At 37.6% G+C, this 91,869-nt stretch carries 96 protein-coding genes and 2 riboswitches; of the genes, 57 read left to right on the top strand and 39 right to left on the bottom strand.

All coding sequences use genetic code 11. The features are described 5' to 3' along the window. Window positions 1-106 precede the first annotated feature (106 nt). The 3 genes from ABES02_RS27575 (at window position 107) to ABES02_RS27565 (ending at window position 2,815) form a co-directional block, all read left to right on the top strand. The gene (locus ABES02_RS27575; protein ID WP_430141001.1) at window positions 107-904 is read left to right on the top strand and encodes a 5'-nucleotidase, lipoprotein e(P4) family; all 798 of its coding nucleotides are present in this window, start codon (window positions 107-109) and stop codon (window positions 902-904) included. 156 nt (window positions 905-1,060) lie between these two features. Continuing rightward, window positions 1,061-1,936, top strand: a complete 876-nt coding sequence (locus tag ABES02_RS27570) for a permease (protein ID WP_430140999.1) — start codon at window positions 1,061-1,063, stop codon at window positions 1,934-1,936. A gap of 12 nt (window positions 1,937-1,948) precedes the next feature. Then, window positions 1,949-2,815, top strand: coding sequence for a TIGR03943 family putative permease subunit (locus tag ABES02_RS27565; protein ID WP_430140997.1), 867 nt, complete (start codon window positions 1,949-1,951; stop codon window positions 2,813-2,815). 57 nt (window positions 2,816-2,872) lie between these two features. Here ABES02_RS27565 and ABES02_RS27560 read toward each other — a convergent pair whose 3' ends face one another. The 5 genes from ABES02_RS27560 to atpB form a co-directional block, all read right to left on the bottom strand. Beyond that, window positions 2,873-3,238, bottom strand: a complete 366-nt coding sequence (locus ABES02_RS27560; RefSeq protein WP_430140995.1) for a cytochrome-c oxidase — start codon at window positions 3,236-3,238, stop codon at window positions 2,873-2,875. Window positions 3,239-3,545: 307 nt separating this feature from the next. Further along, window positions 3,546-4,802 carry a DUF445 domain-containing protein gene (locus ABES02_RS27555; protein WP_430140994.1) on the bottom strand — a complete coding sequence of 419 codons (1,257 nt, stop codon included), beginning with the start codon at window positions 4,800-4,802 and terminating at the stop codon, window positions 3,546-3,548. Between the two features lie 112 nt (window positions 4,803-4,914). After that, window positions 4,915-5,874, bottom strand: coding sequence for an AtpZ/AtpI family protein (locus tag ABES02_RS27550; RefSeq protein ID WP_430140992.1), 960 nt, complete (start codon window positions 5,872-5,874; stop codon window positions 4,915-4,917). Window positions 5,875-5,877: 3 nt separating this feature from the next. Next, window positions 5,878-6,228 (bottom strand): ATP synthase F0 subunit B, encoded by a 351-nt coding sequence (locus ABES02_RS27545; protein WP_430140990.1) that lies wholly within the window; start codon window positions 6,226-6,228, stop codon window positions 5,878-5,880. Between the two features lie 68 nt (window positions 6,229-6,296). Continuing rightward, complete coding sequence (gene atpB / locus ABES02_RS27540; protein WP_430140988.1) at window positions 6,297-7,010, bottom strand: F0F1 ATP synthase subunit A; 714 nt, start codon at window positions 7,008-7,010, stop codon at window positions 6,297-6,299. 299 nt (window positions 7,011-7,309) lie between these two features. Between atpB and ABES02_RS27535 the strand changes: the two genes are divergently transcribed. Continuing rightward, complete coding sequence (locus tag ABES02_RS27535; RefSeq protein WP_430140986.1) at window positions 7,310-7,849, top strand: hypothetical protein; 540 nt, start codon at window positions 7,310-7,312, stop codon at window positions 7,847-7,849. A gap of 69 nt (window positions 7,850-7,918) precedes the next feature. Here ABES02_RS27535 and ABES02_RS27530 read toward each other — a convergent pair whose 3' ends face one another. Further along, complete coding sequence (locus ABES02_RS27530; protein ID WP_430140984.1) at window positions 7,919-8,230, bottom strand: HesB/YadR/YfhF family protein; 312 nt, start codon at window positions 8,228-8,230, stop codon at window positions 7,919-7,921. Window positions 8,231-8,492: 262 nt separating this feature from the next. Here ABES02_RS27530 and ABES02_RS27525 point away from each other — a divergent pair, with 262 nt between their 5' ends. Next, window positions 8,493-8,789, top strand: a complete 297-nt coding sequence (locus ABES02_RS27525) for a hypothetical protein (RefSeq protein ID WP_430140982.1) — start codon at window positions 8,493-8,495, stop codon at window positions 8,787-8,789. 63 nt (window positions 8,790-8,852) lie between these two features. Here the strand turns inward: ABES02_RS27525 and ABES02_RS27520 are convergent, their stop codons facing one another. The 6 genes from ABES02_RS27520 to ABES02_RS27495 all read right to left on the bottom strand — a co-directional run bounded on the left by ABES02_RS27520 (window position 8,853) and on the right by ABES02_RS27495 (window position 14,515). After that, the gene (locus tag ABES02_RS27520) at window positions 8,853-9,035 is read right to left on the bottom strand and encodes a hypothetical protein (RefSeq protein ID WP_430140981.1); all 183 of its coding nucleotides are present in this window, start codon (window positions 9,033-9,035) and stop codon (window positions 8,853-8,855) included. A gap of 117 nt (window positions 9,036-9,152) precedes the next feature. Next, a complete protein-coding gene (locus ABES02_RS27515) occupies window positions 9,153-10,505 on the bottom strand; it encodes a hemolysin family protein (RefSeq protein ID WP_430140980.1) in 1,353 nt (450 codons plus the stop codon). Window positions 10,506-10,566: 61 nt separating this feature from the next. Further along, on the bottom strand, window positions 10,567-10,998 hold the full coding sequence (locus ABES02_RS27510; protein WP_430140979.1) for a MerR family transcriptional regulator: 432 nt from the start codon (window positions 10,996-10,998) through the stop codon (window positions 10,567-10,569). A 240-nt stretch (window positions 10,999-11,238) separates the two neighbouring features. Then, window positions 11,239-12,546, bottom strand: coding sequence for a hemolysin family protein (locus ABES02_RS27505; RefSeq protein ID WP_430140978.1), 1,308 nt, complete (start codon window positions 12,544-12,546; stop codon window positions 11,239-11,241). A gap of 142 nt (window positions 12,547-12,688) precedes the next feature. Then, window positions 12,689-13,243: a GNAT family N-acetyltransferase gene (locus tag ABES02_RS27500; protein ID WP_430140977.1), complete on the bottom strand. Its 555-nt coding sequence runs from the start codon at window positions 13,241-13,243 to the stop codon at window positions 12,689-12,691. Window positions 13,244-13,351: 108 nt separating this feature from the next. After that, the gene (locus ABES02_RS27495; RefSeq protein WP_430140976.1) at window positions 13,352-14,515 is read right to left on the bottom strand and encodes a histidine kinase N-terminal domain-containing protein; all 1,164 of its coding nucleotides are present in this window, start codon (window positions 14,513-14,515) and stop codon (window positions 13,352-13,354) included. 201 nt (window positions 14,516-14,716) lie between these two features. Continuing rightward, a riboswitch (TPP riboswitch) is annotated at window positions 14,717-14,825 on the top strand. Between the two features lie 273 nt (window positions 14,826-15,098). Here ABES02_RS27495 and ABES02_RS27490 point away from each other — a divergent pair. From ABES02_RS27490 to ABES02_RS27440, 11 genes are all read left to right on the top strand, one after another. Further along, complete coding sequence (locus ABES02_RS27490) at window positions 15,099-15,323, top strand: FeoA family protein (RefSeq protein ID WP_430140975.1); 225 nt, start codon at window positions 15,099-15,101, stop codon at window positions 15,321-15,323. After that, the gene (feoB, locus tag ABES02_RS27485) at window positions 15,323-17,326 is read left to right on the top strand and encodes a ferrous iron transport protein B (RefSeq protein ID WP_430140974.1); all 2,004 of its coding nucleotides are present in this window, start codon (window positions 15,323-15,325) and stop codon (window positions 17,324-17,326) included. The genes ABES02_RS27490 and feoB overlap by 1 nt, the downstream gene beginning before the upstream one ends. A 22-nt stretch (window positions 17,327-17,348) precedes the next feature. After that, the gene (locus ABES02_RS27480) at window positions 17,349-17,504 is read left to right on the top strand and encodes a FeoB-associated Cys-rich membrane protein (protein ID WP_430140973.1); all 156 of its coding nucleotides are present in this window, start codon (window positions 17,349-17,351) and stop codon (window positions 17,502-17,504) included. A 128-nt stretch (window positions 17,505-17,632) separates the two neighbouring features. Beyond that, complete coding sequence (locus tag ABES02_RS27475) at window positions 17,633-18,088, top strand: helix-turn-helix transcriptional regulator (RefSeq protein WP_430140971.1); 456 nt, start codon at window positions 17,633-17,635, stop codon at window positions 18,086-18,088. 269 nt (window positions 18,089-18,357) lie between these two features. Next, entirely contained in the window at window positions 18,358-20,376 is a 2,019-nt protein-coding gene (locus ABES02_RS27470; RefSeq protein ID WP_430140970.1) for a transglycosylase domain-containing protein, read from the top strand. A gap of 104 nt (window positions 20,377-20,480) precedes the next feature. After that, entirely contained in the window at window positions 20,481-21,065 is a 585-nt protein-coding gene (gene sigY / locus ABES02_RS27465; RefSeq protein ID WP_430140968.1) for an RNA polymerase sigma factor SigY, read from the top strand. Next, window positions 21,019-21,366 (top strand): YxlC family protein, encoded by a 348-nt coding sequence (locus ABES02_RS27460; protein WP_430140967.1) that lies wholly within the window; start codon window positions 21,019-21,021, stop codon window positions 21,364-21,366. Before sigY ends, ABES02_RS27460 begins: the two co-directional genes overlap by 47 nt. Beyond that, complete coding sequence (locus ABES02_RS27455; protein ID WP_430140966.1) at window positions 21,363-21,560, top strand: sigma-Y antisigma factor component; 198 nt, start codon at window positions 21,363-21,365, stop codon at window positions 21,558-21,560. The genes ABES02_RS27460 and ABES02_RS27455 overlap by 4 nt, the downstream gene beginning before the upstream one ends. A 13-nt stretch (window positions 21,561-21,573) precedes the next feature. Next, the gene (locus tag ABES02_RS27450; protein WP_430140965.1) at window positions 21,574-21,888 is read left to right on the top strand and encodes a YbjQ family protein; all 315 of its coding nucleotides are present in this window, start codon (window positions 21,574-21,576) and stop codon (window positions 21,886-21,888) included. A gap of 408 nt (window positions 21,889-22,296) precedes the next feature. Further along, window positions 22,297-24,057: an ABC transporter ATP-binding protein gene (locus tag ABES02_RS27445; protein ID WP_430140964.1), complete on the top strand. Its 1,761-nt coding sequence runs from the start codon at window positions 22,297-22,299 to the stop codon at window positions 24,055-24,057. Continuing rightward, a complete protein-coding gene (locus ABES02_RS27440) occupies window positions 24,054-26,069 on the top strand; it encodes an ABC transporter ATP-binding protein (protein ID WP_430140963.1) in 2,016 nt (671 codons plus the stop codon). Before ABES02_RS27445 ends, ABES02_RS27440 begins: the two co-directional genes overlap by 4 nt. Before the next feature lie 424 nt (window positions 26,070-26,493). Here the strand turns inward: ABES02_RS27440 and ABES02_RS27435 are convergent, their stop codons facing one another. Beyond that, window positions 26,494-27,114, bottom strand: a complete 621-nt coding sequence (locus ABES02_RS27435) for an NAD(P)-dependent oxidoreductase (RefSeq protein WP_430140962.1) — start codon at window positions 27,112-27,114, stop codon at window positions 26,494-26,496. A gap of 295 nt (window positions 27,115-27,409) precedes the next feature. On the opposite strand from ABES02_RS27435, the gene fumC reads away from it, so the two are divergent. After that, complete coding sequence (gene fumC / locus ABES02_RS27430; protein ID WP_430140961.1) at window positions 27,410-28,789, top strand: class II fumarate hydratase; 1,380 nt, start codon at window positions 27,410-27,412, stop codon at window positions 28,787-28,789. 79 nt (window positions 28,790-28,868) lie between these two features. On the opposite strand, the gene ABES02_RS27425 is transcribed toward fumC, so the two are convergent. Further along, window positions 28,869-29,072 (bottom strand): small, acid-soluble spore protein, alpha/beta type, encoded by a 204-nt coding sequence (locus ABES02_RS27425; protein WP_430066318.1) that lies wholly within the window; start codon window positions 29,070-29,072, stop codon window positions 28,869-28,871. Window positions 29,073-29,407: 335 nt separating this feature from the next. Here ABES02_RS27425 and ABES02_RS27420 point away from each other — a divergent pair, with 335 nt between their 5' ends. Next, the gene (locus ABES02_RS27420) at window positions 29,408-29,650 is read left to right on the top strand and encodes a hypothetical protein (RefSeq protein ID WP_430140959.1); all 243 of its coding nucleotides are present in this window, start codon (window positions 29,408-29,410) and stop codon (window positions 29,648-29,650) included. A gap of 37 nt (window positions 29,651-29,687) precedes the next feature. Here the strand turns inward: ABES02_RS27420 and ABES02_RS27415 are convergent, their stop codons facing one another. The 8 genes from ABES02_RS27415 to ABES02_RS27380 form a co-directional block, all read right to left on the bottom strand. Continuing rightward, a complete protein-coding gene (locus tag ABES02_RS27415) occupies window positions 29,688-30,788 on the bottom strand; it encodes an ABC transporter ATP-binding protein (protein ID WP_430140958.1) in 1,101 nt (366 codons plus the stop codon). A gap of 108 nt (window positions 30,789-30,896) precedes the next feature. Then, window positions 30,897-31,802, bottom strand: coding sequence for a PucR family transcriptional regulator (locus tag ABES02_RS27410; RefSeq protein WP_430140957.1), 906 nt, complete (start codon window positions 31,800-31,802; stop codon window positions 30,897-30,899). 108 nt (window positions 31,803-31,910) lie between these two features. After that, window positions 31,911-32,096 carry a hypothetical protein gene (locus ABES02_RS27405; protein WP_430141000.1) on the bottom strand — a complete coding sequence of 62 codons (186 nt, stop codon included), beginning with the start codon at window positions 32,094-32,096 and terminating at the stop codon, window positions 31,911-31,913. A 52-nt stretch (window positions 32,097-32,148) separates the two neighbouring features. After that, entirely contained in the window at window positions 32,149-32,358 is a 210-nt protein-coding gene (locus ABES02_RS27400; RefSeq protein ID WP_430140956.1) for a YheE family protein, read from the bottom strand. A gap of 60 nt (window positions 32,359-32,418) precedes the next feature. After that, the gene (locus tag ABES02_RS27395) at window positions 32,419-33,471 is read right to left on the bottom strand and encodes a YheC/YheD family protein (RefSeq protein ID WP_430140955.1); all 1,053 of its coding nucleotides are present in this window, start codon (window positions 33,469-33,471) and stop codon (window positions 32,419-32,421) included. After that, on the bottom strand, window positions 33,468-34,832 hold the full coding sequence (locus ABES02_RS27390; protein ID WP_430140954.1) for a YheC/YheD family protein: 1,365 nt from the start codon (window positions 34,830-34,832) through the stop codon (window positions 33,468-33,470). The genes ABES02_RS27395 and ABES02_RS27390 overlap by 4 nt, the downstream gene beginning before the upstream one ends. After that, a complete protein-coding gene (locus ABES02_RS27385) occupies window positions 34,810-35,913 on the bottom strand; it encodes a YheC/YheD family protein (RefSeq protein WP_430140952.1) in 1,104 nt (367 codons plus the stop codon). The genes ABES02_RS27390 and ABES02_RS27385 overlap by 23 nt, the downstream gene beginning before the upstream one ends. 2 nt (window positions 35,914-35,915) lie before the next feature. Further along, window positions 35,916-37,295: a YheC/YheD family protein gene (locus tag ABES02_RS27380; protein WP_430140951.1), complete on the bottom strand. Its 1,380-nt coding sequence runs from the start codon at window positions 37,293-37,295 to the stop codon at window positions 35,916-35,918. 160 nt (window positions 37,296-37,455) lie between these two features. Between ABES02_RS27380 and ABES02_RS27375 the strand changes: the two genes are divergently transcribed. The 5 genes from ABES02_RS27375 (at window position 37,456) to ABES02_RS27355 (ending at window position 43,280) form a co-directional block, all read left to right on the top strand. Continuing rightward, complete coding sequence (locus ABES02_RS27375) at window positions 37,456-37,806, top strand: YlbF family regulator (RefSeq protein ID WP_430140950.1); 351 nt, start codon at window positions 37,456-37,458, stop codon at window positions 37,804-37,806. 275 nt (window positions 37,807-38,081) lie between these two features. Continuing rightward, window positions 38,082-38,951, top strand: a complete 870-nt coding sequence (locus ABES02_RS27370; RefSeq protein ID WP_430140949.1) for a Cof-type HAD-IIB family hydrolase — start codon at window positions 38,082-38,084, stop codon at window positions 38,949-38,951. A gap of 120 nt (window positions 38,952-39,071) precedes the next feature. Further along, on the top strand, window positions 39,072-40,583 hold the full coding sequence (locus ABES02_RS27365) for a coproporphyrinogen III oxidase (protein WP_430140948.1): 1,512 nt from the start codon (window positions 39,072-39,074) through the stop codon (window positions 40,581-40,583). A 138-nt stretch (window positions 40,584-40,721) separates the two neighbouring features. Then, window positions 40,722-42,341 carry a long-chain fatty acid--CoA ligase gene (locus ABES02_RS27360; protein WP_430140947.1) on the top strand — a complete coding sequence of 540 codons (1,620 nt, stop codon included), beginning with the start codon at window positions 40,722-40,724 and terminating at the stop codon, window positions 42,339-42,341. Between the two features lie 147 nt (window positions 42,342-42,488). Then, window positions 42,489-43,280 (top strand): enoyl-CoA hydratase, encoded by a 792-nt coding sequence (locus ABES02_RS27355; protein ID WP_430140946.1) that lies wholly within the window; start codon window positions 42,489-42,491, stop codon window positions 43,278-43,280. Between the two features lie 41 nt (window positions 43,281-43,321). Here the strand turns inward: ABES02_RS27355 and ABES02_RS27350 are convergent, their stop codons facing one another. Next, the gene (locus ABES02_RS27350; RefSeq protein ID WP_430140945.1) at window positions 43,322-43,507 is read right to left on the bottom strand and encodes a YhzD family protein; all 186 of its coding nucleotides are present in this window, start codon (window positions 43,505-43,507) and stop codon (window positions 43,322-43,324) included. A gap of 124 nt (window positions 43,508-43,631) precedes the next feature. Between ABES02_RS27350 and ABES02_RS27345 the strand changes: the two genes are divergently transcribed. From ABES02_RS27345 to ABES02_RS27320, 6 genes are all read left to right on the top strand, one after another. Then, window positions 43,632-44,531 carry an ABC transporter ATP-binding protein gene (locus ABES02_RS27345; protein WP_430140944.1) on the top strand — a complete coding sequence of 300 codons (900 nt, stop codon included), beginning with the start codon at window positions 43,632-43,634 and terminating at the stop codon, window positions 44,529-44,531. After that, on the top strand, window positions 44,524-45,777 hold the full coding sequence (locus ABES02_RS27340) for an ABC transporter permease (protein ID WP_430140942.1): 1,254 nt from the start codon (window positions 44,524-44,526) through the stop codon (window positions 45,775-45,777). Before ABES02_RS27345 ends, ABES02_RS27340 begins: the two co-directional genes overlap by 8 nt. A 116-nt stretch (window positions 45,778-45,893) precedes the next feature. Continuing rightward, complete coding sequence (locus ABES02_RS27335; protein WP_430140941.1) at window positions 45,894-47,114, top strand: metallophosphoesterase family protein; 1,221 nt, start codon at window positions 45,894-45,896, stop codon at window positions 47,112-47,114. A 20-nt stretch (window positions 47,115-47,134) separates the two neighbouring features. Further along, window positions 47,135-50,137, top strand: coding sequence for an AAA family ATPase (locus tag ABES02_RS27330; protein WP_430140940.1), 3,003 nt, complete (start codon window positions 47,135-47,137; stop codon window positions 50,135-50,137). A gap of 51 nt (window positions 50,138-50,188) precedes the next feature. Beyond that, window positions 50,189-51,133, top strand: coding sequence for a 3'-5' exoribonuclease YhaM (gene yhaM / locus ABES02_RS27325; RefSeq protein ID WP_430140939.1), 945 nt, complete (start codon window positions 50,189-50,191; stop codon window positions 51,131-51,133). 102 nt (window positions 51,134-51,235) lie between these two features. Then, complete coding sequence (locus ABES02_RS27320; protein ID WP_430140937.1) at window positions 51,236-51,430, top strand: sporulation YhaL family protein; 195 nt, start codon at window positions 51,236-51,238, stop codon at window positions 51,428-51,430. Between the two features lie 41 nt (window positions 51,431-51,471). Here ABES02_RS27320 and ABES02_RS27315 read toward each other — a convergent pair whose 3' ends face one another. Next, window positions 51,472-52,344: a peptidylprolyl isomerase gene (locus ABES02_RS27315; protein WP_430140935.1), complete on the bottom strand. Its 873-nt coding sequence runs from the start codon at window positions 52,342-52,344 to the stop codon at window positions 51,472-51,474. 207 nt (window positions 52,345-52,551) lie between these two features. Between ABES02_RS27315 and ABES02_RS27310 the strand changes: the two genes are divergently transcribed. Continuing rightward, the gene (locus ABES02_RS27310) at window positions 52,552-52,638 is read left to right on the top strand and encodes a YjcZ family sporulation protein (protein WP_310363590.1); all 87 of its coding nucleotides are present in this window, start codon (window positions 52,552-52,554) and stop codon (window positions 52,636-52,638) included. Window positions 52,639-52,671: 33 nt separating this feature from the next. Then, window positions 52,672-52,764 carry a YjcZ family sporulation protein gene (locus ABES02_RS27305; RefSeq protein ID WP_223592945.1) on the top strand — a complete coding sequence of 31 codons (93 nt, stop codon included), beginning with the start codon at window positions 52,672-52,674 and terminating at the stop codon, window positions 52,762-52,764. Window positions 52,765-52,865: 101 nt separating this feature from the next. On the opposite strand, the gene ABES02_RS27300 is transcribed toward ABES02_RS27305, so the two are convergent. Beyond that, window positions 52,866-53,045 carry a hypothetical protein gene (locus tag ABES02_RS27300; RefSeq protein WP_430140934.1) on the bottom strand — a complete coding sequence of 60 codons (180 nt, stop codon included), beginning with the start codon at window positions 53,043-53,045 and terminating at the stop codon, window positions 52,866-52,868. Between the two features lie 201 nt (window positions 53,046-53,246). Between ABES02_RS27300 and ABES02_RS27295 the strand changes: the two genes are divergently transcribed. Next, window positions 53,247-53,585 (top strand): DUF1878 family protein, encoded by a 339-nt coding sequence (locus ABES02_RS27295; RefSeq protein ID WP_430140933.1) that lies wholly within the window; start codon window positions 53,247-53,249, stop codon window positions 53,583-53,585. Here ABES02_RS27295 and ABES02_RS27290 read toward each other — a convergent pair. Next, on the bottom strand, window positions 53,582-54,157 hold the full coding sequence (locus ABES02_RS27290) for an HTH-type transcriptional regulator Hpr (RefSeq protein ID WP_430140931.1): 576 nt from the start codon (window positions 54,155-54,157) through the stop codon (window positions 53,582-53,584). The two genes, ABES02_RS27295 and ABES02_RS27290, sit on opposite strands and share 4 nt — an antisense overlap. Window positions 54,158-54,379: 222 nt before the next feature. On the opposite strand from ABES02_RS27290, the gene ABES02_RS27285 reads away from it, so the two are divergent. Continuing rightward, the gene (locus tag ABES02_RS27285; protein WP_430140929.1) at window positions 54,380-54,571 is read left to right on the top strand and encodes a hypothetical protein; all 192 of its coding nucleotides are present in this window, start codon (window positions 54,380-54,382) and stop codon (window positions 54,569-54,571) included. A 68-nt stretch (window positions 54,572-54,639) separates the two neighbouring features. Here the strand turns inward: ABES02_RS27285 and ABES02_RS27280 are convergent, their stop codons facing one another. Together ABES02_RS27280 and ABES02_RS27275 are read right to left on the bottom strand one after the other, a co-directional pair. Further along, complete coding sequence (locus tag ABES02_RS27280; protein ID WP_430140927.1) at window positions 54,640-55,167, bottom strand: tryptophan transporter; 528 nt, start codon at window positions 55,165-55,167, stop codon at window positions 54,640-54,642. Between the two features lie 152 nt (window positions 55,168-55,319). Then, window positions 55,320-55,739 carry an HIT family protein gene (locus tag ABES02_RS27275; RefSeq protein ID WP_430140926.1) on the bottom strand — a complete coding sequence of 140 codons (420 nt, stop codon included), beginning with the start codon at window positions 55,737-55,739 and terminating at the stop codon, window positions 55,320-55,322. 679 nt (window positions 55,740-56,418) lie between these two features. On the opposite strand from ABES02_RS27275, the gene ABES02_RS27270 reads away from it, so the two are divergent. From ABES02_RS27270 to ABES02_RS27260, 3 genes are all read left to right on the top strand, one after another. Beyond that, complete coding sequence (locus tag ABES02_RS27270; protein WP_430140924.1) at window positions 56,419-57,159, top strand: ABC transporter ATP-binding protein; 741 nt, start codon at window positions 56,419-56,421, stop codon at window positions 57,157-57,159. Continuing rightward, the gene (locus ABES02_RS27265; RefSeq protein WP_430140923.1) at window positions 57,152-58,375 is read left to right on the top strand and encodes an ABC transporter permease; all 1,224 of its coding nucleotides are present in this window, start codon (window positions 57,152-57,154) and stop codon (window positions 58,373-58,375) included. Before ABES02_RS27270 ends, ABES02_RS27265 begins: the two co-directional genes overlap by 8 nt. A gap of 62 nt (window positions 58,376-58,437) precedes the next feature. Then, a complete protein-coding gene (locus tag ABES02_RS27260) occupies window positions 58,438-59,160 on the top strand; it encodes an EcsC family protein (RefSeq protein WP_430140922.1) in 723 nt (240 codons plus the stop codon). 24 nt (window positions 59,161-59,184) lie between these two features. Here the strand turns inward: ABES02_RS27260 and ABES02_RS27255 are convergent, their stop codons facing one another. After that, complete coding sequence (locus ABES02_RS27255; RefSeq protein ID WP_430140921.1) at window positions 59,185-60,363, bottom strand: M20 family metallopeptidase; 1,179 nt, start codon at window positions 60,361-60,363, stop codon at window positions 59,185-59,187. 137 nt (window positions 60,364-60,500) lie between these two features. On the opposite strand from ABES02_RS27255, the gene ABES02_RS27250 reads away from it, so the two are divergent. Next, the gene (locus ABES02_RS27250; protein ID WP_430140920.1) at window positions 60,501-61,136 is read left to right on the top strand and encodes a phosphatase PAP2 family protein; all 636 of its coding nucleotides are present in this window, start codon (window positions 60,501-60,503) and stop codon (window positions 61,134-61,136) included. A gap of 36 nt (window positions 61,137-61,172) precedes the next feature. On the opposite strand, the gene ABES02_RS27245 is transcribed toward ABES02_RS27250, so the two are convergent. After that, window positions 61,173-62,570, bottom strand: a complete 1,398-nt coding sequence (locus tag ABES02_RS27245) for a hypothetical protein (protein WP_430140919.1) — start codon at window positions 62,568-62,570, stop codon at window positions 61,173-61,175. Between the two features lie 286 nt (window positions 62,571-62,856). On the opposite strand from ABES02_RS27245, the gene hemE reads away from it, so the two are divergent. From hemE to ABES02_RS27190, 11 genes are all read left to right on the top strand, one after another. Continuing rightward, entirely contained in the window at window positions 62,857-63,903 is a 1,047-nt protein-coding gene (gene hemE / locus ABES02_RS27240; RefSeq protein ID WP_430140918.1) for a uroporphyrinogen decarboxylase, read from the top strand. Between the two features lie 101 nt (window positions 63,904-64,004). Next, window positions 64,005-64,937, top strand: coding sequence for a ferrochelatase (hemH, locus tag ABES02_RS27235; protein ID WP_430140917.1), 933 nt, complete (start codon window positions 64,005-64,007; stop codon window positions 64,935-64,937). A 37-nt stretch (window positions 64,938-64,974) separates the two neighbouring features. Then, entirely contained in the window at window positions 64,975-66,417 is a 1,443-nt protein-coding gene (gene hemY / locus ABES02_RS27230; protein WP_430140916.1) for a protoporphyrinogen oxidase, read from the top strand. A 52-nt stretch (window positions 66,418-66,469) separates the two neighbouring features. Continuing rightward, complete coding sequence (locus ABES02_RS27225; RefSeq protein WP_430140915.1) at window positions 66,470-67,204, top strand: MBL fold metallo-hydrolase; 735 nt, start codon at window positions 66,470-66,472, stop codon at window positions 67,202-67,204. Window positions 67,205-67,220: 16 nt separating this feature from the next. After that, a complete protein-coding gene (locus ABES02_RS27220; RefSeq protein WP_430140914.1) occupies window positions 67,221-68,210 on the top strand; it encodes a lipoate--protein ligase in 990 nt (329 codons plus the stop codon). Between the two features lie 142 nt (window positions 68,211-68,352). Next, window positions 68,353-69,915 (top strand): fatty acid--CoA ligase family protein, encoded by a 1,563-nt coding sequence (locus ABES02_RS27215; protein ID WP_430140913.1) that lies wholly within the window; start codon window positions 68,353-68,355, stop codon window positions 69,913-69,915. Between the two features lie 79 nt (window positions 69,916-69,994). Further along, the gene (locus ABES02_RS27210) at window positions 69,995-70,771 is read left to right on the top strand and encodes an enoyl-CoA hydratase-related protein (protein ID WP_430140912.1); all 777 of its coding nucleotides are present in this window, start codon (window positions 69,995-69,997) and stop codon (window positions 70,769-70,771) included. Between the two features lie 89 nt (window positions 70,772-70,860). Next, window positions 70,861-71,592: an AzlC family ABC transporter permease gene (locus ABES02_RS27205; RefSeq protein ID WP_430140911.1), complete on the top strand. Its 732-nt coding sequence runs from the start codon at window positions 70,861-70,863 to the stop codon at window positions 71,590-71,592. Then, window positions 71,582-71,890: an AzlD domain-containing protein gene (locus ABES02_RS27200; protein ID WP_430140909.1), complete on the top strand. Its 309-nt coding sequence runs from the start codon at window positions 71,582-71,584 to the stop codon at window positions 71,888-71,890. The genes ABES02_RS27205 and ABES02_RS27200 overlap by 11 nt, the downstream gene beginning before the upstream one ends. Before the next feature lie 98 nt (window positions 71,891-71,988). Next, window positions 71,989-73,260 carry a M48 family metallopeptidase gene (locus tag ABES02_RS27195; protein ID WP_430140907.1) on the top strand — a complete coding sequence of 424 codons (1,272 nt, stop codon included), beginning with the start codon at window positions 71,989-71,991 and terminating at the stop codon, window positions 73,258-73,260. 139 nt (window positions 73,261-73,399) lie between these two features. After that, a complete protein-coding gene (locus ABES02_RS27190; protein WP_430140905.1) occupies window positions 73,400-73,639 on the top strand; it encodes a hypothetical protein in 240 nt (79 codons plus the stop codon). A 70-nt stretch (window positions 73,640-73,709) separates the two neighbouring features. Here ABES02_RS27190 and ABES02_RS27185 read toward each other — a convergent pair whose 3' ends face one another. Next, on the bottom strand, window positions 73,710-73,943 hold the full coding sequence (locus tag ABES02_RS27185; RefSeq protein ID WP_430140904.1) for an IDEAL domain-containing protein: 234 nt from the start codon (window positions 73,941-73,943) through the stop codon (window positions 73,710-73,712). Window positions 73,944-74,141: 198 nt separating this feature from the next. Between ABES02_RS27185 and ABES02_RS27180 the strand changes: the two genes are divergently transcribed. Continuing rightward, window positions 74,142-74,714 (top strand): competence protein ComK, encoded by a 573-nt coding sequence (locus tag ABES02_RS27180; RefSeq protein ID WP_430140903.1) that lies wholly within the window; start codon window positions 74,142-74,144, stop codon window positions 74,712-74,714. An 18-nt stretch (window positions 74,715-74,732) separates the two neighbouring features. Here ABES02_RS27180 and ABES02_RS27175 read toward each other — a convergent pair whose 3' ends face one another. Then, window positions 74,733-75,098: a hypothetical protein gene (locus tag ABES02_RS27175; RefSeq protein ID WP_430140902.1), complete on the bottom strand. Its 366-nt coding sequence runs from the start codon at window positions 75,096-75,098 to the stop codon at window positions 74,733-74,735. Window positions 75,099-75,637: 539 nt separating this feature from the next. Here ABES02_RS27175 and ABES02_RS27170 point away from each other — a divergent pair. The 4 genes from ABES02_RS27170 to addA all read left to right on the top strand — a co-directional run bounded on the left by ABES02_RS27170 (window position 75,638) and on the right by addA (window position 84,273). Beyond that, the gene (locus ABES02_RS27170; RefSeq protein ID WP_430140901.1) at window positions 75,638-76,306 is read left to right on the top strand and encodes a TVP38/TMEM64 family protein; all 669 of its coding nucleotides are present in this window, start codon (window positions 75,638-75,640) and stop codon (window positions 76,304-76,306) included. After that, complete coding sequence (gene lepB, locus ABES02_RS27165; RefSeq protein ID WP_430140900.1) at window positions 76,296-76,850, top strand: signal peptidase I; 555 nt, start codon at window positions 76,296-76,298, stop codon at window positions 76,848-76,850. The genes ABES02_RS27170 and lepB overlap by 11 nt, the downstream gene beginning before the upstream one ends. Before the next feature lie 147 nt (window positions 76,851-76,997). Further along, entirely contained in the window at window positions 76,998-80,483 is a 3,486-nt protein-coding gene (gene addB / locus ABES02_RS27160; protein ID WP_430140898.1) for a helicase-exonuclease AddAB subunit AddB, read from the top strand. Further along, complete coding sequence (gene addA / locus ABES02_RS27155; protein WP_430140897.1) at window positions 80,476-84,273, top strand: helicase-exonuclease AddAB subunit AddA; 3,798 nt, start codon at window positions 80,476-80,478, stop codon at window positions 84,271-84,273. The genes addB and addA overlap by 8 nt, the downstream gene beginning before the upstream one ends. A 38-nt stretch (window positions 84,274-84,311) precedes the next feature. On the opposite strand, the gene ABES02_RS27150 is transcribed toward addA, so the two are convergent. Genes ABES02_RS27150 through ABES02_RS27125 form a run of 6 tightly spaced genes read right to left on the bottom strand, consistent with a single transcriptional unit; the run spans window position 84,312 to window position 86,291 of the window. Further along, window positions 84,312-84,530 carry a spore germination protein gene (locus ABES02_RS27150; RefSeq protein WP_223592895.1) on the bottom strand — a complete coding sequence of 73 codons (219 nt, stop codon included), beginning with the start codon at window positions 84,528-84,530 and terminating at the stop codon, window positions 84,312-84,314. 55 nt (window positions 84,531-84,585) lie between these two features. Beyond that, complete coding sequence (locus ABES02_RS27145; protein WP_430140895.1) at window positions 84,586-85,005, bottom strand: spore germination protein GerPE; 420 nt, start codon at window positions 85,003-85,005, stop codon at window positions 84,586-84,588. A 2-nt stretch (window positions 85,006-85,007) separates the two neighbouring features. Then, window positions 85,008-85,190 (bottom strand): spore gernimation protein GerPD, encoded by a 183-nt coding sequence (locus ABES02_RS27140; protein WP_430140893.1) that lies wholly within the window; start codon window positions 85,188-85,190, stop codon window positions 85,008-85,010. Continuing rightward, window positions 85,180-85,800 carry a spore germination protein GerPC gene (gene gerPC / locus ABES02_RS27135; RefSeq protein WP_430140892.1) on the bottom strand — a complete coding sequence of 207 codons (621 nt, stop codon included), beginning with the start codon at window positions 85,798-85,800 and terminating at the stop codon, window positions 85,180-85,182. The genes ABES02_RS27140 and gerPC overlap by 11 nt, the downstream gene beginning before the upstream one ends. Window positions 85,801-85,812: 12 nt before the next feature. Continuing rightward, window positions 85,813-86,052 carry a spore germination protein GerPB gene (locus tag ABES02_RS27130; protein WP_430140890.1) on the bottom strand — a complete coding sequence of 80 codons (240 nt, stop codon included), beginning with the start codon at window positions 86,050-86,052 and terminating at the stop codon, window positions 85,813-85,815. A gap of 17 nt (window positions 86,053-86,069) precedes the next feature. Continuing rightward, window positions 86,070-86,291 (bottom strand): spore germination protein, encoded by a 222-nt coding sequence (locus tag ABES02_RS27125; protein ID WP_430140888.1) that lies wholly within the window; start codon window positions 86,289-86,291, stop codon window positions 86,070-86,072. Between the two features lie 229 nt (window positions 86,292-86,520). Further along, a riboswitch (cyclic di-GMP riboswitch) is annotated at window positions 86,521-86,607 on the top strand. A gap of 16 nt (window positions 86,608-86,623) precedes the next feature. Here ABES02_RS27125 and ABES02_RS27120 point away from each other — a divergent pair. Continuing rightward, window positions 86,624-87,052: a hypothetical protein gene (locus ABES02_RS27120; RefSeq protein WP_430140887.1), complete on the top strand. Its 429-nt coding sequence runs from the start codon at window positions 86,624-86,626 to the stop codon at window positions 87,050-87,052. A gap of 128 nt (window positions 87,053-87,180) precedes the next feature. Further along, window positions 87,181-87,540: a YisL family protein gene (locus ABES02_RS27115; protein WP_430140885.1), complete on the top strand. Its 360-nt coding sequence runs from the start codon at window positions 87,181-87,183 to the stop codon at window positions 87,538-87,540. Window positions 87,541-87,577: 37 nt separating this feature from the next. On the opposite strand, the gene ABES02_RS27110 is transcribed toward ABES02_RS27115, so the two are convergent. Continuing rightward, window positions 87,578-88,141, bottom strand: a complete 564-nt coding sequence (locus ABES02_RS27110; protein ID WP_430140884.1) for a DUF2777 domain-containing protein — start codon at window positions 88,139-88,141, stop codon at window positions 87,578-87,580. A gap of 222 nt (window positions 88,142-88,363) precedes the next feature. Between ABES02_RS27110 and asnB the strand changes: the two genes are divergently transcribed. Beyond that, entirely contained in the window at window positions 88,364-90,211 is a 1,848-nt protein-coding gene (asnB, locus tag ABES02_RS27105) for an asparagine synthase (glutamine-hydrolyzing) (RefSeq protein WP_430140883.1), read from the top strand. Between the two features lie 108 nt (window positions 90,212-90,319). After that, window positions 90,320-91,837 (top strand): alpha-amylase family glycosyl hydrolase, encoded by a 1,518-nt coding sequence (locus ABES02_RS27100; RefSeq protein WP_430140882.1) that lies wholly within the window; start codon window positions 90,320-90,322, stop codon window positions 91,835-91,837. The last annotated feature ends 32 nt before the right edge of the window (window positions 91,838-91,869 follow it).

Raw genomic sequence — 91,869 nt, 5'->3', positions numbered from 1 at the left:
CGTAAGTTTTTCAGTGCCCTCAAATTTTTGGGTCTCATTTTTTTGCATTTTTTCCACATAATAAGAAGGAATAAAAAAGGGGGTCCAAATTTTGTATAAGAGCAAAATGATCTGGGGCACTGTCATGGTATTATTTTTTACATTTTCCTGTGCTCCAACGAAAGCGCAAAACGTTACAAACCCGCTGCAGGAACAAAATACAATGTCTGTTCTCTGGTATCAAAAAGCAGGGGAAGCAAAGGCCTTATATTATCAAGGCTATAATATTGGAAAAATGAGATTGGATGACATTCTTAGTAAAAAGCAATGGAAACAAGGTTTAAAGCCTGCTGTTGTTCTTGATCTAGATGAGACAGTCATCGATAATAGTCCGTTATTCGCAACGAAAATCATGTCACCGGTGAGTGCATATTTGAACTGGGATATGTGGGTTGAACGTGCTGAGGCAAAAGCATTACCAGGTGCAATAGAATTTTTAAAATATGCGGATTCAAAGGGGATAGCCATCTTCTATATCTCCAATCGTAAAGAAGCTCAAAAAGCTGCAACAATTATTAATTTGCAACGGGTCGGTGCTCCTCAAGCCGATGCAGCACATGTTTTATTGAAGCAAAAAGGTGAAAGAGGGAAAGAAGCAAGACGTCTTCAAGTCGCTCGAACACATGATATTGTGTTATTGTTTGGTGATAATCTAGGGGATTTCAGTGGATTTGAGGGATTATCTGTCACGCAAAGAGCACAATTGGTTGACAAACAGCGAGAGGAATTTGGAAGGAAGCTCATCGTTTTCCCTAATCCAATGTATGGAGATTGGGAAGGGGCCATTTATCAATATAATTCTAGAAGATCAGATCTTGAGAAGTCTAAGCTTAGGAAAGATATGTTAGAGCCTTTCCAAAGATAATTGAGAAGACAGTTCCTTTTCCGATTGGAGCTGTCTTTTTTTATTTTGGTACTATTGGAAAATGAAAACATAACAATTTTCTTTTGTTTTTGATATGATAGTAGATATTTTAAAAAATAGACTAGTAGTGAAGTGTTTCTTCAAGGAGGTACTTCTATGGATCGATTATTGCAATTAAATACGATTTTCATCAGCATTGTAATTGAAGCCATTCCATTTATTATAATTGGTGCTTTAGTGTCTGCCCTTATTGAAGTCTTTGTTTCTGAAAATACGATTATTCGACTTATGCCAAAAAATAGATATTTATCTGTGATTACAGCTAGTTTAATAGGGGCTGTATTTCCTGGTTGTGAATGCGGGATTGTGCCAATATGTAAAAGATTAATAGAAAAGGGTATGAATCTCCCATCGGCCATTGCCTTCATGCTAACTGGTCCGATTATCAATCCGATTGTCCTTTTTTCAACTTACATTGCATTCGGAAATAGCTGGGCGATGGTAGGGTATCGGGCTGGGTTTGCTATTGCCGTATCTATCTTAGTGGGAATTGTCCTTTCGTTTGTGGTGAAAACTGATCAATTGAAAATAAACCATGATGTACACGCTCATGTACATGACCATTCAAATCAAAATTTAAAACAAAAATTGTTCAGTGTGGTAACACATACAATTGACGAATTTTTCAATGTTGGGAAGTTTTTAGTCATGGGTTCATTAATTGCATCGGCTATGCAAACCTATATTCCAACTGCAACTCTTGCCACACTTGGACATACAAAAGTAGCCGCTGTATTGGTAATGATGGCTTTAGCGTTCATCCTGTCTATCTGTTCTGAAGCGGATGCCTTTGTGGCAGCATCTTTTAGAAATACGTTCTCACAAAGCTCGATTGTAACGTTTTTAGTATTTGGTGCAATGGTTGACATCAAGAACTTGTTAATGATGTTTGGAACGTTTAAGCCCAAATTTGTCATACTTCTTGTTTCATTAATCTCAACATTTGTATTTATTGGCTCACTTCTTCTGTAAGGGGGGATTTTAATGTTTCGAGTAATTGTTTTATTATTGTTTACCAATTTATTTTTTATGCTGCATCTATCAGGAAATATTGCGAAATATATCAACATGAAGTATTCATTTCTTTCCTACAGTATGATCTATGCTTTGTTCTTTTTGACAATTGCTGAAGGAATCAGATGGTATCTATCTGATAAAAAGGCTTCTAAAGAACTTGAATGTCACGATTGCCATCATGACCACAGTCACGAAAAGATACGTCCGACATTTGGAAAAAAACTTAAGAAATTTCTTTCGTATGCGATGGTTCTTATTCCCACACTTACAGGGGTCTTATTGCCTGTAGCAACGCTTGATTCGAAGATGGTCGATGCGAAAGGGTTTCAATTTCCTGCTTTAGAAGATGGGAAGGACCAGTACGGGATGCATCAGATTCTTAATCCGGATATGAGTCAATTCATGGGGAAAGATGGTTATTTGGATTTAATTAATAAAGAATTCAAGTCCTATAAAGGAAAAGATCATATTACTTTAACAGATGGAGATTATTTAAAAGGGCTAGAGGTTCTTTATAATTTTTCTGGGCAGTTTACAGGAAGAACGGTCACGATGAAAGGATTTTCTTATAACGGTCCCCATTTAAATTCTAATCAGATATTTTTATTCCGTTTTGGGATTATTCACTGTATTGCAGACTCTGGAGTCTTTGGAATGCTGATCCAGTTTCCTGAAAACATCCATATCCCAAATGACCAGTGGTATCAAGTAACGGGCACGGTTGATACTCAGTATTATCAGCCTTTTAAAATGAAAATTCCTGTTTTAAAAGTTACCGATTATAAAATCATCGAGAAACCTAAGGACGTTTATGTCTATCGAAACAGTTTTTAAATTGTTGCAACCGCATGAAAAAGACGCCAAATCCATGGCGTCTTTTTCATGCTTCAGTTAGTTCTTAATATTCTTTAAAATATTAATAGCAAAAAGGATGATACCTAAAACCATTAAAGTTCCACCTACCGCTACAGCAGGTCCGGCGGATTCTACACCAGAAACTAAACACGCAAGACCGATCATCATGATTGGCAAAGCAATATTATGAAGCCAGAAGTGTACCTTTGCTAATGTTGTTTCCGCTGCACCAGGAAAAGCAACATAGACGAGTCCAGCTAGTGCCATGGACACCCAACCCAACAAATTAATATGGACGTGAACTGGAGAAAGGTCAAATTTCTCTGTCATGGACATATACATTCCCATACATACACCTATGACAAAATACACAACAGAGATCTTAATAAACCTAATTCCCATTCCTCAGCCTCCTTATTTAGTAAAAATATGACTACAGTACTAAATATGAAGAACTAGAATGAAAAAGAACTTTCAATTTTTTAGGACAAGGTATTGTTTTTTATAAGGCTCTGTTAAACGATATTGTTGTTTTTTTATACTCTGTTGATTGGAGTGGAAGGCGCTCGACTCCTGCGGGAGTACGGGGCTGAGGAGACTCCCCGGCACGCCCGCGGAAAGCGAGCGCTTGGAGCGGAAATAAACAGCCCAATTTAACAGAGCCTTTAATAAAGAAATAAGCAGCCCTTTTATAGAGCTGCTTGACAATTTAGAATATGGTTTTAATGCCAATTAATACGAGACCAATTAAAAAGCCACAAACAGCCCCATTTACCCGGATCCATTGGAGATCCCTTCCGACATTATTTTCAATCATGTCTATAAGTGTTTCATTATCTAGCCTTTCTAAATTTTCCTCAACGAGTTTGCCAATTTTTGAATGGTTATTATCCACAAAGGTAGAAATCTGTTTCTTAATCCAAGCTTCAAGATTGTTTACTTTTTCAGGATTTTCTTTAAATTCCATTAAGCCCTTTTCAATCAGGGGAAGAATATAGTCATGATAAAAAACAGGGTCCTCCACAATGTCAATCGCTTTCTGTTGCAGCTTTGTTAAGAAGCCGATGATTTTATCTTCCGGTTCCCATTTAGCTATCATTTGCGTTTTTAAATGCTCCAGTTCATCGTTTATCTTTTCATCGGTTTTGATATTTTGCAATTTATTATGGATATGAATAAGCAGTGTTTGTCTGTTTTGATTATATGGGTCACGGAAACTATCGACACCTTTTAAAATTAGATTCTGGAGGATTCCTCCTAATTTTTCCTCATTAATTAGATTGCTAAAGGATCTTAAGGCAAACTGCATAATGCCATCTGCTTTAATATTTTCAATGGCCTCAACTGCCATTCCTCCGAGTTTGTACTTCGTCGTTTCTCTTGATGCCCATTCATCGATTTCTTTCAAGATTAGATCCAGTGCTTTCTCATCATATTTGCGAATGGATACCTGATCAATTAGCAGAGAAAGATAGTGCCTAATATTAAACTCATTAAGATAAGCCTTTATTTCCTTTTCTATAACTGGTGCAATTTTATTTATCTCTACCTTGCTCAGCAAATATTGAATAAGCGCTTTAAAATTAGTTTGGATTCCTGGTGAGTGTAATTCTTTTTCGATAATCATGAGTACCTTTTCTGAGAAATTAAAGGTTCCGATTTTCTCACGTATACTTTCTTTTGTCAGCCAATCATTTTCCAACATCGAAATAATTCCTGCGATAATTCGTTTACGGTTTTTTGGAAGTAAGGCTGTGTGCGGGATAGGAATACCAAGTGGATGCCGAAATAACGCTGTTACCGCAAACCAGTCGGCAAGCCCACCTACAAGGCCTGCCTCGAAACCTCCCTGCAGGATTGCACCCCAAAGAGAATTCTGTAATGGCATTGTTGCCAGAAATCCGATTGCCATTACAGCAAGGGAAATCGTCGCTAAATGACGCGATTTATTTTTCTGCTTTAACATCATTGTACCCCTCAATTTTTGATAAATATGGTAATGTTATTATCTCAATTTAACATAAAAAAAAGCAAAAAAAACTTCTTAATAAAATAAATTATTTTAAAAAAACTTCCTCTCAAGAATGAGAAGAAGTTTTTTTCTGTGGTTTTATATGAGTAATCAGTCCATCAAGGTCGGTAATGTAAAATTGTGTTTCCGGAGGCGTTTTTAAGTAATGCTCCTGAAGAAGTTGATAATAATTCACGCGATGGTGGGGGTCAAACTTAAGCATTGGAAATTCCTTGTGTTCTTTCACATATTGGTCAACTGCTTTTTGAACGAGATCCATTTCAATCGGAATTTGCTTTTCGTTTTCTTCAAATAAATCGTAGGTTTCCTTGGACATATAATATTTTTTCGATGGAATGCCCCCAAGTAAATGGGCAAGATGCTTAAAGTCTATACTGTTATCCTCTAAAACTAGAATGGTACGATACACTCCCTTCGGCAAACTATCTGAAAACTCTCTGACGGCTTTTCGGACTTCATCCATGGAGACCTCAATTACGGGGTAAGTCTTGTCTTCAGTCTGTTTCAAATCAGAACGATGTTGTTTCTCTTCCTTACTTGAGGATTTAAAATATTTTTGAATCATGGAATAAATGGTTAAACCTCCTAATCCTATCCCTGCAAACACTCCTGATAATGTAAAAAAAGGGTAGATATGATAACGGTAATCTAAAAACGCGCCTAACTTAAAGCCGCCAAATACGCAGATTATAATAGTAATTCCAAAGACCATATTTAGGGAAAGTGTTTTCATAAGAAATGATGTGAATTCACTCCAAGTGGAATCATTGTCATTTTTTTTATTCTTCAAAAATTTCCTTACCTCCTTCTTTATTTCTTCTGAACAATTATTTTCCTCAAAAAAGTTTTCAAGGTACTGCTCTTCGGATTTATTTCCATTTTTCAAAAGACAAGCTGTTTTTTCAAGAGATCCTTTTGTATAGTGGACGTAAATCCATTTTTCCTCAAATCCTAATTCAAGGTTCTCTGTAATTCTGCCAAAGTATTTAGTAAATTGTTGATTCATCGTTTACGCCCCCTTAATTTGGTCATCTTGAACAAAGGAACGGGTTCGTGTATGATAGGCCTCTGCTTTAGCTTCTCTAAGGATTTCGTTAGCCTCTTCTCTAGCCTTTTGGATAATCATCATTGCTTCATTTTCGCTGTGCCTTATGATTTCCCTAGCATCCTTTTTGGCTTGCTTCAAAATACCTTCACTAGACTTCAAGTTACTTTCAGCATCAATCTTATATTTCTCTGTTAACTGAAGTTGATTTTCGATATGCTGCTTTCTTTCATCCATAATACTAACTAGTTTTTTAAATACAAGCTTTTTTAAAATAAATACAAGTACAGTAAAAATTATAGTTTGATAAATCATTGTCCCAAGTTAAATTGGCAGCCCCAATAAAGTTAAATCCCCCAAGTTTATTCATCTCCTTTAAATTATCATGTTAACCTATGAGCGATATAAACCATTGTCAGTGTAACAAAGATATATGCCTGAATAGCACCAATAAAAATGCAAAATGCCTGCCATACCAGCATGGGGATCGAGGCTAGAGAAGCAATGAAAATTCCATGACCTACTGCATTTGCTAAAAGGGCTAACATGACTTCGCCAGCATAAATGTTTCCATATAAACGAAGCCCAAGCGTCAAGGTCGTGGCAAATTGTTCGATGATATTTATAGCAAATAAGTCTTTAAAAGGCTTAAGGATGCTTAGAAAATAATGTTTAAGTCCATTCATTCGAATATCAATGAAATGGGTATACGCCATGATCATAATCGCCAATGTCATCGTGACAGGAGGATTTGCGGTGGGGGATTTCCACCATGAAATGGGATGTTCAGTTGTAGTGACAATTGAGAAGGGGATTCCCATTAAATTGGCGATGAACAGATACAATAATAATGATACTCCAGTTGACAAGATGAATAAATTGTTTGAAATGCCCATTGAAGTATTCATGATGCCTTTAACAAATTCTAATATCCATTCCATAAAATTTTGCCATTTTTGCGGTGTTCCTGTCGTGATTTTCAGGGTAAAAAGATATGCAATGAGGAAAACTAGGAGAGCAGCCAATGTGCTAGTTAAAATGATGGATAAGTCAAAGGTTAAATGTAGGAATTCTACTTGAGGTCTCGTGTGTTCCAAGTTGTCCAACCCTTTTCTTCTTAAAGGTATGGAATAAATACTGGAAACTGTGAGATTTAGGAATTAAGTCCTACCTTTATTATATACAATAAATTTCATTATTGTAACATAGTCCACAATATATTCCTAATTTTCTGAATTAAAATCTTAGTATAGTAGGAAATGTTTGTAATGTAAAAATTAGTAAAAAAGTATTATTTTTAAATTATTTTTGAAACCTTTTTATATAGCCAACGTCTGATTATATGTTGTAAAATAAGCAAGGCTTATTAAAAGAGAAAATGGGGGAAACAAACAATATGAAGAAGTTTTTATTATCACTTGCTGCTTTAACTTTTGTATTTGGATTAACTGCATGCTCTAGCAGCAGCGAAGAAAAGACAACGAAGAAAGACACAAAAACAGCAGAGGAATCTTCTACTCCAAAGGTTGATATTAAAAAGGAATTAGTCAAATTCTATATGGATCTTGGTAATCGTATTAATGCCAAAGATGCTGATTTAAATGCCTATGTTGCCAAGGCTTCAAAGGAAGATGCTAAACCTGAAGAATTGCCAACGGCTGAGGATCGTGCAAAAGCTAGCGCATCAGCTGCTGCAGTTGCTGAGGAACTTAATAGTTATCAAGTTCCTGCCGAATTAAAGGATCAGAAAGCAGATCTTGAGGCAGCTATAAAAGATTATGCGGCATCTTATCAGGCAAAAGCGGATGAATTGAAAAAAGATAAGCCATCATTTGAAAATGCAGATGCGACCTTTGCACAAGGAGAACAAAAACTTGCTGCAGTATATGAAGGGGCAAAATTACTTGCACCAAGCTTAGGTAAACAAGTAAACTAAAGTAAAAAAAGCAAGCCCGCTTTGTTTTCTAAAACTGGCTTGCTTTTTTTATTATTATTCTGGAATTAGTTAATTAATGGCAGCGGTGATTTCTTCTTTATAGGTCACTTGTAATTCATCCATGTCGTCATCGACAGACAAATACGTTTCTGTATCCTCAAAGAACCATACATCGTTTCCTTCAATAAAAAACATGATCCCATTTATTTCTTTGGTAAAACCGATATTTTCAGGTGTTTCAGAAGAAAAGGCTAGACTATAACCTTTATGCTGTTGTCCAAATCCAGCGTATTGTGGATACATACGAATACTAAATGGCTTAATAATATCAAATTCTTTTGTGAACCATGTGGTCGCCTTTTCGTCAATAGAAATGAACATATTTTAGCACCAACCTTTTTATTGTGTTAAAGAACCGAATGAAGGAAGGAAATAATTCTCCATTTCCTTATATTGAAAGATTATAACTTTTAAGGTGTTTTGCCTGTGATAATATTCACGGTTCTTCAAAACCTAAGTGGAATTAAGAAAATGTTCACTTTTTCGCTTCCAATTGTTCACATTGTTGTTGTTTTTACAACCTCTCCATAGTGGTAAGGGTGGTAAAATAAAGACAGAAACAGGAAAAGGAGCGTTGTTGTGCATGGAACGAGAGCTAGAGATTTTAACAGAAAATCTAAAAGATATTAAATCGCTAATTAATAAATTTAATGATACATTAGAACATATTGAAAAGAGGCTTTCCAGATTGGAAAAGGTGGATAGCATCGAACATCGTGTAGCTGTAAACCAAATTGACCTATCGGATATCAAAGAATCCTTGGAGCGGATTGAGGATGCTAAGACCAGCGAAATCCAGAATATAAACCGCCGGCTTGATTCTCATTTAGTTAAAATAGCAAAGGCTGAAGAAGAAATTATAATACTTAAATCCAAATAATAAAAAAAGATCAGGTTTGGGAAAAACCTGATCTTTTTATTCATCTAAAACTGGAAACGCTTACTATTTTTTAAAGAGCGCTTTTAGTCCATAGTAAATTAACGCAAAAGCAAAAATTAAAATGGCAAGTGCTCCGACAATATGGAAAAATGGATAAAGGGCAGCTAAAAAGCCGATTGTTGGCATTTTTAATAAGGCAAAACCAGCTAAGATACATGCTAAAAATAAAGCAGCAAAATGATTCATGTTCATCACCTCCTTATGAGTAAGATATGTTTTTTTGAGGTAGGGTGATTGGTCATCTGTACAACTTAAAGCTAAAAAAACAGACCAAAATGATTGGTCTGTTTTGTAAGGACTTAATTATGAAAGTACTTCAGATTTAGTTATTGCAATTTGCTGATGGGGAGTCTCTCCATCCGAAGCATTTTTCATCACTTCGATATATTTAATATGGTGTTCTTCCATATCAAGGATTTGAAAGGTATAGGATTCATGGACAATGACGTCGCCTTCTTTTGCTTCATAGTTCTCAGTAAGAACCCAGCCGCCGATGGTATCGACATCTTCATCATCGATTTCTACACCTAATAAATCATTTACTTCGCTGACTAATACCTTTGAATCAATGATATAGTGGTTTTCCTTAATTTTACGAATCATTGGAATTTCATCCATATCAAATTCATCGCGAATTTCACCAACAATTTCTTCAAGAATATCTTCAACCGTAACAAGTCCGGATGTTCCGCCATATTCATCCATTAATATCGCCATGTGCATCCGGTCTTTTTGCATTTTTACCAACAAATCATGGATCGGGATTGTTTCAATTACTCTAATAATGGGCCTTGTATAATCTGCTAATGTTTGAGTAGCAAGATTCTCATTTCCAATTAAATCGGTCACCATTTCTTTAATATTCACTAGTCCGATAATATGGTCCTTATCCCCATCAATAATTGGATACCTTGTGAATTTTTCCTCGCGGATTACTTCCAGAAAAGTCTCTAAAGTATCATCCTTTGATAAAGAAACAATTTCCGTTCTTGGGACCATAATCTCTTTAGCTATACGATTATCAAACTCAAAAATTTTATTTACATACTTAAACTCTGATTGGTTAATCTCACCACTTTTATAGCTTTCAGATAGGATAATTCGAAGTTCTTCCTCTGTATGAGCAATTTCGTTTTCGGAAACAGGCTTTAAGCCAAAAATACTGGATACAATTCGCGCTGAACCATTTAGCACCCAAATAACTGGATACATAACCTTATAAAAAGTGATTAACGGACGCGCAACCGAGAGCGTAATCCATTCAGCCTTCTGAATTGCCAGTGTTTTTGGAGCAAGTTCACCAACAACTACATGTAAAAATGTAATTGTGGCAAAGGCAAGCGCAATTGATAATATTTGCGTTGCACTTTCAGGAACATTTAATTTTAAGAAAAGAGGACCAAGCATATGCTCAATGGTTGATTCTCCAATCCACCCGAGACCTAATGCCGTTATGGTTATACCCAGCTGACAGGCAGATAGGTATTCATCAAGGTTTGAAATTACTTTTTTCGCAGAAACTGCCTTCGAATTTCCTTCTTCAATTAACTGATCAATTCTTGAACTTCTAATCTTAACAATAGCAAACTCTGAAGTTACAAAAAAAGCAGTCAACGCAATTAAAATGGCTATCAAAACCAAGTTAAATATGTCCAAATAATTTCCCTTAGCTCGTTGTCAGACGAGTAAGGAGTCACCTCCCAGTTTTATACAAAAATTAGCTCGTTACATTTACGAGCGATTTCTTTAAAGCCGACCTCAGCAAACTTAAATTATTTACCAGTTTTTCTTTTTGCTGCTCATCTAGTTTTTCTAGAATCGGAATAAGGTCAAATAAATCACTATGCAGCTGTTTCATTTGCTGTGTAACCGCACATACATGTTTATCCACATCTGTTTCATGGATATGCTTTGCTTTTCGCATTTCTAGTTTTCTTCTAATCTCGTCTAGTGGAAAGTGCAAACTCTTGCATTCTTCGATAAATTTCAAATCATTTAATGATTCATCGGTATATATGCGGTAATTTGACTTAGACCGTTCTGCCTTTAGCAATCCGATAGACGTATAATAGTCAATGGTTCGTTTTGACACATGCGCTATTTCAGCTATTTCACCAATTCGATAGACAGCCCCATCATACCACCTCAACTATTTTTAAAATTAACAATAATTATAAAGAATTTAAACCGTACAGTCAAACGTTCTGGTTATGGTAGTCATTGTTATCTACATTTTATGGGAATATTGTCATTAATATGAATGGTGAAATCTAAATTTTCGAAAAATATTCTGTTAACCATGGCTGTTGATTTCCGCTCCTATCAAAAGGTCTATATAATGAACATTTAACTTTAACAAATCTAAAAAAACAAATAAACAGCTGCTCCCTTACTCTGGGGAAGCAGCCGTTTGTTTGACCTCAATATAGAGAATATGGTGGCCTTCAATTTCCATAATTTGAAATATGAATCCATCCTTTTCAATCGTGTCGCCTTTATGTACATCGAATTTTTGGGTTAAAAACCAGCCGCCAATTGTGTCTACATCTTCTTCTTCAAGTGTTGTCCCGAGGAGGTCATTGACTTCACTAATGAGGACTTTTCCATCCAAAATAAAGTGGCCATCGCCTTTGATCTGAATAAGCGGGAGCTCATCCACATCAAATTCATCGCGTATTTCACCCACAATTTCTTCAAGAATATCCTCAACCGTTACAATCCCAGCCGTTCCACCATATTCATCCGATAGCACTGCCATATGGGATCTGTTCTTTTGCAGCTTTACTAAAAGCTCTTGAATGGGAATCGTTTCAATCACGTGAATGACAGGCTTTAAATATGGCATAAGAGGTTCTTCGCCACTGCATTTTTGCTGAATACAATCTGTTAAAACTTCCTTAATATTGACAATCCCCATAATATTGTCTTTGTCACCGTCTATTAAGGGATAACGTGTGTATTTTTCCTCTTTCACAATTTCAAGTATTTCATCCATGGTGGCATTTTTGGAGAGAGTGATAACCTCAGTTCGGGGTACCATGATTTCCTTCGCAATCCGATCATCAAATTCAAATATTCGATTCATGTATTTGTACTCAGATTGATTAATTTCCCCGCTTTCATAGCTTTGGGAAAGAATCATCCGCAGCTCCTCTTCGGAAAGGGAAATTTCATGCTCTGATGCCGGCTGGATTCCAAAAAGCCCTGTTACAAAGCGAGCCGAACGATTTAGAGCCCAAATAAATGGATACATAACCTTGTAAAACAAGATCAGCGGACCGGCAAAGAGTAAAATGATTTCTTCCGCCTTTTGTATCGCAAACGTTTTTGGAGATAATTCACCAATAACAACATGGATAAAGGTAATAGCAATAAAAGCAATAATAACTGAGACAATGTGTTCTAATGCTATCGGAATGTGTATGAAATTAAAAACTGGTTTTAAAAGGTTTCGAATGGTTGGCTCACCAAGCCAGCCCAAGACTAACGAAATAATGGTGATTCCAACCTGTGTGGCAGATAAGTATCCATCTAAGTTGGAGATTACTTTCTTCGCAGCCTCGGCTTTTTTGTTACCCTCCGACACTAACTGATCAATTCTTGTGGTACGGACCCTTACAATCGCAAATTCTGAAGCAACAAAAAAAGCGGTAAGAGTAATTAAAATAGCAATTATGAATAGATTCAACAAAACCATCTAACACCTTACCATAGGTAAGGCATGCCACCTCACTTAAAAAACTCTTTATATCATTATTATTTCAAAATAAGGCTCAAAAAGCAAAAAGACGCACTTCACAAAAAAAACTGCTAACATAGCAGCATAAGAGGTCACTAATTTACCGTTTCGCTGAGCCATTCCACTCACGGGCAAGCATACTATAAACAATTAGATCATGGTAATAGCCCTTTAATTTTTCACCATCTCTAATTAAACCTTCCTTAACGAAGCCCAATCTTTCTGGAATGGCTCTGCTTTTCTTGTTTTTAACACCACAGCGGATTTCGACGCGATTTAACCCCAGTTGAAAAAAAGCATAATTGAGCAAAGCTTGAACAGCACGGGTCATGACCCCGTGTCCCTCTGCCTTTTTAGATAGATAGTACCCAATACTTGTCATGCTATTGTGCCAATCAATTTGGTGTAAACCAATCGATCCGACAAGCTCCCCTTTATAAAGAATTCCAACATTAAAACCAGTGCTCTCCGCAAATTGATTTAGCCAAACAGGGATAATCGTCTCAAATTGATAAGGGGAAGTCATGCTATCCACCCATGGCAGCCACCTACGTAAATGTTCACGATTGTCCTCAACCAGCTGATAAAGCTTTAAGGCATGATGTCTTTCGAATAATTGAAGCTCTATTTCATGATCTACCTTTAATGTAAACATGGGACCTATCTCCTGCTCGAAATTTTTCCTTATATCCTATGCAAGTTAGTAGGTTGGCGGAAGAAATGTCCTAAATAAAAAAAATCCCTACTTTATTAAAAAGTGGGATTAGGTACGGTCCAATATTAATGGTTCATTGTCTAATGTTGTTGGTGCGACCGGTAAGTGGATTGAGAAAGTCGTTTTATCAGGGGTAGAATCACAAGATAATCCACCTTTGTGTTTTTCAATAATTTCTTTACAAACAAAAAGTCCAAGACCTGTTCCTAGCTTTTTGGTCGTAAAAAACGGTTCAAAAATTGTTTTTCGTAATTCAGTTGGAATGACTGGTCCATTATTAGAAATGGTAATTTTAATGTACTGATTATTTTCTAAACAGCTATGAATGTCAATCGTTGGATGTGGATTCGCGTGATGATTCAAAACATCAATCGCATTAAAAATGATATTGATAAATACCTGCCTAATTTCATCCGCATAACCGTGAAGTGTAATATCCTCACATAATTCCTTGATGATTTTTACTTTACCATCTAGAATGCTTGGATAGAGGAAATTCAACACTTCATCAATTAATTTATTTAAATTATAATAATCTTTTTCTTTTCCGATTAATTCTTTCTTGGAAAGGAGAAGAAACTGAGAAATTCTAAAATTCAGCTGATCTAATTCACTTGAAATAATATCTAGATACTTCATATTAGGATAATCAGCTTTTAGAAGCTGGATAAAACCCTGGACTGATGTGAGCGGGTTTCTAAATTCATGAATAAAGCTAGAAGTCATTTGTCCAAGAAGGGTTAGACGATCCTGATGGGTCGAGTCAATAAACATTGTTTTTTCTTCAATAATTTTATTTTTCGCTTCAGTATAATGGGAAACAGCATAGTATAAAAACTTGTCAAAGCAGAAATTAATTCGATTGATCGATTCCTGCATTTCTGACCATGATATTCCAGTTTTGCTTAAATAACTGTACAAAATCGTTCTGCCAAGATTGACATTATAAACAAAGTCCCCAATATTAATTTTGGCAATGACTCTTTCTTCCGATATCTCTTTTGCTATTTTTTCGATTACGTTCAAAAGCTCCTGCTCGGAAAATTTATGCATCGTTAAGATTACATTAAAAAGGGCTTTAGCATTTTCGCTTATTTTTTCTTTATAAGGGTCTTCTTTCGAGATAATATATGAATCTTCCCAATCAAGAATTAATTGGTCTTTATGTTTATTAAAGAAATCAATTAATTCCGTTTGTTTATCTGTAAACATGCTGTACCTCCTAAATCCCACATTCCTAATCACAATCTTAATTCGCTGATAATAACAAAAAATCCTTTTAATATCATGTGGAAATTATTTTCCCAATATTTCCATAGTTAATTTGTCATTAAACTTTCGCTTGCAAATGATTGAATATTATCCTTGTATTCAATATTAAATAGTAGTTTATTCTTAATGAAATCAATTGTATATGTCCACAAGGGGAGCTGTAAAGAGCGGCTGAGAGTGAACGATAATGTGTTCTGACCCTATGAACCTGTTAGTTAACGCTAGCGTACGGATGTGGTTTGCCTGAACAATTAGCAATGCAGACAATCCAATTCTTTATTATAGAATTTATATGCTCCCAAGCTTTGTGGTCAGTGCTATCATTGTCGTTCTAGTTATCGAGGCATTGCCCAAGAGAATGCTTGTCAAGGAAAATTAATAAACTCTAAAAAGAAAAGCTTTGTGCTTTTCTTTTTTTTTTGAAATATTGTCAAAATTATTACGCTTATTAATAATAAAAAGTGTTAAAATGTCAATATAGAAAGAGAATCATTCTCAATTAATATAGATAGGGTGATAGCACATGTTCGGTATCTTAAAAGCAGGGGACAAGGGTAAAATCATTGACATTTCTCATGTTGGCCAGCTTGTCCAGAGGCGTTTGCTCGATTTAGGGATTACGGAAGGCTCGGAAGTATGTGTAAAATGTGTGATGCCTTTTGGAGGTCCGATTATGATTGAGTCCTGCGGACAGTGTATTGGAATCCGGAGGAAGGAAGCAGTTCAAATCGAAGTGGAGAGAATCTAATGGAAATCGCTCTAATTGGAAATCCCAATACGGGAAAAACTTCATTGTTTAACAATTTAACAGGTTCCTATGAGTATGTTGGCAACTGGAGCGGTGTAACAGTTGAAAAGAAAGTAGGCGTGTTTAAAAATAATATTGGCAGATTAATTGATTTGCCTGGTGTCTATACCTTGAATCCACTTTCAAAGGATGAAGGGGTTGTGACCTCCTTCTTTTTAAATGAATCGGTCGATCGCTTACTGAATATCCTGGATGCTTCTCAATTAGAACGCAATTTGCATTTAACTTTGCAATTGCTGGAATTTGAAAAGCCTGCCCTTATTGGGCTAAATATGGTCGATGTCGCAAATAAACGTGGAATCCAAATAGATGCCCCAAAGTTGGCTGAAATTCTCGGTGTACCTGTTGTTCCAGTTGTCGCTAGAAGCGGCAAAGGCTGTGACAAGCTCGTAGATGTCATTTCAACGAAATCAATCCTGCCTATCAAAAAGAATCTTGTCTATTATGGCAAAGAGGTTGAAGAAGCCATTACGGCATTGTCCAGTGAATTCACCGGAAAAACGGAACATTCACTGAGGTGGCTGGCCATCCAATTTTTTGAGGGAAATGAATATGTAAGGAATTACCTAAATGGAATCGTTAATGGATCCAAGCTAGCTGCTATTCTTTCGAATTTGGAATTGAAAATACAAAAGTTATACGGCAGCAAATCACTCGCTAATTTTATTTATTTAAAGAGAAAAGAAGTCATTGAAAAAATAATTGCGGATGTGGCGAGAAAAAGTGATTCAGTCATTCCTCTTTCAGAAAAAATTGACAGCATCGTCACCAATCGATATTTAGGGATGCCAATCTTTTTGCTCTTAATGTATTTGATGTTCATGTTGACATTTGATTGGCTCGGAACACCGCTATCGGATGCATTGGATGCCCTCTTAACTGGTCCGGTTACGGCAGGATTTGAAAACGTATTATCAGCTATTCATGCCTCTTCTTTTATCCATGCTTTAATTATTGAAGGGTTAGTAGCCGGGGTTGGCGGGGTACTGGTATTTGTACCGCAAATCTTTATCTTATTCTTTTTTATATCTTTATTAGAAGACTCAGGATATATGGCACGGGTAGCCATGGTAATGGACAGGATTATGGAATCGGTCGGATTAAATGGAAAAGCATTTATTCCAATGATGATTGGCTTTGGCTGTAATGTTCCAGGAATTATGGCGGCAAGAACGATTGAAACACCTCGTGAACGGCTGTTAACAATTTTGCTGACGCCTTTAATGTCCTGCTCGGCTCGCTTGCCTGTATATGCGTTGTTTGTGGGGGCATTCTTTGCAGCCAATAAAGCATTGATTGTCTTGAGTTTATATGTTCTTGGGATCGTAGTTGCTTTAATTCTGGCAAAAGTATTTTCTTCTACTCTATTAAAATCTGAAACTTCCTTATTTGTTATTGAATTGCCGCCATATAGGCTTCCTCAATTTCAATCACTTTGGAGAAGTACATGGGATAAAGGTAAAGGCTTTGTGAGAAAGGCTGGAACGTTCATTTTTGCTGGTTCTGTGTTTATCTGGCTATTATCATACGCTGGACCTAATGGGTTAAACGTAAACATGGATGACAGCTTTTTAGCTTCTATCGGAGGGGTTCTGGCGCCGCTGCTCGCTCCAATTGGCTTTGGCACCTGGCAGGCAGCGGCTTCGTTAATTACCGGCTTTCTTGCCAAGGAAGCGATTATTTCAACCATGAATATTATCTATTTTGTACCTAACGATGCCAGTTTGCAGGGATTACTATCCCATTATTACTCACCGCTAGCCGCTTATAGTTTTATGGTATTTATTTTGTTGTATATCCCATGTTTGGCAACAGTTGCAACAATTTATAAAGAAACAGCCTCAAGAAAATGGACAGCTTTTTCAATCGGTTATGCACTAGTGATCGCTTATGTATTATCTCTAATCATTTATCAGGGTGGAAAGCTGTTTGGTCTTGTATGATTTTTAAAAAGGGGTGGAAAAGATGATTGCGAGTATAGTGATCGGTGCTGCAATATTTGGATACGCCGCTTGGGCAATGGTTAAATTCATTAATAAATCAAAAAAAGGAAAATGTGCTGCATGCGGCATAAAAGATTCCTGCTCAAGTAATTGCGGGGTCCCGCCAAAAATACAATAATGATGAAAAACTGCTATCTGAAATAGGGTAGCAGTTTTTATTTATTAAAAATACCTCACCTTATCACTTTTAAATGAGTTGAAACTTGTGTAAAATTACACTAGAGGCTATTGAAGGAAGGGCAAAACATGACCAGAGATGAAATCATATTGAAAGTTTCTGAAAAGCTTCGGTTAATTCGGACTGAGGCAGGCTACACTCAGGATAAAATGGCTGAAATCATTGGTGTATCAAAGAAGACACTTGTTCAAATTGAAAAAGGAAGAGTCCTTGCTAACTGGTCAACAGTCGTTGCGATTTGTGCCCTTTTTCGGGAAACGGAAACGGTACAATTTTTATTTGGAAATGAGCCGCTTGAAGTGTTGGAAACGGTAGCCCGTGAAGGAATCGATTATCGTAAAATGAAAACGTTGGGCGGCCGAATCTGGTGGAGAGTCATATCAAAGAAAAGTGGGTATATTCTTCAACAAAATATCCTAAGTAAACATTTCCGAATTTTGGATGAAAAAAATTATCGAATTTTTAGCAGCTTTGATGAAAAGCTTTCAAAACAGCGCTTTAAAGAATTGACTAAAAGTGAATAATATGAAAATAACTAAAAGATGGGGATGCCTGTCTTTTTCTTTTTATATTTTATAAAAGGGAATTGTTGTTTTTTCACACTGTTGATTGGAGTGGAAGGCGCGAAGGCTCCTGCGGGAGTACGGGGCTGGGGAGACCCCACAGGCGCCTAAGCGCCGAGGAGGCTCTCCGGCACGCCCGCGGAAAGCGAAGCGCCTGGAGCGCAAATCAACAATCAAGTTTAACAGAGCCATCATTCTATAAAACCGACATAAGATCATTGGAGGCAGCTATGAAAAAGGTATTAAAGGATTGGAAAAAAAGACATCTGGTCCAAATATTGATCCTATCCTGTCTAGTCATCGTTTTATGCTTCTTCGGAGCCATATCCTATTTTTCCAAGAATGCAAATATATCAGAATTAAAAAATGAGCTTCCACAGCCAACTGTTTTTTATGATACAAATGGGAAACTAGCGAGTAAGGTGTCCGGAAATAAAAATGAAGGTGTACCAATCAAACAAGTACCTGATTCCATGAAAAATGCCGTCATTGCCATTGAGGACCATCGATTTTATCAACATGGTGGTGTCGATCTAATTGGTACCTCAAGGGCCCTTATCCGTGACCTTAAGGCAGGCGGAATGGTCGAAGGAGGCAGTACGATTACACAACAACTGACGAAAAATACAATCCTAACCTCCGAAAAAACGCTAAAAAGAAAAATGGAAGAGGTATTTTTAGCATTAGCAGTTGAACGGGAATATTCCAAACAAGAAATCTTGCAGATGTATTTAAACCAAATCTATTTTGGAAATGGAACCTATGGAATAAAACAAGCTGCCAGTAAATATTTTGCCAAGGATGTTCAAGAACTTTCCATTAGTGAATCCGCTCTTCTGGCGGGATTAATTAAAGCACCCTCTGCACTGAATCCTTATGAACATATGAAAAAAGCAATCGCAAGACGAAATCTTGTCTTATTACAAATGAAAAAGCAAGGCTACATTTCAAATGCACAATACGAAAAAGCCCAACAGGAAAAAGTGGTACTGGATGATAAAGGGGGCGACCCGTTCCGAGGTAAATTTCCATACTATGTCGATCAGGTATTAGACGAAGCAATCCATCAGTTTGGATTATCACAAGATGACCTACTAACGGGTGGCTATCAAATTTACACAGAGCTTGATCCCAATATGCAGACTGCCATGGAAAAAACGTATCAAAACAACAGCTTATTTCCGAAAGGGAAAGATCGGATTGTTCAAAGTGGCGGTGTCCTTGTAGATCCGAAGACAGGCGGCGTCAGAGCACTTGTTGGCGGCAGGGGAGAACACACTTTTAGGGGGTTTAATCGTGCCTCTCAATTAAAAACTCAGCCTGGGTCTTCATTTAAGCCAATAGCTGTTTATACACCCGCGCTAGAAGAGGGTTGGAAGATCACGGACATGTTAAAGGATGAACCGATGAAGTTTGGAAATTATCAGCCTAGTAATTATGATCATCAATATTTAGGTGAAGTCCCGATGTATATTGCAGTGAAGGAATCGAAAAATGTATCAGCTGTCTGGCTATTAAATGAAATCGGAATTGAAAAAGGGCTAGATTCAGTTAAACGGTTCGGCATTCCTTTGGATAAAGCTGATCGTAATTTATCAGTAGCCCTTGGAGGATTGCATGAAGGAGTCTCACCTCTCAACATGGCTGAAGCTTTTTCCGTATTTCCGAATAACGGTGTTAGAATAAAGGCACATGTTATTAAAAAAATTGTTGATGCAAAGGGCAAGGTGATTGCCGAGTGGAAAGCGAAAAAAGTGAAGGTTACGACAAAAGCAGTTACCGATAAGATGACCACGATGCTCCTTGGGGTTGTTGAGCAAGGCACAGGAAAAGCGGCTCAAATACCAAGCCGGGAAACAGCAGGAAAAACCGGCTCGACACAGGTTCCGATTAAGGGTATTAATGGTCTGAAGGATCAATGGTTTGTCGGCTATACACCTCAGCTAGTGGGAGCAATATGGGTTGGCTATGACAAAACCGATACCGAGCATTATATCACCCCAACAAGCAACACAGGTTCTTCCATTGTATTTCGTGAAGTGATGACCGAAGCCTTAAAAAATAAACCCAAACAAAGGTTTAATGTGACGCATATTTCCACCTTAATGAAGAAAAAAGAAGAAAAAAATCGATTTAATTTACAAGAAAAGTTTAATAATGAGGTTCAAAAGTGGGAAGATAAATGGAATAAACAAATAGAAAAGTGGGGGAAGAACAGAAAAAATAAAAATCATGGTAATGGCCATTAAGCATGGAGAAATCCATGCCTTTTTGTTTTCCGAAATTATCGGTAAAATAAATCTTAGTGAACGAAATTTTGTTTTGTACGTCTTAAATAAGAGAAGCAAGGTAGATGGGGGAAAGAGAGGGCTATTGCCAAATGGATGCATTGATAAAAAATGCGAAAAAAGGGGACCATCTTGCGTTTGCCATGTTGTTTAAAGAACATTATCCATTCCTTGTAAAATATTTAATGAAAATTACAATGAATCCTGATACAGCTGAAGAAATAGCACAGGAAACAATGGCGAAATGTATACAAAAGATTCACCTTTATAATGGTCAAAGTAAATTTTCCACGTGGCTCGTTTCGATTGCGACAAATACATATATTGACCAGTGCAGAAAGAAAAAAAGAGAGAAGAACTGGCAAGGACAAGAGGAAATTTACCGAAAGCTAAAGTGGCATTTCGAAAGTCGGAATGAAGAGTGGAATGATGCTCTCGAGGCACTTGGAAGATTGCCGGAGGACGTCCGCATCCCCATAATATTAAAGCATTATTATGGCTACTCCTATGATGAAATCGGAGAATGGATGAAAATATCACCTGGAACAGTCAAATCTAGAGTTCATAACGGAATAAAGTCAGTCAGAAGGGAGTTGAAGCTAGGTGAAGAAGCAGAAAGTCATCTTATTGGACAGCGAACAAGCAAATAAACAGGAAATAGCGGCAATTTCCGAGCTGCAAAAGGGATTAAATAAAATGGACGAATTCCCTGTTTATTCCCCTGACCTTCAATGGTTTGAACAAATGGTTTTAGCTGAAAAACAGCGGATTAGGAAAAAACTGATTAAAGATTTGTCTGTTTTTTTAATAGTAGCCGTTATCATTCTATCAGGAATTATGGTTTCATTATTTCAAATGCCGGCTGTTTTTATTTTCCTTCAGATTTCGACGACGATTTTTATCGCGGGTTATACCGGATCAAGGGTCATGAAGAAGGTGATTGGCAGATGAATAAAGAATATTCTCTCCCCGTCATCAGCATGGTCGCTGCTATTTTGCTCGTGCAAAGCATATATTTATTTTTAGATGCCCGTAAACATAATCATAATTACTGGCTTTGGGGAATAGTAGGCCTTATTCAGGCGCCTATGCCAACCCTGTTTTACTTGATATTTGTGAGAAAAATTTTTCATAAAAAGAAGTGAGGGAATTCAAATTATGATAATTGTTACGACTGAATTTCTACCAGGTAGGGAAATTAAAGAATTATTCGGTTTGGTTAAGGGAAGTACAGTCCAATCCAAGCATATTGGCAAAGACTTACTAGCCGGTCTAAAGACGATTGTTGGTGGAGAAATCAAGGAATATACAGATATGTTAAATGAAGCGAGGCAAAAGGCTATTGAAAGAATGGTAGAAGAAGCAAAGGACTTAGGAGCAAATGCCATCATCGGAATGAGATTACAATCGAGCTCGGTTATGCAGGGGGCATCTGAACTGATCGCTTATGGAACGGCGGTTTGGGCAGAATGATTTTGAAAAATGGGAATTGACTTTCAATTAAACTGGTGATAATCTAACAAAGGAAGAAATAAAAGGAAACGGAGGGTTGCGCCATGATGAAAATAAGAGTATCTACTTTCAAAATTGAATATATGAGTGTAACCTGTCCTAAAGTGATTTCGCGTTAATTCCTTTCATACCTTTATTTTACAAATGACAAGACACAGGTTGCGTTCTTTATTGATGCGTGACGTGTGTTTTTTTGTCTCTTTTTTTCTAGGGGCATACTGCACTAATACTGCGGTATGTCTCTTTTTTTATAAATAATCATCGATTAGGGGGAGGAACATGTGATGTTAAAATACTTCGAGTTCAGCCACATTCATTTGTCAGAGGAGATAGAAGGCGGATAGTTAAACAAAAGGGGGAAGAACCATCATGTTTTCGGTCTTAAAAAAATTAAGCTGGTTTTTTAAAGAAAACTGGCAGAGATATGTTATTGCGATTAGTTTATTAATATTAGTTGGAATATTAGATGTGTTGCCGCCAAAATTAATTGGAATGGCGATTGATGATATTCATCTAGGCGTAATGAGCAAAGATAAAATTTTTAAGTATTTAGGATATCTCATATTGATTATGCTCTCATCCTATGGAATCACCTATGTCTGGATGTATCGCTTGTTTGGGGGAGCATTCCTTATTGAAAGAAAACTTCGTTCACGTTTTGTTCAGCATCTCTTAAAAATGACTCCAACTTTTTATGAGAAAAATCGAACAGGGGATTTAATGGCTAGGGCTACTAATGATTTAAAAGCGATTTCGATTACCGCCGGATTTGGTATTTTAACACTGGTGGACTCTAGCGTTTGGATGCTGACGCTATTGGTGACGATGGGACTATTGATAAGCTGGAAGCTAACCTTAGCTGCGATTATTCCCTTACCAATTATGGCCATTTTGATGCAGATTTATGGGAAAAGAATCCACACTCGCTTTATGGAAGCGCAGGATGCTTTCGGTGAATTAAATGATCGTGTGTTGGAGTCAGTAGCAGGAGTGCGGGTAATCCGCGCCTATGTGCAAGAGCAGGCTGACTGCGGTCGTTTTCATGAATTAACTGAAGATGTTTATCAAAAAAATCTTAAAGTGGCGAGGATTGATTCGTTATTTGATCCCACCATCAAAATTCTTGTTGGAATTAGTTACTTGATCGGACTAGGCTATGGAGCCTATTTAGTTTTTCATCAATCAATCACGTTAGGCAATCTTGTTTCTTTCAATGTTTATTTAGGAATGCTGATTTGGCCTATGTTTGCGATTGGTGAGTTAATTAATATTATGCAGCGGGGAAATGCTTCACTAGACCGAGTCAATGAAACACTTGCCTACAAGGAAGAGGTTCAAGATCCAGTTAAGCCAGTAGAAGTCGTTACTGCTGATAACATCTATTATCAAAAAGTAACCTTTCGTTATCCTTCTTCTAAAAATAATAATTTGGAAGAGGTAAATGTCCAGTTATTTCAAGGTCAAACGCTGGGGATTGTCGGAAAAACAGGGAGCGGAAAAACGACCTTTATTAAACAATTATTAAGGCAGTACCCGCTCGGAACAGGGGAATTGTCGATTGCTGGTGTTCCATTAGAGGAGCAGTCGCTTGAACAAGTGCGCCATTGGATTGGCTATGTGCCGCAGGACCATGTACTGTTTTCAAGAAGTGTAAAGGAAAATATCCTTTTTGGCAGGCAGGATGCAAGTATCCAGGATTTAGAGAATGCTATTAATCTTGCAGCATTCCGAAAGGATCTTGAAATGCTTCCAGAAGGGTTAAATACCTTAGTTGGTGAAAAGGGCGTGGCTCTTTCCGGCGGGCAAAAACAAAGGATATCGATTGCCCGGGCACTGATTAAAAATCCAGAGATTCTGATTCTCGATGATTCGTTATCGGCGGTAGATGCCAAAACAGAAAAAAGAATTATTGATAATATCCGTCAAGTTAGAAGTAATAAAACAACGATTATTACCACACACAGAATGTCAGCTGTGCAGCATGCTGACCAAATCATTGTCCTCGATGAAGGAAAAGTGATAGAAGAAGGGACACATGAGCAGCTTTTACGGGCGGATGGCTGGTATAAGGAACAATTTTTACGCCAGCAGGTTGAGAATACTGCAGAAGAAGAAGAGGTGACAACATGACAACAGGCAGAAGATTAATCAAGTACGCATTGATTTATAAAAAAATAATTGCTGCTGCCTTGATCATGCTTACCATCTCGGTGGTAACCGATCTCGCAGGTCCCTTTATCGCGAAAAAAGTGATTGATCAACATATTTTAGGGATTGAGTCAAAATGGTATGAATCGGGGAACGGCGAGAAATCAGTACAATATAACGGCCATTTTTACAAAAGGGAAAAGTATTTTGCAAGTGGTGAACAGAAAGGACCGGAAATCCGAATTCTTCAAGTGGGAACAAAGTTTGTTTTCGTTGGTCAGAAGCTTGATTATGATGGGAAGAGAACGTTTAAGGAAGGTACTATAGTTATCAAAAAAGGAGATCAGGAAGCTGAATATCCGGCAAAAATCCTAAAGGGAAGTGAACTCCTAAAATTTTATCAGCCAGAAATTCTTGGGATTATTCAACTATTGATCATTTATTTTGGTCTATTAGTAGTTTCAGCCATATTTCAATTTGGTGAGCACTTTCTTTTGAAGAAGTCTGCTAACCGGATTATCCAAAAGATGCGTGATGATATTTTTGGTCATATCCAGCGGCTGCCGATCCAATATTTTGATAATCTCCCTGCAGGAAAGGTAGTGGCAAGAATAACGAATGATACCGAAGCTATTCGGGAGCTTTACGTAACCGTTCTTTCTACCTTTTTTACAAGTGCGATTTATATAACCGGTATTTATGTTGCCTTGTTTATTTTGAACGTGAAGCTAGCGGCGATTTGTTTAATATTATTGCCAATCCTTTATATCTGGACATTGGTATATCGTAAATATGCATCCAAGTATAATCGGGTTATTCGGTCACGCAACAGCGATATTAACGCCATGATCAATGAGTCAATTCAAGGAATGACGATTATTCAAGCTTTTAGCAGGGAAAAGCAAACAAAAGAGGAGTTCGAACAGCTTAATCACGAGCAATTTACGTTCCAAAACAAATTGTTAAGCTTGAATTCGTTAACATCGCATAATTTAGTGGGTATATTGAGAAATCTCATATTTGTTGCATTTATTTGGTATTTTGGTGCGCAAGCCTTACTCCCAGATAATATTATCTCACTTGGGATGCTCTATGCTTTTGTGGATTATATCAATCGCCTCTTCCAGCCGGTTCAAGGGATTGTGAATCAATTGGCGAATTTGGAGCAGGCACTGGTTGCCGGTGAACGTGTTTTTAAATTGATGGATGAGCAAGGTGAAAATGTGAGCACTGAGAGGATTTCACGCTTTAAAGGGAATGTAACTTTCGATAATGTTTCATTCGGATATAAAGATGGTGAATATGTCCTTAAGAATATCAATTTTGAAGCGAAGCATGGTGAAACAGTTGCCCTTGTCGGTCATACTGGCTCTGGAAAAAGTTCGATTATGAATTTGCTTTTCCGTTTTTACGACTGCCAAAAAGGAAAAATTATGATCGATGGAAAAGATATTGAAAGTGAGTCACGGCAGACAGTTCGTAATCATATGGGAATTGTCTTGCAAGATCCGTATTTGTTTACAGGAACGATTGCCTCAAATGTTAGCCTTAATGATCCTGCAATTTCGCGGGAAAAAGTGGAGAAGGCTTTAAAGGATGTTGGCGCAGAAAAGGTCTTTAAGAATTTAGATAATGGTTATGATGAGCCTGTGATAGAGAAGGGAAGCACCTTGTCTAGCGGCCAGCGTCAACTTATCTCTTTTGCTAGGGCGCTTGCGTTTAATCCAGCGATCCTTATCCTCGATGAGGCGACCTCCAGTATAGATACCGAAACAGAGGCTCTCATTCAAGAAGCGATGGACGTGTTAAAGAAGGGTAGAACAACCTTCATCATTGCCCACCGCTTATCCACCATCCGAAATGCGGATCAAATCCTAGTGCTAGATCGAGGTACAATCGTGGAAAGAGGAACACACGATGAGTTGATGGCTGGTAAGGGCAAATATTATCAGATGTATCAGCTGCAGCAGGGTGGAAGTGAACTGGCAGGGTAGTTCAGGGAATGTAGAGGTAACTCTATGGGACAAAACTTGATAAAAAATCATGGGAAATGTCCCAAAAGAGGTGTCTATGGGACAAAACCTGGTTGATAATAAAGGGAAATGTCCCATAGGAGATGTCTATGGGACAAAACCCGGTTGAAAATAAAGGGAAATGTCCCATAGGAGATGTCTATGGGACAAAACCCGGTTGATAATAAAGGGAAATGTCCCATAGGAGGTGTCTATGGGACAAAACCTGGTTGAAAATAAAGGGAAATGTCCCATAGGAGGTATCTATAGGACAAAACCTGGTTGATAATAAAGGGAAATGTCCCATATAACCAGATGAAGGACAGATCTCGATAAAACAATATGATATCTGTTTTCACCACAGTACAAGAAGAGAGACTCCTCACCTAAGAGGAACCTCTCTTCATTAGTATGTAAGTCCAACCCTAAAGCCAATAAACTCAGTACTAAATATCTGTGCAAAAGCAAAATCCCCAGTATCATAAATCGAAATGGAAGTAGGATTTTCGGGAAGAAAGTCCTTTTCGAATCGATAATGCCCCATTCTTTCCCCTACAGGTAAATAAGTTGGACAGACAATCGTCCAATCAAGCCCAGAATCCTTTAATAACAAATAAGCTTTTAAATGCTCCTCAGCATCACGGGTACTCTTTCGTTTCGACTCCGGCGATTGGAATCGATATAAATGTGGTGCGGAACGGGCCTGAAGGATTCCCGCAGTTCCAATGGTTATAATTCGTTTTATTCCTTCTTTTTTCATTTGACTGATGATATAAGGTATAGATTCGGAAAGTGTCGCACTCCCATCAGTATTTAAAGCGCTAACTACGATGTCAGCCCCTTTAATTGTATTAGCAATATCCGTTTCATTTAAAACATTACCTTCCCATACTTTAACACCCTCGGCATGAAAATTAATTTTTTTCAAATCTCTTACAAGGACCTGAGCAGAAAGTTGCTGGGATAAAATATTTTCTATAATAACTGAACCTACTCTTCCGGTTGCCCCAAAAAGGCAAATGTTCACAAAAAGTTCACTCCTTAGACACCAATGTGTAATAATCATCACTGGTAAATAATCGCTCTCATGTTAGATTAAAAATGTTTAGCATTTAATAAAAATTGGGGTGGGGTCTAAATGTCAGAGTATAACATTGTCCTTTTAATCGGTAGTTTTTTAATCCTCTCTTATTATATCGGATACACCATCATTAAATCCTAGGCTGCAGACAAGTGTCTGTAGTTTTTTTTTATTTTTAGGAAGAAAATCAATTGGAATGGGTATACATATTGAAGTATACGAAATTGTGAGGTGGAAAACTATGGAGAAATTTAGGATCGAAAAAGATACCCTTGGTGAAATTCAAGTACCTGCAGATAAATTTTGGGGAGCACAAACACAGAGGAGTAAACAAAATTTTAAAATTGGCACAGAAAAAATGCCAATTGAGCTCATTTATGGTTTGACTTATATCAAAAAAGCGGCTGCCATCGTTAATTTTCAAACCGGTAAGTTAATTGAACAAAAAAAGAATGCCATTACCCTTGTATGTGATCAACTTTTGAATGGAGATTTTAATGACCATTTTCCCCTCGTGGTCTGGCAAACCGGAAGTGGAACCCAAACCAATATGAATGTAAATGAAGTCATTGCGAATCGGGCTAATGATTGGTTAAAGGAGCAAGGAAGTCAAGAGCGAGTTCATCCAAATGATGATGTTAACATGTCACAAAGCTCAAATGATACATTTCCCACCGCAATGCATATTGCTGCTTTTATAAAAATTACCGAAAACCTGCTCCCTGCGATACAGGAGTTAAAAAATACCCTCCAAGAAAAAGAAAAATCTTTTTCAAAAATAGTAAAAATCGGAAGGACTCATCTACAGGATGCAACACCGCTAACACTTGGTCAGGAAATGAGCGGCTGGAGGCATATGCTTGAGAAGAATGAAAAAATGGTAAAGGAAGCTAGCCAATATCTTCTCGATTTAGCAATTGGCGGAACAGCCGTTGGCACAGGCATTAATGCAGGCCCAGAGTTTGGGGATAAGGCGGCAGAACAACTCGAAAAGCTAACTGGAAATCCCTTCAAATCTTCAAAAAATAAATTTCATGCCCTAACCAGCCATGATGAAATTGTTTATACACATGGGGCACTAAAAGCATTAGCAGCCGACCTCATGAAAATTGCCAATGATGTCCGCTGGCTTGCAAGCGGACCAAGAAGTGGGATTGGCGAGATCATTATTCCAGCGAACGAACCAGGGAGCTCAATCATGCCAGGGAAAGTGAATCCAACCCAAAGCGAAGCATTAACGATGGTCGCATGCCAGGTCTTTGGGAACGATGCGGTTATCAGTTTTGCTGCAAGTCAAGGGAATTTCGAGCTAAATGTTTTTAAACCAGTGATTATTTATAATCTAATCCAATCAATTAGGCTGCTGACAGATGGCATCCGCTCCTTCAATGAAAACTGTGCCATTGGAATAGAGGCAAATGAACAAGTCATTAAGGAGCATGTATCACGATCATTAATGCTCGTTACAGCCTTAAATCCATATATTGGCTATGAAAAAGCAGCAGAAATAGCCAAACTTGCATTTAAGGAAAACAGCACTTTAAAGGAAGCTGCCATTAAAACTGGCTATGTTTCCGAGAGTCAATTTGACCAATGGATTAAACCAGAAAATATGATTTAGACTAAATTGAAAGCCCCCTCCTATAAAGGAAGGGGCTAAGCCATATTATTTAATTGGGATATATGGTTTTGCTAAAAAATTAACGGAAGCCGCCGCCAAGTTGAGACTCAGCCATTTGAACAAGACGCTTGGTAATTTCTCCACCTACAGAACCGTTGGCACGTGAAGTAGTGTCTGCACCAAGATTTACACCAAATTCTGTTGCGATTTCATACTTCATTTGACTAAGAGCTTGTTCGACGCCTGGTACTAAAAGTTGATTAGAGTTGTTGTTACTAGCCATAGTTGAATAACACTCCTCTTAATAAGTTTGGGGTTAGTATGGTATTGAACCATAATGGAAAACCATTGCCACCATGGCCTAACCCATATTATCAATTTTGCTTTGATAAAAATTATTAGTATGGGAGAAATTATGTTTTGGTTGGATGATCCGGAGTTGCACCGGTTATTACCCTTTGTTGGTTTCATCCATCGCTGTAATGTGTTGCTTGTAATCTTATTATGATTAAAAGGTAAAGACTTATTCAAAAGAATTGAATAGTAAATTATTCCATTACTTAGTGCGGGAGAAGTAACACAAACTAAAAGTATCTACTAACTAAAAGGGTGAAATATATGGCGATTTGTCCAGTATGTAATGGTTTGAGACAAGCCTATTTAATTTGCGCAAACTGCGGGGATTCTATGATGGAAAGCGGTAGACTGATGGATTATTATGATGATTACAGTCCATATATGGAAATTGATCTAATGAAAATGGAGGATGGTTTTCCAGATACCAACTCAGGGCAAAAGTGTCCACATCTTTATCGTTGTCCAACCTGCCATAAAGATGAAATCATCTTTATAAAAGAATAAGCCCCGTAATCGATCGACGGGGCTTGCTTGCAAATTATTAAGGACGGATTCGTCCTTCTGTGTCAGCATCAAAGAAGTGAGCTTTATTTAAATCAAATGCAAGCTCTAATTTATCACCAGGTTTAATATCCGTACGTGAATCAAGACGGGCCACAAAGTCCTGCTCACCTAGTGTAGAATATACCATTAACTCTGCACCGGTTAATTCTGCTACATCAATTTGAGCCGTAATCTTTGTACCAACAGATGCATCAATGAAGAGAGGTTCATCATGAATATCTTCTGGACGAACACCAAGGATAATTGATTTTCCAACGTAACCCTGCTCACGGAGGTATTTCATTTTACCCTCTGGAACAGCGATAGAAGTTTTGCCGATTACAAATTTACCATCTTCAAGCTTTCCATTGAAGAAGTTCATCGCTGGAGACCCGATAAAGCCGCCAACAAACACATTTTCTGGTTTTTCATATACTTCTTTTGGCGTACCAACCTGTTGAATGATCCCGTCTTTCATAACTACTAAACGTGAAGCCATTGTCATAGCTTCTGTTTGGTCATGGGTAACATAAATGGTTGTTGTATTTAAGCGGCGGTGAAGCTTGGCAATTTCAGCACGCATTGCTACACGAAGCTTTGCATCAAGGTTGGAAAGAGGCTCGTCCATTAAGAATACTTTGGCATCACGAACGATGGCACGGCCTAAAGCAACACGTTGGCGCTGCCCGCCTGAAAGAGCTTTTGGTTTACGAGTTAAATAAGCTTCTAATCCTAGAATTTTTGCTGCTTCTTTTACACGACGGTCAATTTCATCTTTTGGGAATTTGCGAAGCTTTAATCCAAATGCCATGTTATCATAAACGGTCATATGAGGATAAAGGGCGTAGTTTTGGAAAACCATTGCAATGTCACGATCTTTTGGAGCTACATCGTTGACTCTTTTTCCGTCAATGTAGAAATCACCTTTTGAAATATCTTCAAGACCAGCAACCATTCTAAGCGTGGTTGATTTTCCACAGCCTGACGGGCCAACAAATACGATAAATTCCTTATCTTCAATATGTAAATTGAAGTCTTGAACAGCTGTTACCTTATTATCATAAATTTTATAAATATGATCTAATTTTAATTCTGCCATTTTGTTTTTCCTCCCTGTTTCATTTGGTAACTTTAGTGTACAGGGATGGGATAAAAATCTATATAGACATTTTGCACAAAGATTGAAAACGCTTTTTTGGGCATATTGTTATTTTTTTTGCTGTTCAAACAAAAGACATGCTAAAAAGACGGTGAATGCCCCGTAAAAATCCTTTAACCCAATCCCAGTTTTTTCTGTAAATTTGTCGATTCGATATTGCAGAGTATTTCTGTGGATATATAATTTTTTTGCTGTCATGCTTGCGTTTAAGTTGTTCTCTAGAAAAACTTTAATGGTAGAAAACATTTCGTAATCACTAGTGAAAACCTCTAATATCTCCTGATTAATTTTTTGTGTTAATTCTGCTGACATATGCCGTACTAAATATGCAGGGAACACTCGCTCAAAAGTAAGGATTGCTTGCGTATCAAGATTTGCAAGCGCAAATGAAAAATATTCTTTTTCCTGGAGATAGGCTGACCGAAGCAGATAGGAAAAAGGATTTAGCTTACCGATAAAAAAGGAGATTTTTACGTAGAAATCACTTTCTAGCGTTTCAGCCATTGAAATCAATTCATCTTCCGAAAGAGAAATTTGTTTTTTCTCTTCGATAACTACTCCCTTATTTCTGCTCTCCCAAATAATGATGACTTTGTCAGAAAAGAACCCTTTTAAGGCTGACTCCATATCTAATTGATTATCCTCATCCCCGTCAATACAAAAATGGATAAATCGAATAAAGGATTCATCATGGTAGGAAGGAGGAGTACCATTTGAGAATAGGAATTCAGACCATATTTTTTCAATCACTGAATAGGAAGCGGGTTGATATTCAACGAACTCATAAAGCGTTTTCAGAAGGGTTAACTCTTTTTCTCCTATCTCTGATTTAGGAATGCCAATCCATTCATTTTCATTTTTATCATAGAATGTATAGATCTGTTCGGAAGAATGAGTTGGCTGATCAGGAAGCATAGTAGAGTTTTTATATATAGATAATAATTTTTTTAGCATTGTCCAATCCCCGTCATTAATAATTTGTTTGTTCTATTATAACAGCAATGGATAACGGCATGAAAATAAATAAGGCTGGGCCATTTAAGGTCCAGCACTACAAAATTATTAGTCGCACTCATATGGCGGTTGTTCCTCGACCAGTTCACGCGCTTCCTCGATATTGGTTGAATCATGACGTGCGTGGACAGAGCCACCGGACATTCCTTCATTAATCATGCGGTCAACATCCATAAAGGCCTTATCTCTGCCCTCAAACGCTGAGCCTTGATTCGGTTCCTTGCCTTTTTCCATAATTATCAATCCTTTCCCTTTAATATCTTTATTTTGTGGAAAGGATAAATTTTCATTCATAAACATGGTAGAGCATAAGTTCATGAATCTGACTCGTTAATGCTTCAATATCTTCTTCTACAGGAGTATTTGTCGTCCATTCGATTTTTCCAGTTTGGTGGTAGATGCCTGTAAATCTTTGCTTTTTAAAATAAAAGGAAAAATTCCAGCCAGGAATATTTTTATTCTCAAATAAAGGTTTAAACTGAAAGTGCATGAGCATAGCAATAATCCCCCTTTGATATCTCAGTTTATATATAGATTACCGTGTTTAAGAGATTATTTAAATATTTTTTTCTGTATTTGTCAGCTGGAAGAATAAACGGCAAAGCTCCGTGATTTTTTTCTCTTCAATTTCTGTTTCATCAAAGCTCATTGGTTTTGAGTTTACTTCGAAAATATAATATTGTCCTGTGTTACTTACCCCTGCATCAATTGAAAATTCTCCGAAAAACCCATACTGTTCTGATAAAGCACTGCCGATATGAGGAACAATCATTTGAATGAAATTATCGTGGTCGTTGGATTGGACTTGCTTGTAGGGGAGCATGCGGCCTCCTGCAGGGATATGAGTTGTAAGATGCTGAGTCTGTGATTGCCGAATGCCAATCCCGGTTATAGCATAATCATCATCAATTGCATGGGCGAGGATTCTAAAATCAAATCGTGCGCCTTGAAATTTGGCTGATAATATCTCTTCCTGAGCGATGTATTTTTGATTAGAAAGCTCCTTGCTCCATTCCTCCCAAAAATGTTGAAAGGAATGATAGGTTTCCGTTATCTCTAATCCTTCTAGTTCTATTTCCGTGGAATTAATGTTTTTTAAACGGAAGATACCCTTTCCTTTTGAAGCTAGCCTTGGTTTTAAATAAATCCTGTTATGTTTTTTTAAAAAAGAATATAAATCACCTTTTGTTTGAACAAGTATGGTTTCTGGTAAAAAATGCTGAACAATCGAATGATCTTTAAACAAATCGTACAATTCATATTTATCGATAAAGCAAGGGTTAAAAAAAGGAATTCTTTTTATCTTTAACAGTGAAAAAAAGTGTTGGCACTGTTCATCTCGTTCCAATTTTCGGAACGGAATTCGATTATAAACTAAGTCTGGAAATGGAAATTTTTCCTTTATCCAGCGGTTTTCATCCGGTGAAAAGATATATCCATGAATGCAATCATCTTCTACCCCTTCGAGTGTAAAAATAAAGCTTATTCCATTTAGAGAAATAAGCTTTTTTTGTATTTCTATAAAAAGCGGACCATTGCCAGTTATTTCACCCGAGGCTTTACGAGCTGTCATAATCCCAATGAGCGGAGTTTTATTAACAATATTCATTTGAACAATTCCTCTGGATGTAACAAAGATTGTTCGGTTAAAAATACTGCAAAAGCGAGCGATAATTTACGTGTTAAAAAATCAAATGGCTGCAATGAAGGATGGCTGAAGATGGATCTGCCTGGTTTAGAATTTGCTTCAAAGAGCCAAACTTCACCGTTTCGGTCGATGCCTAAATCAAACCCAATCTCGCCAATAATTCCTGTAACATTTTTATCAATTGCGGTACTTAATAAAAGTGCTGCATTAGAAAGTTTTTCCGTAAATAACTTACATTCATCTTTAGGAAAAATTTCTTCCAATGTTTTAATCAAACCTCCGCTTCTTGCGTGTGTTGTAACGCTGCCAACACCTGCAATTTTTGCGGCAATCGCTGTAACATGCCAAAGACCTTCCTCATCCTTATTCGTATGAATCCGGAAATCAATTGGACGAGCATCCTGTCTGAGTAAATGTATACCTTGCTGTACAAGCATTTTTTCAAGAGATTGGTCAGCAAATACATTCTGAAACAATCTCTCTAAGCTTGAAAATTTCCGTAGCCGATTAACTCCAGCATCGTCCTGGTAACGGCAAAAGTAGGCACCTGTAAGCTTATCAAAGATTATCTGATGAATCCCTAAACCCAAACTGCCATTTTTAGGTTTTATAAAAACATGGCCATAATTTGAAAGCATTGTTTCAATTATAGAAAAGGAGGTAAATGGATGTGTTTCAGGAAGATAGGTTTCAACGGATCCATCCTGCTGAAGCCGATCATAAATATCAAGCTTATTAAAAAAGCCAGGATTATACCATGGAATAAGACATTCTTTTTGCAAACGTTCTTTCACTTTCATTAATTTAGGGATTCCTTCACTTTGGCGGTTGGGAAGGCGGTCGTAAATAACATTAGGGAAGGAAACCTCAATATTTTTCCAAGTATGATCATCATAAAAGTATCCTTCAATAATCCCGCGTTTCCAATCAATATGCTGCTCTCCAAAGAGGAATGCAAGGGCACCAACCGCTTTATTAACCGATAAAAGTTTTGAAAAAAACAATGTTCTTTCACCAATGGGCTGATCCTGAACTTGCGTAAATCCAGCTGTAAAGATTCCAACCAGTGGTCCAATGAAAAGGATTTCGTCTTTTAAGAAGGCATGGAGTGGGATATGGATGTCTGGGAAATGGATTGCTTTTTGAATTTCTTTACTAATCACAATACGGTCAGTTTGTTCGGGATGGGGGAGAAAATCTACCTCCATTGATGTTAACCCGAATGCAATTCTTTTTATTACTTTATCTTGAAGAAAGGAAGGAGGGCAAAAAACAACTAATTGATTATTTTGTGCAACCTCAATGAGATAACGTTTTCTCATGAAAAATCTTCCTTTCTGATTGCCCCATCAGAAAAAGTTGTTTTCCATACAGAAGCGGGGCTAGGAAAAGTGTCTCCTGCAATTGTGGCTGGGTTTCCAGAATAACCTTTCTTCCTGGCTTAGAATTTATATCTAGAATCCAAATCGATCCGTTTTTAGCAATACCGATGTCCACTCCAAGCTCAAATAATGGCAAAAATTCTTCCTCAAGTAAACGGGGGAGTTGGGATAGAATATAATCTATTTCCTCCCGAATATACTTTCCTTTAGTCGGTGGAAGGGATGAAGTCCAATCGGAAAAGCTAATGACGGAGCCACCGGCACTTAAGTTTGATAATATGCCGCCAGGACTTCCAACGCGAATACCCTTGCCTTGTTCTCCCCAAACTCCCTGATTATTCTTTTGCAAGAGAACGCGAATATCAAAAGGCTGATACTCATTATTGGACAATTCCAGAAAGGGCTGGAGCAGGTATTCACGCTGACTGATTAATGATTGTAACCATTGAATGAGCTTGGCCTCATTTGGAAAAATTCGTGATATTATTTGCTTCTGTTTTTCTGTTTTTACATGAAAGGTTTTATCGTTTTTCTTTAATGAATAAATGCCAAACCCTTGGGAACCATTAGTCGGTTTTAAGATGATTTTTTTCAACTTATTTAGTTCTTTTAAGATGATGTTTGCATCAGCCGCTAATTGAGTAGGTGGTAAATAAGCAGCCAATGGTGTGTTTTTTAGGGAATCATAGAGATCAAGTTTATTTGGTAATCCATATCCCAAAAAGGTAATATCATTTCTACTTTTTAACCAAGAGACAATGGGAAGGCAAATCTTCGAATGTTCATCGTCTCCGTAAAAACAACGATCATAAATAATGGTTGGGATTGAAAATTCACCTTCAATCCACTGCTGTGATTTTGGATCAAATTGTTTACCTCGTACTTGAAGTGTATGCGGATTAATCAGAGAGGGAAGGAAGCGAAAGCATTCCATTTCACACGAATCCGCAAGACGAGCAATTTCGTTAATATAGGAAACTTCACTTTCGAGGTTTAAGGACATAATTCCAAATCCAATCAAAATTATCGAACCTCCTTATCAGTAATAACGTCCTTTGCTAGCTTTGTACAAAAATGGATGATCGCTCTTGCTGATGGTCTTATTTTCCCTTGCCCATCTTCAAAAAGCTTGGAAGGTTTTGAGTTTACCTCTATTAACCAAGGCCTTCCATTGTTGTCAATTCCAATGTCAACTCCGAGTTCCCCAGTAATACCATTTGAGCATCGACTAATACATTCTGCGATTTCAACGGCCAGCTCCTTCATAAGGGAAAGTGCTTCAGAAGCACTCTTTGGTTCCATACATGTTTGTAAAGCAATAAGTGGGCGAAGGATTGTTCCGCCCCTCGCTAAATTGGAGACAAATTCTTGGTCAGCCGCAACTCGAGCAACAATTGAAGTAATGTTCCAAGAATGTATTTCATTCTTATGACATAACACCCGAAAATCCATAGCAGAGGTATTATGTGTAAGCAAGGGAATTCCTTGCTGAATGAGAAAAATTCGATTGGTGAGCAGCGGTTTTATTTGTTGATAGATTTCATTGAGTGAAAAAATCTGATCTATATTTTTGGTGCTGCTTGTAAACGATGTTTGGATAGAAAAAAAGTTTTCCCTGATCTTTAGTATTTTGATAATATTTCTGCCCTGACTGCCATGAACAGGCTTAATAAAGACCGTTTCATATTTTTGCGCAAAGTCAAATAAATTCTCTTTTGAAAAAATTTTTGTTTCTGGAATAAAGGAATGGAGATGACTTTGGTCGTTTAAGTGTTTATACACTTCCCATTTTGATAAAAAGCGGTCATTAAAAATAGGAATATTTAACGATTCAATTTTTTTGCGAAATTGCTGAAATTGATCCGTTTTCTCTTGTCTTCGGGAATGAATCCGGTTATAAATAACGTCAGGAATAGGTAGCTGGGCTGGGATCCATTTGTCTTCTTCAAAATAGTATCCTTGCCGTGAAAAGTCGTCCAAGGAAAATACATAAAAGAGACCGCCATTTTCAAGAATGCCAAGATGGAGTTCTTCACAAAAACCATGGATCGAATGAAAAAAGGGTTGATTGAATTCATCCGCTCCGACTTCGGTTATTAATCCGATAATTGGACCAAGTTGAAGCGTGTTTATGTTAGGGGAGTAAAATGCCTGGAATTTTATTTTTTTAATAGGTAAATCAAAGTCTCTCATCAACCATTCGGGTAAAATTAGCATATTATGTTCCGTATCAACGATTTGTATTTTTATATTTTTAGAGGTTCTTCCAATCGTGATTATTAATTCCTGATCCCTATTTAGTCGTAAGTGATGAAACAATTGAATCGACATTTGTACAAAGCGGTCCATTCCTTTGGAAGAAACCTTTGGAACAATTGTTATGTTTGAAAATAAAAAAGACATAATCACTCCTCATTTGCTAATATCAGTGTGTATATAGGCATAAGTTGATATAGTAAGGTATGTGAATCCAATACAATTGGTGAATTGAACATTCTCGCATTTCGAAGAATAGTTTGTTATAGTTGATTGGAATTGTTTAACACAAAAGGAGTGACCAAAAATGGCAATTAATTTATATGATTCCGCCCATGCACTTGAAGCTGCTATTCGTCAAAGCGATGAGTATAGAGCACTACAGCAGGCTTATAACGAAGTAAATGCAGATCCGACAGCCAAAAAAATGTTTGACCAGTTCCGTCAAATGCAAATGAATCTGCAACAGAAACAAATGATGGGACAAAATATTTCTGAGCAAGAAGTACAGCAGGCCCAAGCAACAGTTGCACAAGTCCAGCAAAATCCAAAAATTGCCCACCTCATGCAAGCAGAACAAAGAATGAGTATGATTATTGGTGAGTTAAACCAAATTATTATGAAACCATTAGAAGAGCTTTACGGGAAAATGCAATAAAGTGAAACTTCAATCGGTGGGGAGGGGTCCATCCCCCACTGATTGTTAGTTGAACCAATCGGGCTTTTACGGGCAGTAGGTCCCCCATTTAAACTTTAATTGACTTTAAAGTCTTGAAGGGGAGCTTACTGCCCGTTAATGCGGGATAAACATTCAAACCTTCAAACCTTCGGTGACACCGAAGGTTTTTTCTTAGTCTTGGTGTAGTCATATAAATGGCTAACATGTCATAAAAGTGATATAAGGGTAACTTCACCAAGACAGGGGGCAACAAAATGATTTATCGTTTGCTTGCTTTAAATATTGATGGAACGCTTCTTCAGACAAATGGAAAGATTCATAAGTCAACAAAAGATGCCATTGAATACGTTCAGCAAAAAGGAATTTATGTCACACTCGTTACATCGCGGAGCTTTCCCTCTGCACGGAAAGTGGCTAAGGCATTAAAAATAAAATTACCTTTAATAACACATCAAGGTGCATTAATTGCTAGTGAAGTTGAAAAACCAGTATATATTAAAAGGATTAATGAGGACATTACTTATGATACTGTTCGTTTCCTTGAAGCCATGACGTGTCAAATTCGGCTGGTTCATGAACAGTTTTCCCTTGCGAATAAATTAAAGCTTCACAATAATCTTTTGGCAAAAACCATATTTACATCTGGAGACCCCGTCTTTTATTCGCAGCAATTTGTTTCTTCATTAAGCGAACATTTACATGAACAACCTGTCACTCCACCAAAAATTGAGGTCTATTTTGAAGAAAAGAGTGACTTGAAGGATGCGAAAAATGCACTTAGTAAAATGTTTACGGAGATTGAAATCATTGAACTTGATTCATTAAGATTAGATATAGTTCCTTCAGGTGTATCTAAGCTTAATGGACTAACCTATCTAGCCAATCAACTGGGAATTAAAACAAAAGAAATCGTATATATTGGTGATGGACTCGATGATATTCCACTCATTGAAGCAGCGGGATTGGGTGTTTCCATGTGGAATGCTGATTTCGCTGTGAAAAAAGCTTCTGATTGGGTAACAAGATCGCAAAATGAACAAGGTGTTGCCTATATGGTAAAAGAACACTTTAGAAAACAACAGCCAATTGAGTTTTTAAGAAAAATGAAAATCATAAAAAATTAACTTGTGAAAGATATCATCGGTGGTAGCCCTTGATATCTTTTTTTTGGAATAACTTCCACTGTATTGACCTTATTTTTTCATTTATGTACACTTAAGGGAGCTAAAAATGAGGTGATTTTTTTGCGAATTTCAATCATAGGGTTAGAGGATGAAAGATTCAATCGACCGCTCAGGCTAATCGCCAATTTATTTTTTGAAGAATCACAGATTTTAACGTCAAGCAGCGATGCAGCTGATTTACAAATAAAATTTGATTTGCAAGTTCAGCGGAATGTCCTAGTTTCTGCAGAATTGAGTGACAATAATGGAAAAATTCAATCTGCTGAATACCAAAAAGAATTACAGGCAACTGATTCAGAAAAAGAATTCTTTAAACAAATTAAAAACGCAGTGTCCCACGTATACCTAACTGTATTGCAGGACTATACAGGCATTAAACAAAAATGGGGGATCTTAACCGGGGTTCGACCAACAAAATTGCTTCACAAAAAAGTGCAGGAAGGCATTCCATTAACTACTGCCCATCAGCAACTAAAGGCAGACTACCTGATTACAGATGAAAAAATTGCGCTTATGCAGCAAATTGTTGAACGTCAATTAACTGTTGTCCCTGACCTTTATCATCTCCAAAAGGAAGTTAGTATTTATATCGGCATTCCGTTCTGCCCAACAAAATGTGCCTATTGCACCTTCCCGGCCTATGCAATTAATGGTCGTCAAGGTTCTGTCGATTCCTTCTTAGGAGGCCTTCATTATGAAATGAAGAAAATAGGAGCATGGTTAAAAGAAAAGGGCATCCGAATCACGACGGTATACTATGGAGGCGGTACACCCACAAGTATTACCGCTGAAGAAATGGACATGCTCTATGAAGAAATGTATTCTTCGTTTCCTGATGTTGACAAAATCCGTGAAATTACAGTCGAAGCAGGTCGTCCGGATACCATCACTCCTGAAAAATTAGAAGTGTTAAATAAATGGAAGATTGATCGAATTAGTATTAATCCACAGTCGTATACTCAGGAAACGTTAAAGGCAATCGGGAGACATCACACAGTAACGGAAACGATTGAAAAATATCATCTAGCACGAGAGATGGGTATGAATAATATAAATATGGACTTAATCATTGGTTTGCCAGGGGAAGGAATACCTGAGTTTACTCACTCACTAGCTGAAACTGAAAAGCTCATGCCGGAATCCTTGACGGTTCATACTTTGTCGTTTAAGCGTGCTTCAGAAATGACCAAGAATAAAGAAAAATATAAAGTTGCGGATCGAAGCGAAGTCGAAAACATGATGGAGCTCGCAGAGAACTGGACTTCCTCCCATGGCTATGTGCCTTACTATTTATATAGACAAAAAAACATCCTTGGGAATCTTGAGAACGTAGGTTATTCTCTTCCTGGTCAAGAAAGCATCTATAATATTATGATTATGGAGGAAGTACAAACGATTATCGGTCTTGGTTGCGGAGCAGCTAGTAAATTTGTCGATCCTCTGACAGGGAAGATTACGCACTTTGCGAATCCAAAGGATCCGAAATCCTATAACGATGGTTTTGTAGCTTATACAGAGGAAAAAATAAAAATTTTAGATGAAATATTCTCTGAAAAAGGTTCTCCTGCTTAATGGAGCAGGGGAATTTTTTGTTAAGTTTCGTTCTCAATAGAGGATTTATTGAGGTATATGTCGAATATTTTATAGGTTAAACTTCATAGAATACTATGAAATTAAATCGTTTTCATTAGTAGGGGGGATTGATTAATTATGATGCAAACACCTTTAACGATGACGCAAATGATTGACAGAGCCGAAAAGTATTTTCTGAAGAAGCAAGTTGTCTCAAGAACGGCAAGTGGAATTCAAAGATTTACCTATAAACAAATTGCCGAAAGAACTAGATTGCTCGCAAGTGCCTTAGAAAAGGTAGGAGTTACTAAAGGCGATCGAGTAGGAACCTTAGCTTGGAACCATCACCGCCATTTAGAAGCTTATTTTGCCATTCCATGTATGGGTGCAGTTCTTCATACCATCAATATCCGTCTAGCTCCCCAACATATTTCCTACATCATCAATCATGCAGAAGACAAAGTTCTTCTAGTTGACCATGACATTTTGCCCTTACTTGAAAAATGTGCGCATGAAATACCTAACGTAAAAGCCTATATTATTATGACCGATGAAAAAGAACTTCCTGAAACCACGCTTTCTCCCGTCTATCATTATGAAAATCTATTATTAGAGGCCAATCCTTTATATCAATACCCAAAGGATATCGACGAAAACGATGCAGCTGGTATGTGCTATACATCAGCTACTACAGGAAATCCAAAAGGCGTCGTTTATTCGCATCGAGGCATCTTTCTTCACAGCATGGCACTGGGTCTTGTAGATACCGCGGGGTTGAGTGAAAAGGACATTGCCCTTCCAGTTGTACCAATGTTTCATGCTAATGCTTGGGGAATGCCATTTGCCGCCGTTTGGTTTGGCGCAACTCTAGTTTTACCAGGTCCTTATTTTACCCCAAAATTGCTTGCTGGGCTTATCGAACAGGAAAAAGTAACAATAACTGCCGGTGTCCCAACCATATGGCTTGGATTATTAAAAGAGCTTGATGAAGGTTCTTACGATATGAGCAGCTTAAGAGGGGTTTTATGTGGAGGGTCTGCAGCACCAAAAGGCATGATTAAGGCATATGAGCAACGTCATAAAATACCTTTTATGCATGCCTATGGAATGACGGAAACAAGTCCACTTGCCGTGGTTTCTACTTTAAAAAGCTATCAAGAAAAGTTAGAGCCTGAGGAAAAATTAGATATTAGAGCTAAGCAAGGGACGCTTGTACCGGGGTTAGAAATGAAAATTGTAGGCAAGGACGGCGAAGTCGCCTGGGATGGTAAGGAGATGGGGGAATTATGTATTAGAGGGCCATGGATTGCTTCCGAATATTACCGCGACGAACGGACATTAGATGCATTCAAAGATGGCTGGCTCCATACTGGTGATGTGGTCACAATTGATGAGGAGGGTTTTGTGAAAATTGTGGACCGAACAAAGGATTTAATTAAGAGTGGTGGAGAATGGATCTCCTCTGTGGACATAGAAAATGCGTTAATGGCTCATGATGCGATATTTGAAGCAGCTGTTGTGGCTGTTCCGCATGAAAGGTGGCAGGAACGTCCGGTTGCTTGTGTTGTTTTAAAAGATGCCTATAAAGAAAAAATTACGAAGGATGAGCTTTTTGACTTTTTAAAACCGCAGTTTGCAAAATGGTGGATTCCAGATGACATCCTGTTCTTGGGAGAGATTCCAAAGACATCAGTAGGGAAATTTCTAAAGATGGCACTTCGAGAACAAGTGCAAAAAGAAGTTACCCGCAAAAGTTAAAGGTAGAGGACAAGGGGCCAGTCCCTTTTCTTTTTGCTGTTGGATTTAAAATTATGAAGAAAATTCGATATATTAGGAAAATTAATTTTTATTCCTCACATTTCCAGTTATAATGATAATGAATGAACTATTAAGGGGGCGTTTAGTTTGACGATGAATTTTATAACGGACAAGGTGAATATAAAAATAGAGGGCCGCGTAGCAACGGTGGAAATGAATAGACCCGAAAGCTTAAACGCAATGGACACAGATGTCATTAAAGGGCTAGTATGCAACCTTAAGGAAATTAGCGAATCGGATGATATTGATATCGTGGTTTTAACAGGAAAAGGAAAGGCCTTTTCAGCAGGGGGCGATATTAAAACCATGCTCTCGGACATAAATGAGAGCGATTTCCTGCCAGTTATGGATTGTATCAGTGAATTGATTATTACTCTTTATAGTATCCCTAAATTAACAATCAGTGCTGTATCAGGGGCAGCGGCTGGATTAGGGTTTAGTTTAGCCCTAGCAACGGACTATATAATCGCCGATAAAGCAAGTAAGCTGGCAATGAATTTTATCGGAATTGGTTTAATCCCAGATGGTGGAGCGCATTTCTTTTTAGAGAAAAAATTGGGGGAAACGAAGGCAAAACAAGTAATCTGGGATGGTAAGATGATGAGTGCAGAAGAAGCATATAAGATTGGACTAGTTCAAGAGGTAGCCGGGGATGATCTTCAAGTGACCTTACATACTCGACTTGCCGACTGGTTAAGCCGTCCGGTTCAAGCTATGATTAAGACGAAAAAGATATTGGCAGAAAAGAATCGACCGCAATTATTGAAAATTTTAGAATTAGAAAAATATGGACAGCAGAAAATGAGGGAAACCCTCGACCATAAAGAAGGAATTAAAGCTTTTATTGAAAAAAGGAAACCAAATTTTATCGGAAAATAAAAAACAAAGGAGCTCAGCTTCTTTGTTTTTTTACACAACAATTAAGAATGGAATAGTAATAACTTTCCGCTCGGAGATGTACAGCGATGTGTTTTTTCTAATAAGTTTTTCTCTGATAATAGTTTTTCACCAAGACTCTTTGCGGCATCATCATTTTCCGCTTGGAAAGCTTCGTCTAATAGCTTTTCCCCATTTGCTTCAAAGGCCGTTAGTTTATAAGTTTTCATCATTCATACCCCTTTTTAATAAGATAAACTACTATTATTTTTGCATAATTCTTACTATTAATCAAAGGAAAAAATTGAATCTTTTTCCTTATTTGTTCGTATTTTAACAGAAGGAGTGATTCAAATGGTTCTTAAGCTTGAAAGTGTGACGAAACAGTTCGGCCAATTTACTGCTGTCGATCAATTATCCTTAGAAATTCCCAATCAAGAAATGTTTGGGTTTTTGGGAGCGAATGGAGCTGGCAAAACAACTACCTTTCGCATGATTCTGGGATTATTGGATGCGACAGATGGAAAAATCACATGGGACGGAAAAGCGATTGACTACTCTACTAGCCACTTGGTCGGCTATCTTCCTGAGGAAAGAGGCTTGTATCCTAAATTGAAAGTTCGTGAGCAGCTTATCTATTTAGCTAGATTAAGAGGAATGCCTAAAAATGAAGCCTTAATTGAATTAAGATTGTGGCTTGATCGATTTAAAATACCAGAGTATGAGAATAAAAAAGTGGAAGAACTGTCGAAGGGGAATCAGCAGAAAATCCAATTTATTGCTGCAGTCCTACATAAACCCAAATTACTCATTCTCGACGAGCCATTCAGCGGGCTCGACCCTGTTAATGTTGAAATGTTAAAAGAAGCAGTCCTAGCGTTAAAAGAGAACGGCGCGACCATCGTGTTTTCAAGTCATAGGATGGAACACGTTGAGGAAATGTGTGAGCATCTCTGCATTTTACATAAGGGCAGTCCGGTTGTATACGGTTCATTAAAAGAAATCAAGCGCAATTTCGGCAAAAAGAATCTTGTCATCCATGCTGATTTTAAATTAGATGGATTAAAAGATTTTCCTGGAGTTGTAAAATCTAAACCAACGATGGAAGGAATTCATCTACAGATTGATGGGGAAGCAGCAGCAGATAAAATTTTAAAAGAGATAGTAGGCAAAGGATTTATTCGAAAATTTGCCCTTGAAGAACCTTCTTTAAATGACATTTTTATCGAGGAAGTGGGTAATTCTTATGAATAATTTTTGGATTATCTTATTTCATACCTATCTAAATAAACTAAAAAGCAAATCATTTATCGTCACGACTATTTTAACTGTTGTGATTGTGCTTGCCTTAACAAATATCAATAATATCATTAATATATTTGATAAAAATGGCGGCAAAGAACCAATCGCTGTGCTTGATGAAACAGGCCAGCTATTTGAGCCATTCAAACAACAAGTAACGACATTAAATAAAGATATTAAACTTACTAACTTTCATGGAAGTGAAGTCGAAGCTCAAAAAGCTGTAGAAAAAGGTGATTATGAAGGGCTCATTCAAATCCGCTTTAACGATGAAAAACTGCCAGAGGCAACCTTTAAAGCGATGAGCATTGCAGATTCTTCCTTGTTCACGGATCTTCAGACTAGTTTGCAGCAGGTAAAAACTATGCAAGCTGCCACCCAGATTAATTTGAATCCAACACAGCTAAAAAATCTTTACGAACCTGTTTCATTTGAAAAACTCGCGTTAGAAAAAAATGCAAAAACGGAAGAAGAATTGAATCAAGCAAGGGGACTTGTCTATGTCCTGCTATTTGTTATTTATTTTAGTGTTATTATGTATGCTAATATGATTGCAATGGAGGTAGCGACAGAAAAATCCTCAAGGGTCATGGAAATTTTAATATCAAGTGTTTCGCCTATCAAGCAAATGTTTGCCAAAATCATTGGTATTGGTTTATTAAGCCTTACACAACTTGCTGCCTTTTTAATTGTCGGATACTACTCCTTAACAAAGAATATGAATTCATTGAAAGACGGCTTTTTTGGTGTTTATGGGTTCAAGGATATCCCGGTCGAGACGATTGTATATGCAGTTATCTTTTTTATCCTTGGCTATTTTCTCTATGCAACTCTTGCGGCGTTTTTAGGCTCTCTCGTAAGCCGGATTGAAGATGTACAGCAGATGATTACCCCGATGACGTTACTTGTGGTAGGCGGATTTATGATTGCTATGTTTGGACTTGGTAAACCAGATGCGCCGTTTATTACGGCAACCTCTTATATTCCATTTTTTACACCTATGATCATGTTTTTACGTGTAGGAATGCTCACTATACCGGTTTGGGAAGCAATTATGGGAATTGCAATTCTTGTTGTTACAATTGCGGTTCTAGCGATATTCGGTGCCAGAGTTTATCGAGGCGGTGTATTAATGTATGGTCAATCAAACTCCTTTAAAGATATTAAAAAAGCGTTACAATTAACAAAAAATAAATAGAATGTTTAAGTCTTCCCATTTTAGGTTAGGCTTTTTATTATTTTTGATACAGAACGTGCATTCGTATTTTAAAGATGCTACAATGAAGAAAAGAGTATGGAAGGAATATTTTGCCGATGAAAAAGATATCGTTTATTCATGCTGCGGATCTACATTTAGACAGCCCGATGGTCGGATTAAAACATTTACCGTCAGCCATTTTTAAAAGAGTGAAAGAAAGTACCTTTGTGGCCATGAGAAAACTAGTTGCAGCAGCTATTCACCGCAAAGTTGATTTTGTCATTTTAGCAGGCGATTTATTTGATGGCGAAGATCGAAGTCTACGGGCCCAATCCCGCTTTCGAACGGAAATGCAGAAGCTTGATGAGGAGGGAATTCCCGTTTTTATCATCCATGGAAATCACGATCATTTAAATGGATCATGGGTACACCTTGATATGCCAGCGAATGTTCATGTTTTTAAAAGTGAGGTTGAAGCAAAGGTCTTGCATACAAAGAGTGGCGAAAAGGTCCATCTTTATGGATTCAGTTATCCCACGAGGCACGTGTTCGATAGAAAAATAGATGACTATAGGAAGGTTGATGAGGCTGATTTTCATATAGGCATTCTTCACGGCAACGAGAGTATGAGTTCTGATCATGATAACTACGCTCCATTCTCGATCAAAGACCTGATTGAAAAAGGATTCGATTATTGGGCATTAGGACATATCCATAAACGGGGAGTTTTATCTGAATCGCCGCCCGTTATTTACCCCGGCAATATCCAAGGGAGAAATAAAAAAGAAACAGATGCAAAGGGGTGTTATTTAGTAGAACTTTCGGACTCTGATGTGAAACTGGACTTCATAGTGACATCTGATATTATTTGGCAGGAAACAGTGCTAAATGCAGCATCTTCGAGTAATTTTGATGAAGTACTGCAGTTATGCCAAACCAAAATAGATGGCTTCCGCCAGGAACGAACAGGAACTCTTTTAACTCTAAATATCGATAATATTCAACTGAATGATGAGCGGGAAAGAAGGGGTTTGAAAGAGGAATTGTTAGAGCTTCTTATGGAAGAAGAAAAAGAGGAAGAATCATTTGTATGGATTGTCGATTTAAACCTAAAGGAATCAAAGGAAATTGACAAAGAACATTTAAAAACAGAAACAAATTTCTATGCCGAGCTTTTCGAAACAATAGAAAATTATCGAAGAATAAATGAAGCTACATCTCCATTATATGATCATTCGTTAGGGAGAAAATATTTATCCCATCTATCTGAAATAGAGCAAGAAGAGCTTATTGAAAAGGCAGAAAAATTATTAATTGAATTACTTTATCAATCTTAACAGGAAGGTGCGGGTAAGGATTGAAAATTGTCGAATTACAGATTTATGGTTATGGACAATTAGAAAATGTAAAAATTACAGACCTGTCCGATTTTCAAGTTTTCTATGGCGAGAATGAAGCAGGGAAATCGACGATTATGGCCTTTATTCATGGTGTATTATTTGGTTTTCCGACGAAACAACAAACAGAGTTACGCTATGAGCCAAAGCATCACCATAAATATGGAGGCAAAATAAGAGTTTTCCATGAGGATTATGGCTTTGCCGTGATCGAGCGCGTGAAAGGAAAAGCTGCAGGCGATGTAAAAGTGATGATTGAAAATGGTAGGTTAGGCGGAGAAGAACTTCTAAAAGAGTTAATGGAAAATTTTGATAAAAGTCTTTTTCAAGCTATTTTTTCCTTCAGCCTTCATGGCCTTCAGAACATTCATCAAATGAAGGGTGAAGAAATTGGAAGGTTTTTATTTTCTGCCGGGACTCTAGGGACAGAAAAGTTAGCAAAGACTGAAACTATTTTACAAAAAGAACTAGATACGCGCTTTAAGCCAACCGGAAAAAAACCAATATTAAACGAAAAATTGCAGGAACTTCATGAAATAAATGCGGAGCTAAAAAAAGCGGCTGCCAAAAATAAAAATTACGAGAACCTGGCTCAAAGAAAAGAAATGCTTCATCAGGAAATGACTGTTATTAATGAATTACTGAAGGAATTACATGAAAAGGTTGAAAAACTAACTGAGTGGAAGAGAATTCAGGAAATCGTAAAAGAAGAAAAATGGACTAAAAAAGAGATTAGTGAACTAGGAGAAATTGTGTTTCCTGCTCGTGGCATTGAAAGAATGGAAAAAATAAATCAGCTCATTCGCCCTTATAATGCCCAAATTAGTAGCATTGAGAATAGGATTGAACAAATAAAAAAAGAAATAAATGATATTCAGCCAAATCATTTTCTTCTAGAAAACGAACCTGCTATTTTATCAACACTTGATCAGGTTCCTCTTTATGAGCAATTTAAACTTGAATCCCAATCCTGTGAAACGAAATTACTAGAATATGAAGAAAGGCTTTCTGCTATAAAAGAGAGACTTCATTTACCAATAAACGAAGAAGACATCCTGTTAATCAATACAAATATTTATATGAAAGCCCAAGTAGAAAGGGTGTCACGAAAACACCAGAAGCTTGAAGAGGCTAAAGAAGATCTTGAAGCACGTTTTCTAGAAGAAAAGAATCAATTGCAGGAAATTGAAAAAGACATCCGTTTGGCAGAAGACGTTTGTTTACCTAAACAGAAAAGGTCATATCTTTTAGAACAAATAAATCAGGGGAATGACAAGAAAAGCGTAGAATTAGAATTAAAAGTTCTTAAAGACAAAATTGAATTTTATCAAAGGGCAAATGAACGGGGAAAGGCTGAAAAGGAAAGGGCTGTAAAGCAGAAAAGGCTGCAGTTTCTTATATTTGAATTGATCTTTTTTTCCTTATCTCTGTATGGATTGCTGTCAAGTCAAATTGCTTTGTTGGTTTTAGGTATTTTAGGTTGTGTAATAATCACTTTCATTCTAATAAAAAGTTTCAGAATTCCAACCGATAAGACCTTTGACCAACCTCTTGCTGATTTAATTGAAAAAGAAAAAGCATTAATTCAGATAATCCAATCGGCTGAATTTAGGGATTTAACACACATAGAGGAACAATTAAAGCAGGATAATCATCGACTTGAGCAATTGCAAAAGCTGAAAATGAAGTTAGAACAACAGCAAAGCCAATATGAGAAGGTGATTACTAAATTTGAGGAATGGGAAGTGGAAGCAGCGCAAAATATGGAAAAACTGTTGTCCATCAGCAGCGAATTAAAAATTCCTGAATATATTGCCACTACTTTCCTGCTAGAAGCTTTCCTATTAATTGAACAATATAAAACTGTCTTACGGGAGAAAAAACAAATCCACACGAGGCAGGAGCAAATCAAGCAGTCTCAAGGTGCAATCTTGGATAGTGTTAATGAATATGCAAATCGATATTTGACAGATAAAGGTTTAGATCTACATAAATCAGCCTATTTATTGCGAAATAAGCTAAAAGAAGAGCACGAAAATCGTATCAAGTGTAAAGAGAGGTTAGCAAAGCTAGCTGAACTGGAATCTGAATTGCAGATTAAAAAGCAGGAGGTTGAGCGTTTTCATCAGGAATCCACTAAACTTTTGAATGAAGCTAAGTTGGAATCAGAGCAAAAATTCTATGAAGTTGGTGAGAAGGCAGAGAAGAAGGAAAAGCTTCTTGAAAGGTTTGAAACTGTCCGGAGCCAGCTTCATTACTCCCTACTTTCTGAGCAGGAAAGGGAAAGCTATTTACACGTTCATAATGGTGATGAATTGCTGAATGAATACAATCATCAAGAACAGGATTTACATGCAAAATTGAAAAAGCATCATGAGGAACTGGCTTCCATAAAATACGAAATTCAAATACTAGAGGAAGGGGGCTTGTATTCCGACATTCTTCATCACTATAAACAGAAAAAATTTGAATTAGAAGAAGAGGCCAAAAATTGGTCCGTTTATTGTTTGGCTCAAGATATATTAGTCAGTACCATAGAAAAGTATAAAAATATCCATTTACCAAGGATGCTTTCTAAAGCCGAGGAATACTTAGCTTTCCTTACCAACGGAAGTTATCAAAAAATTCACCTTCAAAAGTCAGGCACAGGCTTTTTAGTAGAAAGGAAAGACCATACATTATTTGAAGCAAATGAACTAAGTCAAGCCACAACAGAACAGTTATATGTAGCCATTCGGCTTGCTTTGGCAACAACACTCTATGAAAAGTATCAATTTCCAATCATAATAGATGATAGCTTTGTAAACTTTGATGCTGGAAGAACGGAAAAAGTAATTAAACTTCTTAAACAATTGAATAGAAATCAAATATTCTTTTTTACATGCCATCGTCATTTACTGCATCATTTCAAAAAGGAAAATATTCTTAGTTTGGAAAAAGGTGCTGTTCAAATTACATCCTAGAGAAATAGTTAGATATGTTATACTCGTACTAGGGAAAGGAGCGTGGGTAGATTGACTAAAGGTGTATTACAGTATGATGTTGGGGAACAGGTAGACTTATTTTTACTAATAAAAAGTTCAACAAAGGGCATTGCGAGTAATGGCAAGCCATTTTTGACGCTAATCCTTCAAGATCAAAGCGGTGAAATTGAGGCAAAGCTTTGGGATGCAGGAGAAGAGGAAGAAAAGGCATACGCAGCCCAAAATATTGTGAAAATTCAAGGTGATCTACAAAATTATCGAGGGAAAAGCCAACTGAAAATTCGTCAGATTCGAAGAACTGGACCAGCAGATGGTGTTAAATTGGATGATTTTCTAGCAACTGCTCCACTTAGTCAAGATGAGATGGTCAGCAAGCTGACCCAATATATATTTGAAATGAGAAATCCGAACATCCAACGAATTACCCGCCATTTAATCAAAAAACATCAAAAGGCATTCTTGGAATACCCGGCAGCAACTAAGAACCATCATGAATTTGTTTCAGGTCTTGCTTATCACGTCGTCAGTATGCTGGACCTTGCAAAGGCGATTGCATTACTTTATCCAAGTCTCGATAAAGATTTGCTTTATGCTGGAGTGATTTTACATGATATGGGGAAGGTAATGGAATTATCTGGACCCGTATCAACCGTCTATACAATTCAAGGTAATTTACTAGGTCATATTACTATTATGATCAATGAAATTGGCAAAGCTGCTGAAGAACTTGGAATTACTGGAGAGGAAGTGCTCATACTTCAGCATCTCGTTCTTAGTCATCATGGAAAAGCGGAATGGGGAAGCCCGAAACCACCGCTAATTAAAGAAGCGGAGATTCTTCATTATATTGATAATCTCGATGCAAAAATGAATATGCTTGACCGTGCTCTTGAAAGGGTAAAGCCTGGTGAATTTTCCGAACGGATTTTTGCTTTGGATAATCGTTCCTTTTATAAGCCAGTATTTCATAAATAAAAATAACCCACAGGGGTTATTTTTTTTGAGCAAAATAGCATATTTTTGGATGAACCGAATAAGTTGTAATACAAAGTGGACAACCACTAATGAAAGGGGCAAATGAATTTGACTATACCTATTTGGATCTATGCAGTTGTGGTTGGAATTGTGGTTAGTGCACTCATGGCGATAAAAACAGGGCGGGAAGAGCGCAAACTTGAACTAGAAAACATTGAGCGAGAAGGGGAAATCTATATAAAACGCCTGGAGCGCGAAAAGGAATTAAAGGAAGAAATTAAGGCTACAGGCGAATAAAAAAGCGGAAACGCCCAGTCGGGCGAATCCGCTTTTCTTATTTATTGACCTGTTGCTGCTGCAGATGCTTGTGGCTTCAACGCATCTTTAAGGTCTTTATCATTAATTTTTACGTTAGCTGCTTTAAGTTCATTCTGCATTGCTTTATTGATATCATCGCTCTTTAATTTTGAAGATTTTACTTGATATTCAATCTCTTTCTTCATGTCAGCGTATGATTTTTTCTCTTTTTTATCCGTTACTTGGATAATATGATATCCGAATTGTGATTTCACTGGAGCACTAATTTCATTGACTTTTAAAGCATACGCTGCTTTTTCAAAGTCAGGATCCATTTTGCCAGCACCAAACCATCCTAAATCGCCGCCGTTTTGCGCAGAAGCTGTATCTGTTGAATATTCTTTGGCAACATCTTCAAATTTTGCACCGCCATCAAGTTTTTTCTTAACTTCGGTAGCCGTTTTTTCATCAGCAACAAGGATGTGACGTGCTTTAATTTCAGGCTTATAGTTGTCGTAATAATCCTTCATTTCTTTTTCTGTGACTTTGACATCTTTTAGTGCTGCTTTTTCTTGAAGCATGCCAAGCTTCATTGTTTTCTTTAAATCAGCTTCGCTTTTGTAGCCATATTGGGCAAGGGTGGTTTCAAAGTTTGCACCAAGATCTGCTTTTAACTGGGCAATCTTATCATTTAATTCTTTATCTGTTACTTTGTATTTCTTGGAAAGAACTTTTTCATAAACAAGCTGCTGAAGGGCTTGTTCACCGTATTTATCCTTCATTGTTTTATAAAGCTCATCTTGGGTTACATCCCCAACCTTACTCTCTGCTACTTTTTCAGAACCACTTTGATTACATGCGCTTAAAGCAAGAACGCCACTGGCTAACGAAAGGGCTAATATCCATTTTTTCATGTCGAAATCTCTCCTAAATTGTATATTCTTGTCCACAATCTCTACTATAACATAAATGGGAACTACTGCAAAAATAAAACCTGTGATTGTTTTTTGAATATTACACAAAATCGCACCAGACTTTTCCAAAAAAATTTGGTAAATGCCTAAACGAAATGAATATCGATTGAATAGTATATGGTAGTAAATGAAAAAGGAGGTATTACGATGAGCCACGGACATGGAGCTGGCTTCGCTCTAATTGTAGTACTTTTCATACTATTGATTATTGTTGGAGCTTCTTGGATTTACTAATAAATTCAGCTCTTTTTGAAAGGAGGTAAAAATATGTCTGGTGCAGGAGGATACGGAGGAGGATTTGCGTTAGTCGTTGTCCTATTCATTTTATTAATTATTATCGGAGCATCTTGGGTATATTAATCCAAATTGCAAATTAAAAGCGATGAGAACTGTCTCATCGCTTCTATTTTTTTGTTTGTCCAGTACATATCCGTTTGTCCCGCATTACATTAACAGTTGGATTATGTATATAAAATTTCCAAATACGAAGAAATCAGCAGGATTGTGACCAAAACATTAATGGTTCGAAAAACCTTGTGCTGGCGTTCTTCAGGTATTTCTTTTTGAATGCAAAGGGAATTGGTCATTTTGTTTACATAAAACAAGATAAAAATAGCGAAGACAATAAAAATGGAGATCATCGACGATTCCCTCCCTGTTGTTCATTATGCTTATTACATTATCAAAAATTACGAAAAAAAGATAGTCACAAAGATTAGAAGAATATTAGACGTTAAACTAATAAAAAAACAAGGAGTTCTTAAAAAAGGTTTACTCCTGTTTGAAAAAGGTAAATAATGATAATAGGCTTACATTTATAGTCTGAAAAGAGGGCAAACTGGATGAACGATTATGAAATGTTAATACAAAAAGTTAATCAACTCGAATACCATCAAAAGCTGCTTTTAGCATTACTTACCAATCCTAAACTCGAATTTAATAAACTCATTATTGAACACGGTATTTCAAAACAGGAAATTACGAAATTTTTTAATTTATGTGACAAATTGAGCATGCAATTAGAAGAACAAAAAGCGGAAGGGTATGTATACTTTCATCCGCTTTTTGACGAGTTATCGGCATCTTTACCAGGTTCGCTGGAAATTAAAGAAGTCCTCATTGCGTGTTTAAAACAGGAACTTTACAAGCCGCTGTTCCTTGAATTCGAAAAATACATCTAAGCAAGTTCTTGTTCAGGCTTCTCGGCCTTTCGAAGCTTACCATTTTCTTCAGTAAATTCACTTTCAATGTTATGAAAGGAACGTTCGAAAATTTCCATAAAATCTGCCCCATATATGTTGCGGACAATTGCCATTGTTTCAATAAAATCTGGAAATTTCCCATACAATTCTCTCAGTGGCAGCGCACCAGAAAAGGCAGAATTACTATCTGGCTCATAGGTTTCCATCAATTGAAGTAAAATTGCTTCACCTTCAGGAGTAAGTTGAATGTAGGTGTTACGCTTGTCATTTTCTTTTTTAGAAAATTGCAGCAAACCTCTTTCTTCTAACTTTTTCGAAAAATTAAATGCTGTCGAGACGTGCATGACCCCGAACTTTGCCACATCTGAAATGGAAGCACCGTTTAAATGGTGGGCAATCCATAGAATATGGTGTTCATTAATATTTAAATCAAAAGGCTTAATCCACTGCTGCCAATCCTTCTCAATCGATTTCCAAAGTGCTTTGCTTAATTGAGCAATCCTTTGACTAAAAAAGAAAGCTTCCTTCATTGAATACTGTTTCTCTGTCATCCCCAATTCACCTTCTTTATTATTTCTCTATTATCATTATGCCAATAAAATAAAAATTAATAAAGATATAAATTCACAAAATTTTTAGAAATTATGAAAATTTTATCTTGAAATTTCATTTTTATTCAAAAAAGCTTGCCTTGTTCATAGGAATGGACGAATTATCATATAAATAGTTACAAGAATAATCTGAAATTTTAACTTATTAAAAGGAGGCAAATGATGAAGAGTGCCACAATCGTTTTCTTTTTACTAAGTGCTATCCTTTTTTTGGGCACATTTAAATATTTATTAGATTATAAAAAACCTGGTGTATATCCACCGAAACAAGTCTTAATGAAAAGAATAAGGGCGTTAGCAGGAGGGGGTGGAATTTGTCTTCTCCTTGCTTCCATGCTTTCTTATTTTTTATAAAATCTGGAAATATTTGAATTTAAGAAAAGAACCCACAGGGTTCTTTTCTTAAAAAAGGATCCCGCCGATTATTTTTGAATGACGGAAGCTGTTGATAATTTAGTTCTTTTTACGATTGAAAGAGCCACTGGATACAAAATAATCATAGTAATAGCATTTAAAGCAATGGCGGGTAATACACCTGCTGAAAACAGCAATGCGAATGAATTTGGCAATCCGACAATGAAATAAGCAGCTGTTAAAAATACAGATCCTGAAACAGCTGTGCCTGCTGCAGTTAATACTGCTACACTAACTACGGAATTTCGGTACTTTTTTAAGGCTAAAAATAAACCAAAAAAGACTAATGCCGTAACAGGCTTATCAATAATATTTGGAATTTGGCCACCTGGAAAACCTGTTGTTAATGCAGACAGCACGCCAGTTACTATAGCCAAAAGCATGACACTTTTAAATTCTGGAATAAGGACAATCCCTAAAAACATCATGGCTAGCATCATATCCGGCTTAATTCCAAAGAATGAAGGCATTACCGTGTGCAAAACCACTCCAATCCCCGCTAACAATGCTAAAACTACCAAATTTCTTGTATTCATTTCTCATCTCTCCTCTGCTCTTCTAAGCTATTTGTTTCTCCTACAGTGCACTCATTGCCTGCAGCGAAAAACTTACATTCATTATAACATAATAATATAATGTTTTTAAAGATATAATTTTCTGATAATTTAATAATTATTTATTGGTTTGTTTAGAGCTGTTTTGAAATAGCAGCAGCCATTTCCTGCAACATATTAGGCGAATAATCACTTTGATTGTTTTTCCAAACAGCGCCGAAGCCATCGCCTTTACCATAACGTGGAATTAAGTGCATATGATAGTGAAAAACGGATTGGCCAGCGTGTTCACCATTATTATTGATCGAGTTTAATCCAATTGGTTCGAATTCACGTTTTAAGGCATTAGCAATAGTTGGGACAACCTCAAACAAATTTCTTGCGATATCTGGTGTCAGTTCAAACAGGTTTTCCTTATGTATTTTTGGAATAACAAGAGTATGACCTTTTGTCACTTGGCTGATATCTAGAAAAGCCAAAACATGCTCGTTTTCAAATACCTTTGCTGCTGGGATATCGCCATTGACAATCTTACAAAAAATACAATCACTCATCTATTTCACTGCCCTTCATAAAATGTTTGTCTTATTTTACCATAATCACTACGGATAAAAAAGAAGGCCATATTAACTTGCTTGTCGATTTCCGCTCCAATTTACAAGGTTTCGAAATTAACAATAACTATTAACACAGACAAAAAGAAAAGAACAGGATTCGCATGGAATCCTGCCCTCTCGAAGGGGACCTGCTTCATTTTAACGTTCAATTAGGAGTGTTCTTTGATAAACACCTCATTTTTCGTAGAGTGTTTTTATAAAGAGACATCATTGTTCAAGCTGACCATCCCCTATATGTGTTTTTATATGTTTTCCCAACTTATAAAAACAGGTGGCGATCTGCGGTAAACACCTCATTTGTTGTTTATTTTTTTAAGATAAACAGTGGTGATTACTTGAACTCCAAATGGTTACCATGCACTTTGTACAAAACAACCATCCCCTTATCTGATACGAATGAAAGCTCACTTGTTTGAATGGAAAATGTCTTTAACAGACACCTCATTTCAAATTTTGATGAATTTCTTCACCGAAGTAAGTTGTTTCCCCTTCGAATATTATGATGTCCGGTTACGAAAGAAATATACAAAAAAATATCAAAAAATTGAATTCCTATTTTTATTGGGCACTTTTTGATAAAATAAACGATAATCATGCTACGGAAGGACGTTGAAAAATGTCTTTATTAACAATCGAAAATCTTGTCGGGGGATACACAAGGAACCCGGTATTAAAAGATGTTTCATTTGAAGTAAGAGAAAAAGAAATGGTCGGCCTTATTGGACTAAATGGCGCAGGGAAGAGTACAACCATTAAACACATCATTGGGCTTATGGAGCCGCATAAGGGTGCCATAAAAATCAATGGGAAATCATTTACTGAAGATAAAGAGTCATACCGCCGTTTGTTTACTTTTGTTCCTGAAACACCTGTTTTATATGAAGAATTGACATTGGATGAACATTTAAAGTTAACTGCGATGGCATATGGCCTTGATGAGAACACCTATAAAACGAGAGTGGCTCCTTTGCTTTCTGAATTTCGGATGGAAAAACGTTTGAACTGGTTTCCAGCGCATTTTTCAAAAGGAATGAAACAAAAAGTAATGATTATGTGTGCCTTCTTAGTACAGCCTTCACTATATATCGTGGATGAACCATTTGTTGGACTTGATCCACTTGGCATCCAATCCCTGCTAGATTTAATGAAAAAAATGAAAGAGAACGGCGCAGGCATTTTAATGTCTACACATATTTTGGCAACAGCAGAAAGATATTGTGACCGTTTTGTGATTCTCCATGAAGGGAAAATTAGAGCGAAGGGGACACTTGCGGAATTAAGGGAGCAATTCTCGATGCCTCAAGCTTCTTTGGATGATTTATATATTCAATTAACAAAGGAAGAAAATTATGTTTGATGATAATAAGCTTTGGAAGGATCGTGCAGGGATCCGTGTAAAAGATTTAGGCAGGTATCTTCGATATATTTTTAATGGGCATCTTGTCATCGTCCTCTTATTTCTTATAGGAACGGCCGCCTTTTATTATCAGAATTGGCTTGAAAACCTATCTTCAGGCTTCCCTGCGGAAATTATTATCGCCTTAATAATTGGAGGATTTCTAACCTATAGCCCTGTATATAATTTTTTATTAGAAGCAGACAAGGTATTTATCTTGCCGCTTGAAAATAAACTCAAAGGGTATTTTTTTCGTTCAGGAATAGCAAGCCTAGTGTTTCAAGGATATATTTTGTTAATGGTTCTTGCCGTCCTTATGCCCATGTATGCTCACATAAGCAGCAATGGATTCAACCTCTTTTTGCCCTTTTTCGTCGTTTTGTTAGCCTTAAAGGCTTGGAATCTTGCTTCAAACTGGAGAATTCATTATTTTGTTCAAACATCTGTACATAGGTGGGATATGATTGTCCGTTACTTCATCAATGCTGTCTTCACCTATTTGTTATTTAAACAGGCAAATATTTTTATTCTTTTTTGCATCGTTTTGGTAATGGTCTTTTATTATTACTCCTTTCATACTCGGACAAACAAGATGGGACTTAAATGGGATTTATTAATTGATGGAGAAGAAAAGAGGATGGCCTCTTTTTATCGCCTGGCTAACCTGTTTACGGATGTTCCGAAATTAAAGGATACTGTCAAGCGGCGCAAATGGCTTGATATCTTCCTGAATGGAATTCGATTTTCTCAGGAAAAAACCTACCTTTATTTGTTTTCAAGGACGTTTTTGCGTTCATCCGATTATCTTGGCCTCTTTATTCGACTGACTGTAATTGGTGCGGTGGCCATCTATTTTATTTCCTTTGGATTAGGACAAATTCTGTTAAGTGTTTTATTTTTATATTTAACCGGTTTTCAATTGCTCCCGCTATGGAATCATCATCAAAATAAGCTGTGGGTTGACTTATACCCAGTAGCCACGAAGTATAAAAAAGCTGCCTTTCATACATTATTAATGATTATTTTGGTCGTACAAGCAGTCCTATTTGCTTTAATTATATTAATTAAAGGTGAAATGATCATTGGCTTACTCGATTTGATCGCGGGTCTTGTATTCACTTATATGTTTGTTAATTTATACAGTAAAAATCGCCTAAAAGATAAATCCCTCATTTGAAACCATTGGGCAGATTCCACCGTAAATAAGCATAAATTATTATGGAGGGGTGGGTCATAAATATGAATGAATACGAACTAGGAATATATGAAGAAGTAGAAGAATGGAAAAGGAAAATAACAAGACGTTCAGGAATGATGAATCGTTTATCCAAAAAAGCACAAGGGAAAATAAATGAGTTTATTCCAGAGAAGGTCCATGAGGTCATGACTGAGAGTATAAAAGCCATGGTTAAAGCTACTTTATTCGGTTCCCAGGTCACGACCAATAAGGACCAGGCACGGGGTCTGTCTTTAGCCGAACGTGATGAATTGGCTCGAAAAAAAATATCAACATATCAGAAAACCGCCATAATAGAAGGAGCGGGAACGGGGGCGGGAGGAATATTATTAGGGCTTGCTGACTTTCCCTTACTCCTTACCATTAAAATGAAATTTCTGTTTGAAACAGCGTCTGTTTATGGATTTAATACAAAGGATTATGAGGAAAGATTATTTATTCTCCATGTTTTCCAGCTTGCTTTTTCAAGTGATGAAATCCGCAAGAAAACCTTATATGAAATTGAAAATTGGGAGACCCGAAAGCAGGCCCTTGTGGAAATGGATTGGCGTAAATTTCAGCAGGAATATCGCGATTATATTGATCTCGCCAAAATGTTTCAGCTTGTGCCAGGGATTGGTGCTTTTGTTGGGGCCTATGCCAACAACAATCTTTTGAAGCATCTTGGTGAAACTGCGATGAATGCCTACCGACTACGAATATTGCAAAAAGCCCCTGAACTATAGAAAGTGTTCAGGGGTTCTTTTCATTTATTTATTTCCGTGTATATTCACTGCTGCAGTTCCCAACGTTTTTGCGGCAATAAGCATAGCATTTTCATCAATATCAAATTTAGGATGGTGATGCGGGTATCCGGCATCATCGCTGACCGGTTTCGCTCCTGTGTAAAAGAATGTTCCCGGTACCTCCTGTAAATAATACGCAAAATCCTCACCGCCCATTTGCGGCTCTGTTTCTTCAATAGTCATTACCTCAGGAACTTTTTCTGCGCATCCAATTAAAAATTCAGTCTCATTTGCGTGATTTACAACCGCAGGATAGCCTCTAACGTAATTATATTCATAACCGCAGTCTGACATATAACATGTACCATGAATAATTCGGTCCATTTCGTCTTCAATAAACTGGCGGATATCTTCATTAAAGGTACGGACGGTGCCAATTAGCTTTGCTTTATCAGCAATAACATTAAAAGCATTTTGCGCCGTAAAGGAGGCGACAGTCACAACAGCTGATTCTACTGGATTGACCTTGCGGCTGACGATTTGCTGTAAGTTTAACACAAGCTGTGAAGCAGTAACTATGGCATCTTTCGTTTTATGGGGCTGTGCTCCATGCCCGCCTTTTCCTTGGATTTCAATTTCAAACCGATCTGCCGCTGCCATGATTGGGCCTGTTCGATACTGGATCTTTCCAGTTGGTTCTCCCGCCCATAAATGGGTTCCGAAAATCACATCGACACCCTCTAAGCAGCCATCTTCAATCATCGATTTCGCTCCACCCGGGGCATATTCTTCCGCATGCTGGTGGATGAAGACATAGTTTCCTTCAAGTTCGTCTTTTAGCTCATTTAATGCTTTTGCAAGGACGAGTAGAGTGGCAGTATGGCCATCATGTCCACAAGCATGCATCACACCAGGCACTAATGATTTATATGGAACATTCTTTTCATCTTGAATGGGAAGAGCATCGAAGTCCGCACGTAAAGCCACAGTTTTTCCGGGCTTTTTCCCATATATTCTGGCAACCACTCCATTTCCGCCAACATTTCCAGTTACTTCAATATTAAGCTTTTCATAGAAGGCTTGAATGTATTTAGCGGTTTCGTATTCCTGAAAAGATAGTTCAGGATGCTGGTGCATATACCTTCGTATTGAGACCATTTCTTCATAGTATCCTTCTAATTTAGCAAACAGTTTATTTAACATATGTACTCCCTCCATCGGCTGATTTATTGGTGTATTTTCAAACTATTTTAACATTTTTATCTTGAATTGTAGATTTTTAAATTCAATTTCATTATACTTTTAAAAGTAATTTACATAGGGCGAAAGGATTTAGAGGTATGGACTTTAAACAAAAATGGAATTATTCTTTTATATTTATCATTATTGCTGTGTTAATCTCGTTATACACCTCGATTAAAGTTGGTTTACATAGTCTTTTTTGGATGGATGACGTGGTGGCAGGCTGGGCTGCTCATGTACCTGATTCAGCCATTCCCTTCTTTATTCAAGTAACGGAAATGGGGGATAAAAAAGGGATTGGAGCTGTCGCCTTACTTACGTTAGCTTGGTTATTACTAAAAAAAAGAAACTATTTGGGGGCTGCCGTTTTAGCCTTATCTGTTGCAATAGGAAATGAAGCAAGTAAGATTCTAAAGGATCTTTTTGACCGTCCTAGACCGGACCTTGAGCATCTTGTGAATGTTAAAAGTTACAGCTATCCAAGCGGCCATGCCATGGTGGGGATGATCGTTTATTTTTTAATTGCTTATCTTTTAATAGAAGAAACGAAATCAAAAGCGATAAAATTGATTATTGGGATTGTAGCTGCTATTTTATTATTATTAATAGGAGCAACCAGAATCATTTTGCATGTCCACTATCCATCCGATGTTTTGGGCGGCTTTGCGTTAGGTTATATTTGGGTGTTTTGTTGGATATTAATCTATCATTATTTTAAAAAGCGGGTAAAATAGGAAGAGGCCGACAAATGTCTGCCTCTCTTCCTATTTTTATATTAAAAACATCGCTGCTATCGTTGTCACAACGAGTCCAATAACTACTGGGACAAGGTTTCGTCGTGCTAAGTCGAATGGATCAACTTTACAAATAGCTGCTGCTGGGATTAACGCCCAAGGTACGAGCACCCCGCCGCCTACCCAAATCGCTGCAATCTGCCCAAGTGCGGTCAATGTCGCAATGCCTTTACCGATGGCTGTTCCAAATAGGGCTGCAACTGAACCTGCCAGGGAAATTCCAGAGAACCCTGAACCGTCCAATCCGGTGATGGCCCCGACTGTTGTCAATGTAACCGCTCCTACCTCTTTGCTTAATGGAACGATGTTGGCAAGGGCAACACCTAAGTCATTCACAATTCCTTGTGAAGCCTTCGGTAAGAAATCGCCGATGATTTTTCCAAAACCGGCATCACCTAAATAGAAGAAAGCAGCAATTGGAATGACAGGGCCAAACACTTTAAACCCAAATGTAAAACCTTCGATTAAATACTGTGTGGTTTTTTCAAGCCCTTTGTTCTTGTGGCTTGTTAACGTAATTAACAATAGAATAAGAATGGAGGTTCCGCCAATTAATGCAGTTGCATCGCCGCCTGTTAAATCTAGCATTGTCATTGCGGCAACATCAGCTGCAAACAACAACGGGACTAAGATGGCGAAGAATCGTTTTTGGGCAACAGAGAGAAGTGACGGCTGATTGGTGTCTTCTGTCTTCGTATCAGCAATAACAGAATCTGTTATTTTCAACACGCCACGCTTCATATCCCTTCTTAAAAAGAAGTAAGCACTTACGGTTGTTACAATCCCCATAATGAAAACTAAGGGTACACTGGCATTAATGACATCTTGGATTGGAATCCCGGCTGCATCAGATGTCAGCTTTGGAGCGGCTTGAATAACAAAATCCCCTGATAAAGCAATACCATGACCAAATAAGTTCATTGCCATGGCGGTGCCCAGTGCTGGCAACCCCGCTTCATACGCCACTGGCAGAAGGACAGCCCCAATGAGTGCTACTGCAGGTGAAGGCCAAAAGAACCAAGAAATGACCATCATTAAAATACCAATGGTCCAAAAAGCAAGTGTTGGATTTCTAATTAACTTTCTAAAGGGTGAAATCATGACGGCATTAATACCTGTTGAGGTTAAGGTATTGCTCATCGCAACAATGATCGAAATAACAAGAATAGTAGATAATAATTCTGTAATTGCATAGCTAAAACTATTGAAAATACTACTTATTGAGTGACTTAAACTGCCTGTGGCAGTCATAGCGATTAAGAAAATCCCGACAATACAAACAATGGTTGTGTCCCTTCTCATTACCATGAATCCGATAATTAGCGCAATAAAGACAACATATATCCAGTGAAGAGCAGTAAGCTCGACAATCATTTGAATACCTCCTTTCTAATATCCATGGGCAGGTGCCCTGATGGATGTAATACAGAATATGAAAAATGCCCTAAGTGGTGAGGGGAGTCAAAAAATATTTCTTGTAAATTTAAACAATTTTTCAAACATAAAAAACGACTTTTTTTTGACAGATATTATCATTATCTATACATAAATAGGATTAATAGCTATAGTGAAGACAGTCTATAAATAAGAAAGTTTTTAAATTTAAGCACTATATATTAAAATGGAAAACAGACATGTCTTTGAAAGGTGGACTTTATTAATGACAAGGCAGATTAATGAAACATTTTTAAAAGCTGCACGAGGAGAGAAAACCGACTACGTTCCAGTATGGTATATGCGGCAAGCAGGGCGTTCACAGCCTGAATATAGAGAAATAAAAGAGAAGTATTCTTTATTCGAGATTACACATCAACCAGAGCTATGTGCATATGTTACACGATTGCCTGTTGAGCAATATAACGTTGATGCAGCGATTTTATACAAAGATATCATGACCCCGCTTCCGGCAATTGGAATGAATGTAGAAATTAAGGGGGGGATTGGGCCAGTCATTGATAATCCAATCCGTTCGTTAGCTGATGTTGAAAAACTGGGTGAAATTACTCCCGAGGAAGACGTACCCTATGTTTTGGATACAATTAAGTTATTGACTCAGGAACAATTATCGGTTCCATTAATTGGTTTTTCGGGAGCACCATTTACACTTGCCAGCTATATGATTGAAGGCGGCCCATCGAAAAACTATAACAAAACAAAAGCTTTCATGTACACTGAGCCAAAAGCTTGGTTTGTGTTGATGGATAAACTCGGCGATATGATCATTACATATGTAAAGGCGCAAATAAGTGCTGGGGCAAGAGCGATTCAGATTTTCGATTCATGGGTTGGGGCATTAAATGTGGAGGATTACCGTTACTTCATTAAACCGGTCATGAAAAGAATTTTCTCGGCATTAAAAGAAGAAAACGTCCCATTAATTATGTTCGGAGTGGGTGCGAGTCATTTAGCCTTAGAATGGAATGACCTTCCACTTGATGTTGTTGGTCTAGATTGGCGTCTGCCAATTCACCAGGCAAGAGAAATGGGTATCCATAAAACCGTTCAAGGAAATCTTGACCCTGCAATCCTATTAGCACCTTGGGAAGTAATTGAGGAAAGAGCAAAAGCTATTTTAGACCAAGGAATGGCTCATGATGGATATATCTTTAATTTAGGCCATGGTGTTTTCCCATCAGTTAATCCGGAAACATTGAAAAAATTAACATCCTTTATCCATGAGTATTCTGCATCAAAATTAAGTCGATAACCACTTCTTTGCCAAGAGTTAAAATTGGTAAGAAGTCCAATTTTTTGGCACAATAAAGTGAAACTTCTAACAGTGAAGAGACTTAAAAATGAGGTGCGAACATGGCAAAAAAGAAAATGGGTTTGCTCGTAATGGCATACGGTACCCCATATAAACTAGACGATTTAGAAAGATATTATACCCATATACGACATGGCAGAAAGCCAACAACTGAAATGATTGAAGAACTTCGCAATCGATATGAAGCAATTGGCGGCATTTCTCCTTTAGCGAAAATTACGCTTGAACAGGCGGAAAAGCTTGAAGGGCATCTAAATAAAATTCAAGATGAAATAGAATTTAAAATGTATCTTGGCTTAAAGCATATTGATCCATTTATTGAAGATGCCGTCAAGAAAATGCATGAAGATGGCATTGAAGAGGCGGTAAGCATCGTGCTTGCCCCACACTTCTCAACCTTTAGTGTAAAGTCCTATAATGGACGGGCCATTGAGGAAGCAGCAAAATTGGGTAATCTAAAAATTAAAACGATTGAAAGCTGGTACCAAGAGCCGAAGTTTATTGGTTACTGGGCCGATAAAGTAAAACAGGTATTTGATACCATGCCAGAGGCTGAAAAGGACCAAGCCGTGCTGATTGTTTCGGCACACAGTCTTCCAGAGAAAATTTTGCAATTTGGCGACCCGTATCCTAATCAGCTCCAAGAAACAGCTGATTTAATTGCTGAACGTGCAGGCGTTAAAAATTATGTGATTGGCTGGCAAAGTGCCGGAAATACTCCGGAACCATGGTTAGGACCAGATGTCCAAGATTTAACAAGAGAATTATTTCATGACCATAACTATAAAGCATTTGTGTATACTCCTGTTGGATTTGTGTGTGATCACTTAGAAGTGCTTTACGATAATGATTTCGAATGCAAAGCGGTTACCGACGATTTAGGCGTGAGCTATTACCGCCCTGAAATGCCCAATTCCAAAGAAGAGTTTATTGATGCCTTATCAAGCGTCATCCTTAAAGAATTGGCTCGGTAAAATTTTAAAAGGAAAAATTTAGAAGAAGGTGACGTCGGTGACGGAAGAAAAACAAAAGGTTGTCATAATCGGTGGAGGTATTTCGGGGCTTACGTCTGCATTTTATCTTCAAAAAGCTGCTAAGGAGCTTCAACTTCCTATCGAAATTCAACTTGTAGAGGCATCCCACCGTCTCGGCGGCAAGATGCAAACCGTTGTCAGGGATGGATTTACAATCGAAAGAGGACCAGATTCCTTTTTAGCAAGGAAGACTAGTATGGTAAGGCTGGCAAAGGAGGTTGGAATGGATGATCAATTAGTTCACAATTCCACAGGAAAATCCTATGTACTTGTGAACGAAAAGCTTCATTCCATGCCAGGAGGTTCCATAATGGGAATCCCGACCGAAATTGGACCTTTTATCACAACCGGTCTATTTTCGATTCCCGGCAAACTGCGAGCTGCGGCAGATTTTATTTTACCAAGGTCCGAAAGCGGGAAAGACCAATCATTAGGAGAATTTTTTAGAAGAAGACTTGGTGATGAGGTGGTTGAGAATTTAATTGAGCCTTTATTATCCGGGATTTATGCGGGAGATATCGATCAATTAAGCTTAATGTCGACCTTTCCACAATTCTATGAAGTAGAGCAAAAATACCGAAGCTTAATTCTTGGTATGAAGAAAGCTACTCCAGCTCAACCAAAACAAACTGTAACGAAAGAAAAAGCAAAAGGGGCCTTCTTAACCTTTAAAAGTGGCTTACAATCGTTTGCTGAAGCTATAGAAGCTAAGTTAGACCCATCTTCAATTTTAAAAGGGCATCGTGTTGATAAAATCACGAAAACTGACATTAACTATGAAATCTATCTAAATAATGGGGAAACGATTTTCGCGGACAGTATTATTGCTGCGACCCCTCATCATGTAACGCAAATGATGTTTTCGCGGTATAGCTTTTTTGATCCATTCAAATCTGTTCCTTCAACATCGGTAGCAACGGTTGCTTTGGCCTTCCCGAAAGAAGCTATTAAACATGATATCGATGGTACAGGATTTGTGGTTTCGAGAAATAGTGACTATTCCATCACTGCCTGTACTTGGACCCATAAAAAATGGGCTCATTCGTCTCCAGAAGGAAAGGTACTGCTCCGCTGTTATGTTGGCAGAGCCGGTGATGAAACCATTGTTGACCTTTCTGATGACCAAATAATTAAGATTGTCCTAGATGATTTAAATAAAACGATGGAAATAACGATGAAGCCAGACTTCGCAATTGTTTCTCGCTGGAAGAATTCAATGCCGCAATACACTGTCGGTCATAAAAAGCGCCTAGAAACCATTCTCGCTCATGTTAAAACGGAATTACCAGGTGTATTTTTGGCAGGTGCATCATATGGCGGTGTTGGGGTGCCAGATTGTATCGACCAAGGAGAAGCAGCAGTACAGGCTGTCTTGGATTATTTAAACCTTAATGTCAAATCAAAGGAAGCTGTTCATTGAGGACAGCTTTCTTTTTTAGCATAATGAGTTTAATGAGAAGGAGAAGGTCGAATTGAAACTAACAATAATTGGTTATTGGGGCGGCTATCCGAAGAAAAATGGGGCAAGTTCAGGATATCTGCTTGAACACGATGGTTTTCAATTATTAATCGATTGTGGGAGCGGGGTCCTTGCAAAATTGCAAAATGTCTTAGAGCCTGAAAATCTTGATGCGGTCATCATTTCTCACTACCATCCCGACCATACAGCAGATATTGGAGTTCTGCAGCACGCCAGATTAATTCAAGGCTTCTTAGGCAAAGATTTTCCACCTCTTCCGATTTACGGACATCATTATGATCAATATGAATTTACCAAGCTGACATATAAAAATATAACAACAGGAATCGCTTATGATCCGGCAGAAAGTCTTGTAATTGGACCATTCCAAATCACCTTTTTAAAAACAGATCATCCCGTTCCGTGTTACGCCATGAGAATTGAGGCAGGCGGGAAAGTGATTATCTATACAGCAGACAGTGCCTTTAAAGAAGAATTTATTGAATTTGGCCAGGGTGCAGATGTATTGTTGTGTGAATGTAACTTCTATGGGAATCAGAGTGGGAAGGCAGCCGGTCATATGAATAGCCTTGAAGCGGGCAGGTTTGCAAACCATGCGGGTGTTAAACAATTAATTCTTACTCACTTGCCGCATTACGGAAATTTATCTGATTTATTGAGTGAAGCATCGAGCGAATTTACTGGTATAATTAAGCTTGCCGAAGAATTTCAAATTATTTCACTATAAGGGGGCCCTAGTTTTTATGTTATTTATTGATAATAAAGGTATCACTGATCCGCGTATTAATCTAGCGATCGAAGAATATGCGCTGAAAAATCTTGATATCAATGAAACGTACTTGTTATTTTACATAAATGAGCCATCCATCATTATTGGGAAGAATCAAAATACCATTGAAGAAATTAATACCGAATATGTGGAGAGTCGCGGTATTCATGTTGTTCGCCGTTTATCTGGCGGCGGTGCTGTGTACCATGATCTTGGAAACTTGAATTTTAGTTTTATAACGAAGGATGATGGGGAGAGCTTTCATAATTTCCGTAAATTTACCGAACCCGTCATTAAAGCTTTGCAAAAATTAGGTGTAAATGCGGAACTTAGCGGCAGGAATGATATTGAGGTCGAAGGCAGGAAGATATCCGGAAATGCCCAATTTTCAACCAAGGGTAGAATGTTTAGTCATGGAACACTATTATTTGATTCAGAAATGGATCATGTTGTATCTGCTCTAAAGGTGAAAAAAGATAAGATTGAATCAAAGGGAATTAAATCTGTCCGCAGCCGTGTCGCTAATATTTCGGAGTTTTTAACTGAAAAAATTAGTATTGAGGAATTTCGTACGTTGATTCTTAAATATATTTTTGAAGGTGCAGGAGAAATTCCCGAATATGAACTTACGGATGAAGATTGGGGAAAAATTCATCAACTTTCCAAGGAGCGTTACCAGAATTGGGATTGGAACTATGGGAAATCTCCAAAATTCAATCTGCAGCATTCACACCGCTTCCCGGTTGGTTCGATTGATGTTCGCTTAGAAGTCAATAAAGGACTGATTGAGAATTGCAAAATCTATGGCGACTTTTTTGGTGTTGGTGATGTTAGTGAGATTGAAAACAAGCTAAAAAATGTTAAATATGAAAAAAGTGAAATCGATAAGGCTCTCATTGATATCGATACTTCGTACTATTTTGGCAAAATTTCAAAGGAAGAATTTATAAATTTGATTTATTAATAAAAACGCGATGTTTTTTAACATCGCGTTTTTATATTTTTTGAGTATTATACTTGAATACGCAAAATTCTTTAAATATAATATATTTAGAAAATTTTTACGATTAAATGAATGAGAGCTCATTCAATAAAGGGGGAGAATAATGAATTTATCATCACAGCTACATCTTTCAGCGAAGGCCAATGCCAACAAACTAGCATATTACTTTATGGGGCAGTCTAGCACGTACGCCGAATTGGATGGTGAGATTACGAAGTTTGCGTCAGGTCTGGAGAAATTAGGGGTAAAACAAGGGGATCATATTGCATTATTATTGGGCAACTCTCCACAATTCGTTATTACCTTATATGGGGCACTAAGACTAGGGGCAACTGTCATTCCTGTCAACCCAATTTATACGGCGGATGAAATTGGATATATTCTTTATAATGGGGATGTTAAAGCCGTGATCGCTCTTGATTTAGCAATACCATTAGCTGAAAAGATGCATACCTATCTACCTAAAATTGAGCATTACGTTTTTTGCGAAACAAAGCCCAACAGTATGAATCAGTCTGAATGGGGAAACTTCACTTTGTTCTCAAAAATGAAATCGTTTACAGATGTAGTGGCATCAGGCGATTTAAGCTTTCAAGGCCCTGAGCTTAAAGACGATGATACGGCCATTATTCTTTACACCTCAGGAACCACTGGGAAACCCAAAGGTGCAATGCTTACTCATAAGAATTTATATAGTAATGCAAAGGATGTTGGGGAGTACTTAAGGATGAACAATGATGACAGAGTCATCGCGACTTTGCCGATGTTCCATGTGTTTTGCTTAACTGTTGCACTAAATGCGCCATTAATGAGCGGGGCAACAATATTGATAGTTCCAAGATTCAGTCCAAAGGAAATTTTCGAGCTTACTAAAGAGTATAAAGCTACGATATTTGCCGGTGTTCCAACGATGTTTAATTTCTTATATCAATACCCAGAAGGGAATCCGGAAGACTTAAAATCATTACGTTTGTGTAACTCTGGGGGGGCATCTCTTCCAGTAGCCTTATTAAAGAATTTTGAACAGAAGTTTAATGTGCGTATTTCTGAAGGATATGGTTTATCTGAGGCCTCACCGGTGACCTGTTTTAACCCGCTTGATCGTCCACGTAAGCCAGGTTCGATTGGAACGTCCATCCTTAACGTGGAAAATAAAGTGGTTAACGAGCTTGGTGAAGAAGTATCAGTTGGTGAGACTGGTGAGTTAATCGTTCGTGGGCCAAATGTGATGAAGGGCTATTATAAAATGCCTGAGGAATCAGCGGCCACCATTCGAGATGGATGGCTTTATACCGGTGATATGGCCAGAATGGATGAGGAAGGATATTTTTATATTGTCGATCGGAAAAAGGATTTAATTATCGTGGGTGGTTATAATGTTTATCCACGTGAGGTGGAAGAAGTAATTTACAATCATAATGATGTGGTAGAAGTGGCAGTTATTGGCGTTCCAGATCCAAATCGTGGTGAGACAGTAAAAGCCTTTGTTGTCAGTAAGAATTCAGAACTTACAGCAGAACAATTACTGGAATACTGTAATGACCATCTAGCTAAATATAAAGTACCTTCATCAATAGAATTTTTAGAAGAACTTCCAAAGAATACAACTGGAAAAATTCTAAGACGAGCCCTTAAAACTCAATTAACGGAAATGGCGGCTAAATAATATATTTTTTTAATAAGAAGGCAGGCTTTTAGCTTGCCTTTTTCGAATTGTTAAAGAGGATGAAGAAGGGGTGGAAATAATGGAGCAAATATTAGTAGGGGTAGAGAACCACGTTGCTGTTGTTACGATTAATCGGGCAGAATCACTAAATGCTTTTAATTATGAAACATTGCTTGAACTGCAAACCAAAGTCGAAGAAATTCGTGTACATCCAGAAATTCGGGCTGTTATTTTTATTGGTGCTGGGGAAAAGTCATTTAGCGTGGGGGCTGATTTAAGGGAGCGAAAAAACCTTACCGATGAACAGGTGAAGCGAAATCTCTACAAAATAAATGAAGTGTTTAATGCCATCGATCAACTGCCTCAGCCGACTATTGCTGCGATTAACGGTTTTGCTTTTGGCGGCGGAATGGAGCTTGCTTTAGCCTGTGATTTCCGTTTTGCAGCTAAGGAAGCGTTAATGGGTCTAACCGAGACGAGTCTTGCGATTATCCCAGGTGCGGGTGGAACACAGCGTCTTCCACGGTTAATCGGCCAAGCAAAGGCGCTGGAGCTTATTTTAACTGCTCGACGATTAACTGCGGATGAGGCTTATACATATGGAATGTTAACAAAGGTTGTCGACCGCAAGGACTTGTTGCTTGAGTGTATCACTCTCTGTTCAGGGATGCTTGCTAATGGGCCTGTTGCCTTACAGCAAGCAAAATTTGCGATAAAAAATGGCATGAATACCGATTTAAGTACGGGCCTTCAAATTGAACGGAAGGCATATGAAGTGACACTTCCTACAGAAGATCGGCTAGAAGCACTGCAGGCATTTGCTGAAAAAAGAAAACCTGTATATAAAGGCAAATAAACATGGCTTCTGCCGTGTTTTTTTATTTATTAATTTCTAAAAATTTGCTAAAATTTATTTTTGAATGATTGGACAAGGGGGGAATAAAGTTGGAGGATTTAGCATTGGGAAAAGAATCATCAGAATTTAAAAAAGGGCTGCAGGCTGGAATTAGCATCGGAATTGGCTATTTTCCGATTGCTCTGACTTTTGGTCTCCTTGCAAAAACATCGGGGCTATCGATTTATGAGACAGTTTTAATGAGCCTGATTGTGTTTGCCGGTGCATCGCAATATATATCATTAAGCTTAATCGCCTACGGAACAGGGATTTTTGAGATTATCTTAACAACTTTCATCGTAAATATTCGTCATTTTCTTATGAGTACATCCTTAAATGGAAAATGTGAAGATGACCATATAATTAACAAGCTTATCTATTCTTTCGGTATAACAGATGAAACCTTTTCTGTTGTTGCTACAAAAGAGGGAACTGTTTCAACAGGATACCTGTTTGGGGTTATTTCGGTATCCTATTCCAGCTGGGTGGTTTTTTCAGGTGTGGGTCATTTGATTGGAGCAAACCTGCCGCAAACCTTACAAGAAAGTATGGCTGTCGCTTTATATGCGATGTTTATTGGACTGTTAGTTCCATCGATGAAAAATAACGTTAAAGTTATTTTCCTCGCGGCACTTGGAGCCATTTTTAATTCCATCTTTACTATTGGCCATATCATGGCACAAGGGTGGGCCATTGTGACAGCAACCCTATTGTCCGCCGTTATTATTGAAACAGCAGAAGTAATCAAAACTAAATTTAGAGGTGCTGGACATGAGGAGTGATATCATTTGGATGATTATTGGAATGGGCTTGGTCACCTATATTCCCCGCATGCTGCCTTTTGTTCTCTTTAAAGGGAAAGAACTTCCGTCGTTTTTTCAAGGGGTATTAAAAAACGTCCCGTACGCAACACTTGGTGCATTAATTTTTCCTGCGATTATTTTCATTCAAAAAGATGATATTTGGTATGGAGTACTTGGAGCTGCAGCCGCGTTCGTCGCTGCATTTTTAGGTGCTAATGTTATTGTTGTCGTTCTTGGCTCTATAGTAGTTCTTGCCCTATATTCTTATCTTTTGTAAGTCAGTTATTAGCTGGCTTTTTTTAATGCCCAGTTCTAAATCAACGTTTTTTTACTAAACTATGTATAGAGAGGTTGTACACAAAGGAGGACAAACACATGGTCAGAAAAATGGGGTTCTATGCGGTTTTGGCCTATGTCTTATATGGGTTGTTTTTTTATTGGTATTTATTCCATTTTGCCGAGCCGAAACTGCCATTTGAATATCAAGGAACTAAAGCCGATCCAGCTACTTTTTTAAATGGCAGGGAGCTTATGCTGAGCGAAGAGTATTCGAAAATAAGAAATTTATTATTTTTCTTGTCAACACCGTTTGAATGGTTATTTTATTTTCTGATATTATTATTCGGCTTTTCTAGAGCCTTCAAGCGATGGGCAGAAAGCTCGGCAAAGTACAAAATACTGCAAACGGCAATTTATCTAATATGGTTATCTTTTTTTGCCTTTGTTGCGACTTTACCATTGAACTATATTAGTTATGCTTTATCCAAAACCTATCATATTTCTACGCAAACTTTTCCATCTTGGATGAAGGATGAGTTAATTGATTTTTGGCTTAATTACGGGACATGGTTAATAATTGTGCCAGTGCTATACTGGTTGATGAAAAAAAGCAAAAAACGCTGGTGGCTTTATGGTTGGCTTTTATCTATCCCGTTTACATTATTTATGATGTTTCTGCAACCAGTGGTCATTGACCCACTTTACAATGATTTTTATCCGTTAAAAAATAAAGAATTGGAAACGAAAATATTGGACCTTGCTAATAAGGCCCAGATCCCAGCACAACATGTTTTTGAAGTGAATATGGCGGATAAAACCAACTCTTTAAATGCTTATGTCACTGGGATTGGTTCTAATGCCCGGATTGTCCTTTGGGATACTACCCTAAATAAACTTACGGATGACCAAATATTATTTATCATGGCTCATGAAATGTGTCATTATGTTGAAAAGCATATTTACTGGGGGATTGCCGGTTACCTTTTACTATCACTACTGGGATTGTATTTGACTAATAGGTTAATGCACTTTGTTGTAAGGCGCTGGGGAAAGGAATTGAAAATTTCAGATGTTCGAGATTTAAGGTCACTACCATTATTCTTTTTGATCATTTCGGTGCTGTTGTTTGCTGCAAGCCCACTAACTAATCTTGCTTCGCGTTATGAGGAAACAAGGGCGGACAAATACGCGATTGAAATGACTAAAAATCCAGAAGCAGCTATTACCTCTTTTCAGGAATTGACCCGCTCTGGTTTAAGTCAAGTGAAGCCGCCGTTTTTGGTGAAAATTTTTAGGTATACCCATCCTTCAATGCTTGACCGGATTTCAATGCTTGAAGAATATGAAATAAAGTTTCAACAGAAGTAGCGTATATTTAGGCTGATGACAAATATCTTCGTCACTCAGCCTATTTGTTTTAAATTAGGCGTTTAAATAGATATTTTTACTAGACAAGCACTAACCTTCTTTCATCTAATATATAAACTGAATGAAGGGATGTGCTATTTTGAATAATCAACCAGACATTGTGGTCATTATTTGGAGAAGAAATTCAGATGACCGAAATGCTCCTCGCAGAATTGTACAAGCAGCAGTTATCGGCAGTGCAAATCCATGTGCTGATCGTTTAGAACAAAATGATCGTTTCTCTCGTGCGCAAAGATGCCTTTTAAGAAATGGCTTTACGAGAGAATTCCAAGAAAGATTTGGAGATTTTGGTATTTCCATATTTGTACGGACTTCTTAATTGTTAAAAAATCAAAAAAGTGCCAGCTTCTCATAATAAATGATAGGCTGGCACTTTTTTTACTTAATAATTAGGTTCCAAATCGTTTATTAATTTCTTTAAGCTGACCGGATAAATGGATAAACGATTTTTTGTCGCGATGATCAATGGCCAAGTCGATTTTCCGTAATAATTTTTCCTTTTCAACTGTGAGCTGGATTTCTGATAAGAGCATATCGATGTATAGATCCTGGACGAAATTTTCCTTCCGATTCCGTTTCATGGCACCAAGTTTCATTAATTCCGTGTATGATTTTTCACTCATGAAAATCACCTCTGATGCTTTTTTTTATTATATGGTGATTTCTGAATAATATCATAAAATTATTTTAATTTTCAGAAAAATTTTCACTTGACACGTGAATTGTGAATATTTAATAACAATTCGGAAAAGTTGAGGAATAAAGAAAATAACAGTGGTAAGATATGTTGGAATTAGGAGTATAAAAAGGAGTTGAATGGATTGAAAGAACATCAGATTGAAGATTATGAAATAAATGCAAGTACGATGTTTCTAAGGCCAGTGATTTATGGAAGTAAAGTTTATTCCCAAGTTTTTGAAGTCGAAGACCATTTTCTTGCTCCGTTTAAACCATTGGATATAATAAAAAATAGTTGTGATTATTTTGGAGTCGATTATGAAAGCAGAAAAAGAGGAACACGGCAATTAACTGGTTATAATCGAAAAAATCCAATTGTCATTGAGCCAACCAATCACATTTTCTTTTTCCCTACTACCTCACCGAGCAGCCCTGAATGTATTTGGATCTCACAAGAGCATTTTAAGAAACACCGTCGATCAGGGGCAAACCAATCGCTGATTACTTTTCATAATAACCAATCATATCTTTTTCCAGTATCCTACTCTACAATAGAAACGCAAATGTTAAGAACCGCCTTCTTAAAAACAACTCTTTTACAAAGAATTGAAATTAAGGGAAGAAAGTTATTTTACTTAACCCAAGGTCCCAAGAATTTAAAAGCCTCAGAAAGTCCTTACGAATATGCTGGTGAATGTTTAAAGGATGAGGAGTAAGACTGCCAATGTTAACTTCTAATGGGACAGGTGCCTCTTTAATAAATAGAATTCCATTAATTCTTGAACCTTATTGCGAATCCTTGGATTAAAGTAATTATGGTTTTCTTCATATCCCTTATAAATAAACATAAACATTGTAAAGGCATCGTCCCGATTAGTCTCAATGACCTGAAGTTTATTCTTTTTCATATATTGTTTCACCTCTGCGAGTTCCCTCTGGATATCCTTCATTGTCTCTTCAATTAATTCTAAATAAGGCTTTTTCAATTTAAATGGGCTTTTTTCCACGACAGCTAAGTCTCGGTTTAAGATGATTAAAACCATTGGTAAATAGATGGCTTTTTCCATGATGTCGCGGTCACTCTCTGGAATCCTAGTCATTTGTAACCACACCTTTCAATCTTTAACGAACAAATGTTCTTATTTAATTTTACATAAAAGAAATACTAAAAGCAATACTGCATTCTTTTTTGAAAAACTCGCTTATAAGCGAGCTTTTTTATTGCAAATTTTTAAGTTTTCATGAGAAAGTTTTTATTAATAGAAGGATATCTGATAGGGGAAAATGAATTAAAGAAGAAACTTTGAAAAAGAAAATACAGTCAATGAAAGTGATGAAGAGAAAATACATGGACGAGATAGGTGATAACAGTGAGGTCAGATAAACATTAAAAAAAGAAATATGAAAACATCAGACATGATTTTTATGGGAAAAGATTTCTTTTCCGATAAAAGAGGAAATATTGAAACGCTTCGGATTCCTGTCGAAAATAGCTTTACTGAACCGCGGATAGAAGGAGAAGGAGCGGTTTTAGATAATGATACCGAAAAAAAATAAAGAAGCTCTTCACCAATTTATTACAAAATAATCCCTTGGACATGGTCTAAAATAAAGGAATGATGATAGAAGGAGAAGGCGGATGGATTTTGAAACGATTAGAGCATGGTTTACCCTTGAAAATATGATGAATCTCATCCAGGAATATCGAGCACTAGGCCCTTTACCTGGCATATTACTTATAGTACTTGAAGCCTTTTTGCCATTTCTCCCTTTATTTTTGTTTGTAATGGCCAATGCCAGTGCCTTTGGACTTTGGTTCGGTTTTTTATTTTCTTGGCTTGGGGCTTGCATTGGAGCGCTCTTGGTATTTTTACTAATACGAAGATATGGACAAAGAAAGCTTTTAGCCTTTTTGCCTAATCACCCAAAGGTGCGGAAATTGATGGACTGGGTAGATAGGCACGGTTTTGGTCCTCTCTTCGTATTACTTTGTTTCCCTTTTACACCTTCTGCGGTCGTAAACATTGTCGCCGGACTTTCGAAAATCAGTTTTGCCCAATACATGCTGGCAGTGTGCATAGGAAAACTGGTGATGATTTTTACACTTAGCTTTGTCGGTTATGACATTCATTCTTTGGTTACACAGCCGTATCGAACGGCTATTGTATTAATAGTTATTTTCATCCTATGGTATGTTGGTAAAAGAATCGAAGTAAGATTGAATAAACCATTAGAAAATGCCCATACTGGAGAAATAGATAGAATGAAAGAACAGGAGAAACGGAGGAGGAGTGTCGGTGAAGATTGAATGGAAACAAGAAGGAATGGAATGGGTGAAGGCATTTGCCATTGGAATCATCATTTTTGCTTTTATTCGAACATTTTTCTTTTCGAATTATGTAGTAGAAGGAGAATCAATGATGCCAACCCTTCAGGATGGCAATAAGCTGGTCGTGAATAAACTTGGGTATCAGGTTGGGGAATTACATCGATTTGATGTTATTGTTTTTCACTTCAATGAGAAAGAAGATTTCGTGAAACGAATTATCGGATTGCCAGGAGATAAAATTGAATATCGTAATGATACGCTTTACGTTAACGGTCATAAGTTTGAAGAGCCATTTTTAAATATTTATAAACAAAAGTCACCAGGTGTTAAAATAACTGGGGATTTCAGTTTGAAAGAAATTACCGGTGCGGAAACCGTACCCAATGGGAAATTATTTGTCCTTGGTGATAATCGACTAGGCAGCTGGGACGGTCGTCATTTTGGTTTTATTTCTGCAAACCAAGTTGTCGGCAAAGTAGACTTACGCTATTGGCCATTAAACGAAATGGACGTGCATTTTTAAAAATAAGTAGGACACGATTTTAATCGTGTTTTTTTTTTGCCATTTTTGGAGTAAATCTGTCTTTTGTCATCCAAACGTTTGTACTCATTTTGTGGTAGAATGAAAGATACAAAGTTTTCGAGAGCAAAAGGAAAGGATGGTTCTCGCATGTCATTAAGAATGGTAATTGGCCGGTCAGGAAGCGGAAAAACAACGATGCTACTTGACGAAATAAACTATCAGTTATTGGAAAACCCCAAAGGTAGTCCGATTATATACATTGTCCCCGAACAGATGACTTTTTCATCTGAATACCGTTTGGCAACGAATCCACAGATTGGTGGGATGATTCGTGCCCAGGTATATAGTTTTTCTCGATTAGCGTGGCGTGTTCTACAGGAAACTGGCGGGATTAGCCGGGTGCATCTAAGTAGTGTTGGGATGAATATGCTGATCCGTAAAATTATCGACGACCAAAAGGAACAATTAAAATTGTTCCAGCGGGCTGCAGATAAGAATGGTTTTGTCCAGCAATTAGAACAAATGATTACAGAGTTTAAACGCTATTGTATTCGGCCCGAAGACCTCATCCTAGGCTCCAATCAGTTTAAAGGGTCATCCAAAGCTTTGCAGGATAAGTTATATGATTTAGAAATTATCTATCAAAAATTTGAAGAGGAAGTATTTGGTAAATACATTGACTCTGAAGATTATTTTCGACTCCTTGCCGAGAAAATAGCGGTCTCCGATTATTTAAACGATGCTGAAATCTATATAGATGGCTTTTATAGTTTTTCGCCGCAGGAATTCCAGGTGATAAAGGAATTGATGAAGCGTTGTAAACGTGTTTCAATCGCCATGACATCTGATCGACTATTTTATGATTCTATTCCGGACGAGCTGGATTTGTTTCGTTTATCAGGCGAAGTTTGTTTTTCCGTTTATGAATTAGCAAAAGCAGAGGGAATCGAAATCGAACGGCCATTGATGCTAAAAGAACAAAAAAAATGGCCAGGAAAGTCGTTAGCTCATTTAGAAGAAAAATTTGATATTCGTCCGGCAGATATTTTTCATGGCGAAACAGATATTACCATTTGCCAGGCAGTAAATCGAAGAGCGGAAACCGAAGGGATTGCAAGGGAAATCCGCCAATTAGTTCGAACTAAGGGATACCGTTTCCGGGATATCGCAATCTTGATAAGAAATGGGGCAGATTACCATGAAACGGTAGAGCCCGTTTTCACTGATTATCAAATCCCATATTTTATCGACCAAAAAAGGACGATGCTAAACCATCCCCTAATTGAACTAATTCGCTCAAGCCTTGAAGTAATTAATTCTCATTGGCGCTATGAATCCATTTTCAGGGCGATAAAAACCGAATTAATTTACCCATTGCAGGATAATCCCGCGAAAATGCGTGAGAAGCTGGATAAATTAGAAAATTATGTTCTAGCTTACGGTATAAATGGCAGTAAGTGGACGAAAAAGGACCGGTGGATTTACCGACGAATTAGAGGGTTAGAGTTACAAACAATTGTGCAAACTGATGCAGAAAAAGAGTTGGAACTGGAAATAAATGAGTTAAAACTCATGGTAACAGCCCCGATGCTTCGTCTTTCACGGCGCTTGAAAAAAGCAGATACAGGTAGAAAGCTTTGCGAAGCCGTCTATTTATTTTTAGAAGAATTAGATATTCCAGCGAAATTAGAAAACTGGAAAATAGCTGCTGAAGAACAAGGGAATTTAGTGAGGGCAAGAGAACATGAACAGGTATGGAATTCGGTTATAGATTTACTTGATCAATATGTTGAAATATTGGGAGAAGAATCTATTTCCTTAAAAGCATTTGCATCAATTTTAGAGGCGGGCTTTGAATCCTTGCATTTTTCTCTTATTCCACCTGCACTCGACCAGGTCCTTATTGGAGATTTGGAAAAATCAAGGCTGACTGCAATCAAAGTCGTATTTATAGTGGGCGTCAATGAGGGCGTATTGCCGGCAAAGATTTCCGATGACGGGATTCTAGCAGACGAAGACAGAGAATTGCTGTTAACAGCAGGTATAAAGGTAGCGCCGAGCAGTCGTACACGCTTGCTCGATGAGAACTTCCTAGCCTATAAAGGTTTTACAGCACCTTCTGAACTCCTTTACATTAGTTATCCTTTAGCAAATGATGATGGAAAAGCATTAATTGCATCTTCTTACATTAAGAGAATTAAAGATATATTTCCAAACGTTCGTGAAGATTTGTATGTCACAGACCCTGCTGAGTTAACGGAGGAAGAACAGTTACAATTTGTCACTAATTTTACGACAACCTTGTCGTATTTAAATTCTCAGCTTCAAATAAAAAAGCGTCATTATCCGATTTCTGATTTATGGTGGGATGTTTATAATTATTATATGGAAAGCATATGGAAGGGACAGGCTGTAAAAGTATTCTCAAGTCTTTTTTATTCCAATCAGACAGTGAAGCTTTCGAAAGAAGTAGCAGATGAACTGTATGGTGAAGCCATTCAAGCCAGTGTTTCGAGAATGGAACTATACAACGGCTGTGCATTTTCTCATTTTGCTCAGCATGGACTAAAACTGCGTGAACGGCAGGTATTCCGTTTAGAGGCTCCAGATATTGGTGAACTATTTCATGCTGCATTAAAGCAGATTGCGGATATTGTCAATGACCAAAACCTTACTTGGGCTCAACTTACAAAGCAGCAGTGTGAGGATCTTTCCAAAGAGGCAGTAAAGACATTGGCACCTAAACTCCAAAATGAAATCTTGCTTAGCTCGGAGCGTCATCATTATATCAAACGAAAATTGGAGCAAATTATTACTCGTGCTTCCCTTGTTTTAAGCGAGCATGCAAAAGTGAGCGGCTTCTCGCCCATCGGTTTGGAATTAGCCTTCGGTCCAAATGGCAAGCTTCCCCCATTATCCTTTACGTTGAAAAATGGCAAGAAAATGGAGTTGGCAGGAAGGATTGACCGGGTTGACCAAGCAAAAGGGGATGCTGACAATGTCTTTTTACGAGTGATTGATTATAAATCTAGTGAAAAGGATGTTAATTTAACAGAAGTGTATTATGGACTCGCACTGCAAATGTTAACTTACCTTGATATTGTGATGACACACTCCAAAGAGTTGGTAGAAATGAAAGCGAGCCCTGCAGGCGTCCTATACTTTCATGTCCATAATCCATTTATTAATTCGACAAAAATGCTGACAATCGATGAAATTGAAAATCAAATCATGAAAAAATTTAAAATGAATGGTTTAATGTTAAGTGATCAAAATGTCATCCGCTTGATGGACCAAACCCTTGAATCCGGTGATTCGCAAATTATTGCGGCAGGTATTAAAAAGGACGGCAATATGACGAAAAAATCAAAGGTCGCGAGTTTAGATGAATTTGATAATCTAAAGTCTTTTGTCCGTCAATTGTATCAAAAAACAGGAAATGCGATTGTCGATGGCGAGATTGGCATTGCCCCATTTAAACTGAAGGATAAAACACCTTGTACCTTTTGTTCCTATAAATCAGTATGCCAATTTGATGAATCCATTGAAAATAATCGATACCGGATTCTTACTCCTCATTCGAAGGAAGAGGTTTTGGAGTTAATCAGAAATGAGGTACAAGATCATGAGTAAGCATTTTGTTATTCCCCCAAAGCCAGAGGGGGTTACTTGGACAGACGATCAGTGGAAAGCGATTATGGCAAGGGATAAGGATATTCTTGTTGCTGCAGCAGCAGGGTCAGGAAAAACGGCTGTTCTAGTCGAGAGAATCATCCGCAAAATTCTTTCTGAAGATAACCCAATTGATGTTGATGAATTATTAGTGGTGACTTTTACAAATGCCTCGGCAGCGGAAATGCGCCACCGGATTGGCGAAGCATTGGAAAGGGCAATCGATGCCGATCCTGGTTCCCGTCATTTAAGAAAACAGCTCAGCTTATTGAATAAAGCCTCCATTTCAACGCTGCATTCTTTTTGCATGGAAGTGATCCGAAAATATTATTATTTAATCGATATCGATCCGGGATTTAGAATAGCTGATGAAACGGAAGCGCAATTACTTAGAGATGAAGTAATGGATGAGTTGTTTGAAGAGGAATATGGGAAAAAAGAAAATGAAACCTTTTTTAATTTGGTTGATTCTTTCACAAGTGATCGGAGTGATATTGCCTTAATGGACATTGTCCGGTCGATTTATGACTTTGCCAAGTCCAATCCTCTTCCTGAGGAATATTTACATGGGGTTGTGTCCATGTATGATGTGGGTGAGGTAACCAATATAGAGGAGCTGCCATTTATCCAAGCACTTCTTTTTGATATTGAATTACAATTGGAAGCAGCAAAAGAAATGATCCAAAAGGGCTTGGAAATGACAAAGCTTCCAGGGGGTCCTTCCACTCGAGCAGAAAATTTTTTAGCTGATCTAAATGTCATTGATACCCTTATTTTAGCCAAAAAGGATTCATGGGCGACGTTGTATCAGGCCATGCAAGCCTGGTCATTTTCAACTGCCAAAAGGTTGAAAAAGGGCGAGTATGATGAAGAACTGACAGAAAAAGCCCAAAAGCTTCGTGAAAAAGCGAAGAAAAAAATTCAGGACCTTAAAGAAGAGCTATTTTCCCGAAAACCAGAAAGTTTTTTGCGTGATATGGAGGAAATGAGCCCTATCGTTGAAACACTTGTCCATCTCGTTAAAGAATTTTCCTTAAGGTTTGAAAAAGCGAAAAGAGAGAAGGGGCTTGTCGATTATGCGGATTTGGAGCATTATTGCCTTGAAATTTTGACTGGAAACATTTCGGCTGGAGGAAAATTTCTCCCATCTGAAGCAGCCCTAGATTACCGAAGCCACTTTAAAGAGGTTTATTGCGATGAGTACCAAGACACAAATATGGTACAGGAAACGATATTAAAACTGGTATCAAAACCCGACGAGGCCAATGGAAACCTATTCATGGTGGGCGATGTAAAACAATCGATCTACCGTTTCCGCTTGGCAGAACCGAATCTTTTTTTAGGGAAATATAATCGCTTCCGTCTGGATGGAGACTTATCAGGACTTAGAATAGATTTAGCTCAGAATTTCCGGAGCCGAAAAGAAGTCCTCGATGCCACCAATTATTTATTTAAGCAAATTATGGGTGTGAAAGTCGGGGAAATTGAATATGATGAGGCGGCAGAATTGAAAAACGGTGCTCCTTATCCGGAGGATACACCCTTTCCAGTAGAAGTTATCATTATAGACCAATCAGCAGAAACGACGGAGCCACAGTCAGACAACCTCTCTGAAGCTAATCCTGAAGCTGAAACGGTTGAATTTGATCAGGCTGATCTTGAACAGTCGCAGTTAGAAGCAAGAGTAATAGCCTCAAAAATTAAAGAATTAGTAAGCAGCGGTGCTCCTGTTTATAATACAAAGACAAAATCAGAACGGCCAATCATGTATCGGGATGTTGTCATACTCCTTAGATCCATGACGTGGGCGCCGCAAATTATGGAAGAGTTCAAACAGCAGGGTATTCCTATCTACGCCAATTTATCAACAGGCTATTTTGAAGCGACCGAAGTGGCGATTATGCTATCGCTGCTCCGGGTTATTGATAATCCATACCAGGACATTCCATTAGCATCGGTATTACGTTCGCCAATCGTAGGTTTAAATGAAGAAGAGTTATCAAAGATTCGCATTCATCAGAAAAGAGGGTCCTTTTGGGATGCTGTTACTGCTTTTTGCAGGAGCAAGTCTGTAGAAAGCACTGGCGCTTTTTATGAAAAAGTACGCCGTTTTTACGACTCATTAAAAGATTGGCGGAGTTTAGCACGCCAAGGCTCACTTTCAGAGCTTATTTTGCAGCTTTTCAGGGACACACAGTTTTATGATTTTGTCGGTGGGCTCCCAGGCGGAAAACAAAGACAGGCGAATTTACGAGCCCTTTATGATAGGGCACGGGGTTATGAACAAACCTCCTTTCGTGGATTGTTTCGTTTTCTACGTTTTGTGGAGCGAATGATGGAAAGAGGGGACGACCTTGGGGCAGCTAGAGCGCTTGGTGAGCAGGAGGATGTCGTTCGGATCATGACGATTCATAGCAGTAAAGGGTTAGAATTTCCAGTGGTATTTATGGCTGGAATGGCTAGAAACTTTAATATGACTGATATACGTAAACCCTATATGCTCGATAAGGAATTCGGATTCGCCACCAAGTATGTTAACGCGATGAAACGAATCACCTATCCTTCCCTTCCACAAATTGCATTTAAGCGTAAAAAGAAAATGGAAATGCTTGCAGAAGAAATGCGCGTTTTATATGTGGCCATGACTAGAGCGAAGGAGAAGCTTTATTTGTCGGCCACTTTAAAAGACGCGATTAAAAAGATTAATCAATGGAAAGATGTATCCTCTAATCAGGAATGGCTGTTAAAAGACTATGAGCGGGCAAGCAGCACTAGCTATATTGACTGGATTGGGCCGGCCCTTATCCGCCATCAAGACAGTAAGGTTTTAAGTGCTCCAGGGGAGACGATTCCGCTTGCCCCTGAAGAAATTGCACATCATCCATCCTCATGGAAAATTACAATCATGCGTGCTGAGGAAATTAAAGAACAGGAAGTAACTTTAGACATTGAAGAGGATCAATACATGGAATTGGTTCAAAGTTTGAAAGGTGTTCCAGTAACGTCTAAATTTTCTGCAGAAATTAAATCAAGACTTGACTGGCAATATTCACACCAAAATGCTGCACGCTTTCGCTCTAAGCAATCTGTTTCCGAAATGAAACGCCAGCGGGAAATAGCTGACGAGCAAAGCGGGACCGATCTTGTTCACAGGATTAAAAAGCCGATTTTAAAAAGGCCAAAATTTATGCAGGAAAAATCATTAAGCCCTGCTGAGCGTGGTACTGCCATGCATATGGTGATGCAGCATGTGGATTTGTCTGAGCAAGTTACAATCGAATCCATTCAAAAACAGTTAACCACGATGGTTCACAATGAATTATTAACGGTGGAGCAAGCCGAAATCATTGACTTAGGGTTAATTGTGCAATTTTTTCAAACAGAATTGGGGCAGAAATATTTTCATGCTAAGGCAATCTTCCGAGAAATTCCATTTACCCTTTCATTGGCTGCACAAGATGTTTACCCCAATTGGAAGGACGAGGATGAATCTGTCTTTGTCCAAGGGATTATCGACTGTATCTTAGAGGATGAGAAGGGACTTATCCTTATTGATTATAAATCCGATGGCATAACAGACAGGTATAAGGGCGGCTTTGAACAGGCTAGACCCATACTTGAAGACAGATACAGGCTGCAAATTAACCTTTATACAAAAGCCATTGAGCAAATTTGGAAAAAAGAAGTTTCCGAAAGGTATTTATTTTTCTTTGATGGGGCTCATGTTTTGAACATTGATGAGAAAAAATAAAAAAATGACATAAACCAACACTTTGGTTTATGTCATTTTTAATTATTTCCTGCTATAGGCTGGTCAATTAAATTAGTATCAAGTACGTTGGTACCGTTAAGCCCGTTATTAGTTACAATTAATCCTCCAGTATTAAATGCTCCTGAACCAGCAGCCGTTTTGGAGGCGCTTTTTGGAGATATATAAACGGTATCGCCGAATTGCACTATTCCCCCGCCTACATTAACAATTTGTACTGGACCAATAATTGCTGGCATGGAAAACATCCTTTGCGTTAATTGTATGGTTTCATTCTACTGACAGCCTATGCTTTCATCGTTGTCCCTGTTCTTCCTTCTTGTTCTCGATACCCTCATCAGTCCTAGGAACTGGGAGAAGCTGTCTAATATGCTTAACTCGCGCTTCCATGGAAACATGTTTACTGTTTCCAACATGTAAAAGAGAGGATGAAGAGACACCGATAATGTCAATATTGTTTACTTTGATTAATGGGCATTGATTGTGAGTTAAGAAAGAAATTGGTTCATTTATGAGTGGAAGAGGTATGGGTTCAGAAAAAACGCGATAGGGGGAGAGATTTCCCTCATTTCCATAAAAAATTTCTGCTTCCCTTTGGACAGCTAAAGCTCGGGATAATCCATTCACAATACAGGAATCGCCCAATTGAAAAATGGAGGCGAAAGAAAAAATCTCAACGTTTATTTTGTCAACACAAGAAGTCCTTTCAAACATAATTATCTCCCTTCCGGTGATAACGGAACAAACGGTCCAATGATTAACGATTCCGCTGGGGTATCAAATGTGGACGCAAGCTGGATTGTTTCTGTATCGCCCACGAGGACTAAGGAGGAACTCGCGACCCCGATGATTCGGATATTTCCTACACAAAGCTCTCTGTTATAGACCTCAAAGTTCATTTTGATTCATTCCTTTCACATTGTCCGGCAGATTCTTAAAAAATAAATAGACGCCATTTTGTATTTCCTGTTTTAACGATTCAATAATGAACTCCTCTAAATTTTCATTTTCAGAAGCAGTGTTTCTTGCTTTGTTGGAATTTAGATGGTATTCCACCCTGTTAGGGAGCTGTTTGATAATGTCTTGTTTTATAAACGATAAATAAGATTCATTTGGTTGAACACCTAATTCCCTTTCGGTACTTTCGACCAATAGTGGTAAATCAGTTTCTAGAAATCTATAGATTGCCTCTTCTATTTTCATTGATCGTTGCATTTGGTCTTTTGGAGCAATAGGAGTGGTAAGTGATTGATTTTGTACCGCAAAGTCTTCGATTGCTGACATATCTGATGGATTTAAGCCAATATTTAACGTTCCTTCAAGAGTCTCAACCTTCAATTGATCAAATTTGTATTCAATTTTGTCGACGTGTATGGCCCTCTTTTCGCTTAATTGTTTCATCTCTTCCCTCATTTTTTGGATGACGGACTCCAATGCAGCAATTCTTTGCTCTTGCGCTTGGAGAGTCATCTGGAACCATTGAAGGTATTTGTAAAAATCTTGATACATTCAATCACCTCACTATTTTTCAGTCATCCGTACCGGCGCCTGTAAGGGGACAGCTGGTGCACTCACTGAGGTTGGTGGCAGCTGTCCAACTTTTTTTGCAGTGGGTGCAGGCCCTGTAAAACCACCAGTATTATAAAGATGTGCAACTGGTTTAATTATTCCTGCACTGCCAATTTGGAAGACAGAGGAATTTGTTATACCGCTAATTTTTATAAAATTAATGTGAATGGACTGCTGTATATAATAATTCATTGTAGACCACCCATTCATTAAGCATTGAGTGCAATTCCTTGATCGTATACATCAGAATCAGCCGTGTTAGTCGAACTTACGTTGTTATTAAGATGTAAACTTTCTCCGGTATTAAAAGATCCTGCTCCGGAAAAGGTTTTGGCTGTCGAGAGTGGCATTATCTTATAGACGTCGCCAATATGGAAAACAGAACTGCTTCCAAGCGTTATCACCTGTGCAACTCCAACAATTGCTGGCATATTCAACACCCTTTTTCATGTTTATCTTTTACATTCTATGATTGGGCGCTTTTAATGTGATTCATTCGCCCAAATAAAGTTAAGGGCAGAAAAATGAACAGGTGCAGACAGAAATAGGTCCAATGAACTATTGTTTAAAGATTAAAATGATAAAATAGTAGGATTTTCGATAGGAGTAAAACATCCTATGATAGGATTAAAGAGTTCAGTCAAGGATAAAAGTACTGATTCTCGATAAAGGCAAAACTGGTGAAAATCAGTGACGCAAAGCTAAAGGGGCTTCGGTACCAATGTACTATGCCAGCCAGTTACCGAAAGAGGAGGACGACTGAATGGGACTATTACAGAGCATTCAAGAAAGTGGTAATCAAACAGGCGGGGGAATGAAAAAAGAGATTTCTTCCCGTGAAAATCTATCATTAACACCAAAACTTAAAATGATCACGCCTTTTCATGTGTTTGGGCCTATTTATCCACTCATTTTGGATAAGGATGTTTCCGAAATTTTGGTGAATGGTCCAAACGAAGTGTATTGTGAACAGAAAGGTAAAATACTTTTAACATCAATTCAATTCAATGATAATGAACATTTAATAAGTATTATTAAAAAAATAATCTCTACTTTCGGAAGAAGAATTGACGAAAATTCACCGGTCGTCGATATCAGGCCGTCGGTTGATGCACGTATTATCGCCATCATTCCACCACTAGCATCAAACGGACCGATGATTACCATCACAAAATATCCAAAAAAGATTTAAGCAATGAATTAGTAACAATTCCATAATAAATATGTATTTTTGAATGTCTTTTTTCGTCTTTTTTAGCTTCATATGTTATGATAGTTTCGAATTAAAGGAAACTACATACATTTGAGGAGGCATTTTAATTGATACACGGCCATATTACTGCATGGGTTTTAGCTCTAATATTATTTTTCGTGGCTCTGTCTTTACATAAGAGTGGAAAAGCAAAAGGTGTAAAGATTTTACAAATGATTTTACGTGTCCTATACCTGCTTATTATAGCGTCAGGCGTGGGTCTTCTGTTTATGGTTTACAGAATTGATGTTTGGTACATTTTAAAAGCAATTGTGGGACTATGGATTATTGGCTTATTTGAAATGATTCTTAGCCGGGTTGTTAATAATAGAAATACTTCTGTATTTTGGATTCAATTTGTGGTTGCTTGGCTGCTTGTTTTATATTTAGGTTTTGTGCGATTGCCAATGTCGTTTTTACATCCTTAATAGATAAGAAAAAGGTGTGGATTCCCACACCTTTTTCTTATGAAATCATTTTTTCAATTATTAGACGTTTGCCCGTATTTAAGGTGAATTCAAAGCGGTCATTGACCTTTTCGTAATAGCAAAAATGATGTTGAACATTGCAAATTAGCTCTTGATTGTCGAAAACTATAAAATTTACGCCATCTTTTCGGTGTTCATCTGATAAGAAGGAGAGATGGTTGTAGCAATAAATACAATCGTAAATGGAAAAATTTAAAGAATTTAATGTAGTCACAAATTGGAAAAAGGCGTCATCATTTATTCCGTCCAACAGTCTTTCAAGCGAGTAGACTAGATGTTTTCTAATTCTAACCAAATCATGATCACGAAGCATCGTCGATTCTTTCCCAATCCGAATTTTTCCTGATTCATACAATATTCCTTTTTTCCAACGATTCAAACGGAAAACTTCAATTTCCTGCTGCAGATAATCCTCCAGCATGGCAGCTTCTTCTGTCTCCTCATCAAAAAAAATCCATTGATCATTTATTTGTTCGACGGTCCCTTCGGTATAGGCTCTTTGTTGAATATCATATAGATTCAATCTTTGTTGTCGATTCATTTTTAACCTCCGCACGAGATGCTTTCATCTTCCTTTTTAGACATCTTCCTGAAATTTTATAACAAGCTTATTTTTTTTAATTAAGTATAAAAATTGAAATGCAATTTGGTATACCAAATTATGCATTTCTCATTATGGACAATTAACCAAAAATAATGGGCTGAATACAATAAACCATGAATTCGATGGACAGTTGTTCGAATACAGAAAGGAGATCCGTACATGTGTGGAATTACTGGATGGATTAATTTTGATAAAAATGTAAGAAATGAAACCGATATACTTGAAAAAATGACCAAAACCTTGGCAAAAAGAGGCCCTGATGAAACGAACATTTGGACTGAAACACATGTCGGCTTTGGACACAAACGACTAATTGTTGTCGACCCTGAAGGGGGAAGACAGCCAATGTCCAAACAAAAGGAAAGCTCAAAATACACCATTTGTTACAATGGGGAATTATATAACACTGAAGACATCCGCAAAATTCTCCTTACTAAAGGATATTCCTTTAAAGGTCATTCTGATACTGAAGTCCTGTTAACTGCCTATATAGAATGGGCGGAAGAATGTGTAAATCATTTAAATGGGATCTATGCCTTTGCAATCTGGGATAGTAAAAACGAAAAACTCTTTATTGGACGAGACCGATTAGGGGTAAAACCGTTATTTTTCACTGAACATCATAAAGGGATTTTATTTGCTTCGGAAATAAAGGCAATCCTGGCCCATCCAGAAATGAAAACGGAGATTACCCATGAGGGGCTAGCTGAGATTTTTGGAGCGGGTCCATCAAGGTCCCCAGGGTCAGGTGTGTTTAAAGGTATTAAAGAGCTTAGACCGGCCCATGCATTAACTTTTTCCAAAAAGGGATTAAAGATCTGGCGGTATTGGAATGTAAAAAGCGAAGAACATAAGGATAATACTGAGGAAACGGCTGAAAAGGTTCGTTTTTTAGTAAGTGATGCTGTTACTAGACAACTGGTATCCGATGTTCCTTTATGTACCTTTTTATCAGGCGGTTTAGATTCAAGTATTATCACTGCCATTGCTGCTAAAGGTTTTACAGATCAAAATAAAGGGAAGCTCCATACTTATTCCATTGACTATGAAGGGAATGACCAATATTTTTCATCGAATGAGTTTCAACCGGATGCTGATGGTAAATTCATTCAAATGATTACAGACAATTTTCATACAAAGCACCATAACAAGATAATTTCACAGCAACAATTAGTCCATGATTTAATCGAAGCGGTACACGTGAGAGATTTACCTGGGATGGCAGACATCGATTCCTCACTGCTTTGGTTTTGTAAGGAAATCAAAAAGGATTTTGTTGTCGGCTTATCAGGAGAGTGCGCTGATGAAATATTTGGAGGATACCCATGGTTCCATCGGAAACAGGATTTGGAACGGCCTGGTTTTCCATGGATGAGGTCTGTGAATGAACGGGAAAATTTATTGAAACCTCATTGGTTGAAAAGATTACAATTGAATGAGTATTGCCAGGAGCAATATCGAAAGGCGATAGCGGAGACCCCTAAATTAGAAGGAGAAAGCTTAGAAGAAGCAAAGCGCCGGGAATTATTTTATATAAATATGACTTGGTTTATGACCACCTTGCTCGACAGGAAAGACAGAATGAGTATGGGGGCAAGTCTAGAAGTCAGAGTACCATTTGCGGACCATCGGGTAGTCGAATATGTTTGGAATATCCCTTGGGAAATGAAAATGTATCGGGGAAGAGAAAAAGGTTTGCTTAGAAAGGCATTTGAAGGTATTTTACCTGAGGAAGTGCTTTACCGGAAAAAAAGTCCATACCCTAAAACACATAATCCGGAGTATACAATGGCTATTCAACGAATACTTCAAACCGTTTTACAAGATAATTCCTCCGCATTGCATGAATTCTTTAGTAAAGAACAATTGGAAAAGATTGTGGAGACGGGAGGAAAATCATTTCAAGAGCCATGGTTTGGCCAATTGATGACAGGACCTCAATTATTGGCTTACCTCGTACAGTTGCACACATGGTTTAAGGATTACAATATCAATATAGTTAATTAAATCAGCAAATAATAGATTTAAATTTGGAATAAGGACTGTATTCGTTTAAAATAAGTGTGTGGGGTGGGGGACCTTTCCCCCGCTTTTTTTTGAGGAGGGACACTATTTATGAAACGAATTACTCTATTATTAATCTCAATATTATTATTTTCCTCTATTCCTGTTCACGCAAAGGTACAAAAAGAAAACCGCTTATGGCAGGACGAATCGGTTTACTCCATTGTGATTGACCGTTTTAATGACGGGGATACCCAAAATGATTTAGACGTAAATTCTAAGGATCCGCTGGCCTATAACGGGGGGGATATACAAGGAATTATAGATAAATTAGACTACATACAGGATATGGGCTTTACGGCCATCCGAATTTCTCCCATCATCGACAATACCAAAAATGGGTACCATGGCTATTGGGTAAATGATTTTTATAAAGTGGACGAGCATTTTGGGACGTTAAAAACATTTCAAAAGCTTGTAAAAGAAGCACATCAACGGAAAATGAAGGTAGTTTTGGATTTTGTTACAAACAATGTTGCTGCATCAAATCCATGGGTGAATGATCCAAGCAAAAAGGATTGGTTTCATCCAAAACAGGAGATTGTGGACGGGAATAATCAGGTGCTGCTTGAAAATGGCTGGGTGAATGGTTTGCCTGACCTGGACCAAGATAATCCCGAAGTTAGCAAATATTTAATTGATACGGCTAAATGGTGGATTAGCAAATCAAATGTAGATGGATTTAGCCTGCCAGAAGTAAATCACGTTCCGTTAAGCTTTTGGAAGGATTTTTCGACGCAAGTTAAAAAAGATAATAAGGACTTCTTCCTGCAAGGAATTCCGTCTGAAGGTTCTTCGATTGATATGAAAAAGTATAAAAGTGCGGGAATCGATAGTGTTTTTGATTATAATCAAAGTAAAAATTTAAGGAAAACATTTGCGACTACAAATCAATCCTTTAGTTCTCTCGTGACCAATTCTGAAAAAAATCAATCGGATTTTTTAGATGGAACATTCTTTGATAATGAATACACCACAAGATTTACGAGCGATATTGTTGAAAAAAGACAATTCCCAGGTTCCCGTTGGAAAACTGCTCTGACTTATTTATTTACCACGCCAGGAATTCCAAATGTGTATTATGGGACAGAGATTGCTTTGAATGGTGGCGATATTCCCGATAACCGCGGGCAGATGAGTTTCAGAGCGGAAAAAGAGCTAATAGACTATATTACTAAAATTGGTGAATTGAGAAACCAGCTTCCTTCTTTAACAAGAGGAACTATGGATATGCTTTATAATCAGGATGGGATCGTTGTTTTTAAACGTGTCTATAAAGGCGAAACCTCTGTTATTGCGATCAATAATACGAAAAAATCCCAAAAGGTTACGTTAACAAAAAAGCATCTTGAAGGTGGAAAAGAGCTGCGGGGCTTACTAGCTGGTGACCTTGTCCGAAGCCATGATGATCAGTATAACCTTATTATCGATCGGGATGAATCAGAAATATATGTACTGACGAAGAAAAGTGGGGTCAATCTTCCCCATATTGCATCATTAATTGTCGTTTATCTATTGGTTTTCTTATTTCTTATCTTAATTCTTAAAAGAAGAAGAAGATCGAACTAAAAACGCATCGGGTGAAGTGAACCCCTTAAGTT

Source organism: Neobacillus pocheonensis (genome assembly GCF_050477905.1).
Classification (GTDB): Bacteria; Bacillota; Bacilli; order Bacillales; family Cytobacillaceae; genus Neobacillus; species Neobacillus pocheonensis_A.
The sequence above is the reverse complement of the archived record's forward strand: the minus strand, read 5'-3'. Positions and strand labels throughout refer to the sequence as shown.

Excerpts from the sequence above, each read along its gene's own strand:
- ABES02_RS27445 (WP_430140964.1), top strand. The coding sequence starts at position 22,297 with ATGTTTTCGGTCTTAAAAAAATTAAGCTGGTTTTTTAAAGAAAACTGG.
- ABES02_RS27560 (WP_430140995.1), bottom strand. The coding sequence starts at position 3,238 with ATGGGAATTAGGTTTATTAAGATCTCTGTTGTGTATTTTGTCATAGGT.
- ABES02_RS27285 (WP_430140929.1), top strand. The coding sequence starts at position 54,380 with ATGAAGAGTGCCACAATCGTTTTCTTTTTACTAAGTGCTATCCTTTTT.
- ABES02_RS27490 (WP_430140975.1), top strand. The coding sequence starts at position 15,099 with ATGTTCGGTATCTTAAAAGCAGGGGACAAGGGTAAAATCATTGACATT.
- ABES02_RS27250 (WP_430140920.1), top strand. The coding sequence starts at position 60,501 with ATGGACTTTAAACAAAAATGGAATTATTCTTTTATATTTATCATTATT.
- ABES02_RS27120 (WP_430140887.1), top strand. The coding sequence starts at position 86,624 with ATGGGACTATTACAGAGCATTCAAGAAAGTGGTAATCAAACAGGCGGG.
- ABES02_RS27340 (WP_430140942.1), top strand. The coding sequence starts at position 44,524 with ATGAATAATTTTTGGATTATCTTATTTCATACCTATCTAAATAAACTA.
- ABES02_RS27450 (WP_430140965.1), top strand. The coding sequence starts at position 21,574 with ATGATAATTGTTACGACTGAATTTCTACCAGGTAGGGAAATTAAAGAA.
- fumC (WP_430140961.1), top strand. The coding sequence starts at position 27,410 with ATGGAGAAATTTAGGATCGAAAAAGATACCCTTGGTGAAATTCAAGTA.
- ABES02_RS27500 (WP_430140977.1), bottom strand. The coding sequence starts at position 13,243 with ATGTTTACATTAAAGGTAGATCATGAAATAGAGCTTCAATTATTCGAA.
- ABES02_RS27195 (WP_430140907.1), top strand. The coding sequence starts at position 71,989 with ATGGTCAGAAAAATGGGGTTCTATGCGGTTTTGGCCTATGTCTTATAT.
- ABES02_RS27110 (WP_430140884.1), bottom strand. The coding sequence starts at position 88,141 with ATGAATCGACAACAAAGATTGAATCTATATGATATTCAACAAAGAGCC.
- ABES02_RS27370 (WP_430140949.1), top strand. The coding sequence starts at position 38,082 with ATGATTTATCGTTTGCTTGCTTTAAATATTGATGGAACGCTTCTTCAG.
- ABES02_RS27570 (WP_430140999.1), top strand. The coding sequence starts at position 1,061 with ATGGATCGATTATTGCAATTAAATACGATTTTCATCAGCATTGTAATT.
- ABES02_RS27300 (WP_430140934.1), bottom strand. The coding sequence starts at position 53,045 with ATGATCTCCATTTTTATTGTCTTCGCTATTTTTATCTTGTTTTATGTA.
- ABES02_RS27305 (WP_223592945.1), top strand. The coding sequence starts at position 52,672 with ATGTCTGGTGCAGGAGGATACGGAGGAGGATTTGCGTTAGTCGTTGTC.
- ABES02_RS27525 (WP_430140982.1), top strand. The coding sequence starts at position 8,493 with ATGGAACGAGAGCTAGAGATTTTAACAGAAAATCTAAAAGATATTAAA.
- ABES02_RS27260 (WP_430140922.1), top strand. The coding sequence starts at position 58,438 with ATGAATGAATACGAACTAGGAATATATGAAGAAGTAGAAGAATGGAAA.
- ABES02_RS27100 (WP_430140882.1), top strand. The coding sequence starts at position 90,320 with ATGAAACGAATTACTCTATTATTAATCTCAATATTATTATTTTCCTCT.
- ABES02_RS27425 (WP_430066318.1), bottom strand. The coding sequence starts at position 29,072 with ATGGCTAGTAACAACAACTCTAATCAACTTTTAGTACCAGGCGTCGAA.
- ABES02_RS27530 (WP_430140984.1), bottom strand. The coding sequence starts at position 8,230 with ATGTTCATTTCTATTGACGAAAAGGCGACCACATGGTTCACAAAAGAA.
- sigY (WP_430140968.1), top strand. The coding sequence starts at position 20,481 with ATGGGGGAAAGAGAGGGCTATTGCCAAATGGATGCATTGATAAAAAAT.
- ABES02_RS27245 (WP_430140919.1), bottom strand. The coding sequence starts at position 62,570 with ATGATTGTCGAGCTTACTGCTCTTCACTGGATATATGTTGTCTTTATT.
- ABES02_RS27130 (WP_430140890.1), bottom strand. The coding sequence starts at position 86,052 with ATGAATTATTATATACAGCAGTCCATTCACATTAATTTTATAAAAATT.
- ABES02_RS27185 (WP_430140904.1), bottom strand. The coding sequence starts at position 73,943 with ATGAGTGAAAAATCATACACGGAATTAATGAAACTTGGTGCCATGAAA.
- ABES02_RS27140 (WP_430140893.1), bottom strand. The coding sequence starts at position 85,190 with ATGAACTTTGAGGTCTATAACAGAGAGCTTTGTGTAGGAAATATCCGA.
- ABES02_RS27335 (WP_430140941.1), top strand. The coding sequence starts at position 45,894 with ATGAAAAAGATATCGTTTATTCATGCTGCGGATCTACATTTAGACAGC.
- ABES02_RS27405 (WP_430141000.1), bottom strand. The coding sequence starts at position 32,096 with ATGGAAAAAGGCAAGGAACCGAATCAAGGCTCAGCGTTTGAGGGCAGA.
- ABES02_RS27545 (WP_430140990.1), bottom strand. The coding sequence starts at position 6,228 with ATGATTTATCAAACTATAATTTTTACTGTACTTGTATTTATTTTAAAA.
- ABES02_RS27270 (WP_430140924.1), top strand. The coding sequence starts at position 56,419 with ATGTCTTTATTAACAATCGAAAATCTTGTCGGGGGATACACAAGGAAC.
- addA (WP_430140897.1), top strand. The coding sequence starts at position 80,476 with ATGAGTAAGCATTTTGTTATTCCCCCAAAGCCAGAGGGGGTTACTTGG.
- ABES02_RS27390 (WP_430140954.1), bottom strand. The coding sequence starts at position 34,832 with ATGAGAAAACGTTATCTCATTGAGGTTGCACAAAATAATCAATTAGTT.
- ABES02_RS27215 (WP_430140913.1), top strand. The coding sequence starts at position 68,353 with ATGAATTTATCATCACAGCTACATCTTTCAGCGAAGGCCAATGCCAAC.
- ABES02_RS27295 (WP_430140933.1), top strand. The coding sequence starts at position 53,247 with ATGAACGATTATGAAATGTTAATACAAAAAGTTAATCAACTCGAATAC.
- ABES02_RS27475 (WP_430140971.1), top strand. The coding sequence starts at position 17,633 with ATGACCAGAGATGAAATCATATTGAAAGTTTCTGAAAAGCTTCGGTTA.
- ABES02_RS27315 (WP_430140935.1), bottom strand. The coding sequence starts at position 52,344 with ATGAAAAAATGGATATTAGCCCTTTCGTTAGCCAGTGGCGTTCTTGCT.
- ABES02_RS27505 (WP_430140978.1), bottom strand. The coding sequence starts at position 12,546 with ATGGTTTTGTTGAATCTATTCATAATTGCTATTTTAATTACTCTTACC.
- addB (WP_430140898.1), top strand. The coding sequence starts at position 76,998 with ATGTCATTAAGAATGGTAATTGGCCGGTCAGGAAGCGGAAAAACAACG.
- ABES02_RS27310 (WP_310363590.1), top strand. The coding sequence starts at position 52,552 with ATGAGCCACGGACATGGAGCTGGCTTCGCTCTAATTGTAGTACTTTTC.
- ABES02_RS27150 (WP_223592895.1), bottom strand. The coding sequence starts at position 84,530 with ATGCCAGCAATTATTGGTCCAGTACAAATTGTTAATGTAGGCGGGGGA.
- ABES02_RS27455 (WP_430140966.1), top strand. The coding sequence starts at position 21,363 with ATGAATAAAGAATATTCTCTCCCCGTCATCAGCATGGTCGCTGCTATT.
- ABES02_RS27170 (WP_430140901.1), top strand. The coding sequence starts at position 75,638 with ATGGATTTTGAAACGATTAGAGCATGGTTTACCCTTGAAAATATGATG.
- asnB (WP_430140883.1), top strand. The coding sequence starts at position 88,364 with ATGTGTGGAATTACTGGATGGATTAATTTTGATAAAAATGTAAGAAAT.
- ABES02_RS27375 (WP_430140950.1), top strand. The coding sequence starts at position 37,456 with ATGGCAATTAATTTATATGATTCCGCCCATGCACTTGAAGCTGCTATT.
- ABES02_RS27535 (WP_430140986.1), top strand. The coding sequence starts at position 7,310 with ATGAAGAAGTTTTTATTATCACTTGCTGCTTTAACTTTTGTATTTGGA.
- ABES02_RS27395 (WP_430140955.1), bottom strand. The coding sequence starts at position 33,471 with ATGAATATTGTTAATAAAACTCCGCTCATTGGGATTATGACAGCTCGT.
- hemH (WP_430140917.1), top strand. The coding sequence starts at position 64,005 with ATGGCAAAAAAGAAAATGGGTTTGCTCGTAATGGCATACGGTACCCCA.
- ABES02_RS27350 (WP_430140945.1), bottom strand. The coding sequence starts at position 43,507 with ATGAAAACTTATAAACTAACGGCCTTTGAAGCAAATGGGGAAAAGCTA.
- ABES02_RS27200 (WP_430140909.1), top strand. The coding sequence starts at position 71,582 with ATGAGGAGTGATATCATTTGGATGATTATTGGAATGGGCTTGGTCACC.
- ABES02_RS27410 (WP_430140957.1), bottom strand. The coding sequence starts at position 31,802 with ATGCTAAAAAAATTATTATCTATATATAAAAACTCTACTATGCTTCCT.
- ABES02_RS27290 (WP_430140931.1), bottom strand. The coding sequence starts at position 54,157 with ATGACAGAGAAACAGTATTCAATGAAGGAAGCTTTCTTTTTTAGTCAA.
- ABES02_RS27320 (WP_430140937.1), top strand. The coding sequence starts at position 51,236 with ATGAATTTGACTATACCTATTTGGATCTATGCAGTTGTGGTTGGAATT.
- ABES02_RS27145 (WP_430140895.1), bottom strand. The coding sequence starts at position 85,005 with ATGTTTGAAAGGACTTCTTGTGTTGACAAAATAAACGTTGAGATTTTT.
- ABES02_RS27175 (WP_430140902.1), bottom strand. The coding sequence starts at position 75,098 with ATGACTAGGATTCCAGAGAGTGACCGCGACATCATGGAAAAAGCCATC.
- hemE (WP_430140918.1), top strand. The coding sequence starts at position 62,857 with ATGACAAGGCAGATTAATGAAACATTTTTAAAAGCTGCACGAGGAGAG.
- ABES02_RS27420 (WP_430140959.1), top strand. The coding sequence starts at position 29,408 with ATGGCGATTTGTCCAGTATGTAATGGTTTGAGACAAGCCTATTTAATT.
- ABES02_RS27575 (WP_430141001.1), top strand. The coding sequence starts at position 107 with ATGATCTGGGGCACTGTCATGGTATTATTTTTTACATTTTCCTGTGCT.
- ABES02_RS27265 (WP_430140923.1), top strand. The coding sequence starts at position 57,152 with ATGTTTGATGATAATAAGCTTTGGAAGGATCGTGCAGGGATCCGTGTA.
- ABES02_RS27125 (WP_430140888.1), bottom strand. The coding sequence starts at position 86,291 with ATGCCAGCAATTGTTGGAGTTGCACAGGTGATAACGCTTGGAAGCAGT.
- ABES02_RS27275 (WP_430140926.1), bottom strand. The coding sequence starts at position 55,739 with ATGAGTGATTGTATTTTTTGTAAGATTGTCAATGGCGATATCCCAGCA.
- ABES02_RS27565 (WP_430140997.1), top strand. The coding sequence starts at position 1,949 with ATGTTTCGAGTAATTGTTTTATTATTGTTTACCAATTTATTTTTTATG.
- feoB (WP_430140974.1), top strand. The coding sequence starts at position 15,323 with ATGGAAATCGCTCTAATTGGAAATCCCAATACGGGAAAAACTTCATTG.
- ABES02_RS27480 (WP_430140973.1), top strand. The coding sequence starts at position 17,349 with ATGATTGCGAGTATAGTGATCGGTGCTGCAATATTTGGATACGCCGCT.
- ABES02_RS27220 (WP_430140914.1), top strand. The coding sequence starts at position 67,221 with ATGTTATTTATTGATAATAAAGGTATCACTGATCCGCGTATTAATCTA.
- ABES02_RS27520 (WP_430140981.1), bottom strand. The coding sequence starts at position 9,035 with ATGAATCATTTTGCTGCTTTATTTTTAGCATGTATCTTAGCTGGTTTT.
- ABES02_RS27345 (WP_430140944.1), top strand. The coding sequence starts at position 43,632 with ATGGTTCTTAAGCTTGAAAGTGTGACGAAACAGTTCGGCCAATTTACT.
- ABES02_RS27470 (WP_430140970.1), top strand. The coding sequence starts at position 18,358 with ATGAAAAAGGTATTAAAGGATTGGAAAAAAAGACATCTGGTCCAAATA.
- ABES02_RS27550 (WP_430140992.1), bottom strand. The coding sequence starts at position 5,874 with ATGAATCAACAATTTACTAAATACTTTGGCAGAATTACAGAGAACCTT.
- ABES02_RS27210 (WP_430140912.1), top strand. The coding sequence starts at position 69,995 with ATGGAGCAAATATTAGTAGGGGTAGAGAACCACGTTGCTGTTGTTACG.
- ABES02_RS27280 (WP_430140927.1), bottom strand. The coding sequence starts at position 55,167 with ATGAATACAAGAAATTTGGTAGTTTTAGCATTGTTAGCGGGGATTGGA.
- ABES02_RS27495 (WP_430140976.1), bottom strand. The coding sequence starts at position 14,515 with ATGTTTACAGATAAACAAACGGAATTAATTGATTTCTTTAATAAACAT.
- ABES02_RS27440 (WP_430140963.1), top strand. The coding sequence starts at position 24,054 with ATGACAACAGGCAGAAGATTAATCAAGTACGCATTGATTTATAAAAAA.
- ABES02_RS27400 (WP_430140956.1), bottom strand. The coding sequence starts at position 32,358 with ATGCTCATGCACTTTCAGTTTAAACCTTTATTTGAGAATAAAAATATT.
- gerPC (WP_430140892.1), bottom strand. The coding sequence starts at position 85,800 with ATGTATCAAGATTTTTACAAATACCTTCAATGGTTCCAGATGACTCTC.
- ABES02_RS27380 (WP_430140951.1), bottom strand. The coding sequence starts at position 37,295 with ATGTCTTTTTTATTTTCAAACATAACAATTGTTCCAAAGGTTTCTTCC.
- ABES02_RS27415 (WP_430140958.1), bottom strand. The coding sequence starts at position 30,788 with ATGGCAGAATTAAAATTAGATCATATTTATAAAATTTATGATAATAAG.
- ABES02_RS27360 (WP_430140947.1), top strand. The coding sequence starts at position 40,722 with ATGATGCAAACACCTTTAACGATGACGCAAATGATTGACAGAGCCGAA.
- ABES02_RS27255 (WP_430140921.1), bottom strand. The coding sequence starts at position 60,363 with ATGTTAAATAAACTGTTTGCTAAATTAGAAGGATACTATGAAGAAATG.
- ABES02_RS27555 (WP_430140994.1), bottom strand. The coding sequence starts at position 4,802 with ATGTTAAAGCAGAAAAATAAATCGCGTCATTTAGCGACGATTTCCCTT.